This window comes from Nitratireductor sp. XY-223 (assembly GCF_004959855.1).
In the GTDB taxonomy this organism is placed as follows: domain Bacteria; phylum Pseudomonadota; class Alphaproteobacteria; order Rhizobiales; family Rhizobiaceae; genus Hoeflea_A.
This window is the reverse complement of record NZ_SPNT01000009.1, coordinates 114616-208495: the sequence shown is the minus strand read 5'-3', so window position 1 is coordinate 208495 and position 93880 is coordinate 114616. Positions and strand designations below refer to the sequence as shown.

Sequence of the window (93880 nt, the reverse complement as noted above, 5' to 3'; positions counted from 1 at the left end):
TCCACAGACATGGCGCAGGATCGGGCGACAGCAACCAGGTTGACGACATGGCGCAGGCCGCCTAATCATGAAACCGCAACGCTGCCCGTTCCTTTTTCAACAGAGAACGGGACATCCCCCAAGCCTAAGCGTACCCAAACAGATTCAGTATCCTTTGAAGGTAACCTGATTTCCACGACATCCAAGTCGCCATGCGAAAATGCGGAGATTTCTTGGAGTTGCTCGATGGCGAGGCCTTGACCTGGAGAAACTGAATTGCCCCCCATATCATTGACCAAAACCTACCTCCTCTGAGGGCGGCTCATCCGAGCCGCGACTCTCAGCTACCGCGGCGGCAACTTTGTCCTCAGTCGGGGAATCATCAGAATCGTTTGCATATCCAATTTCGCCATTGTCAGACGTAAACACGAGCGGTTCACCGTCTTTGCTGTCTTCATGAGTGCATAGGAAATCGCCAGCAGCTACTTCCTCATAGCGCGCCTTGGCAATGGCGTGAGGCGGGTTATCACCCTTTTCGTTTGTAGCCGGAATTTTCTCACTGCTGGATACAATACACCCGTCACCAACTTGCGCTTCATTCAAGTCATTTAAGATATCTTGCTTTAGTTTCTCCTCGTCACCTTCTTTTTGGTACATGACGGATTTGCTGCAATGGTGGGGAGCGAGGAACACTCGCCAAGCCAAAGCCACGTCGTTTCCGTTCTCCTTTGTGACATCAAATATTTTTCTGATAATCGGGTAGCTGATGTCTCCGAACAGCAAAGCGCCGCCCTTTGAAGGGTCGTCACCGAGAATGACCTGCATGGCTAAGCTAGTATCATTGCGGTCGGCGTCTTCTTCTTCCTTAAATGGCGCATGAATGAACGCCCGGAACTCACCGGTGTAATCGTCCCCATCAAGCTCCGTAACTTCACTACCTGGAACTGTCAGGCAACTTTCGGGAAAATCAGCATATTCTTCCGTCTGTAAAAGCTCATCGTACCCAATCAAACGAACTCGATCGCCGGATTCAACGTCACCGCCTTTAACAATGGTTTCTTTTACACGCCGCATGGCTTCGTCACGAAACGCGACGGCATCATCACACAAATCTTTCTTGTATTCGTTGAACACCCGCGGTGTGAACCACAACTCTCCAATGGCGACCTTTTTCAGGAGGTCAGCGAAACCCTGTATATGGTCTTGATCGGGGTGTGTGAGAGCAAATCCGCTGAGGTATGGCTTGCCGCCCTTCTCTGGGAGCTCCTCTACCAGCCTATCAATTATTGGAACACGGTCGTCGTCATCATCTTCAGATGCTGCGACATGACGCAGATCAACCTGAAGGACGACGCCATCTGTCAAAACGACGCTCGTGCTGTCACCGGTTCCGACCGGCCAAAAGACAAATTTTGGATCGTCAAACATATCGAATTCCTTTTGACCCTACCTACAGGGCAAATTTAACTCTATTCCCATCATGAAGCACGTGGCGCCACCGCTTGTTACTGCATCCGCGCGACAACAGTTTGTGGGTGACAAGACGAACAACCCAGTGGATCTTCACACACTATTATACCACCTTTACGTGCATCACCAAGAATTTGGGTCGAGGAATCCACTGATTAGGCCGCCAAATTGTATGTTGGGTCCCGGGTCGCCTGACAAGAAGCCGGGCACCATTGCGATGGTCTACCATCGAATTCAGGCGAGGAGGCAGGCCATTGTCAAAGGCGTTTCGCTTCTCGATGAATTCCTTTTGGACCTAATCAAGGAACTCCTGCCCCGCTACGTGGATGTTCTCAAAGAATGCCTCGATGATCTCCTGACCCAGCCTTTGCAGGCCATTGAGGCCTGACTTCGCCTTCATGCGGGCGATATTGCATTCCCGGCGCGCAAGCACATTGCCAAGTCCCGAAACAGCCGAGCCCAGACCGGCCAATGCTCGCGCCTGGGCATCGTCGAACCGAGGCTTGGGCTTGCTGAGCCTGTCCGTCTCAAGCTTTGCCTGAGACGTGATTGTTGGAACCTGCGGCATTAGGGATCATCCCGAATTGGTTCTACGAGTGTTTGTCTATGGAATCAAAAAGCCCGCCGAAGCGGGCTTTTTTTCAGGTCGGCTAATCTAGTTTGGCAAGTAGCCGTCATAGGTTGTCAAAAACGCATCTGAAACAGAGTCGAGACTGAGAGCTTTGTCCATCGTTACTCTTGCATCATCTAGATTTTCTCGATCGCCATATACGACAGGGATGTAAGGATTGCCGGGTCTAGGAACCCCTACTTTTGCAACTTCCGCCCCCATCTCACTGTTGATCTGAGCCGCGGCCGCTTTCGCACTTTCTTGGTCAGTGTAAGAGCCGACGACAATTTGAAATGTGACGGAATCAACATCCCGACCAGCACTTTCTATTGCGCGAATCCAAGATTCAGCTTCTGGTTTCAATTCTGAATCGACTGTTTCGAGCCACCTTACAGCCTGACTGCGTTGTTCATCTGTCGCTAAAAAAGCAGATGCACCAACTGCTTCCATTAGGTTTTTCTGTCCCAGCGTAGTCGCATCTGAATACCGCAGCACGGCTTGAGGTATCATCCTAGGGTCAGCAAGATGCTTTACAAACTGGGTGGTAACGTTGCTCAGTGTCGGATCTTCCGCAGCCACTGCGCCAGCAAGAAATTCAATCTGCCAATCTTGTATCTGCGATCTAAACGCGGCTGCATCAACCGAACCCTGCTGCATCATCTCCGCCAAGGCGACAGCTATCCCCAATCGAGTTCGATAAGACGAATCCTCGGAACTAAACTCCTGCATAAGGTCAGGAATACGATCCACTGCGGAGTCTGCGAGTTGCTGCCGTGCATTTCGCCGAGTAAATGCAGAGGGTGAATTCAGGTCGATCAAGAGCTGCTCGTAGGTCCTCACATCCTGCGCAAAGGCTAATGATACAAATCCGAATAAGTCAGCGTTTGAGGACGTGTGCGTGTTTTCGCAGTTTCTGACACCACTTTCATAGGTTTTATTAGTATCATCTTCATGTTGCAGAACCGCAGCGACGGTACCATCCGCCGGTAGAAACTTCAGTCTTCCTGGTCTCTCCCCTTTGTTCGTATCGACCAAAATGCTTTTGCTAATACACCTGAACAGGTGTTCCGTCGCACAATCGTCAGAGCTACAACCATCGGGTCGCGTCGTTATAACCGCATCCAAAGTGTCGAATACAATCATGTCTGGTGTGGCTAAAAACTCGTGGACAGTATTCTTGGATTTTCGTCCATAGATTTGGCCGCTTCCTGCAACCTCCACAACAGATCGATCTGGCACATCCTTGACCAGCGCTTTTGAGTAAATTGTGCTCGGACTAAGAAGCCCCAACTGGTGCATTACAAAGGTCAGAATGATCGCTAATGCGCCGGCGCCGCCGACAACTATTCCTTTTTGCTGGAAACCCGCGATTGTACCGGCAGCGGTTAAAATTATTGCAAGCCCGACCGTGAAGGTCAGTATCGAAAATCCCGGCAAAGGCATTGGAAAGGTAACCGCAAATACCAGAAGCGCGCCGCCAATAGCCAGCATTACAATGGTATATAAATTCAGCGTTCTTTGTTTTTGAGCGAGTTCTGCCTCAATTGCCGCCCGCAGCGCTTCAATATCCTCCGGTGGTTGACGCTCTTCCTCATTGCCTGCCTCTTCCGCTTTGTCGGGATCTTCCGCTGCCTCTCGCTGAGCAGCTAATTCGTCATCGTTCGCACGATCATTAGGATTTCCCGGTCCGTCACTCATTTGCTCCTCCCATATGCAACAAAGAAACGACCAAATAATTCTGGTTTTCGCTGCTATTTGTGTCTGTGACAATTTTCACAATCTCAGCGAGAAGCATTTGTGGGAAATTCTCTCATAACGGTTAGAATTCCCGCGGGTCACACATTCCGCATGTGTTTTCAGTTGTTTTATTAACAATGTTACAAAACCCGGCCTGATCTCACCCAACCTTGGCAGCCATCATTTGGTCTTGTATGCTCCTCTCCTTTGGTGGCGCGATGAACCTGGGACTGGAGAATAGATTGGCAGTTGTCGCACCACAATATTGAACAATTCCAATATAGATTGCGGTGGTTAAATGAATTTAGCCGCTGGAATAGTGTATTTTTGATGGACTGGTAGTTTAGCGACAGTATCCCAAGGAGTTTTGGTGGCCATAGAGGCTCTAACTAGTTGAATTTGCAGAGCTTTTTGCGCTTGACAATGCACTGAATTTTGGTAGCATTTCAAATTGGACAGGCCTTACGTGACCCGTCCTCGAATGGTCAGGTAGGACTGATCATTCAACCGGCACTAGTATCCAAGGATGCTAGTGCCTTTTTTAGTTGCTTGTTCTGACTTGCCGGCCATAGCAACCTCGCGGTCGGAAATGACAATGCTGTGCAGTCCTACCTGTGGAGTCATCTCCAACATCAAGGGTCACGTAAACCCAAAGGGCCTGTTGCTTCCTCACCGTTGCAACTCAATGACCCGCCGCGACTTTTGGACTCTTCGCAGTTCAAAGGAGCACCGGCTTTTGGGCAACTTTTAGGAGGAGGCAATGTCCTCAGACAAAGAACGGCGAGAATACCAAGAAGGCTACAGTGAAGGCCGCGACACCGGCATTGGTGAAGACATCGGCAAGAGCATTGTCGAGAGCGTCATTACCGCCGGCTCACTCGGTATTATTGGTCGCAGCGAGGCCAATCAAAAAGGCTACGACAAGGGTCTCAAGGACCGTTTCTAGCCAGAGACCCCGCCCCGGCCGCCTCAGGGCGGGGTTTTTCTTGGCAGCAATAGCAAACGTCCACTGGGCTCAGCGATCAGTCACGGGCTGGTTGTTCTGGGGGTGAGCCCCGGCGGTCAGGCTTTTCAGGAGAGGAACATGAACCAGCATGCCGTTTCTAGTAATCCGATACCACAGCCCCCCTTTCAAATTGTCAGTCAGCTACAACAATCCGGCTACGCACGGATTGGTAAAAAGCAAATTGGTAGGGACGACAGCTTTAATCGAGCACTAAACCTGTTGGAACGCCAGTTTGAAAAGCTACCAAGTGATACGCCGGCTGCCACTAGCCGGCGTTTTCGTTCTATCTGCGGATACACGCTACTTCCGTCAGGACACTTGCTTCCGGGTGTGGTTGCAAACGACCTACAGCCAGTCCGTTTCTTCGATTACTACCCTTATGCATCGAAGAGCTGCCAGCTGGCGCTGGGACAAAACGCTCAAGAGAAAACCAACATTAACAATGGCTGGCCGAATAATCCGGCCCTAAAATATCTGATTGCCTTTGATCACCAATTGCTGCCAAAGATTCCAGATTGGCGCGATCATCCTCTACAGGTTTTCGTCCAGCTCTTGCGCTACGCGCCAACGAGTGGTGCACCGGCAATCGCCAGACCTAATTGCTTCCACCAGGATGGCTGCCCCTTTCTCTTTCATCACCACGTAAAGTCACAAAATGTATCCGGCGGCTGTACCGTCCTAGCTGATCCCTCGGCCGTAGAGCGTCATCCGTGTGACGTACCAGAAGAGTCTATCAGGGAGTTGTGTTGGATGGAGCAACCCCTGGATAGTTTGGCCATAGCCGACCAACGTATCGCCCACCACAGCAGCCTGGTTGAAATAGATCGAGAAGGCGAAGACGCTTATCGGGATGTTCTGATCATACAGTTTTCACCGCAAACCACTGATCATAGCTACACCATAAATTAGCGCTGACAGGGATCAGAAAACCTTGGGAACAATCCACGCCAGGTCATTCTAGGGATAATCAGTCATGCGACGAATACTCCTCCTGGTGGCTGCGCTTTGCGGCAGGCCACCCTTGGCGCAAGCTACCGAAGAAACAGTCCTTCAATATGCTGAGGCTGTAACCGAGCATATGGCTTTCAGCTACATGTGTATCCCCTATATCGGAGGCGGTCAGTATGAGGTCGCACAATATGTTTCCAAGTTGCATCTGCGGCGGTGGGGCATCCAACCAACCGACATCACCAGCATTATCAATCGCATTGATGCTGATCTCAACTCATCAGGCCTGCAGGCCTGGTTCAAACACAAAGCCGAGAAAGAACGCTTCGTGTCCGTCGAGGCCATCAGAGATCACTGCCTCAGTCTCCGCTTAAAGACCATCATCAAACTGGAGCGTCTTGATGGAGCGGAAAGTGGTGCGCCGTAGGAAAGAGGAGTCCTACTGACCGCAACGGGAGGAACTACAATGCCGTTTCTGGAGTTTTTGTTTGGCCTTATCACCCTGGCAATCGCCTTGGCGTTTATCGGCTTTTGCCTGGCGTTTTATGGCCTGCTGTTTGTAGGAATATTCACTGCCTGTCTGTTTCTAGGTTGGATCCCTATTCTGGCCTGCCTGTCCGATCCTGACATGACGATCGGTGTCGGCTTTATGGGCACCTGGGCCCTGTGGTCGCTTTATTTGTATGGCACGATTGCCGCCCTGGCTATTGGCCTCCGCATATTCTGGCCTGATCCGGATGGCCTGCCTCCCGCTCTTAAATTTCTGTCGCTGTTCTATCGCCTGGAGACGGTAATGGTGGCCAGAACCGCTCGAACCCAAACCAACACCACTTTCGACGGAAGGCGATTCAGGAAGGCGGTGAACCAGGCGCCCTCCTCGGTTTTTGAGACCGAAATTGAAACGCGGCAACTAGAGCAAGTGACCAGGAAACTAAAGGCCGAACGATCCCGTCTTTGCGGCGCTGTTGCCGCCTCGGAGGCAGCCATTGAACTGGAAATGTTAAAGGCCCGGCAGGCGACATTGGAGAGTTTTTTAAGGAGCAGGCAATGAAGGACAAGGACGTCAAACCACTGGACGGAGAGGTCTCCTATAAAAGGGAGCGCCATGAACTGGTGCCATATCGTCATCACCTGGAACCGGCAAGGGCTCCAGCGTTCGTTGAAATACTCAAGGCTCACGCTGACAGGCGGCGCTGGGAAGCAGAAACTCGACGCAAGCGGGCAGTAGCTGACAACATCCGCGCCATGTCCGAGGTAGCGGTTGAAACGCAAAACTGGCTGAAGGCTGAAACCGCCTTGGAGCCGGGGAACCTTGAAGCGCTGAAGGAAACAATACAGTTGCAGGTCGAGGTGGGGCTGGCCATGCAGCAAGCAGCTCTGCAAAAAGCCAACCGCGGATTGAAGCTGGCAGCTCTGCAGGATGAGGTTGAGGAAAAGGAGTTGTTGGCCCGGATAAGGCGGGCTGAGGTCGATATAATAAGCCAGGAGCGAAAGCTGGATGGCAAAGACAAAACTCTCGATGATCTTATCGGGATGGCTGAGGATGAGCTCGACACCCTGGTTGACGAGTTTACTGACCGCAAAGAGATTGCCGAAGCTGACGGCACAGAGTTGAGTGAAGAAGAAGAACTCGAATTCTCCCGCCAGTATCAGCGCGGCAAAGATCGTCTGGAAGAACTTTATAGCCGGCGCGACAACCGGCAAGCTGACGGCGATGTCTGATGCCGGCCATTTCTTTCGCCAGTTCTAACGGTAAAAACATCCGTTTATCCGAAAGTGCCAGGAAAACACACTGTCACTGCCTCGGATTATCAGGCTCCGGAAAAAGTAAGTTCCTAGAGGGGCTGGCTCGCAGAGATATTATTGCCGGGCACAGCGTTTGCGTTATCGATCCACATTCCGACCTTTTCGATAATCTGGTGCGGTGGATCGCGTCTGAACGGATTGACCGCATTCGCACTGTTCACCTCCTGAACCCGTCGGATGAAACCTACACCTTTGGATTCAATCCGCTCGTTATGGATAACGGCACGCGGCTGGAATACCGGGTTGACGCCATGGTGGACGCCTGTGTGAAGGTCTGGGGCGGGGAGGATCTCAAGCAAACCCCGCGCCTCTCAAAATGTCTCTCTGCTGTCTTTCATGCGCTGGCGGCTAACCGGCTTTCCCTGGCCGAGGCTTCATTTCTAACTAACACACGGTTTCGCCACGTCGCCTGGGAGCTCGTTGGCAAGATCAAAAATCCCGAATACAAGAATCTGTGGCAGGAGTTTCTCACCGCCTACAACGAGCGCACCTTTGCCGAATACTTCGAGAGCACCACTAGCCGCCTGTTGCCCTTTGTCGGCAATCCGGTGGTGCGCGATATCGTCGGTCAAACAGACAATCTTATCAATTTTCGGGAGTGCATGGACAAAGGTCATGTTGTCCTCGTGAACCTGCGGCCCTCCGGTGCATTCGGGGGAAAGACCGCTCAACTTTTGGGCGCACTCCTGACCAATGATTTATACACCACGGCCTTTACGCGCGACCAAGCGACCGCAGAGCGGCGACCTTGCTATTGTTACATAGACGAATGTGCCCGGTATCTGACCGAGGATGTCGTCAACTGCCTGGACGAAACGCGCAAGATGGGACTTCACATGGTGCTCAGCCATCAGCGATTGGAACAACTCAAGGTTTATGGGGATAATTTCTACAACGCGGTGATGGCCAACGCCCAAATGAAGGTCATGTTCAGAGCTGGTGATGAGGAGACGGCCGACGTGATGTCGAGACACTTCTTCCGTCAGTCATTTGATCTGGAGCTGCCAAAACACAGCATGGATAAACCAGTGACGGTTGGGCACGAGGTCGTGTGGTTTGAGAGCCGATCGACCACCAAATCGCACATCAAAGGCAGTGCCCGGTCAGAATCGAGTGGCAGCAGCAGTGGCCTCACCCATTCCGAAATTTTCGACAGCCACGGCAATATTGTTGGCGGGCACACAGAGGGAAACACATCCGGACACAGCAATGGCACCGCCTTCGGTCAATTTTCCACCACCTCCAGTTCACAAAGCGATGGATACACCGAAGGTTTGAAGCCGGTCATCGAGTTTTTGCCTACGGAACTCTACCGGCTCGACGAACTCATCCATCTGGGCATGGTGGAACTTTTGAAGTTGCCCAAACGAGCAGCTTATGTGTGCGGCCCCGATTTGGCTCCATTCAGGATTGAAACGCACGAGGTCAAACCCGGCTTTTTACTGCCGCAATTCCTGCCTCGCCGAGTGGCTCGACTGAACCAAAATAGTCCTGCGGTTTCTTTGCGACGACAAGTGCAAGAGCAAATTGCCAGGCGGGCCTTTGAGTTGGAGCATTTTGACGATGAACCTGTCGGCAAGGCCGAGGATGGATTGTTTTGAATGACGGTAGAATTGCAGGGATGGGCCAGCGTGCCAAATATAAAAGATACGAGAGGCCAGAAGAGCCACCTCCGGTTTCGATTACAAGTGGCGACAGAGAGATTTTTTTAGCGCTGCGCCGCTATGGTGTTTTGGATTCCAAGGCCATCTACAAACTGTTTCCGGCTCGCTCGCAACGCGGCGTGAGCAATCGGTTGAAACTGCTGTTTCGGGCTGGATACTTGCACCGGTTGAATCAACTCCAAAGCATTTACCTGGAAGGCGGCGGTTCGCGCCATGAGGCTTATGTGCTTGACCGCCTCGGCATGGATTGGCTGTGGGAAGAAAAGCAACTGCTGGTGTCGGAACGTCTTCATCACCTGAAGGAACGCAGCGCCTCCTATCTGCTGCACGACATTGAAGCTGCCCATTTGGTGATTTCACTTCGCGCCAGCATTGCATTGAGATCGGATGTCGAATTTCTTTTTCCCGAAGACTATTACCAGCGATTTGCACCAAAATGGCTGGAGCGCAACGACATTCCCGTCTCAGTGCGGGCCTCGATCGATTGGCATAAGTATCACTTGGTCGAGGGTACTATCCCCGATTTCCGTTTTGTTCTGTACTACCCCGGCAATGAGGAAGGACGGCAATTTCGCTCCTTTGTCCTGGAGTACTGCCGGGGGACTGAGACCATTGAACCAAGTGCCAGCACCATCCGGTCAATGGCGTTCTGGAAACAGTCATCGCTTCTGCGGAAGTTTGTTGTCTATGCCCATGCCATCAAAAACGACACCTACCGAAAGGACTTTGGAATGCCACTGTCCCACGTGCTGACGGTAACCACCACACCGCAAAAAGTAGCCAGGATGCAACTGGCCTATCGCAACCATCTGTCGAAACATCCGCACAAGCTGAATCCCAACCGGTTGCTCTTTGCCGACATGAAGACCATCGGAAAATATGAGGATGTCCTGGCGGCTCCGATCCATTCAGCCGATAACCAAACTTTCGAACTGTTGTAAAGCAGGTAAACATCGATCCAGGGCGGTGGACTGACTTTGTTTATCCTGCTAACCTGTTGGGGATTTTCAAAGAATTCTCTCACGCACCGACTATTCTGATTGAACGCGATTTCTCGCGCTTTCGCGTGCGTTTTCCGGCACGATGCGGGCCAACGCTATTTTCAAGTTGGTGTGGCTGTTTTTTCTAGCCATTGCCTGCCAAGCGCAAAGGAAACAACCTCTCACGGCCATCGTCGAAGTCGAAGGCAAACCCTACGACGGCACCACCGACGTCACGGTGCATGTCTCCCTTGAGGGGGTGACCGAAGGCGATGATGTCTCTGTAATTGTGGTGAGTGCTCACTTCCTGAGCCCGGAGGTCGGCAACCAGACCGTGGTTGTCACCTTGGAGCTTGAGGGTCGGGACAAGGACAAATACCAGCTCACCAACCCAGAGGTGATCCTCACCGCTACCATCCGGCCGGCGACCACCATCAGTCCAACCACGGCGCCCAGTACCAGGCTGCCGTCATTGTCTCCAAGCAGGAGCCCGTCGAGAGACCCCACTCCAGCGCCCAGTTTAATCCCGACGGCGCTGCCGCTCGACAATCCCACTCCGTCACCCAGCCAGGTGAGGGCGAAACCGACCGACACGCCCACGACCGACGCCCCTTCCGGAAGTCAAACCTCCGCAGCGCGCAGCACGACCTTGACGGCTAAGGGCAGCGTCAGCGCAGCCAGCGATGGTGATGTGTGGAATTTGCCTGTAATTATTGCCTCGTCCACGATCGCATTTGTCTTAATCTGCTGCGTCTGCTGCTGTCATCGCAAACAATTAAAAGACCTCAAGCGCAGGTGGAGTAACGCCTTGTTCGCTCTGCGGTTGCGGCAACCAGCTTCATTGGTCGCCAAGGCAAGGCCCTACTCGAAGCCGGCACAGGAGCCGGAAATTGCTATTGAGGGGCCTGTGGCAGAATTGCAGTTTGTGGCGGTCGCTGCACCACAGGACGAGGAGGATGAAAAAGCGGACGTATTTGAAACATCCCAGGGAGGAGGTGAAGAGGAGGTTGCAGAAAAACCGCCGGCCATACAAGTTGAAGAGTCGATCTCTGCCGCGCCGCCGGTCGTTGTCCAACGCGACGAATTTTCGAGTTCATTCCTCGACTGGCGCAACACAATCGGTACCCCACCTGCTCAAATCGCCGAAGAAGAAGTCGATCCGGACGAAAAGGTCGATTTGCGTGCGAATTTGTTTACCTCGAAAATCTCCGGTGGCTCCTCAGAGCAGGAAGAGAAAACACCGCCGCCCCGTTAGCCCTTATCGAGAACGATTGACCGAAAGAATAAACCAAACGCAGACTGACCCGGCATAAGTACCATTGTCGTAAAGCATCGACCGAAAGGTCAATTCAACCGCAACCGGCCCGGAATACAGGCCAGCGATTTCCTGAAGAAAAAAACTTCAGAACAAAGATGTATTTTTGGGGGAATTAATTCGTTTGTTGACCGTTCAATAAATCTTCTCCCTAGCAAGGGCACACTTGTTGGCTATAATGGTTCTGATTTTTAGAAACATCACTGTGTGCGAACTCTGAAAAAACCCTGTTGCCAAGCGCTGCCCGGTTCACGCGATTGAAAAGATGCTGTGGAGGTTGGCGTTCTTGGGAGTGTTGTGGTTTGTCTGCAACTATTTCACCTTCCTCGTCCTTTTCAGTCCAAGCCTGAGTGAGGAGCAGGTGCGAGCCTTGTGCGCGCTGGTGGTTTGCGTGCTGACAACATCCATTCTGTACTGCGTTGGATTTCGCATGCCAAGCCTTTACACGCTTCTCTGGTACCGACGTTTGGATAGAGACCTGCGCGAAAGGGTTCTCGCGGCATCCCTGCATACGTTTGGGACCGAGGTGAGGAGAAGCACTTTGAGCGATGATCGCAAAGAGTTGATCAATTTTGAGCTCCAAGTTGCGTACAAGGCGGTGAAGGACCAACGTGAAGGTATTGCGACACCGGCAGCTGTTGTTCGAGATGTGCGGTCTGTTCTGAACAAGTTCTCTGAGCCGCCTCGCCTCGGCTCCTATCGTCAGTTGATCAGCGCTCTGGAGGAATACAGGTTTTCTCGCTGAAAGCGGAGTCTGGCAAAACAAATCAGCAGAGATGACCGACTGGTGAGCATTACCGACTTGGGCTGAGGGGGGCGACCTCCGGTACGTTTATCCTCTAGTGGGCTACCTGCGGCTGGTGTTTCCTCTGAGAAAAAAACTCCAGAATTAAGGTGCAATCTGCCACGATAAAAAAGACATCCGGTCTGCCGGCGACAGCTATGGCGACCAAACAAGCAACCAAAAAGGCGCCAGCATTCTCGGATGCTGGCGCCCTTTCAATTTCCCGAACTATCTCTCAAAACCACACCATCATCTGTGCATTGAAGCCGTTTTCTGTGGTGTGGCTTCCATACTGACCGGCATAGGTGGCCTCTAACATGAAGGCCTGTGACAGACGTGCCTCGATGCCAAGCTCGGCAATGAAGGCATCCTCGGCGATCGGTGCGCCGAGGATGGTGAAAGGCGCACTGCCGGAGAAGGTAAAGACGCTGGCCTGATCGACACCCTCGAAGGCATGGCGCCAGCCAGCCATGCCGGTGGCGCGGATCTGTTGGTTAAGTGATACGGCGCTCCGAACGCCAAGGGTGGTGAAGGTGGCGTCCCCGGTGCCGGATGAGGCAGACACGGCCGCCCTGCCGCCGCTCTCCTTGAAGCCGTCGGTGTGAAGCTTGATATAGGAGATCCCGGCAAAGGGTTCGAGCGTCATTATTGGCGTTTCGATCCGGTGCCCGGCCTCGGCAAAGGCCTGGAAGCTGTGCGCCGAATAGTCGGCGACAAGCGACTGGGAGAACTTGCCGAAGCTGACCAGGCGGCTGGTCTTGATGTCATGCCAGTTATAGAGCGCGCCGAAGCTCAGCCTTGACCGCTCATGTTGCCAGCCGCCATAGCCCCCCACCGACCAGGTGTGGGCCTTGCCGGTGAAAGACAGATCAGTGGAGGAGAGATCGGTCTCCCCGTAACCGCCGGCAAGGCCCAGCCTCCAGTGCTGCCCGGCCTGCCGATCAAGGCCAAGCAGCACGCCACCCAGGTTGTTGTCTGTTTGTGCGGTATTCCCGGTGGCATCAATATTTGCCCACGATCCGTAGCCGCTCATCCAAAGACCATTGTTGCCATCCATCAGGTCGCCGAAGGCGGCCGTCGACACACCCGTGTCGGACAAGGTGCCCGTAGCAGGCCAGGCGCCATGCAGGCGGTTGTTGATGGCTGCTACCGTTTTCTGGCTGTTTTCCATCAGTGCGGCCTTAAGCGACGGGTGAACCTCGCCGGACAGCGCCCTGAAGGCATGACGTGCCTCGTCCTCGCTCGTTAGCTCCAGCACCGCCTCCACCACCTCATGGTCGACGGCAAGATCGTCCAGAACACAGGCCACCGCCTTTTGATTGGCTGTGGCGGCCACATCGCAGAAGGAACGGGCAATGCTGGAGGTCAGGTACACATTGCTGGCGTCATAGGACAAAACGTTATCGACAAACAGCGATCCGGTCAGCGCATCGAATGTGCCGGTAAGGCCGCCCCCGGCCGTCAGGATGGTGTAGGTCTGTCCGTAAAGGGGGCTTCCCGAGACCGTCACCGTCCCGGAGAGCGCCGCACTGCCGCTGATCTCCAAGAGATCGCTGTCGGTGCCGTCGATCGTGACCAGGAAGACACCGGTGCTGGCTTGCGTATAGTTGCCCGAAATGAAGGTCGTTCCGATCGCACCCTCGCCGCCCGGCGATAATGTGCCTTCGTTTGTAAACAGGTTACCGGCCCCGAGGATGACCATGGTGCCGGCGTTGTACAAAGCGCCTTCGTGGTTGTGGAAGCTGTTGGTGCCGCCGCTAAGGTTCATAATGCCAGGGTTTGTAAACAGGCCGTAATTGTGGACGGCTTCGTCGCCGTCTTCGCCGTAAACATCTTCGTAACCGCCGTAAACATCGTCATAGTAGCCGCCGGTGATGGTCACAGTCTCGTGGAGGATCAGCGTGTTGGTGGCGCCGTCGTTGAACGATACTCCGTCAGACAAAGATGCGGTGATATCGCTGTTGGTCAGTTCGATGGAGATGTCGCCGCCTTCTGAATATCCCGATATGCCATGACTGTAGCCGCCGGCCACGGTGATGATGCCGCTTTGTTTGACCGTGACCGTACCGGCGCCATGGGACGATGCGGAAATGCCATAACTTGAAATACCCGTCGTGCTGATGGTGCCGCGGTGATCGACCGCAACCGAGCCGCCGCCTAGAGATACGGCACGTATTCCGTGATCACTTTGCGTTGTGATCGCTTGGTCGCCGGTATCGCTGTTGAGGGTGATATCGCCTTTAGAATAGAACTCGATTCCCCTTACTCCGCTCTCTGGAGTAATATCCGCAGTTAAATCGGTGACACTAAGGAATGTGTGGGTACTGCTGTTCCCGAGGTCAACCGACACACCCTCGGACAGATCGCCGGTGCAGGAGATTAGTTCGCCAATCTCAGTACATTGATTGCTGGTGCAACTGACTAATTTCAAAGGTTGGCTGCATTGCGGCTGGGGTGTGATGGTCTGGGCGCTGGCAGCCACCACCGTAATTGTAACGCCCAGAAACAGTATGCCCAATGCCAAGGCGACCAACGCAACCTTGCACCCCGCTTTTGACGTAATTTCTAGTGATTGGTTGTCCATTGCAACTACCCCCGCATCCAAACAAAAACCGGAACCATTTCTAGTTGGACTGTCAGGCAGGTGGTGGGTTATTGGACTAAAACGAAGGGCTTTTGGATTAACAGTTTTGCAACTGTTTCAATTCGATCCGGACGGTCTTTTTTTTTGTAAACATCGACCCAAAGCGGTGGACTGGCTTTTGTATCCCTGCTAACCTTTTGGGGATTTTCAAAGAATTCTCTCACGCAGCGACAATTCTGACTGAACGCGATTTCTCGCACTTTCGCCTGCGTCTCCTGGCACGATGCGGGCCAACGCTGTATTCAAGTTGGTGTGGCTGTTTTTCCTAGCCATTGTCTGCCAAGCACAACGCTATTTACTCGTGACGGCCATCGTCGAAGCCGAAGGCAAACCCTTTGACGGCACCACCGACGTCACGGTGCATGTCTCCCTTGAGGGGGTGACCGAAGACCACAGCGTCACTGTGATCGTGTTGAGTGCCTACTTCCTGAGTCCGGAAGTCGGCAACCAGACCGTGGTTGTTACCCTGGAACTTGAGGGCGAGGACAGTGAGTTCTACATCCTCACCAACCCAGAGGTGACCCTCACCGCTACCATCCGGCCGGCGCCCACCGCCAGTCCAACCATGGCGCCCAGCACCAGGCTACCATTATTGTCTCCAAGCAGGAGCCCGTCGAAAAGCCCCACTCCGGCGCCCGGCTTAATCCCGACGGCGCTGCCGCTTAACAACCCCACTCCGTCACCCAGCCAGGTGACGTCGAGACTGACCACACGTCAGCCCAGTGTACGCCCTATCATCAATGCACCGAGTGACTCATCGATCAGTCGTTTTCCAACCGGTGTGCCGAAAAGCCTCAAACCGTCTTTGGCTTCAACGGCGGAGTTGAGCAGCCCTGCCCCCACCTTGCTTCCTAGTTCCGCGGCCATCCACGTCGTCTCGCCTACTGCCGCTCCCGGCCTTCCCAACACCACCCACACGCAGAGCCCTGCGGAAACCACGCTCAAGCCCCTTGATGAGAGTGATTTGCTCCTGGTCTGGATCATCATCGTCATCGGGTACGGATCGCTGGCTCTATGTGGGTGTCTCAATCTCACCTGGCGTCATGTGAGCAAGGCGGAGGAAAGGGAGGCGGCCAAGATCGCCAGGCTGGAGAGACGTCGCCAGGATGTGGTGGCCGTGGCCAATCCCGATCGGGGCCTTTTGGCTCAGGCGGAAGAAGAGAAGAAAGAGGAGGCGGTTGAAGAAGATGAGAGCAAGGAGAATTCCGAGATTGAAATTGTTCCGCGCCCGGAGCAGTCCGCATCGCCTCATGCCCCCGTTCCAGTGGTGGTTCAAGAACCCGAGGCAGAACCAGTGGAGTTGTGTTGGCCTGAAGACAAGCCGTGCCCGGTTGTCAACAAATTGCTGGGCCGCACTTGCTGCCGGGATGATGAGCTTATCCTTTGGACGATCGCGAAGCTGCTCTTGATCACGGTCGGATTGCTCCTGCTGCTGGCCTACTGCCTGCCCATCGGTATTCTGGCGCTGGCTGCGCTGTTTTTCTCCCTCGTCACGGCGCTCATTCTGTTCGCCGTGGGTGTGCCCTGGTGTGTTCTGATTGCTCCTTATCGCCAATACGATCAACCACTCTCATGCTGCCGGAGTGTCCTCTACACCATCGTGGGTTACGGTGACTTCCTGCAAAGCTACGCCTTCGGCACCCTCAACGCGACCACCAAGGAAGCGGTCAAGACAGCCTCTCGGGTGTTCGTGGTGTGGTTGGTGACCTTTTTGGTGTTGGTGGGGTTGCAAAAACCGGAGGACGCCCAGAGTACCAAGAACCTGGTGTATGGTCTGCGTTATGCGATGTCCTTCACCCTGGACGCCCAGGTAGATGGCCTGGTGGAAGTGTTCATCGAACTGAGCGGCATCCCGCTTGCTGGTGTCAACCAGGAAAAGGCCGGCTGGCGCTCCTTCTTCATCAGCATCGTCCGCATGGGGCTGCAAATGTTCCTGGTGGATCTGCTGGTGAGCTGGGGCTGGTTGGTGGATGACCCTGCCAATGACTGGTTTGCCATTACCGAGTACCTGATTGGCCTGGTGCTCCAGACCATCTTTTTCCTCACGGTGCTGCCGATGGCCAATGTCATCACTGTTCAGAATCGCACCGAGTTCAGCCACACGGGTTGCTTCTGGAACCGTCTCCAAGCGTTCGTCGCCCGGTTTCAGACCGGCTGCACTGGCTTCTTCAATCGTCCCTGCCTCAAGTACGGCTTGCTGGTGCTGCTTGGTCTGGTCTTGCTGCCAGGGTTTGTGTTCTGCTTCATCCTGAAGGGTTCTGACTTGTTGGGCCAGTTTTTCAACCGGATCTTCGGGCACTGCAACCAGGCTCTGGTGGAGCGTTTCAGCGGCTACAGCAGCATGGGAGCGTTGTTCTACAGCCTGCAGGTGACTGTCTACATCCTTGCCTCCGCCTATTGCGAGGAGAGTGTCCGCACCATCCTGGTGCTCACCTTCACTTTGATTCGCACCGGGATCAAGGAGGCCATCACCATCCTGCGCAGTCACTCCAACAAGCCGCAGTAGGAGTGAAAGAATGCAAGGCAAGACAGTACAAAATCTTTGTTAGAGTTGCTGAAGAACCCATCGAACTGTTGAGAATGACTGCAAGGTAAGACAGTACAACTAAATTTGTATGGCCAGCGTTGTGGCTGGTGTTTCCTAGGAGAGAAAAAACTTCAGAATAAAGATGCGATTTGTGACGTCACGATTGAAAAACTGGGGCATCCGGCCCGCCGGCGGCAGCTATGGCCGGCAAATCAGGTCTACCACCAAAATGACGCCAGCATCCAGCCGGTCAATGTAAGATCGTCATAGCGGAAAACGGCCGGCTTTGTGCGCCATCAATCATCAGCTTTATATACATTTCGTAGTTGGGCAGGTTTATGAGGTCGGCCGGTTGGGGAAAGTCTGCACCGAACTGCCTGGATAATATGGTCGCATCCTTGGCGCCAACCCTGAACGAGACAAGTGTCCCAACATTACCGAATATGGCGTCCTGAATTTGTTTAACCTCAGTCTGTGTCGTCGTTTGTGCGGAGCAAATTATTGCCATTTTGTATTTACGCAGCTCGCAGAGCATGTCCGCAAAGGCTTTCGTTGTGAACGAGTGAAACTCATCGACATACAGGAAATAGGCCCGTCTCTTGTCTTCTGCCATTTCACCGCGACTGTAGGCCGCATGATTGAAGCCGGAGACGATCAAACCACCAAGGATGTTGGAAACATCAGCCCCCAACACACCCTTGGCCAGGTTGACCACCAGCACCGTGCCCTCATCCATCAGCTGTCTAAAGCGCAACGGCTTTTCCGGATCGCAAACCGCTTTTCTGATTATGGGATTTCCCAGGAATGCACCGAGCTTGTTGGCAATCGATGCCACACCCTCTGTGTTGTTTTGATGATTCATGGCTGGATATTCGGTTCGCCAGAAAAACCGAACCTGGCTATCGGTGACATTGTTGAGGACAATCCTGCGGAAATTCTTGTTCAGACACAGTGGAATGATGTCTTGCAAACTGGATTGCGGCTGGGCGAGTAATGCAAGGAGCGCGTATCGCAATATATGCTCCATACGCGGGCCCCAGGCATCAGACCATTGGCTTTTCAGCGTATCAATGAGACCGGAGGCCACCAAGGGGCGGTATTGCTCTGACACGCGAGTGAGCGGATTATAGCCATACTTGCAGTTCGGATCGCCGGCATTCCAGAAAATTTGGTTTCGTGACAGAGAATTGGCAACCGAAAGAGCCAGATCACCATGGGGGTCTATAAGGCAAAAGGCCGTTCCGTTTTTCAGATCGTTCTTCATCAGACAGGACATCAAACTGGACTTGCCTGTACCAGTCTGACCGTAAATAGCGATGCTCTGGAGCCGGTCCTGGTTGCGTATGCCAAACAACCGCTGTGGGTGCCGCCCGCTGGTCTTTCCCATGATCGCCGTGCTGTCGGGATTGCTCATAGCACGGACAATGATAATAAGCCGGCACTCGGCCAGCTAGTAGTGGACACATGCGGCTGCAAGTCCGGTAAACAGACTTCCAATACCAATATGTTACTGTTTGCCAGCCTCGACCCTTAACCTGGCATTCTCAACACGCAAGTCAGCCACCTCCCGGCAAAGTTTCCTGATCTGCTTTTGAAGGTGACGCCTTTGGGCCTTGAGATCATGGGCGCCAAGGCTGGTTCCGTGCATCCTCTTGCCCACTACATTGCATTGCAGCACTGACATGATCTTTGCATTGCCGGCAAAAGGAATGGCGTGTTTACGCAGAATACCCATTGGAACTCTCCAACCATAGTCGGAGACAGCAACCAATCCGCCCATGACCGAGGCAATTATCCACGGCCTTTTTATTGTCTGTGGTTACCCAGGCGGTTATACTTCTAGTTGTTCCTTAGGGAACCATGACAAAACAGGCGACTCAGTGTCTCCTGATCTGTGGGCGGTCGATTTCTCTAACTCAGGTGTCGATCGCCCTTTTTCATAAGAAAACAAAAGGCAGCATTGTCAACCGATTGCCGCTGCCATTTTTGCGAAGACTGGTATCAACATGCAGTTTGCCGGCAATCCAATCGAACAAGCAGCAAAGTAAGTCATCCGACTGACTTAAATCGTGCAAACATCCCAGGTCAGCGGATTGTCGTAAAAGCGACGTTTTTAGCCGGCTCCGGGTTTTGATCTCTCTGTTTCCTGGGGGAGAAGTGCGTTGTTATCATTTCCAGCTAACAACGCCGGCTCCACCCTCTCAATGAACCGGCGGGCGTCTTTGGCAAGTTCGCGGGTCTCGGGATCGGCAAGGAAGTCTTGGAGGCGAGTTTGGAACTCTGTTCGGACAACCTTTACATCTATCGGATTAGTTCCACCATTCTTCACGTCTGTGAGGTGTCTTGTAAACCCATGCAAAAAAATCAATTCCGACAGGGGATTGCGCGCTGATAATATAGCTTTTCTGTCTCTGATGGTCGGGTTCGAACATAACAGTAGCAACAAGACCCTTTTTTCCTCAATGACCACGGAAGTCAGCCATGATCTGGCTTTGCTGAGCAGGATATGAAGCACCGTAAGGGGTTCGAACATCGCGATCTCCCCGTCAACCTCCTTGATCTTCTCAGCCGTAGCATTTACCTGCCGTTCCAACTGCTGGCGTTTGCGTGTGAACTCATCGGCCGGTATCAATTCTTGCAACCTCATATCGGTCAGATTGGAAATCTGTCGTTTCAGGTCAGTAGCTGTTTGTGTTTGAGCCTGCCTAGCCTTGGCCCTTACCGCGACCAATTCAGTCCTGGCTATTTCTATCTCCCTTTGGAATGCAGCGGAGGGCTGAGGCGGCAACTCAATTTCGCCTAGAAATGCCACAATCTGCCGCTCCAACTCCCGGCCTTCAATAGAGGGCTCGGCACAGCCGCGGCCTCTTTGGGTACAGTGGTAATAGGTGTATTCTCGCCCGCTCGGTTTTATTTTCCGCTCAGCAGAAACGCCAAACCCGCAAGCACTGCAACTGAACACACTGCTATAGTCAAAACGCAGCCGTCTTGGTCTGGTTTTCCTTGCTTGACTCAAGATGGCTTGCGCCTTCTCAAAGTCAGCTTTGGACACAGCAGGCGTATGGGCGCCGGGGTAGAGCTGGCCCCTTGATCTTATATAGCCAGCGTAAAAAGGATTACGCAGAATATTGTATACGCTCGAAGGCGCCGGACACACCTTGTTTCGGGAACGAACTATTCCATGAACCTGGGAAACACTGTAGCAACCAGACAATAGCAGGCTGAATATCTCCTGCACCATGGCAAATTGCTCGCCATCAGGCACTACTGTCCTGGTCTCTTTGCAGTTGCGATAGCCGGTGGGTGCTTGATTTGCGTGCCAACCGCTGCGGATCTTGGTACGCAGCCCCCGCCTCACGTTCTCGGACAGGTTGTCGACGTAATATTTGGAGTAGCCAAAGATGATATTGAGCATGAACTTGCCCTGGGGACTGTTCTCGAACTGATAGGAGCAAAACTGCAGGTGGGACAGCTTCCCGCGATCCAGAAGGTGAATGAGCCGGCCACCATCGACTGCATTTCTGGCCAGGCGATCCGGATGCCAGGCAACAATACACTCGGCTTCACCGGCTTCAATTCTATCCAACATCTCGTTAAACAGCGGCCGACCCGGCTGTTTGGCGCTGCAGGCCTCCTCGTAACGATCGACGACAGTCAACGCCTGGTCATTGCCGATCAGCCGCTCGATTTCCTCGGCCTGTGAGCCAAGGGACATGGTTTGCCGATCTTCCGCCTCAAGGGATTTTCGGCAGTAAATAAAGCATTTCATATATCAAGGGATTAGACTTTCAACGAAACATCATAACAAAAATATAAAACAAACCTAATATAGTGAAAGAAACGAGATTTGTATAGTGTATACAACATTCCGGCCAACATGTCGGAGGGTCTACTGCACTTTATGCAAATTCATAAACTGGGCGTCAGAGCTTAGGTAAGTATCGAACTTGGACTGGGTGGTCGTAGGGGTGGAAACCCCTACGACGCAAGGAATATCAAACCCCAGGCCGAGTTCGTGGTATTACTAAGCTCTATTAGGAATTTGACATTTTTCGATGTCAATTTACCTAAATATTAAGTATTTATAAAATAAATAACAAAACAACATGTACGACAATCATACGTTATGCTTGAGGTTTGCAAGAAGAAGGGTTGGATTGACGCAACTAGATTGTGCCCACCTGCTTAATATCAGCCAGCCAATGATGTCTCGGTTGGAGAACGGTACACGCATACCGCCGATAAAGGAGCTGTGCCAGCTATCGACGATTTACAGTGAGCCATTGGATATTTTGTTTGCTGACATATTCAAGCATGGCGAGATTGAGCTGAGGGAAAGGTTGTCTACCGTGCCCGATGCGCCGCATCACTGGCTGGACAAGAAAACGCGACACAATACTCTGAAACAGCTGGCCAATCACTTACTTGACTCGTACGAACACCATGAAGGCTAGCGACATCGTCGTACTGTCAGTGGCTGTACGGTCGAGTCGCGTCGGCTACGTCTTGTTGGTGGGCAAAGAACCAAGATACTGGCGGCTATCGCAAAGAGCCAGACAAAATCCTTGTTGTGCCAGACGCACCATCCACTGTTGGATCGGTCAGTTCTCCCCGCATGCAATCGTGTTGGAGGATCATAGAACCGCTACCCGAAAATCTGCTGGAACCAGGGCGGTAATACAAACTATTGGCGTCCAGGCGCGAAAATCACCCACAAAGGTGACCGAGGTTAATCGACAGCAATACCATGCAAACAAATATGCTGAAGCAGCAGCTCTAGTTCAGCATTTTCCGCAGTTAAAACCCTGGATACCTAAGAAGCCTAATGTCTGGGAGCCCGAACCTAGCAAGTTGGTATATTTCGAGGCTTTGGCCCTGGCGGTTCAATCCGGATTTATTCCTATCTATAAACGTTGATTCGATCTTCATCGATACGATTCTTCAGGTGGGATGCATAATGCTTCTCAATCATCTCCACTGAAGTACGACAGTTTTTAGCTAGTTGATAGATGTCAGCTCCATTCATCAATCTCATGCTTATGTAGGTGTGACGGAGGCTGTATAGAGTTCGAGTATTGCCGTCACGATCTTTCTTCAAGCCCAGATTGCCAAGGATCTGATTGAACTGCCGCTTGTGATCATGGGGAAAAACAAGATCGGTTGGCTGGGGGTTATTTCGTTCCAAATGCCGTTCTTGCAGGCGGCGAAATGGTTCAACCGCCCCTAGCGTACTCTTACAATATCCAACCCCGCGCTTACCTCTAACTTCAATTTCCAAGATGGACTTTTTTCCTTTGCGTTGAACAATCGTCACATCGCGAAACTGTAGGCATTTGGCTTCATCGGGTCTCAGGCCCGTATTAGCTAAAAACAGCACCAAATCGTGAAGCTGGGCAGCAAACATCTCTTGATGCTTATTGCGCTTGGGATTCAGATTGTGGAGGTATTGTTTTTTGTCCAACTCGTTCTGTTGAATCGTTTCCGCGAACCGTTTGATATTTTCCCGGGTCGCCGTGTAGAGCGTTTCGTATTCCTCGGGAGAAAACCAGGCCCGGTGACTGACCTTTGCGGATTTCCGATAGGGCATCGAGAGATCGGGTACCATCTCCAGCCAGCCGTGTCGGACGGCAGTCTTAAGCACTTGTCGCAGAGTTACCATTTCATGCAACATGGTAGTGCGGGAGGGCTTTTTGAATCTTCGGTTGGGGTCTGCTTTTGGTGGGCTTTGCAGCCGAAACATTCGGTATTTCTGTACCAATCCTGGCTTGATCTCTGAAAGTCCCTTGGCGCCAAAGTACGGAACGAGATGGTTTCTTAGGCGTGCCATGTGGTCAGCCACATATTTGGCGTTACGCTCGCCCTCGGTCATAATTTCGTATTCGCGCTCAAATTGCTTAGCTGCCTCGGTAAAGGTCTTTTCTTTTACAACCTCCCCCTTCTCTTGCTTGCTGAGCAAATCTTCGTACCAGCCCTTAGCAAATCCCTTTGCTTCTTGCAGGTCATCTTGCTTGGTACTGACCCGACGATTTTTGCCGGCTAAGTAAGTTGAGCACTGCCAAATAGGGCTTCCCAGCCGCTTATAAATGTGAACCTTGCCGTTTTCGATCGTATGTTTTTCGACCATCGTTACCCTGAAGTTCAGATCAGAGTGCACGTATGTGCAACTGTTGTGAAAGCTTTGTGCAAGCCTTGTGCAACAGTAATTCAGGCGCTTGCCGATAACAAGCGATCTCATAAACGATTGATTTTATTAGGTTTTTGGTAGCGGGAGAGGGACTCGAACCCCCGACACGCGGATTATGATTCCGCTGCTCTAACCACCTGAGCTACCCCGCCATACCGGTAAGGAACGGCGCGATATAATGGCGCGCGCTTGCCGGTGTCAAGCAAAAGCTTGCACAAAAGGCCGCCTGCCCCTTGCGTGCCCGGCCCGCTGCCGATATGGCGTCGCGACAACAACCAAAACAGCTAAGAACAAAGCAATGAAGACCAATCCGGCCATCGCCGTCATCGGCTGCGGCTACTGGGGCAGGAACCACGTCAGGACCCTGAGCGAACTCGGGGCCCTCGCTGCCGTCGCCGACGCTGACATCGCCCGCGCCGGGGCGCTCGCCGAGGCATTCGACGTCCCGGCCCGGGACATCGAACAGATCCTTCGGGACAAGGAAATCGACGCCGTCGTGCTCGCCCTGCCCCCGCAGTTCCACGCCGATTTCGCCCTCAGGGCCATCGCCGCCGGCAAGCATGTGCTGGTCGAAAAGCCCATCGCCCTCAATGTCGATGACGCACAGAAAGTGGTTGATGCCGGCATCGCCGCGGGCGTGACGGTCATGACCGGCCATGTGCTGCGTTTCCATCCTGCCTTCGAGGCGCTCGCCGAAATGGTCGCCGACGGCGCGCTCGGCACCATCCAGTACATCCATTCACACCGGGTCGGCCTCGGCAAGTTCCACGCCGAGAACGACGCGCTGTGGGACATCGCACCGCACGATCTGTCGCTGATCATCGCGCTCACCGGCGAGGAGCCCAGCGACATCCGCGGCGAAGGCTCCGCCGTGCTCAACCACCTGAGCGACTTCGCCCACCTGCATCTTGCCTTCCCGAGCGGTATTCGCAGCCACGTTTTCGCCGCGCGCCTCAACCCCTATCGCGAACGGCGGCTGACCGTCGTCGGCGACAAGGCCATGGCGGTGTTCGACGATGTCGCCCCCTGGGATCAGAAGCTCGCCGTCTATGACCACAAGGTGTGGAAAAGTGACGCAGGCCTCGAGTACGAGACCGCCGACGCGCGCTATGTCGCGATTGCCGACGGTCTGCCGCTGACCCGGGAAATCCAGCATTTCATCGACTGCATCCGCACCGGTGCGCCGGCAAGAACCCCCGCCGAGGAGGGTCTCGCGGTCATCCGCATCCTTTCGGCCGGCACCGTTACCCACGTCTGACGCGGCCTTTCGGCCGCAAAAAATGGCTAAAATGCCGATCACCTGCGGTTACAATCTGCAGGTTTGTGTGAAGACGGCGGGGTAGAAATATGTGCAATGACAGCGTATTAGCTAGATTTGAAGGGATTCAGCGTTATTGTTGGCGGGGTTGCAGTTATCCGGCGTGTTGGGGCCCGGATAACTGCTGACATCTCGCTGATTGCTGGCTGAATATTGACAATACCACGGGCGGCCATCAGTGTTTTCCGCAGGGGGACAAAGTACAACATGCAGTTTATCGATCTTGCCGCGCAACGGGCGCGCATTGGCGGGCGCATAGAGCAGGCCGTCTCGAAGGTCCTGAGCGAAGGCCGTTACATTCTCGGCCCGGAGGTTTCGGAATTCGAGGCGAAGATCGCCGACTATCTTGGCGTCACGCACGCCATCGGTTGCGCCAACGGAACCGATGCGCTGCTGGTTCCGCTGATGGCGTGGGAGATCGGTCCGGGAGACGCGGTTTTCGTTCCGTCCTTCACCTTCGCGGCAACCGCTGAGGTGGTGGCACTCACCGGCGCGACGCCGGTCTTCGTCGAGATTGCACGCGAGACCTACAATATCGACACGGCGCGCCTCGAGGAGGCGATCGAGGCGGTCAAGGCCGAAGGCAAACTCGTACCGAAGGCGGTGATCCCCGTCGACCTTTTCGGCACCCCTGCCGACTACCCGGCAATCACGTCGATCTGCGAGAAGCACGGTCTCTACGTGCTCTCCGACGCAGCCCAGAGCATTGGCGGTTCAACACCGCAGGGACGCTGCGGGTCGTTCGGCCACGTAGCCGCGACCAGCTTCTATCCGGCCAAGCCGCTCGGCTGTTACGGCGACGGCGGCGCCATGTTCACCAATGACGACGCGATGATGGAAAAGCTCCGCTCCTATGCCTTCCACGGCAAGGGCGAGAGCCAGTACGACAACATTCATATCGGCCTCAACTCGCGGCTCGACACGATCCAGGCCGCGGTGCTTTTGGAAAAGCTTGCCATTTTCGACGAGGAACTGGCCGCGCGCCAGACGATCGCCGACTACTATCGCGACAATCTGAAGGAACATGTGCGCGTTCCCCAAACGCCGGACGGCATGGTCTCGGCCTGGGCGCAGTTCGCCATCGAGACCGTCGACCGCGATGCCCTCAAGGCGCATCTGGGCGACAACGGCATTCCCTCGGTTGTTTACTACGTCAAGCCGCTGCACCAGCAGCCGGCCTATGCGCATTATCCGAAGGGCCCGGGCGAAATGACGGTGACCGAGCAGTTGCCGAACTCGATCCTGTGCCTGCCGATGCATCCCTATCTGCAGCGCGCCGACCAGGACCGCATCATCGAGACGATCGTCGAATTCGTCTCCGCCCGCCAGGCCGTCGCCGCCGAGTAGCGCACTTCCAATTCCGGAATGAAAGAGGCCGGCTCCTGTGCCGGCCTTTTTCGTTCATGATCCTAAAGTCTATATCCACGAATCTAAAACCGGCCATAATCGGTCACCACATCCTGTCATGAAACCGGCCGAACCGGTGGGGGCGAACACACCCATACGGAGGAAACGGTAGTGACGAAACTTCCCGTACTCGCAACAGCTTTGGTCGCCGCACTGGCGATCCCGACCGCTGCCCTGGCGGTCGAAAGCGACTCAAGCACGATCGATGGCGCCTATCTGCTGCGCCAGAGCGACGAGCACCAAAGGGTGCTGACCTTCGAAAGCGGCGGCACCGTCAGCCAGATCAGCGACCAGCAGAACGCGGTCGGCTACACGTCCGGCCTCGGTTCCTGGACCAAGACCGGTCCCGGCAGTGTCACGGCCAGCATTGTCGACTTCAATCAACCGGACCCGGTGGATTCCGGGCACGGCCCCTCGATGATCGTCTTCGACCTGACATTCTCGAACCCGGTGGACGGCAGTTACCAGTACGTCTCCGGCACGTTCTCGGGCGAAGCCTTCGCAACAGGCCAGGATCCGCTGAAGCCTTCGGAAGCGCCGGTCAGGAGCTTCGGAACGAACTTCGAAGGCACCCGCATCGTCGCCGAATAGGCCGATACATCCACCATTGCAAAGGAGGTCCCCATGATCCGGACCGCACTATTGACCACGACCGTGGCCACAGCCCTGATCTTCGCCGGCAGCGCCCAGGCGAATGAGGGAACCGGCGCCATGGAGGGATCCTACATCCTGCTCCAGGACAATGCCCACCAGCGGGTGCTGTCGTTCTCGCCGGGCGGCAGCGTCTCCCAGGTCAGCGACCAGGAAGCGCTGATCGGCTTCACCGCCAGCCTCGGCGCCTGGACCAAGACGGGCACCGGCACGGCGAAGGCCGAGCTGATCTCGTTCAATTTCGACGTCAAGGAAACCGGCGGTGGCGACGGCATCACCCGCACCACCTATGAGCTGACGTTTTCCGACCTGAAGGACGGCGCGTACCGGAGCGTCGAAGGCTCCTATTCGGGCCAGACATTCGAGAAGGGCGAGAACCCGCTCGCCCCGACCACCGATCCGGTGCACTCATTCGCAACCAGCTTCACCGGCCAGCGCGTGAGCGCAGGCCCTGAAAGCGCCGGACCGGCCTGATCAGCCCGGGTGGGCGGCGGTTGCTGGCATGTCCTGTGAAAGCAGCGACTGCAACTGCCGCTCTGCCTTGTCGGTGCGTTCGGTCCGTTCGATGAACCCGCCGCCAAAGACCCGCGCATCGTCGCCGTCGCTCGAATAGAGCACGCAGGCCTGGCCCGGCGCGATCCCCGCCTCGCCGTCCGCCAGTTCGACCATAAGCGTGTCGTCCCGGAACCAGGCCGTTGCCGGCCGCGGCGGGCGCGTCGAGCGCACCTTGGCAAAGCACGCGAAACCACCGGCCGGCAGGTCGGAGACCGGCCCGTCGCCGAGCCAGTTGATGTCGCGCAGGAAGAGACGGTGCGTTTCGAGCGCCGAGCGCGGGCCGACAACGACGCGGGCCGTCGGCGCATCCAGATGGACGACGTAGAGCGGCTCGCCGACCGCGACGCCGATGCCGCGGCGCTGGCCGATCGTGTAGTGCATGATGCCGTCGTGCCGGCCGAGCACGCGCCCGTCAATATGCACGATGGAACCTGACCGGGCCGCTTCCGGCCGAAGCTTGGTGATGACATCGCTGTACTTGCCCTGCGGCACGAAACAGATGTCCTGGCTCTCGGCCTTGTCGGCCACGTTCAACCCCATGCTGCCCGCCAGTGCCCGGGTTTCCGCCTTCGACATATTGCCGAGGGGAAAGCGCAGATAGTCGATCTGCTCCTGAGTCGTGGCGAACAGGAAATAGCTCTGGTCCTTGTCGCCGTCGATCGGACGGTAAAGCGACCGGTGCGCCCCGTTGGCCCGCGAGCGGATATAGTGGCCGGTCGCCAGCGCGTCGGCGCCGAGTTCCCGCGCCGTCTTCAAAAGATCGGCGAACTTGACGGTCTGGTTGCATGCGACGCACGGGATCGGCGTCTCGCCGGCCACATAGCTTTCCGCGAACGGGTTGATGACCGCCTCGCGGAACCGCTGTTCGTAGTCGAGCACATAGTGGGGGATGCCGAGCGTTTCGGACACCCGGCGCGCGTCGTCGATGTCCTGGCCCGCGCAGCACGATCCGGCCCGGTGCACCGCGGCGCCGTGGTCATAGAGCTGCAGCGTCACGCCGACGACATCGTAGCCCTGGCGCTTCAGCAGGCCCGCGACGACGGAGGAATCGACGCCGCCCGACATGGCGACGACAACCCGGGTGTCTTCAGGCTTCTTGTCGATATCAAGTGTGTTCAAGGTCTTGTTCCGCATTCAAAGGCGTTAAAGGCGCCAATCAAGCTTCCGGCACTGATATATGCAATTGCCCGGACCGCGGCAAGTTCCGAATTATTCGCCGGCACGCGGGCGTGACCGTCGCCGTTCAAATAACCCGCGATCAACGTTGCATAAAGTTGCGGCGGTTTGTTTAGACAATCTTTAAACCTCAATCGGTATTGTGTGCGCAGTTAGGTCTTTGAGTGTGTACAGAGAGTCCAATGACCGAAATGGTTCGACCGAGAATAAAGTACGTGATTGGCCCGGACGGCAGTCCGCTGACAATCGCCGACCTGCCGCCCAGCACCACGCGTCGCTGGGTCATCCGCCGCAAGGCGGAAGTGGTTGCGGCTGTCAGGGGCGGATTGCTCAGCCTCGAAGAGGCTTGCGAGCGCTATACGCTGACCGTTGAGGAATTCCTCTCCTGGCAGGCCTCGATTGACGCGCATGGTCTGGCAGGCCTTCGTACGACACGCATTCAACAATACCGCCACTAAAGCGCGGCCGGCCACCCACGGGCCGGTCCCATACCGATCACTCCCCGAAAACTCAATCGCCTCGACTGCCGCCCGGCGTCACGGCTGCCCGCATCTGCAGCATCCAGTGCGCCGCCGTCACGGCCACGGCGGATGCCGCATAGAACCACAGGCCCGGTTGGGTGAACGCATCGGCGACACCGCTGGTTTTCGCCGCGACGATGACCAGCGCCACCAGCAGCACATCCATCATCGACCATTTGGAAAGCAGCGGGATGAAACTGCTCAGCAATCCTGGCCGCACCGCCTCGCCGTTGCCGCGCACCGCTGCCTCGTAGAAAACGGTCAGCACCTTGGCGATGGGGAATGCTGCTGAAAACAACGCGACGAGCAGTGCGAGGAGGATGCTGCCGTCACGCCACAAGGTGACGACGATTCCGATCAGCGACGGCGTTTCCTCGAAGAAATAGAGCTTCTCGAACCGCACCAATGGCAGGGTCAGGCCGAGCCCCAGGAAGAACGGTCCGGCAAAGAGCAGGGGTGGCAGCAACAACTGATAGGGCAATGACCAACCTCGGCCGCGATGGTGTTGATCGCAATATGGGCGAATCGCGGTGCACGCGCAACCGACGGCGCCAGGCCGGGGTCCGGTAGCGCATCCCGGCGGTCACAGACACCCCATAGCGGATGCGTTCACCGAACAAGCGGCAATGTCATGATGCGGCGGGCCGGTCAGCCCGCCTTGGAACTGCGTGTATTGGTGTCGCGGCTTTCCAGTGCGGCCGCCTTTTCAAGCTCGGCCTCGGCCTCCTCGACCGCGAGTTCCGCCGCATCCTGCTGCACCCGCAATTCGCGGATGGAGCCCTGCAGATTGTCGGCGCGTTGCCGCGCCGCCTTGGCAAAGGTCGGATAGGCGAAATGAGTCGGATCCGAAATCCCCGCCTTTTTCTCCTCGGCAGCGATCTGATACTCGAGCTCAGCGGCCATCCGCTCGAACTCGGACATCATCAGCTGAATCTGGTTCAGCTGTCGGCGTTTGTCGTTGACCTGAAACTCCTTCAGGCGAACAAGGCTCTCACTCGATTTCATACGCAATACTCCCGTGACGCGAGATACCGGCATACCAGTTATTCATCCGCCCCTCCGGCACCCGATCCGCACGCCCAAAAAGCCTGGGAATCAACCTAATTGGCCGATTTGGTAACCTTTCGTTTACGGACATCGTTAATCATAGGGCCAATCGCTTAAAACCGGGTAAATGAAAGACCGCTACAAGAAGATTTCTTTCGTGAGTCTACCGAGTCGGTTATAAGCATTTCTTAATGTGATTGATTAACATTTGGTTTTTCAATTACCATTAAGAATCAAGTAGTTGTGGAGTTCAACTGACGCGACAATTAAGGGTTGCCATACTGAATTAGAATTTGTTAACCATTTGATGGCAGGTTTTCGGCAGGCAACGACTCGATCCGCAGAGTGGCATAGGCCGTTGCGGCCTTCTGCGGCGGAAAAGGGGAAATTCATGCGGGTATTATTGATCGAGGACGACAGCGCGACGGCGCAGAGCATCGAGCTGATGCTCAAGTCGGAAAGTTTCAATGTGTATACCACCGACCTCGGTGAAGAAGGCGTGGATCTCGGCAAATTATATGACTACGACATCATCCTGCTGGATCTGAACCTTCCCGACATGTCGGGCTACGAAGTGCTGCGGACCCTTCGCCTTTCCAAGGTCAAAACACCGATACTGATCCTGTCCGGCATGGCCGGCATTGAAGACAAGGTCAGGGGTCTCGGCTTCGGCGCCGACGATTATATGACCAAACCGTTCCACAAGGACGAGCTGATCGCCCGCATTCACGCCATCGTCCGCCGTTCCAAGGGGCACGCCCAGTCGGTGATCACCACCGGCGACCTGCTGGTCAATCTCGATGCCAAGACCGTCGAGGTCAGCGGCCAGCGCGTGCATCTGACCGGCAAGGAATACCAGATGCTGGAGCTGCTTTCCCTGCGCAAGGGCACGACCCTGACCAAGGAAATGTTCCTCAACCATCTGTACGGCGGAATGGACGAACCGGAACTGAAGATCATCGACGTATTCATCTGCAAGTTGCGCAAGAAGCTGGCAACTGCGGCCGGGGGGCGCAACTACATCGAAACGGTGTGGGGGCGCGGTTATGTGCTGCGCGAACCGGAAGACAGCGAGATTCTCGAAAGCGCCTGAGCCTTAGTCGGCGCTCCACTCAAAGCATCATCTAACCCGCCGAAGCAACGCTTCCGGCGGGTTTTTCCTGTGCGGTTTTGCTTAATCCGGCCGGTAAACACGGCATTAACGCCGGCCCCGCGTGCGCGCCGGATCACATGGCGAGGCTACTGTAAAACAACGGGCGAGCGCGCTTTCGGCGGTGCCCCGACGGATGAAAAGAATCAGACTGAAAGGTTTACAGGCCCGCTGGGCGAACGGCATTCGCGATCTCCGGCCGTCGGCCGGACCCGCTGCTCTTCAGCCAGGCGATACCGCCGCTCAGGCGGCGGTCTTCGACTGGTCGGAGAAGACTTTCGTAAGGATTTCCCGGTCGAACGGCTTGAGCAGAAAATCATCCGCGCCAGCGCGCTTGCCCTGCATCATGTGCTTGAGCTTGCCCTCGATGAGGCAGTAGTAGATTTTCACCTTGTCGCCGCCGGGAAGCTCCCGAACCTCTTCAATAAGGTCCGTGGCGCCGGGCAGGCAGGCATCAACGATCATGACCGCTGGCACGCGACCCTTGCAGATCGAAAGCGCCGTCTGCGCGTCGTCCGCTTCCGAAACCAGGAACCCAAGGTCCGAAAGGATACGCTTCGCCACCTTGCGAATAATCACCGATTTATCGACCAAAATCAGCCGTTGCATCGTCATATCTCCCCAATACAGACCCCCGGGCACATCGCCGCCTAACAGCCGCTTGCACCCGCGAAGGGCAGACCAATGTCGCCCCGTCATGGCACTGACTCTAGTTGTCAGAGAGTAAGAATTGGTTACCAGAGAGGATTAATTTACGCTTAATGCCCCGGACACGCCGGGGTCGGACGCCCATCCGTCATGCGGCGATAAAGACGACCTCATCGGCGCCGGCCGTTGAATTGATCGTCATTCCGGCGGCCTCGGCAAGAAGCACCGTGTAGTAGGGCTGGATGGAATGCGCATCGATCGGCTCGCTGCTTTCACCGCTGTGGATTTCCAGGAACTTGGGCGGCACGCGTACCATCTTGCCACTCGCCTTGAGGGTGAATTTTGGAGCCGTCTCGAGGTCTTCGAGGATGATTGAAATGGCGCCGCCGCGCGGAATCGACCCGTAGGCGACCAGGAACAGGTTCAGCAGCAGCTTCACCTTGTTCTTGGCGACGATGGCCCGGCTGCCCTGCCAGGTGATCTCGGTCTTGTTGTCGGCGCTGGCGAAATCCATGACCGCCTTTTCCGCCTCGCCGGTATCGATCGAAGCGCCCACGGAGCCGGAAGCGCCGAACGCCAGGCGCGCGAATTTCAGCCGCACCGAAGCATTGTGCGCGCTGGTCCGGATCAGGTCCATCGCGTCCTCGTCTGCCCCACCTTCGTCAAGCAGTTCCAGACCGTTGTTGATGGCGCCCACCGGGGAAATGATGTCGTGGCATACCCGGCTGCAAAGGAGCGCCGCCAGGTCTGATCCTGAAAGCGTCAGATTGGGATTTGAAGACATATTCTGCTCCTTCTATGGCCAGCCCCGGCCACATGCCTGCACTCTGTCAGTCGTGGCTCCCTATATGCACGAAACGCCACAAAGACACCACAGTTGGTAAACCGACTGTTAACGTCCTCACGCGATGATACGCACGCAATATGAGCGCCGAGTTAATACCGGAATGGAGATATAGGATGAAGCGCACATTTGGTGCAATTGCCGTCGTCGTCAGTCAGCTTGCGGCGGCCGCCCTGGTGTTCGCGGCTGCACATTCGCCAGCCCTTGCGCAGCACGCCCAGCCGGTCGGTTCCGAGCCCTATACGATGCAGGAAATCGTCGACGAGGGACACAATTATTTCGGCCAGGCGACCGATGGCCTGGCACGGGTCGTGGAGCGTTCGTTCGAGCAATACGGCCTGCCGAACGGCTATGTTCTCGGCGAAGAAGGCTCCGGCGCAATCGTCGGCGGCCTGACCTATGGCGAAGGCCAGCTCTATACCAAGAACGCCGGCGAGCACCCGGTCTTCTGGCAGGGGCCGTCCCTCGGGTTCGACTATGGCGGCCAGGGCAGCCGCGTGATGATGCTGGTCTACGAGTTGCAGAGCATCGAGGACATCTACGGCCGCTTCGCCGGTGTCAGCGGACAGGCCTATGCGGTGGCCGGGGTCGGCATGACCGTGCTCCAGGGCGGCCATGTGGTCATCGTCCCGATCCGCACCGGCATCGGCGCCCGGATCGGCATCAATATCGGCTATCTCAAGCTGACGCCCCGTCCCACCTGGAATCCGTTTTAGGCGCGCAGATTCCTGACCGCGTCATATTCCGGACAATTGTAGATATGGCACACCCCGACGGATTCGGCCGGGGTTGTGCCTTGCGTCGCGCAATCTTTACCCTTTTCTGCTACCATGCTCAGTGAAATTTAGGGGGTAATACCGAAGGTACGGATCTTTGTCCCGCGACACGGCGCAGGCCGCCTGATTTCGCGGGGGTCGAAATTCAGACCCATCGGTATTACCTGCTAGTGGTAGGGATAACGAAATCCGTGGACGTATCGGGTGATTGAGTTTCTTCTCATATTCGCATTGGGGTTCCTTGCGGCGGCGATATTGGCAATGCTGATAACGCCGACAATCTATGGAAGGGTCGTCAAGCTCACCGAAAAGCGGATCGAGGCCACCGTGCCCTTGAGCCTTGCCGAAATAAAGGGCAAGGCCGACCAGATGCGGGCCGGTTTCGCAAGCGAATCCGCCAAGCTTTCAACCCAGTTGCGATCCGCGCAGGACGAGGTCGCCCTGAACAATGTGCGTTCCGACAAGCTGCAAAGCGACCTCGCGGCGCTGGCCGGCGACAAACAACTGGCCGATCAGCGGATCGAGGACCTTCTCCACGATGCCGGCGAGATGCGATCTGATGCGCGCAAGAAAGAGCAGCTCATCGACACGCTGTCCGGGACGGTGCGCGAGTTCGAGCGCATCAAGAAAATGGACAATTCGGAGATTGCGCGCCTGCACAATGATCTGATCACCATTTCAACGGAAGTGGAGAGCATGCGCATCGACCTGGCGGCCAGCCACACCGAAACGGTGAACCTGCGCTCGCAGATTGATCAGGTCAGTATTGAGCGCGATCAGTTGCTGAACGACATCCAGGCCATAGCCGATGCCGCCCAGACGCTTGAACAGAAACTGCAGCAGGAGCAGGAAAGCCACAACCAGGCCCGCATAGATCTCGCCGCGGTGCAGACCTCGCTCTCCGACCGCGAGGCACAACTGCAGGAGACGTTCGAACTGCTTGAACTGCAGAAGCAGCAGCTCGACGCCGAAATCCGCACGTTGGAGGGTCAGCTTACCGTTGCCGCCGACGCGGCCAACGAGCAGGAGAAGGTCCTGCAGCACGAACAGCAGGAGCACGAGGCGACCCGCATCGAACTCGCGGCTTCACAGTCTGTTGTGGCGGACCGCGACTCCCAGCTTGTCCAGGCCGATGATGCCATGAGGGAGCAGGCACGCGACTTCGGCAAGCAGATCGACGCGCTCAACAAGGAGCAGTCCCGCCTGGCGGCCGACCTAGCCGGCGCCAATGAAAGGTCGGAGTCCCTGCAAAAGGACCACGAGGCAACCCGCATCGAACTCGCGGCTTCCCAGTCGGAGGTGGCGGACCGCGACTCCCAGCTGGTTCGGGCCGCTGACGCCATGAAGGAACAGGCACGCGATTTCGGCAAGCAGATCGACGCGCTCAACAAGGAGCAGTCGCGCCTGGCGGCCGACCTGGCCGGCGCCAACGAAAAATCCGATTCCCTGCACAGCGACCTGCATGCGGAGAAGGATGACCACAAGGAAACGCGTATCGAGCTTTCCACGGCTCAGTCGCTGCTGAAGGACAGAACCCGGCAGGTGGCGGAGGCGAACGAGCACATCGAGCAGCAGGTGCAGCAGCTGCGCGAGGCCAGCGAAGCGAACCGCATCAGCGTCCAGGAACTGCGCAAGGCGCAGCGGCACATCGATGCGCTGGAAGGGCGCGTCGAAAACACCAAAACCGCCCTGGAAAAGAGCAAGACCCTGGAACGGCAGGCGCGCGAGAAGATCAGCGAGCTGAAATCGGATGCGCGCGATCTTCAAAAGGAATTCAAATCGGTGACGGCGCTGTCCGGCGACCTGGAGCGGCAGCTCGATCACGAGCAGCAGCAGTCCGCCCGCATCGCCTCGGCCCTGAAGGACAAGGAACTGGAGCTCGCCTCCCGCGGCAAGGAGCTCGAGGAAGCGCTCGGCGATGTATCCCGGCGCCAAAGCCAGCTGGAACTGGTCGTCTCGGAGCGCAAGGAACAGGACAGGGCGCGCGACGACGTCGAAAAACGCAACCGGGATCTTGTGGACCAGATCAATCTGCTGAAAACCGAACTCAAGGAGAGCCACGCAACCTCGCGGCAATTCAAAGAACAGCTGGAAAAAATGCGCAAGGAAATCAAACGATTACACAAGGGCACCGAGGCCGGCGGAAACGGGGCCGCAGTGCCTGTCGAGGGGCCGCATCCCAAAAACGGTGAAGGGCTCGAACTCAACGGCACCGTCAATGGCCGCGTTGAAAGCCTGCGCCAGCGCCACTCCCAACTGATCGACAAGATCAAGGAAGCGTCCGATCCGAGTGCCGATTCTGGAGTGCGGGAGGAGATCGCCGCCATCGCCGCTGCTGTCGTCGGCCTTTCCGGGCAGCGGGAAGGCGACGCGTCGCCGATACACAGGATCATTTCCGACGCCACCGCCCGCAAGCCGTCAGGCCGGGTCAGCCTGGCCAGCCGCGCAAAATCGGAACTGGAAAACTAGCCGCGCCGCGACGGGCCTGTTTTCTATCGAATGCGCCCCTGTGCGGTGGCAATCGAAAACAGCGCGATCCCCGCCGCCGTGGCGACGTTAAGACTGTCGAGACCCGGCGCCTGTGGTATCCGCGCGGTGTCGAATCTGTCGAGAAGCGCTTTCGGTAGCCCCTCACCTTCCGTTCCGACCACTAGCGCGGTGCGCCTGGCGGCGTCGACGTCACCGATCGCGCGCTCACCGTCCGGCGAGAGCGCCAAAAGCCCGAATTCAGCCCCGTCGAGCGCGTCGAGGATGTCCGCGATGGCTCCGCCCCGCGCATAGGGGACAGTCAGTGCGGCGCCGACCGAGACACGAATGGATTTGCGGTAGAGCGGATCGCAGCACCGGGCGTCGAGACAAACGAGGTCGACACCGAACGCGGCCGCATTGCGAAACAGGCTGCCCATATTGTCGTGGTTGGAAATGCCGTTGCAGGCCAGCACCAGCGCATCCCGCTTCAAACCGGCGAGCGCCTGTTCGACGCCCGCTGCGGGCTCGGCCCGGCCAATGGCAAGCACCCCGCGATGCATCGGAAATCCGGCAATGGCGTCGATGACCGGCCGTGTGCACACCATGATGGGCGTATCGGCATCGAACGTCTGGAGGGTGTCCTCAATCCCGCCGACCCGGCTGTCGAGAACCAGGATCTTTTCGGCGCTGAACCGCTGCGACTGCGCCAGCATGCGCAGAACGACCGTCCCCTCGGCAATGAAGCGGCCGGATCGACCGACCAGGTCGCGCTCCCGGATGTTCCTGAATTCCGCGATCCGTTCATCCTCGGCATCGGTTATGCGGGCGAAACGGTCGCGCTCCTGGGTCATTTCAGCGAGATATCCGCAACCAGGCGGCCGGTGGCGATGTCAAGGATGAGCGCGCCCGCCGAACCGTCGGACTTGCGGCCGTAGAAAAGGATCCGCGGCCCATCGAGCGCGACTTTGTCCACGCTGAAACCGGCCGGCAGCGACGCGGTCACCCGCAGCGGGGCCTCGTCGGGAACGGTGAACGTTTCACCCGCAACGATTTGCGGCTCCGCATCGGGTGTCATCACCTTGTAGACAACGCCGGCGAGGACGGCCATAACACCGAGAATCATGATGCCGATGGAAACGACAAGGAGCCGGACCATCTTCTGCCGCACGCGTTCCATTTCCGGATCGAGCGGTTTTTCGTCTTCCTGCTCCAGTTCCACCTTGGTCATTGCGGCCCCTGTTTTGCGCGGATTGCAGTTTTATGACTGAACCCTTTACCCAAGCACCGGGCGAGAGGAAAGTGCTGACAGCCGATGAATCGGCCACCGGCAGGCTCGATTCATGGCTGGCCGCCGCCCTTGACGGGACGTTTTCGCGAAACCGCATCCAGGCGCTGATCAAGGAAGGTTCGGTGACGGTCAACGGCACAGCGGTCCGCGAAGTCCGCCACAAGGTGGCCCCCGGCGACACGATAGAACTGACCGTGCCGGAGCCGGAAGCCGCCGTCCCACTGCCTGAGGACATTCCGCTCGAGATCGTGTTCGAGGACGACGACATCATCGTTATCGCCAAACCGGCCGGCCTGGTCGTCCATCCCGGCGCCGGAAACCGTTCGGGGACCCTGGTCAATGCCCTGCTGCACCACTGCGGCGGGTCGCTGTCCGGCATCGGCGGTGTGAAGCGTCCGGGAATCGTGCACCGCCTCGACAAGAACACGAGCGGCGTCATGGTCGTTGCGAAGAACGATTTCGCCCACAACCGGCTTGCTGAACAATTCGCCGACCATGGTCGCTCGGGGCCGCTCAATCGGGCCTATCTGGCGCTGGTCTGGGGCCGCCCGGAACAGCTCAGGGGAACGATCGACGCACCGCTCGGGCGATCCGGCGCCGACCGCACGAAACGGTCCGTGCACCGCACGGAAAGACCGGACAGTCGCCATGCGATCACCCACTACGAGGTGCGCGATCGCTATGGCGAAGCGGGCGGCGCCGATGCGGTCGCGTCGCTGGTCGAATGCAGGCTGGAGACCGGTCGCACCCATCAGATCCGCGCGCATATGCAGCATATCGGCCATCCGCTGATCGGCGATCCGGAATATGGCGGCGCCTTTCGCACCAAGGTCAACAAACTGCCCGAACCGGCCGCCGCGGCGGTCGGCAGGCTCGACCGACAGGGTTTGCACGCCTACCTGCTGCAGTTCGCCCATCCGCGTGACAATCGGACCCTGCGTTTCGAGGCACCCGTTCCTGCGGATATGGCATCGGTTATTGAAGCATTATCAATGATTTAGGAAAACTCGCCGGCTGCGCCGAATTGTCGCAGTCCGGGCGCAAAAATTTGACCGAATAGTCGCTAGAATCAAAGGCATAAGTCGATATACGGCCGAATGACTTGATCTCGTCGTCATTCGTAACTATCTCAAAAGCAAATGTGCCTGAACAACAAGGGGCATGGTGGGCTTGCCTCCAAGAGGGAGCCGAAAAGCGAAAGAGGGGTGCTGTAATGGCCCGAAACACCTTACCGACGGTGACCGCTGGTGAAGGCGGTCTCAACCGTTATCTCGAAGAAATACGTCGATTTCCGATGCTCGAGCCGCAGCAGGAATACATGCTGGCGAAGCGGTATCACGAACATCACGACACCGAAGCGGCCCACAAGCTGGTCACCAGTCACCTGCGTCTCGTGGCGAAAATCGCCATGGGTTATCGCGGCTACGGGCTTCCCATCGGCGAAGTCATCTCCGAGGGCAATGTCGGCCTGATGCAGGCCGTCAAGAAGTTCGACCCGGAGCGCGGCTTCCGGCTGGCCACCTACGCGATGTGGTGGATCAAGGCATCGATACAGGAATATATCCTGCGGTCCTGGTCGCTCGTGAAAATGGGCACGACCGCCAACCAGAAGCGGCTGTTCTTCAACCTGCGAAAGCTGAAGGGCAAGATCCAGGCGCTTGACGATGGCGACCTGCGGCCGGATCAGGTCGCGGAAATCGCCAACAAGCTCAATGTCAGCGAGGACGAGGTCGTCTCGATGAACCGCCGCCTTTCGGGCGATGCGTCTCTGAACGCGCCGATCAAGGCGGCAGAGGGCGAATCCGGTCAGTGGCAGGACTGGCTGGTCGACGACAGCGACGACCAGGAGACGATGCTGATCCAGCAGGACGAGCTGGAAGACCGGCGCGCCATGCTGGCCTCTGCACTCAATGTCCTCAACGATCGCGAAAAGCGGATTTTCGAGGCGCGGCGCCTGTCGGAAACGCCCCTCACGCTTGAAGAGCTGTCAGGTGAGTTCGACATCAGCCGCGAACGTGTCCGGCAGATCGAAGTCAGGGCATTCGAGAAGGTGCAGAACGCTGTTCGCAAGGCCGCCCACGAGCGCGCCAGCAGCCTTCAGACCGTCGCACAATAAGGTCCGATCGCCCGCCGGCAGCCGCCTACTGGGTGCTGCTGGCGGTGCGCGCCTCCCAGGCACGGATCACCTGATCGAACACCTCGGCTCCCGTCGAGCCTTTTTCCAGCGTCAGCAGCGCCCTGCGGCCATTGCCGTAACTGATCGGCAGGTCGATCCAGTTCCGCTCGCGCAGCAGCTTCAGGTTCAACTGCACGGCCTCGACATAGTCGTTCAGCGCGATCATGAAAAAGCTGTCGGTGATCTTTGCCGGCACCGCGATCAGGGAATCGCCGGTGTCCTGCTCGGTCTGCTTCAGGGCAAAGTTCTGGATGGCGCCGATCCCGTTGCCGTCGAAGCCCTCCGTCAGCGCAAAGACAATTTCGATGAGGTGGCTTGCCGGCAGCGACTGGTCGGCATTGCGCTTGATCGTCATGATCGCGCTCAGGCCCTTGTCGGGAACGGTGATCTGGGCTTCGATCGCCGGCTCCGGAGGCAGGTTGTCGCCGGGCGACTCGCGCACGATACTCCACACCACATTGCCCTGCACCGCCGTCGGAGCCTGCTGGCCCAGGCGTTCCTCGTATAGGAACATCTTCTGGCCGACACGCGGCGGCGTGGCGAGGGTCTCGGAATTCTGCTGCTGCGCTGCGGTTTCGGCGGGCGCCGGCTCTGCACGCGCCCCGGCGTCGGGCTGCGACAGATCGAGCGCCGCAACGGATTTGCCCTCGGCGTCGCTTGCAAGGTTCGAATTGGCCGCCGGTCCTTCGTCGACCTCCGAGCCGTCCGGCATCAGGCGCTGCGTGAATTTCTGCGGACCGTCCGTGGCGCCCTGCGTCGGCCTGGCGGATGCGCCCTGAGCGGCATTCGTCTGATCCTGACCGGAGGTGCCCGCCTGACCGGATGTCTGCACCGTCGATGGCGACCCGCCGACCAGGGATGTGATGCTGTCGCTGAACACCCAGATGCCGAAGCCGATTGCGGCAAAAACGACGAACGCGACCAGCCCGACAAGGACCGGACCAAGGGAACTGCGCCGGCGCGGCTGCAGGTAGTCCGCCACCGGGCTGTCGCCCATCCTGCGGGCTTCTGGCTGTATGGAATCGTCTATGCCGACGCCGTACTCATCGTCGTCCTCGTCATCTTCCTCGTCGTCCATCTCCGGCCCGCGGGCCGGTTCGGCACGCGCGGGAGCACGCCGTTTCGGTCTCGGCGCGGCAACGGCTTCTTCCTCGCCGATATCGTCCTCGTCGATCTGGCCGTCGGAAAGAATGTCGGCGAAGGCGTCCTCGTCGATGTCGGGAAAGGCGTCGGCGTGACGGTCCTCGATTTCAAGGATCGCTTCCTCAAGCCTGGCGAGTTGCTTGTCGCGGACCGAATCGCTGACCGGTGGATCGATATTGTCCAGTTGACGGCGGATCGCACCACGGGCCTTTTCATAGACCTTCTCACGCATTTGCGGCGTGTTGTCGCTCAACCCGTCAACAGCTTTTTCAATAACCGCTACAAAATCCACCATATAACTGCTCTGTACAATTCGTTCCGGCGAGCCCGGACCCGTTCTTGTTCTCTTTCTTTCCTAAGCCTAGTCTTCAAACGGATCGGTCACAAGGATTGTGTCATCGCGTTCGGGGCTTGTTGACAACAACGCAACCGGAGCGCCGATCAGTTCCTCGATGTGGCGTACATATTTCACCGCCTGGGCCGGCAGCTCATTCCAGCTGCGCGCGCCGACGGTCGAACCCTTCCACCCCTCGAGCGTTTCATAAATAGGCTCGACACGGGCCTGCTGGCCCTGGCTCGCCGGAAGGAAGTCCACCTCCTGCCCGTCCAGCCGGTAGCCGACACAGATCTTCAGCTCGTCGAGCCCGTCCAGCACATCGAGCTTGGTCAGCGCGATGCCGGTGATGCCGTTGGTCGCCACGGCCTGGCGTACCAGCACCGCGTCGAACCAGCCGCAGCGCCGCTTCCTGCCCGTGACCGTGCCGAACTCGTTGCCACGCTCGCCCAAGAACTGGCCGACCTCGTTATCCTGTTCGGTGGGAAACGGCCCCTCTCCGACCCGCGTCGTGTAAGCCTTGGTGATGCCCAGCACATAGCCGACCGAAGCCGGCCCCATGCCCGAGCCCGCCGCCGCCTGCCCGGCAACCGTGTTAGACGAGGTCACGAACGGATAGGTGCCGTGGTCGATATCGAGCAGCGTGCCCTGGGCACCCTCGAACAGTATGCGCTTGCCGCGCCGGCGCTTCTTGTCCAGCAGCCGCCACACGGTCTCCCGGAACGGCAGGATGCGGCCGGCGACCTCCTTGAGCTCGTCCATGATCGCGTCGTGCGACACCTCGTCCTGCCCGAGACCGCGGCGCAGTGCATTGTGGTGCGTGAGCAGGCGGTCCACCTTGGCCGGCAGCGTCTCCATATTGGCCAGGTCCATGACCCGCACGGCGCGCCGGCCGACCTTGTCCTCATAGGCGGGTCCGATGCCGCGCCGGGTCGTACCGATCTTGGTGCCCGAGTTGGATGCCGCATCCTCGCGGATGCCGTCGAGTTCCCGGTGCAGGGACAGGATCAACGTCGCGTTGTCGGCAATGCGCAGGTTTTCCGGCGATATCTTGACGCCCTGGCCGCTCAGCCGGTCGATTTCCGCAACGAGCGCATGCGGATCGATGACCACGCCGTTGCCGATCACCGCCAGCTTGCCTTCGCGCACGACCCCCGACGGCAGCAGGGACAGCTTGTAGCTGATCCCGTCGATCACCAGCGTGTGCCCGGCATTGTGGCCGCCCTGGAACCGCACGACCACGTCGGCGCGCTCCGAAAGCCAGTCCACGATCTTGCCCTTGCCCTCGTCGCCCCATTGCGAGCCGACAACCACGACGTTGGTCATGTATTCCCCTTGCGTAACCGGCAGCCTGCCGCTGCCTCCGATTCAAACCGGCGCATCTATAGCGCATGTTGAATCCAAGTAAAATCTCCCGGCTGAATTTAGCTTTAACTACAATCATCTGCCGCGATGAAATCGATGCCGAATCAATACGCGGCGCCGATTGCGTGTTGACATCCGCTTCGGCTTGCCAGAATGGTGCGGCCTTCTTTGCCGATGGGACATGCATGGCGGTCAGGGCTTACATTCTGCTGATCATTACGACGCTTGGCTGGGGCGGCAACGCCATTGCCGGCAAGCTGGCGGCCGGCCATATCAGCCCGGCGCTCCTGACCAGCGGACGGTGGCTGATCGCATTGGCGATCCTGCTGCCCTTTGCCCTGCCGCAGCTGCGCCGCGAATGGACGACAATCCGGGCGCATTTCTGGTTCCTGATGGTGCTCGGCATTGTCGGCTTCGCGCTGTTCAACAATTTCTACTACCTGGCGCTCAACTACACGAGCGCGATCAACGGCGCCATCGAACAGGCGTCGATGCCGCTGCTGGTATTCATCGCGAATTTCGTGCTGTTCGGACAGCGTGTCAGCCCGGGCCAGATTTTCGGCTTCTTCATATCGCTTGTCGGCGTCGCGCTGGTGGCGACCCATGGCGACCTCATCGGTATCCTGCGCCTTGATATCGGCTACGGCGACGCGCTGCTGATCCTGTCCATCGCGTTTTACGGCGCCTATACCGTTTCGCTGCGCTGGATGCCGAAACTGCACTGGCTGAGCGCGATGACGGCGCTTTCCGTCGGCGCCATTATCGGCGGCATACCCTTTACGCTGTGGGAAGCCGCCTCCGGCAGCCTTGTTCTGCCGGATATGCAGGGCTGGCTGGTGCTCGCCTACGCGGCCATCTTCCCGTCAATCATTTCACAGGCCTGCTTTATAAGGGGCGTCGAGCTGATCGGCGCCAACCGGGGCGGGCTGTTCATCAACCTGGTGCCGATTTTCGGTACGTTCTTTGCCGTGACCCTGCTCGGCGAGGACCTATTCGCCTACCACCTCGTCGCGCTGGCGCTGGTGCTCGGCGGCATCGCGCTCGCCGAACACAAGCCGAGCCAGGCGCAGACCGGCCGCCCCGGGCGATAGCCCGTTAGGCGACGTCGAAGACCAGGGGTTTCGCCGAGTCGATCTCTTTGTGGCTGCGCACCAGATCAAGCACCTCTTCGCTGACCGGTTCGTCGACGTAGAGAAGCGCGATGGCATCGCCTCCGGGCTTGTTCCGGCCGAGCGAGAAGTTGGCGATATTGACCCCGGCCTTGCCGAAGACGGTGCCGAGCAGTCCGATAATCCCCGGTGCATCCGCATTGGTCGTATAGACCATGTTCGCACCGACCTCGGCGTCCAGATTGATGCCCTTGATCTGTATGAAGCGCGGCTTTCCGTCGGAAAAGCAGGTCCCGGCGATCGAGCGTGTTTTGTCGGCTGTCCTGACGGTCAGCATGATGTAACCGTCGAACACGCCCGACTTATCGCGTCGCGCCTCGGAAAGGATGATGCCGCGCTCTTTCACCATCACCGGGGCCGATACCATGTTGACCTCCGCAAGTTGCGGACGGATGAGCCCGGCAAGAACCGCGCTGGTGAGCGCGTTCGTGTTCATCTGGGCCGTGGAGCCGTCATAGAGGATGTCGACCTCCTTGATCGCGCTCTCGGTCACCTGCCCGACGAAGGCGCCGAGCACCTCGGCAAGCTTGACGAACGGCTTGAGGCGCGGCGCCTCCTCGGCGCTGATCGACGGCATGTTGATGGCATTGGTGACGGCGCCCTTGAGAAGATAGTCGGACATCTGTTCGGCCACCTGCAGGGCAACGTTTTCCTGCGCCTCGCTGGTCGACGCCCCCAGATGCGGCGTGCACACGACATTGGGGAGCCCGAAGAGCGGGCTGTCCGTAGCCGGTTCGTGCTCGAAGACATCGAAGCCGGCGCCTGCCACCTTGCCCGACTTCAGCGCCTCGGCAAGATCGGCCTCGACCACCAGCCCGCCGCGAGCGCAGTTGATGATGCGCACACCGTCCTTCATCTTGGCGATCGCATCGGCATTGACGATGGCGCGGGTCTTGTCGGTCAGCGGCACGTGAAGCGTGATGAAGTCGGACCGTGCAAGAAGCTCATCAAGATCGACTTTCTCGACGCCGATCTCCTCGGCCCGCTCGACAGACAGGAACGGATCGAAGGCAATCACCCGCATCTTGAGGCCGATGCCGCGCGCGGCGGCGATCGAGCCGATATTGCCGCATCCGATAACGCCGAGCGTCTTGCCAGTCATTTCGACGCCCATGAAACGGGATTTTTCCCATTTCCCGGCCTGCGTGGAGACATCGGCCGCCGGAATCTGGCGGGCTACCGCGAGCAGCAGCGCGATGGCGTGCTCGGCGGTCGTGATGGAATTGCCGAACGGCGTGTTCATGACAATGATGCCGCGCCGCGAGGCGGCCGGTATGTCGACATTGTCGACGCCGATGCCGGCGCGGCCGACAACCTTCAGATTTCTTGCCGCCTCGATCAGTTTCGGCGAGACCTTCGTTGCGGAGCGGATGGCGAGACCATCATACCGGTCGATGATCTCCAGCATTTTCTCTTTGTCCTTGCCGACATCGGGCAGAAAATCGACGTCGATGCCGCGGTCCCTGAAGATCTGGATGGCGGTCTCGGAAAGCTTGTCGGAAACAAGTACGCGCGGTGCCATTTAAGGCCTCCCTTTCAATTCGCATTCGCTTAACAGGAGATGGGCCACGCCTCCGCGGCCCGCAAAACTAAGTCAGGCGGCTGACTCGATTACCGAGATTTGCGCTTCGAACGCCCAGTCGAGCCAGGGCATCAACGCCGCAAGGTCGGTTTTTTCGACGGTTCCGCCGGTCCAGATCCGCAAACCCGCGGGCGCGTCCCTGTATGCGCCGATGTCGAAGGCGACCCCCTCTTCCTCGAGAATGGCGACAAGACCCTTGGCAAATGCCGCCTGCCGGTCTTCGGCAAGCGCTGTCACCCGGGGATCGATGATCTTGAGGCACACCGAAGTGTTGGACCGCGTTTGCGGATCCACCGCCAGGAAATCGATCCACGTCCGTTGTGCGACGAAATCGGCGATTGTCCCGGCGTTGGCGTCGGCGCGCCGCAGGAGTTCAGGCAGTCCGCCGATCTCCTCGGCCCAGGAAAGCGCATCGAGATAGTCCTCGACGCACAGCATCGAGGGCGTGTTGATGGTCGCGCCCTCGAAAATGCCCTCGATCAGCTTGCCGCCTTTCGTCATCCGGAAGATCTTCGGCAACGGCCAGGGCGGCGTGTAACTCTCCAGCCGTTCGACGGCGCGCGGGCTCAGGATGAGGACGCCGTGACCGCCCTCTCCGCCGAGCACCTTCTGCCAGGAGAATGTCACCACGTCGAGCTTGTCGAACGGAAGCTGTTGCGCGAACGCGGCCGACGTCGCATCGCAGATCGTCAGGCCCTCGCGATCCGCCGGAACGAAATCGCCGTTGGGGACGCGCACACCCGATGTCGTGCCGTTCCACGTGAAGACGACATCGCGGTTGAATTCGATTTGGTCGAGATCCGGCAACAGGCCGTATTCCGCCTCCAGCACCTCGACATCTTCGAGACGGAGCTGTTTGACGACGTCGCTGACCCAGCCGGCGCCGAAGGATTCCCAGGCCAGCATGTGGACGCCGCGTGCGCCCAGCAGCGACCAGAGCGCCATTTCGACGGCACCGGTGTCCGATGCCGGTACGATGCCGATGCGATAATCGTCCGGCACGCCGAGCAGCGTGCGGGTCTTGTCGATGGCCTGTTTGAGTTTTCTCTTGCCGATCTTGGCGCGGTGGGAACGGCCGAGGGCCGCGTCGCCAAGTGCGTCCAGTGTCCAGCCGGGGCGTTTCGTGCAGGGTCCAGATGAAAAACGCGGATTGGCCGGACGCAGGTCCGGCTTGGCAGTCTTGGTCATGTCGCTATCCTTCCAGATAGTTGCCCCTCGTTGGGGAGGGGTGTCCCACGGACGGCAATAGCCAAAAGCCGATAGCGGCGCAAGCCTGAAATGGGAATCAATTGTCGCAGCGCCCGGATGCACGGCCGGCATTTCCCGCGTCATCGCCGACCGGTTTTCGAGAATAGGTTGTGCGACGCGGCACACTGTGCCGGTGCTTGCGCGTGCGTAACAACAATCGGCACAGCCATGGAAGGGCCGGCCTTCACCAATCATTAACTTGACCCGATACTCGCCCGGCTATCTAATATTTCCGTGCTCAATCAGGTGAACAGGACGAACCCATGAGGAAGTTTTTTCTAAGGGCAGTGGTGGCCCTGATAATGCCTCTGATCGCCACGGCAGCGCTGGCACAGACCACCGGCTACACAACCGCGACCGTGCATCTCCGCGCCGGCCCCGGGACCAACTATCCGGTCGTCGCGACCCTGCCCCAGAACGCAACCATCGAGGTTTATGGCTGTCAGTCCGGCTATGACTGGTGCGACGTATCATGGAATGCGGCGCGCGGCTGGATCGCCTCGTCATACATTCTCACGGTCAACAACGGGCAGCGCACCGTTCTGACACCGCAGGTTGCGGTTGCCGTCGGCATCACCATTGTCATCTTCAACCAGGCCTACTGGCACGCACATTACCAGAACTATCCCTGGTATCCCTACTGGAACCGCTACTATCATCCCTACCATCCGTACCACCCTTACGGGCCCTATGGACCGTACGGCCCATACCACCCCTATCACCCATACCATCCGTATCATCCGTACCACCCTTATCATCCGTACCACCCCTACGGGCCTCACGGACCGCTCTACAGCCCGCATCACGGCGGCGGCGGCTACCATGGCGGTCACCCCCATGGCGGCGGCGGACACCCTGCCCCGCACCACGGCGGCGGCGTATGGCACCGGCACTGACGGCCGGCATCAAAGACCATGTGGCGGCACGTGTGCCGCCACATCCCCAGGGCAATCGGCAAACGCATTAATGTGCCGTCCTGCTACCGGGTCTCGGCGTTTCCGGAAGCGCAGATACTGAGCCGCCCGCCCTGATGGCCGCAGCGGCGGCACACCAGCAGCGACGAGATTCTCGCTTCATTGATGAATGAGTGGCCGGGGCCGAACCGCTCGATCAGCAAGCCGATATCCAGCTTGCTTGCGCTTCCGCAGTTGCGGGCGCCGCAATGGGCCCAGCAATGCCATCCTTCGGCCTGAAGGTCGGCGAGTGTCGTAACGGATTCTCCGGGCATGCGCGGTACTCGTTCTGGTTAGTGGATTTACCGCACAGTGAAATGAATACTTCGGCTGTTTGATTCCGAAAAGAGATCAGAAGATGTGTGGCCGATTTATAACAACCGGGACTTGGGAGGAGTACAGGAAATACCTGAGTATACTCCCGCCGGAAGTGGATGGCCGCAACGGTCCGCAGCCCAACTACAATGTCGCCCCGACATCCGAGCTCGACATCGTGGTCCGGCGGGAAGACGAAATTGCCATCGAGCCGTTCACCTGGGGCCTGATTCCCCACTGGGCGAAGGACTCAAAGACGCGCGCCATGATCAATGCGCGCGGCGAGACAATTACCGACAAGCCCTTTTTCCGCAGCGCATTCGAACATGGCCGATGCCTGGTGCCCGCGACCGGATATTTCGAATGGAAAACAATGGGCAAGGAAAAGCAGCCCTATCTCATCCATCTTCCCGGCAACGCGCCGGTCTTCGAGCCATTTGCGTTCGCCGGCGTCATGTCCCGCAACAAGAAACTCGATGCCGCCACCTTCGCCATTGTCACGCTGGCCGCCGGCCCTTCCGTCAGCGGTCTGCACGCCCGCATGCCGGTCGTACTCAAGAATGACGTTCTCGAGGCGTGGATGGATCCGAACACCGACAAGGCCGGAGCGCTGGAGCTCTTGCAGCATAACCGTGGTGCCGACTTCGTCTATCATCCGGTCACCAGGGCCGTCGGCAATGTCAACAACAAGGGCCCTGAGCTGATCGACGCGGTCGACGCCGCCTGAACGGTGTCAGCGCAACAAAAAAGGCGGGCCCGCAGGCCCGCCGCCGATCATTGTCCTGGAACAGGCCCTACCAGAGGGCGTAACGCAGCGATGCGGTGATCGCGTGGGTCGAATATCCGTTGTCGGAGCTCTGAATGCCGGTGGCGCCGGCCGCTGCCGAGGTGGTGTCGAATCCGTAGATGTCGCCGCCGTCGACATTGGTGTACCGGTATCCCAGGTCCGCTTTCAGGTTGCGGATGAACTCGTAGGAAACACCGGCCATGAAGGCGTAGGTGAAGCGCCAGTCCGCCTCGCCCGCATGCGTGACGGTCACCGGAGTCGTGCCGCCGGGGCAGGCGCCCACGCAGGTTTCCGAGGCGACATAGCTGTCATAATCAACGAGGGTCATGCCCGCGCCGGCGCCGACATAGGGCGTGAAGCCGGCATAGGTGCCGAGGTCGATATAGCCGTTGGCCATCAGGCCGTATGACGTGAAATCCGCTGCGCCGCTGGTGTCACAGCCGTCCGCAAGGAGGCCCGTACAGGGGACCGCCGCGTCACTGCTCGTCGCGCTGAATGTGCCGCGCTGGTAGTTCAGCATGCCTTCCGCGCGAAGCCAGTTCGTGAACTGGTATCCGACGCCCAGTCCAACGCCCCAGTCCGTCTCAAACGAGGACGATGAATAGGCCACGGCAGGACCTTCGGTATTGGTGTTGAAATCCCAGGACCTGAAAGAGGTCGCGTCACCGTCGGTCGAGAAGTCGTAGCTGACATCGCCACGCAGATACCAGCCATTTCCCACTTCCACGGGTACGGTCCTGGGCAGTTCCGGCGCATAGATTATGTTGTCCAGGTCCGCCGACAGCGCTGCATTCGAGGCGCCCACAAGCAACGCGGCGATCAGTGAACGGGACAATACACGTTTGATCATTAAACCAGTTCCTCTGCCAGGCTCGGAGTGAGAAATGTCACCCTAAGCAAAGTCGATGGGACGACTATCGGGCAAACTGGTTAAGTTGCGGTTAAGCATGTTTGTTCACCACGTTTGTTTACGGGCGATTATCCATGCGCGCAGATCAGGACGGCCATAAGAAAAACCGCCCGGCAGGCCGGGCGGTTTCGAAGAGCTTGTGGCTGGTCTTACTTGAAGACCGGCGGAACGACCGGCGGCTCGTAAGGCGGCTCGCAGTCGCGGCCCGGATAGTAGCGCAGGCCGACATTGACCATGTGCGCGCTGAAGCCCGAGTCCCAGCCAGGTCCCGCACCGGCGGCGACACCGAAGAAGTCCCCGCCCTCGATGCGGCGGTACTTGTAACCGGCTTCCCCGGCGAAGTCGCAGCGGAAGTAGTAGGAACCGCCGGCTGCAAGTTCCCAGGCAAAGCGCCAGGAGCTGCCGCCTTCGTGGAAGACAGTCGGATCACAGTTCGTCGGGTCGGCGATTTCACAGGAGGTGTTCTGCAGATCGTCCCAGTTGACGTAGGATCCGCCGATACCACCGCCGACATAGGGTACGAAGTGACCCCAGGCGGAGCCGTAGCCCCAGAAATCAAGGTCGACATAGACGCTGGCGATCAGCGAATAGGCGTTCCAGCTCGACAGGTCCGTCGATACGCAGGCCGCGGCGACACCGCAGGAACCGAAGGTCGAACCGGTGAAATCGGAATCAAAGATGTAGTCGAACATCAGTTCCGTTCTCAGGTACCGGTTGATCTGGTAACCGGCGCCGACACCGGCCATCCACGTATTGTCGACCGTATGGGTGGCGAAAATATTGGTGCCGCCTGCAACCGCGTAGGACGCGCCCCGGATTGCCGGCCAGACGTAACCGACCTGGCCCTTGACGTAGACGCCCGACCAGTCGCCATCGGCAACATGGGTCGTACCGCGCATCTGGGTATCATGGATCGGCACCGGCTCCGGCGTCGGTGTTGGAATCGTGTCCGCAGCCCATGCCGGTGCGGCAACGAGTGCCGTAGTGGCTGCTATCAGGTAAACTCTCATTTTACTACTCCGCGCCCCACCAAACAGGACGGACCCCCAATGCCCGCGCCGTGGCGATGTTTGAATTGCACGGTAGGAAGTGTCGCGTAAAAAGGTTAAGAGCCTGTTATCTATGTCCGTTTACCGAGGAATCTAATTTTCCCCAATGATTTCAGAAGGTAACAGCAAATAAAACTCTGAGTGAACAGAGTCTTTCCCGGCAGACGGCAAAAAAATTTTGCGGTTCTGGCGGACACGGCGGCGCGTTGCACCGGCGCCGGCCGCGCCCTGCCGCAGGGGTTCGATTGAGAAAGATATGTGCCGGTCAGGCGGCGCTGCGCACGCCGGATATGACGTCGACGAGTTCGTCGACGATCCGCTCGACCATCGCCTTGTCGTCGCCTTCCGCCATGACCCGGATCAGAGGTTCTGTTCCTGACGGCCGGATTACCAGTCGGCCGCTGTCGGCCAGTTCCTCTTCGGCGGATTGAATGGCCTGTTGCACGTGTTTGTTCTCCAGCGGCTTGCCGCCTGAAACACGGACATTCTTCAATAGCTGCGGCACCGGCTCGAACCGGCGGCAGACTTCGCTGACCGGCCGGTCCATGCGCTTGACACATGCAAGGATCTGCAGGGCCGCGACCAGCCCGTCACCGGTCGTCGCGAAATCCGACAGGACGATATGGCCGGACTGCTCGCCGCCGACGTTGAACCCGTTGTTGCGCATATATTCGACAACGTAACGGTCGCCGACCTTGGTGCGGGCAAGCTGCAGGCCGTGGTCGGCCAGGAACCGCTCGAGACCCAGGTTCGACATGACCGTTGCGACGATCCCGCTGCCTGAAAGCCTGTTGTCGCCGGACCAGGATTCGGCAATGACGGCCATGAGCTGGTCGCCGTCGACCACGGCGCCCTTTTCGTCGACGATCAACACGCGGTCGGCGTCGCCGTCCAGCGCGATGCCGATGTCGGCGCGCACTTCGTGAACCTTCTTGGCAAGGGCCACCGGATGGGTCGAACCGCAGTCGAGATTGATATTATGGCCGTTCGGCTCGTTGCCCAGCGTGATCACTTCTGCGCCGAGTTCCCAAAGCGCCGCCGGCGCGACCTTGTAGGCGGCACCGTTGGCGCAGTCGATGGCAACCCGCAGCCCGCTCAGCGAAACGTCGCGCGGCATGGTGCGCTTGGCGAACTCGATATAGCGGTCGTGCACTCCGTCGATGCGTTTGGCGCGGCCGATGGCCTCTGATTTCGCCAGCAGCTTCGAGATATCCGCCTCGATGAGCCGCTCGATCTGCAGCTCGATCTCATCGGACAGTTTGAAGCCGTCGGGACCGAACAGCTTGATGCCGTTGTCCTCATAAGGGTTGTGCGATGCCGAGATCATGACACCGATGTCCGAGCGCAGCGACCGTGTGAGCATGGCAACGGCCGGCGTCGGTATGGGGCCAAGCAGGAACACGTCCATGCCGGAGGCGGTAAAGCCCGCGACAAGCGCGTTCTCAAGCATGTAGCCGGACAGGCGGGTATCCTTGCCGATAACGACACGATGGCGGTGGTTGCCCCGGCGGAACAGTTTCCCGGCCGCCAGCCCGACCCGCATGGCAACATCGGGCGTCATCGGGAACGCGTTCGATTTGCCGCGAATTCCGTCTGTTCCGAAATACTGACGAGACATGTCTTCCTCGATTCGATCGCTGTGCGCGCCGGCCGATCCATAGCATTTTCGGCCGCCAATGTGGATCAGATATCGTTTCCGAGTTTTTCAAACAAAAACGGCCGCATCAAGCGGCCATTTTTACAGGTTTTTCTTGACGGTCCGTTACTGCGGCTGCGGCTCCATTCCGGTATCCGGATTGTCCGGCTCTTCCTTGCCGTCCTGGCTTTTGGTGCCGGTTTTGGGCACCGCCGAGCCGCGCGACGGCGGCGTATCGTCGCCCATGTCGCGGGACGGTTTCTCGCCACGCAGCAGCGCTGTGATTTCATCGCCCGACAGGGTCTCGTATTCGAGCAGCCCCTCGGCAAGGGTTTTGAAATCGTCGTTCTTCTCGGTCAGGATCCTGCGTGCCGTCGCATAGGCATCGTCGATCAGGCGATGGATCTCGCTGTCGATCTTCTGCGCCGTCGATTCCGAGACGTTCTTCTGCTGGGCGACGGAGTGGCCGAGGAAAACCTCCTGCTGGTTCTCGCCATAGGCAACCTGTCCGAGTTCGTCGGAAAAGCCCCATTGCGTGACCATGGCGCGGGCAAGCTTCGTCGCCTGTTCGATATCCGACGCCGCACCGGAGGTGATGTTGTCCTTGCCGAAGGTGATTTCTTCGGCAACACGGCCGCCCATCATGATTGCCAGTCGCGACACCATGTATTTGTAGCTCATCGAGTAGCGGTCGCCCTCTGGCAACTGCATGACCATGCCGAGCGCGCGACCGCGCGGGATGATGGTCGCCTTGTGGACCGGATCGGCCGATTCAACATTCAGCGCGACGATGGCGTGTCCCGACTCGTGGTAGGCGGTGAGCTTCTTTTCCTCCTGCGTCATGGCGCTGGAGCGGCGCTCCGCTCCCATCATCACCTTGTCCTTGGCATCCTCGAACTCGAGCATGGTGACAAGGCGCTTGTTGCGCCGGGCGGCCATCAGCGCCGCCTCATTGACGAGGTTCATCAGGTCGGCGCCCGAGAAGCCGGGCGTTCCGCGGGCGATCACCTTAAGATCGACATTCGGCGCCAGCGGGACGTTGCGCACATGAACCTTGAGGATGCGCTCGCGGCCGATGATGTCCGGATTGGGCACCACCACCTGCCGGTCGAAGCGGCCCGGACGCAGCAGTGCCGGGTCGAGCACGTCGGGGCGGTTGGTCGCGGCGATCAGGATGATGCCTTCATTGGCCTCGAAACCGTCCATCTCGACAAGCAGCTGGTTGAGTGTCTGTTCGCGCTCGTCATTGCCGCCGCCGAGGCCGGCGCCGCGGTGGCGGCCGACCGCGTCGATCTCGTCAATGAAGATGATGCAGGGTGCGTTCTTCTTCGCCTGTTCGAACATGTCGCGCACACGGCTCGCGCCGACGCCGACGAACATTTCGACGAAGTCGGAGCCCGAAATGGTGAAGAACGGCACCGCCGCCTCACCTGCCACCGAACGGGCAAGCAACGTCTTACCGGTGCCGGGCGGTCCGACCAGGAGCACGCCGCGCGGGATGCGTCCGCCGAGCCGCTGGAACTTCTGCGGATCCCTGAGGAATTCGACGATCTCTTCCAGATCCTCCTTCGCCTCGTCGACACCGGCGACGTCGTCAAACGTTACGCGCCCGTGCGATTCGGTCAGAAGCTTCGCCTTCGACTTGCCGAAGCCCATAGCCCCGCGCGATCCGCCCTGCATCTGGCGCATGAAGAAAATCCACACGCCCAGGATTAAGAGGATCGGCAGCCACGAGATCAGGTAGCCGAAGAAGGTGTTCGATCCGTCGACCTCCGGCTTTGCCGTAATGCCCACGCCACGGTCCTCGAGCCGCTGAACAAGGCCCGAATCGCCCGGCGAATAGGTCTGGAATGACTTGTTGCCCTCGGCATAGACGCCCGTAATGGTGTCACCGACGATCGTAACGTTGCGGATCTGCCCATTGTCGACGTCCTGCAGGAACTCAGAATAGCTGATTTCCCGCGAGGCACTGCGCTCGTTCGGCCCCTGGAACATGTTGAAAAGGGCGATAAGCAACAGCGCTATGATTGCCCAGAGGGCAAAATTCCTGAAATTTGGGTTCATACGGTACCCCGAAACAGCCGTAGGCCCGCCTTTTGGCAGGCTTTTTCATGTGGAAATAACATAGGTCCCCGAAGGTCCCTTGCCAAGACCACCAAAGGCGCAGATGCGACAACTGCGGCAAATTATACCCGCCGTCCCTGAACGCTTTGTTACAAAGGCGGTTCGGGATAGGGCGGAAGTCCGAACAGAGCGGCGCATTCATCGGCGACGCTACGCTCGAAATCGGGCAAAAACAGGTCGAAATGCGTGAAGTGCCGGGACAGGGAAAGGAAGCGCGAGCGGAACGCCGCCTGCCGCCTTTCCGGTTGTGTTGCCCCGCTTCCCGTGATGATTGCCGGTTGCGCCCGCGCCGCCCTGGAAATCACGCCGCGCGGAAGGTTGTCCGGCAGATCCGGCGGCACCTGGCCGGAATCGCCGTCGGCGGGTCCGATTTCCACGGAACGGCGCTTGTAATGGCTGACCAGCCGGTAACGGCCGTCCCAGACGGCCTCGCCGCCGGCCGGCAGCCTGATGGTCGGAATGGAGCGCCGCTCCCGGTAGACGAATACCCGCCGTGCCCGCCGGTCGATCACCGACCGGCTCAGATTGACCCGCGGAGGCCCGCCGCCGGTCACCAGCCGTGCGATCTGGTCCTGCGACCGCGAGCCCGGTAGATAGGCGCGTCCCCCCAAGAGTGCCGCCAGCAGGGCGACGGCCTGCTGCAGCACGTCGGAAAGACCTTCGGGAACCAGCGGCAATTCCGCAATCATGTCGCCGTGGATGACCACGTCGTCGTGCAGGAACCGCGACAGTCGCTGCCCGTCCTTGCGCCGCGCCTCGGCAATGGCTTCCACCATGGACAGCAACTCGTCATCGACCTGCGGCCCGCCGCCCTCCTTTCTCACGCGCACGCGCTCGAAACGGCGGTCCTCGTTGCTGGGATCGTCGATCCAGCCGATGCCGTCGCGCTCAAGCACCCCGCGCAGTGCGTTTCGGGTGACCTTCAGCAGGGGCCGGAGAATCCACGTGTCGCGCCGGAAAAGCACGGCTTCAGCCATCCCCGACAGACCCCGGCCCATGCCCCGCCGCTGCCGCATCCGGATCGTCTCGAGCTGATCGTCGCGCGTGTGGGCGCTGAGGATGGCCGCCGCACCGACGGACAGTGCCGCCTCGCGCAGCAATTCGTAGCGGGCGTTGCGCGCCGCATCCTGGAGGCCGCTCGCCGGCTTCTCGCCGGTCCACTGCATGGTGATGTGCTTGATATCCCGGGAGCTGCAAAAGGCGGCCACCTGCTCGGCTTCGCCGGAAGAGGACGCTCTCAGCCCGTGATCCACGGTGACGGCCACCAGACGCGGCCCGCCGCTGCTTTTCAGGTGTTTGTCCAGAAGGTGCAGCAGGGCCGTCGAATCGCTGCCGCCTGAAACGGCGACGCACAGGGTCTTGGACGGCCTCAGCCTGGAAACAAATGCGTCAATCGCAACTTCCGGCTGGACGTCAGACACCTCATCCCGCTCTCAATTAGCAACTCATGCGGCTCTGCTCGACCGCAACCTTGTCTTTGACCGCCACCGATGCATCCGGATAGCGTGTCAGCACCTCGCGATATGTGGCACAGGCCGTGTCGCGATTGTCAAGCGCTGCGAGCGACATACCGAGTTTCAACAGCATCTCCGGTGCCTTCGCGGCACTCGGATACTGCTTGTGCGCCGTCAGCAGCGTCTTGGCCGCTTCGTGATAGGTGCCTTGCGAATACTGCGCCTCGCCCAACCAGAAATAGGCATCGGCAACCTTCGGCTCGCCCGGATACTGGTCGATATATTCCCGGAACGCGGCCTCCGCCTGGGGATAGTCGCCCGACAGGATGAAACCATAGGCGGCGCGGTAGAGCTCCTCGGAATCGGATGCCGGCAACGCCGCCGTTTGCGTCTGGTCCCGTCCCGCATCCGCCTCTGACGGCTGACCATCGACCATTTCGCCGTTTTCGTTGAATGTGATCGAGCCGAGATTCTGCGAGCCGTCCGACTGACCCGAGGGGTCGAGCACGACGACGCTGCGCTCGTCCTGCGTCTGAGGCTGCTCGGCCTGCGTCTGTGGCTGCTCGGCATGCGTCTGTGGCTGTTCCGCCTGTGAGCGCTCGCCGCTGACGTTTTCAAGTTCCTGGAAGCGGAACTCGTTGTCCTCCTGCATCTGGCGCATCTGCTCCTGCATCTGCAGCAGCTGGAAGTTCATTTCCTCGATGCGCCCGTTCAGAATACGGACCTGCTCTTCAAGCTGGCCGATGCGGAACGTGCTGTCATCCGCCTGCACCAGGACCAACGGCCGTTCGGTGGGCGCAGCGACAGCCGGCGCGGGATTGGCCCACCAAGCCGCGTGGGCGAGGCCCGGCGCGATGGTCAGTGACAGACAGGCGGCCAGAATGCGGGAATATGCGATCATTGTTCTAATACCTTTGCCTCGACGGCGCTATCCGGATGCCCCTCACGTGCCCTTGATTTAGCTGCCCACGCCGGTAACGACCGTCACCGCGCGACGGTTCTGGGACCAGCAGGAGATGTCGTCGCACACGGCGACAGGACGTTCCTTGCCGTAGGAAATCGTCTTGATCCGGTTCGACGAGATGCCCTTCGAGATCAGGTAGGAACGGGTCGCCGCGGCCCGCCTCGCGCCGAGTGCCAGGTTGTATTCACGCGTGCCGCGTTCGTCGGCGTGTCCCTCGATCGTCACCGACTTGTCGGGATATTTCTTCAGCCATGCGGCCTGCCGGTCGAGCGTCGTCGCCGAATCGGGCCTGATCGCCGCCGAATCGGTGTCGAAGAAGATCCGGTCGCCGACATTCAGTGTCAGATCCTGTTGCGATCCCGGGACGGCGCCGCTGCCTCCCAGGCCGAGTTCGCCCGGACTGTTGGGCAAGGTCCGCTTGGACGAGCAGCCTGCCAGGGCAAGCACGGCAACCAGCCCGAGCACGGCCGGATTGCGCGCTATGCTCATCATGAGTTTCATGGTCGGTCTCCTCGTTATGACGACACTGGTTTTATCGATCCCCGCGGGAAGGGCAAAGCGCCGCTTGCCCCTTATACAGCACTTTGCGGCATGGTTGCGACCGGTCTTGGCCTATTTCAACAGCGGCGACCAGGCCGGATCCGATCCGTAGCTGGGGGTTTCCACCCTCTGCTCATTGTAGCCGGTCAGATCGATCGAATAGAGTTGCGGCCCGGCGGCACCGGCAGGCTGGCGGAAAAACATGATGACACGCCCGTTCGGCGACCAGGTCGGCCCCTCGTTGTGAAAGCCCGTCGTCAGGATGCGTTCGCCCGAACCGTCCGGGCGCATGACGCCGATCGAGAACTTTCCGCCCGACTGCTTCGTAAAGGCGATCAGGTCGCCGCGCGGTGACCACACCGGCGTCGAATAGGATCCGTCGCCGAACGAGATTCTCTGCTGGTTGCCGCCGTCCTCATTCATCACATAGAGCTGCTGGCGTCCGCCCCGGTCGGATTCGAAGACGATCCGGTTGCCGTCGGGCGAATAGGACGGCGACGTGTCGATTGCGGCCGTATCGGTCAGCCGGGTCGTCGCCCGCGTACGCAGGTCCATGGTGTAGATGTTGGCGTTGCCGCCCTGTTGCAGGCTCATGATCACCTTCTGCCCGTCCGGAGAAAACCGCGGCGAGAAGGTCATGCCGGGAAAGTTGCCGACAATCTCGCGCTGTCCGGTCTCGAGCTGCAGCAGGTAGACGCGCGGCTCGCCGTCGGCGAAGGACATGTAGGTGACCTCCTGGCGGCTCGGCGAGAAACGCGGCGTGAGCACCAGGTCATTGCCCTGTGTGAGATAGCGCAGGTTGGCGCCGTCCTGGTCCATGATCGCGAGCTGCTTCTGGCGTTCGTTGCGCGGACCGGTCTCCGAGACGAAAACGACGCGGGTGTCGAAGTAGCCGCGCTCGCCGGTCAGTTCCTCGTAGATGGCGTCGGCGATGATATGCGCCACACGGCGCCAGTTTTCCGGCTGCGTGAAGAACTGCTGGCCGATGAGCTGCTCGCCGGCAAACGTGTCCCACAGGCGGAACTCGGCGCGCAGCCGCCCGTCCGCCTCCTTGCTGACGCGGCCGACCACCAGGGCCTGTGCATTGATGACCCGCCAATCCTCGAACCGGGGCGCAACGTCCGGATTTGAAATTTTCTGGATGAAGGCGGCCTTCTGTATCGGCGAAAACAGACCGGAGCGCCGCAGGTCCTCGGCAATGACGGCTGAGATTTGCGGACCGAGATCGTCTTGGGAAACGAAATCGGTCACCGCCATCGGCAACGGCTCGACATTGCCCTTGTTGATGTCGATCTCGACAAGCGCATGTGCCGGCGCCGCAAGGGCCGCAAGTCCGCAGATGAAAACAAGGGCCCGGAGGATGAGGTTGCTGAATTCGGCGATCGGCGAACGGTGGATTGTGGTAGGCATCGTGCTCAAGGAATTTCCCTCAAAACAGCTGTGACGGGTCGAAGTTAACCACAACATCGGCCCATGTCTCATATTTTTCGGTTGGAAGGTCGTAGGGTGCGCAACGCAGGACGGCCCTGCGTGCGTCGCCGGAAAGGACCCGTCTGATATTGGCCGCGCCCCCGGACGTTTCGACAACCGGCTGACCCTCAACGGCGCCGTTGCGATCGAGGCGCATCGTGACGCGCACCCGCACGTCCTCGCCATCGGCCATGCCGGGCCGGATCGTCCAGCAGCGCTGGATCTGCCCGCGCAGCGCGTCCATCTCGGATTGCGAAAGCTGCAGCCCGGTCGTGGTCCGCTGGCCGCCCAGCGCGGCCTCATCCCGGCTACGCTTCGCGCCGCCGCCGGCGGGGTCCTCGCGGTTGAGGAGCGCGGCGATCTCATCGGCATTGAAATCGCTGTCGCGGGTCGAGGCGACCTTGGATGTCTGTTGCCGGTCCTCGTTGATTTTCCGCTCCGGTGTCTTGGCGGTCTGCGCCCTGGGCGGTTTCGGCCTCAGTTTCGGCGTCGGCACCTTTTCGGGAAGCGGTTCGAACTCGGGTTTCGCCGTCTCTGCCCGGGAGATGGCCTCCGCCACCGGATCAGGCGCCACCTCCTGCTGCGGTACCGGCAGCGCCGCGACTTCGGTTGCCGCGACCGGCTCCGGTTTCTGGGCCGGTTTCGGAACGGCCTCGGGCTCCGTCGACGGAACCGGCTCGGCGATCTCGGCCTTTTGCGGCTCCGCCGCGGCCTCGACAACCCGCTCGGACGGCTTCTCGGCAGGTGTCGGCTTCAGGTCGATCGCGTTGTCCCCGATATTCACGGCGTCCTCGACCGGCTCGGGCCGGCTGGTCGGCCGCGGCGCCGCGCGCTCGGCCGCAGATGCGGAGCGGTCGCCCTCCTGGATCTCGGTGATCGACGACACCGGAATGATATCGACCGGCACCGCGTCGATTTCCAGGGCCTCGTGCGAATCAGGCGCGGCCAGCCAGAACAACCCCCAGCTCAAGAGCATCGCGTGTGCAAAAGCGGATATGATGACGCCGAGTTTCATCGCCGGGGATCAACCATCCTGCTCCTGCAGGGTGACCAGGCCGAGATTCTTGTATCCCGCGGAAGAGATTCGCGCCATCACCCTCATGACGGTGCCGTAGTCGGCATTGCGGTCGCCCCGCACGTAGATGCGCTCCTGATAACCGGTTGTCGCGATCGCCTGGAGTTTGGGCACAACCTCGTCGATCGGTATCGCGGTCTCCTGCAGAAAAATCTCGCCCGCCTCATTGACCGAGACCGTGATCGGCTGTGTTTCGGAATTGAGCGCACTCGCCTCGGTCTCGGGAAGGTCGATCGGCACGCCGACGGTCAAAAGCGGCGCCGCGACCATGAAGATGATCAGCAGCACCAGCATGACGTCCACAAACGGCGTTACGTTGATTTCGCTCATCGGCTGGCGGCGCCGGCCACGCCTGTGCCCGTTGCCGCGACGCCGGACACCGGAGGTTGATGTGTCTGTCCCCATAACCATCGATGCAATCCTACTCGGCTGCCGCGCGCGGCTGCATCTTCTCGTCGATCTGCCGCGACAGGATGCCCGAGAATTCGTCGGCGAAGCCCTCCATACGTGCGGTCAGCTTGCCGGCATCGGACGAGAACTTGTTATAGGCAATCACCGCGGGAATGGCGGCAAGCAGCCCCATCGCCGTCGCCAGCAGGGCTTCCGCAATGCCCGGCGCCACGACCGCGAGGTTCGTGGACTTCGAACCGGCGATCGCCTGAAAGGACGTCATGATGCCGACAACAGTACCGAAGAGACCGATGAAGGGCGCCGCGGATCCGATCGACGCCAGGGAGCCCAGGCGCGCCTCGAACTTCTCGGCTTCCCGCGACAGCGTCACGTCCATCGCCTTGTCGATGCGCATCTGCAGCCCCATCGGCGAGCGCACCCCGCGCTCGAAGGACTTCTTCCACTCGCGCATCGCGGCAACGAATATGGAACTCATGCCGCTCGTGCGTCGGTCGGAGAGCATCTGGTAGAGGTCTTCCAGGGACTGGCCGGACCAGAACACCTGTTCGAACCGGTCGAACTGCCGCCGGGCGCGGCCGAAATTCACTGTTTTGTCGATGATGATCGCCCAGGTCCAGATTGACGCCGCCACCAGCCCCACCATAACCAACTGGACCACAAAACTGGCCTCTACGAAAAGCGCCCAGAGCGTAACCTCGTTAGTGGCAGCCAGACCTACCTGTTCCATACCGTCCGATCCTAGAATTTGAATATTGCGCCGCCGCACGCTCGCAGGATCAGTGTCGATAGACGCACTATGCGGTCCGGTATCGCTTCTACTGCTCGCACCGTCTCACTCACCCGGCCTGCCTTGTCGCGGCAAATTTTGGTCAAAGGAAGGCGCAAGAAAAGCGCAAACCCTCAAATTCCATTAAGGCACGGTTATGGTTAATGACAGGTTAGGAAATAAGGCAAGTATTTATTCCGCACAATGACAGGAACGTGAAATTATAAAGCATTTATCGCAAAAAGCGGACTAAAGACCGAACAATTGCGCAGTGTCTTTCGGCATGCGCACAAGCCGGCCCTGCCGATCGACGGTTGCAACCGTCACCTTGGCGACGATTAACTGCCTGTCATTGCAGGTTATTTTCTGATTCAGAACCAGCCGGACCCCGGTCATGCGCTCGGGCTCGGTTGCAATTTCCAGTATGTCGTCCATCCGCGCTGCCGCCCGGAACGCGATATCCATGTGATAGACGACGAAAGCCAGGCCTTCCCGCCCCTCCTGCCCGTCGGCCAGCGCGCCCTGGTTGATGCCGAGGCAGCGCAGGTAGTCGGTGCGGCCGCGCTCGAGAAAATGCAGGTAGCGCGCGTGGTAGACGACGCCCGAAAAGTCGGTGTCTTCATAATAGACCCGCTGCCACAGCCGATGGCCGTTTCCGACGAGTTCCCCGGCAAGCGCCTCTTTCAACAGTGCCTCCATCAACAACTATGGGTGTCCACGCGGTTGACCGAACACAATTTCATTGCCAGAGCAATGCCCCATCGACACATAAGTGACACAAATGCCCGCGGGTCATTGTATTCCTGTCATAATTGCGGTCTAACGCTCGCGCAAAGATGCGAATGGAGGATTTTCCCATGAAAGTTGCGGTACTCGGTGGCGACGGATTTGTCGGCTGGCCGACCTCGCTTCACCTTTCGGAACAGGGCCACGACGTCCATATCGTGGACAACCTTTCCCGCCGATGGATCGATACGGAACTGGGCGTCCAGTCGCTCACGCCGATGGACTCCATACAGGAGCGGACCCGCATCTGGCATCACGAGACCGGACGACGCATCCATTTCCACCTGATCGACATCGCCCGCGACTACGACGTCTTCAAGTCGTGGCTGGCCGAGGAAAAACCGGACGCGATCGTGCATTTCGCCGAGCAGCGCGCGGCGCCCTACTCGATGAAATCCGACCGGCACAAGAACTACACGGTCAACAACAATGTGAACGCCACGCACAACCTGCTGAACGCGCTGGTGGAGACCGGCGTCGATTCCCATCTGGTGCATCTCGGAACGATGGGCGTCTATGGCTATTCGACGGTCGGCGCGGCCATTCCGGAAGGCTACCTGGAAGTGGGCATCGACACGATGGCAGGCGATACGGTCCGGCAGGATATCCTTTACCCGGCCAATCCCGGCTCGATCTACCACATGACCAAGTGCCTCGATCAGCTATTGTTCCAGTTCTACGCCAAGAACGACGGCATCCGCATCACCGACCTGCACCAGGGCATCGTCTGGGGCACCCATACGGAACAGACGCGCCGGCACGAACAGCTCATCAACCGCTTCGACTATGACGGCGATTACGGCACCGTGCTCAACCGTTTCCTGATCCAGGCGGCGATCGGCTACCCGCTGACGGTTCACGGAACCGGCGGCCAGACCCGCGCGTTCATCCATATCCAGGATTCCGTGCGCTGCGTCGACCTGGCGTTGCAGAATCCGCCGGAGCCCGGCGACAAGGTCAAGATCTTCAACCAGATGACCGAGACCCACAGGGTCAAGCACCTCGCCGAACTCGTATCGCGGCTGACCGGGGTTGAGATCGCCTATTTGCCAAATCCGCGCAAGGAAGCCCCGGAAAACGACCTGGTCGTGCACAACGAGCAGTTCCTGGAGCTCGGCCTCGACCCGATCACGCTGGAGGAGGGTCTCCTCGAGGAGGTTGTCGAGGTGGCCAGGAAATACTCCTACCGCGTCGACCGCAGCCGCATCCCGGCCGTATCGGCCTGGACCAAGGACATCGAGCCGACCATCAACCGGGATCCCGAGGGCAAGACGCTGAAATCGGCGTCGTGACCGGGACATTGGCGGCGTGGCCGAACAACCCGAACTGAGCGCGTCGAAACCGGCGAACAGCAAGACCGCCTTTGTGACGCTGGTCACCAACGGCGACTACGCGGGAGGCGCCCTCGCCCTCGTGCGGTCGATCGCGCTGACCGGAACACAAGCCGACATCGTGGTGCTGCACACCGGCGCGGTTCCGGCAACGGACCTCGATGAAGTGGCCAAACTCGGCGCGCGATTGATCCGGGCCGAACTTCTGCCCACGTCGGACGCGTTCAACGAACGGCATGCCCGGGCCCGTCTCCACGCCAATGCGCCCTTCACCAAGGGCCGCAAGCCGCAATTCCACACGCCGCTCGACAACTTCGTCAAACTGCGGCTCTGGCAGCTGGAGGAATACGAGCGTTGCGTGTTCATCGACGCCGACGCCATCGTGCTGCGCAATATCGACCGCCTGTTTGGTTACCCGCAATTTTCCGCCGCGCCCAATGTCTATGAATCGCTCGCCGATTTTCACCGGCTGAATTCCGGCGTCTTCGTCGCCGAGCCGTCCCTGGCGACTTTCGACGACATGCTGAGCGCGCTGGACAGGCCGGACGCCTTCTGGCAGCGGACCGACCAGACGTTCCTGCAGAGCTATTTTCCGGAATGGCACGGCCTGCCCGTCTTCTACAACATGCTGCAATATGTCTGGTTCAACATGCCGCAGCTGTGGGACTGGTCGTCCATCGGCGTACTGCATTTCCAGTACGAGAAGCCCTGGGAGAAGGACCATCCGAGGGCCGGTCAGCTGGCGCCGCTCATCGCGCTTTGGCAGGCGTACCTCTCCGGCGACGATATCCCCGACATCGGGTCGCTCAAGAATCCGGCGGTGGGTCCATGACGCGCGTGCTGGTGACCGGCGGCGCCGGCACGGTTGGCCGCTTTGTCGTCGATGACCTGCTTGAACGCGGATACGAAGTTACCGTTTCCGGCAGGAGCGAACCGGATAAAGAGTCCTTTCGTGCGCCCGTGCGTTTCATCGAACTGCCGCTCGATCCGAAATCGCCGTTCGAGGATGCCCTTGCCGGCTGCGACATGCTCGTCCACGCAGCCTTCTCGCATGTTGCCGGCCGTTACCGCGGCGGCGAAGGCGACGATGTTGCGGGATTCTGGCGCAGCAATTTCCTCGCCACCCTGCTGCTCTTCCAGGCAGCCGCGCAGAGCGGCGTAGAACGCGCCGTCTTTCTGTCGAGCCGCGCCGCCTATGGATCGCAGACGCCGGGCGCGCCGCTCGTTGAAACGACGCCGTGCCATCCGGACACCCACTACGGCGCGGTCAAGCGTGCCTGCGAACGGCACCTGAAGGAACTGGACCGTGACAGCGGGCTTGCCGTGACCAGCCTTCGTGTGACCGGCGTCTACGGATCGCCGCCCGGCGGCGCCGAACACAAGTGGCTCTCTCTCTTTGCCGATTATCGCGCCGGGCGGCCCATCGCGCCGCGCTGCGGCACGGAGGTTCACGGACGCGATGTCGCCGGCGCAATCCGGCTGATGCTGGAGGCCGACAGGTCCAAAGTGGCGGGAGAGATCTTCAACGTCTCCGACTTGCTGGTCGACCGCCACGATCTGCTGGAACTCGTTGCCGAAAGGACGAGGTGCTCAATCCCGCCGCCGGCACCGGCGGATCACGCTTCATACAACGTCATGGACACCGCAAAGCTGCGCGGCCTCGGCTGGCAGCCGGGCGGAAAAGAACTGTTGGAATCGGAAGTGGCGCGCCTGGTCGCAAGGACCGACTAGTCGTCGCCCTCCTGGAACAGGTTGATCTGCTGCTGGGCCAGGTCCTTCGGAACGTCGAGGCCGAGATGCCGCCAGGCATTGGCGGTCAGCAGCCGGCCGCGCGGCGTGCGCTGGATGAAGCCCTGCTGGATGAGATAGGGCTCGATAATGTCCTCGATCGCATCGCGCGGTTCGGAAAGACCGGCGGCAATCGTCTCGACACCGACCGGTCCGCCGCCGAAATTCATCGCGATCATGGTCAGGTAGCGCAGGTCCAACTGGTCGAGGCCGCGATTGTCCACAGAAAGCCGCGTCAGCGCCTCGTCCGCGATCTGCCGTGTCACGGAATCGGCTTTTGCGACTTCGGCGAAATCGCGCACCCGCCGCAGCAGGCGGCCGGCGATACGCGGCGTTCCGCGCGCCCGCCGCGCGATCTCCTGCGCGCCGTCGTCGCTCATCGAAAGCCCCAGCAGCCGCGCGCCGCGCCGCACGATGTCCTCGAGCTCGTCGACGGTATAGAAATTCAGCCGCACCGGAATGCCGAAACGGTCCCTCAGCGGCGTCGTCAGCAGGCCGAGCCGCGTGGTTGCCGCGACAAGCGTGAAGCGGGCGAGGTCGATCTTGACGGAGCGGGCCGCCGGCCCCTCTCCGATGATCAGGTCGAGCTGGTAGTCCTCCATCGCCGGGTAAAGGATCTCTTCCACGGCTGGGTTGAGGCGGTGGATCTCATCGATGAACAGCACGTCGCGTTCCTCGAGATTGGTCAGCAGCGCGGCAAGGTCGCCCGCCTTTGCGATGACCGGCCCGGATGTCGAGCGGAAATTGACCCCCAGCTCCTTGGCCATGATCTGCGCGAGCGTTGTCTTGCCGAGGCCGGGCGGACCGACGAAAAGCACGTGGTCGAGGGCGTCGCCGCGCCCCCGCGCGGCCTCGATGAAGACCTTGAGGTTGGAGCGTGCCTCGGCCTGGCCAGTAAACTCGTCGAGGCTTTGCGGGCGCAAGGTGACATCCGCGTCCTCGCCGCGCGGGTCCGCCGATACGATCCTGTCTTGCTCGCTCATGTTCTACATCCGAGAGGGCAATCGCTCACTGCGCCAGTTCCTTCAGGCCGAGCCGGATCAGCGTTGCCGAATCGGCCGCCTCTCCTGCCGATTTCATCGCCGCGGCCACCGCGGTGGCGGCCTGGTCCCGTGAATAACCGAGATTCGAAAGCGCCGAAACCGCATCGCTCACCGGTCCGGCGGCGACACCCTCGCCCAGTTCCTGCTTGAGACCGATGACGACACCCGCTTCACCCCCGAACGAGGGTGCTTTGCTCTTCAGTTCCGTGACAATCCTCTGCGCGACCTTCGGTCCGATGCCGGGCGCCCGCGCGACCATCGCCTTGTCCTGCAGCGCGATCGCGTTCGCAAGGTCGGCCGCCGAGAGTGTCGACAGCACCGCCAGCGCGACCTTCGCACCGACGCCTTGCACGCTTTGCAACAGCCGGAACCACTCGCGCTCCACCGCCGTGGCAAAGCCGTAGAGCTTCAACTGATCCTCGCGCACGAAGGTCTCGATATGCAGCACCACGGCCTCGCCGGGGCTCCCGATTCCCGCCAGGGTACGCGCTGCGCAATGGGCCACATAACAGACGCCGTGAACATCGATCAGCACGTGGTCATCGCCGATCTCGTCGATGGTGCCTTTCAGTTTCCCGATCATGCGGACCCCGCCTTCTCCGCGACGCGCATACGTCCGGCAAGGCTCTGCCTGTGGTGGGCGTGGCAGATGGCGATCGCCAGAGCATCGGCCGCATCGTCGGTGTCGAACTGCGCCTTCGGAAGCAACACCTTGACCATCATGTGGATCTGTTTCTTGTCGCCGTGGCCGACGCCGATCACCGACTTCTTCACCGCGTTGGGCGCGTATTCCGACACCGGCAGTCCGGCAAGGGCCGGGACCAGCATGGCGATGCCGCGCGCCTGCCCGAGCTTCAGCGTTGCGGTCGCGTCCTTGTTGACGAAGGTCGCCTCGACCGCCGCTTCGTGCGGCTGATGTTCATGAAGGACCTGCGAAAGCCCGTCGTGCAACTGGCAAAGGCGCGATGCGAGGTCGCACTTGCCGTCCGACCGGACTGTGCCGGACCCCACGAAGCGCAGGGTGTTGCCGAGACTTTCGACCATTCCCCAGCCGGTCCGGCGCAGGCCCGGATCGATCCCGATAATGCGTGTGACTGGTGCCTGCATCACACCCCCGTTGTTTTTCCGCCGCTACGAATCTATGCCACAGAAATGCGAACAAAACAAAAACATTTCGTTACTAGTAACAGAAAATCCAGATCGGGGAGCCGGGCGTTTGCGGGTAAACACGACTGTCTGCCAATTGGGCTTCAGTCGAATTGCAAGCCACCGTTCATGTCAATCACTTCTCCGGTGATAAATCCCGCAAGGGGGGAGCACAGAAACGCGACCGTGTGAGCCACCTCCTCCGGCGTACAAAACCGGCCAACAGGCAGCGCCGATATCTGGCAGGCCCGCTGCTTTTCCGACAGTTGTTCGGAAACCATGGGAGAAAGAACATAGGCCGGTGCAATTGCGTTTGCGGTGATGCCCCGACCCGCATACTCGCGTGCCACTGAAAATGTAAGGCCCGATAGGGCGGCCTTCGAGGTTGAATACGCTGTACCGGCGGTCAAACCACCACACTTTGCGGCGTAGGACGACATATTGACGATCCGACCCCACCCGCTTTTTACCATTGGATCGATGAAGCCCTTGGTCAGCCAAAGTGCCGATTCAAGGTTGACCGCAAAGGTGCGGCGCCATTCTACCATGCCCGTAGCCTGCAGCTTGTTGTTGGACAGGATGCCTGCGTTGTTTACGAGGATATCGACGCAATCATGATCCCTGAGGATTCGCCGAACCGCCGACTGTATCTCGGACTCATGGGCAAGATCGGCTACGACCTGGTGACTTTCACAAGGCATCATGCCAGCGGCCCGCGCGAGTGCATCGTGATCGCGATCGATCATGATGGGATAGACGCCCTGTTCAGCCAGGGCTGCCGAAACCGCAGCGCCGATGGCGCCGCCTGCGCCGGTGACCACTGCCGTTTTTCCATTCAAAGTCATGCATGTCCTCCCGCCACGAATACAGGATCGAGGCATCCTATTGCCGCATTGTGAGGTAGATCCGCGCCTTGATGCGTTTGGTGCGATCGCCGACCGCGAGACGGAGCCGCGTATAAGGACCTGGGTCCTCGACTTTGAGGCTTATCAAACCCTCCGCCTTGAAACTGCCTTCGCTTGTTTCATGATTGCACCACGTCAATCCCTCCGGAGACATCTCCGTCTGCAGGTTCAGCCAGGTGTCCGGATCCGCTTCCAGGACATGGACGAACCAGCGACCCCGGTCGACCCAGGCCACTTCATAGGGCTCTGTGACGAATTCGGGTGCAATCTCGACCCCACGCTCAAAGACGGCGGTGTGTGTTCGGTTCAACATGATGATTACCAATCCACGGACGTAAGAATTGAATCGAACCAGATGAAATTGCGAACCGGACTGTGCGTTCTGACATCAACACTTAGGTTCATGAGATTGGTCAGCCCCTGATGAAAACCGCGTTCATATTCGGGTACGACGACGTCTTCCAGATGCATCACCTTGTTGTTTACCTGCAGCAACACATTGCGGAATGTTCCGGTATCAAACTGCCAGCGCAGGTAGTGCCAATTGATCTTTGTGGGCAGCTCGTTGTAACAGAGCGCTTGCTGCCCGTCTGGGATATCCTGCCAATCGTCCGGATCGCGCACATGGTAGTCGGTGGCCCGTGAGGCACTGCCGGACCATTCAAGTTTGGACGTCACCTGAAGGCTCGTCTTGGCCTGCCATTTCTGCACCAACTCGCCTTTGGCATTGCAGTTTACGTACCGCACACAGCAATGGGCTCTCCGATCGCCGTTGGAGATGTCATTGCTGATACAGAAGTCGCCGAAATCCCCCAGGCTGGGATCGATGTTCCCATCGATTTCCTCACCTCGTTTTCCGATCCAGGCTTCAGATTTGACCGCGAAGTAGGTCTCCAATTGCACAAGGCCCGGTTTGACGCTCGTAAGGCGCTTTAGGGCAAGCGCCATGTGGCCGGGCTCTGGGCGTGTTTGAAGTTTAAGCGCGTAATTCCCGTTCATCGCACCATGTGTGCCAATGTCAAAGAAAGTGCAGTTGCTGATTTGCGGTGGACGGAAGTCCGCCTGGACCGGACGTACCTTCTCAAGGTCGCCATCATGGTTGCCGAGAAGCTCGCACCAGCCATTGATCCCATAGTCAAAATCGTCATAGCACAGGATTCTTGGCAGTGGACTAAACCGGCTCAGAGCCGGGTTTGCCTCGATTATCCCGTTTCTGATTGTCGTTGCTTCCAGCACGAAATAGGTCCCTCCTGTGGCCTCAGGCTTTGCCAAATGTGTTGAACTCTTTACGAGTCAGACTCGACTGGTTTGCCAGGTAATCTTCCAGCCGCGCAATCTCGTCGTCCGTCGCATTGCCGAAAAAATCCGGCCGTTCCCGCGCCAACAGCGCGACCCGCGATAAGACTGAAACGATATGCGCACTCATGCTGGCTTCCGCCCGCTGCTGATCAGCGGTCTCGATCGCATCGGCGATGGATGCATGCTGGCCCACGATCTGGAAACGATCGTATCGCGCCAAAGCGGTAAGGTGAGCGACCCGCATGCGGTCGGTATGCCCTCGAAGAGAGTCAACGATGGGTATCAGATGTTCCAGTGCTGCGACTTGAAAAACCTCTCTGTGAAACTCGAAATCAAGTTGATCCAAGGCAGCCACATCGTCCCCCTTGCGTGCTTGTTCCTGCTCAGCGACATTCCTGGTCAGCACCCGTTCGTCACCCGTTTTGAAGAGCCTTGCCGCCTCGCCGGCGGCCGCTGTCTCCAGCACATTGCGCGCAAAGACGGCCTGCCGATAAGCCGACAGGTCCAGAGGGGCGACCATGGTCTTGCGCCTGGACGACACGTGCACCAATCCTTCGCGCTCCAAGCTTTTGAGAACGGCGCGAACCGGCGTGCGGCTCACCTGATATCGGTCAGCTAATTCATTCTCCGAAATCAACTGTCCCGGCGCAAACTTCAGCGTAACGATCGCGGATCGGACAGCACGATACAGGTCATGCTCAGTGTTGGCCCAGCTTGTTCCCGATCCTGTTTTGTCCATTGTGCCAATCCTTCCTTCATGGCTGAGTCAATGTGTGCTCTGCAGCATCGGGCATCGCGCATCGACAAGCTTCTCGGACTTAAGGTCGTCCCAAAGCCGCGCAGGTATTGCGGCAGTCATGTTGGCAATATTCCCTTCGACGTTTTCAGGTGTGCTTGAACCTGCCACAACCGATGCTATCGCCGGGTGGCCCAATGCGAATTGGAGTGCTGCAGCCTGTAGGGGGACTCCGTTCGCTTCGCATACCGCTTGAATCTCACAGGTCTTGTTCAGAACGCCCTGATCGGCGTTCTGATAGTGAAAGAGCGCTCCTGCCTTTGGCCCTGTAGCCAGAATACCGGAGTTAAAGGGCCCGCCCACGATCAGGCTGACACCACGCCGTTCACAAGCCGGCAACAGACCATCAAGGGCCTGCTGGTCCAGCAGCGTGTACCGCCCGGCGATCATCGCGCAATCGAGATCGGTGCTTTCCACGAAGCGTTGGCACCAGTCGGTTTGGTTCATTCCAACCCCGAACGCGGAAATATCACCAGCCTTGCGCAGCTCTTCAAGCGCGGGTATCGCACCGGCCATGCATTCACGATAGCGCTCTTCCGCTGCCGCTTCGCTGCCGTGGGTAGAAGGTTCAACGTCGTGAATCAGCAGGATATCGAGTCGTCCCACACCAAGCCGTGCAACGGATTGCTCATAGGCACGCATGACACCTTCATAGGTGTAGTCGAATGCCGGTCTGAACGACAGGCCGCCGTCCAGCAGATCGCTTGTGTTCTCGCCGCGGCGCAGAGGCAGAAGATGTCGCCCCACCTTGGTGCTGAGAACAAACTGTTCTCTCCGCTTTCGCCGCAGAATATGTCCTAGGCGATGCTCGCTTCTCCCGTATCCGTAGTACGGGGCAGTATCAAAATAGGTAATGCCGTTTTCGAAAGCGGTCTCTACTGTCGAATCAGCCACAGCGTCGTTGGAACAACTGCGGAATCCGCCCAGCGGCGCGCCACCGAATCCCAGGGTGGAAACCTCAAGCCGGGTGTTTCCCAATCGCCGTTTGTGCAATACAGACAAGTGCTGGACTCTCCTTGCAACGCTAGCCGACACGCTGTTTCGTCGTCTCGTCGAAATAATGGGTGTTTGCCGGGTCCGGTAACACACAGACCGACTCTCCAAGCCCTGACCACTCCTGTTTGTCGATGGACATACACAGCTTGTGCGATCCGGCACGAACATAGACCAAAGTCTCCACGCCCGTGTGCTCGACAATCTCAACCTTTGCCTCGATTGCGCCCGAAGTGTCCTTGTCAACGACATTGAGGTCTCGGGGCCTAAATCCGACAATCAAACCGCCTTCGCAGCCGGTGTTGTTCTTTGGGTGTGGAAAGGTCAGTCCATCATCGGACCGAATGACTTTTTGACCGTTTGCAACTGACGGCTTGGCACGGATCATGTTCATCGCAGGTGATCCGATAAAGCTGGCGACGAACACATTCGCCGGCTTATCATAGACCTGCAGAGGCGCCCCGACCTGTTCGATAGTCCCGTTGTTCATGACCACCATCCTGTCTGCCATCGTCATGGCTTCGACCTGATCGTGTGTCACGTAGACGAATGTCGCGTTCAGGCGCTGGTGGAGGGATTTCACCTCCGCGCGCATGTCCACCCGCAACAACGCATCCAGATTTGAAAGCGGTTCGTCGAACAGGAACACCTGCGGCGTTCGGACGATTGCGCGACCCATGGCCACACGCTGCCGTTGTCCGCCGGAAAGCTCACGGGGGTGGCGTTCAAGATATTCTGTCAATCCCAGAACACCCGCAGCGGCAGCCACGCGCTGCTCTATTTCTGCGTTGGTGACACCACGCATCCGCAAGCCGAATGCCATATTCTTCGCCACGCTCATGTGGGGATACAGCGCGTAGTTTTGAAAGACCATCGCAACGTCGCGGTGCTTCGGCTTCAGGTCCGTCACATCCGTTCCGTCGAAACTGATTGTGCCATCGGTGACGTCTTCCAACCCGGCGAGCATTCGGAGCAGCGTTGATTTCCCGCAGCCCGACGGCCCGACAAGAACCACAAACTCCTTGTCCTGAACATGCAGGTTGAGGTTACGGAAAATTTCAACAGCGCCGTATCGCTTGTGAAGATCAGAAATCTCAATGGTGGCCAATGGTATGTCCTCTATTCACATGTCAGCCTTTCAAAGACCCCGCAGCGAAACCCGCTACGATGTATCTTTGAACGATAAGCGCAAGAATGAATGGTGGTAGGGACGACAGCACCCCCGCAGCGAGCACCAGGTCAAAACGTGCTGCCTCGATACCTATGAATGACGAGGCAATCACCGTAACCGTCTGGCTGTTCAAGGTTTTGGTGAACGTCACCGCGTATAGAAATTCACTCCACGAAGCCATGAATGCGAGAATGAACGTGGCGACGATCCCGGGGACTGCAAGCGGGAGCATGATCCTGATCGCCGCTGTCAACTGACCGCAACCATCAACCCAGGCTGCCTCCTCCAATTCGATCGGGATGGTCTTGAAATAGGACTGCAAAAGCCAGATCGAAAAAGGAACGGTAAAGGTGCAGTATACAAGCACCAACGACGCCGTTGTATCGATGAGTCCGATCGTTCGAAGCACCATGAAGACAGGCACGACCAGGACAATTGAAGGCACTGTGCGCAACATCATGTAAGCCATCAACAGTGGCAGGGACAGCCGAAATCTCAGACGCGCGAAGCTGTAGGCGGCCGGTATTGCGATCAAGATCGTTGCAAATGCAACGAACACGGATGTCTTGATGCTGTTCCACAGGGCCGGCATGATGTTTTGAACCTGCAAGCCCCGCGCGTTCACCTCCGCCACCAACTCAGGATTAAACCCGAATATCGCCCGATAGGCATGAAACGACGGGTCGTGAGGATACCAGTGCGGGGGCACCTGAAACATTTCCTTTTCCGTCATCAAGCTGGTCGAAACCATCCAATAGACCGGTCCGATCAGGTAGATCATTGCGATCGCCGCCAGGCACAGCAACACCGCATTTCGGCCCGCTTTACGGAGTGCCAGTCTCGTTTTTCTGGAGAGTCTCATCGGGCAAACTCCCCCCTTTTCCACAATAACCGAATGTAGAAAACCGACAAAAGCAGCGTCATAAACGCCATCACAAACGCGTAGCTGTTGCCGCGCCCGAAATCCAGAAAACTGAAACTCCTGGTATAGGTGAGCCAGCCCAGAACCGTCGTGGCATCACCGGGACCGCCTCCCGTCAGCACGAAAACGAGGTCGAAGACGCGCAACGCCTCCATGGTTTGCGTGATCAGCACAATCAGCATGGCCTGTGACAACCAAGGCAGCGTGATATGGAAGAACCGGCTGAGGCGGCTCGCTCCATCCACCTTGGCAGCTTCGTAGAATTCATCAGGAATGGTCTGCAGCGCCGCCAGGAATACAATCGTGACAAACGGTACCTGATGCCAGACTTGCGCGGTTATCAGCGAAGCCATTGCGAAATCTGGATCCAGTGCCCACGCCCTAGATTCGCGTATGATTCCGAACGACTTGAATATCGCATTCAGCAGGCCGAAACGACCATCATATATCCATGACCAAACCAGACCGACAACAACGGGAGGCATGGCCCAGGGCACCAAGGTAAGTGCGCGAACCAAGCTGCGGCCCGGAAATTCTTCATTGAGAAGCAGGGCCAATAAAAGACCGATCAACAAGGAAAAGGCGATCGTTCCGGCGGCAAATACAGCAGTCACTTGGATCGCGTTCAGAAATTCCGGCGCATGCAGTAATTCAAAGTAATTATCGAGACCAATAAACTGTGTCCGATGGGGACGACGAAGGTTCATTGAATGCAGCGACGTCCAGAAGGACCAGCCGATCGGAATGACCGCCATGAAAACCAGCCAGATAATGGCAGGCGAATTCAGGGCAAAGGCCGAGAAGGACTCCCTTCGTTCACGGGTTTGTTCCCGATCAATCGCATCATGCCCGAGGGCAACATTATCAACACTTGTCATTTGCATCCCGGTACACTTGCAAAGCCAACCGCTTTATCGACAAAAAGCTCTGCCGGCTGACCGAGTGATCGCTGATATCGGGCGATATTTCAGCCGGCAGATTTGGGTTTGATCTACTCCTTGGCGAGGCGCCGCGCCCGCTCCGCGGAAGCTGACAACGCGTCCTTTACTGAGACTTTTTTGGTCAAGGCGTCTTGGACCTGCTGCATCCAGAATGCCTCCCATTCGGGATACCAGTACGTCTTCACAGCCTCCTTCTGCCGCACCATTTCGCTGATCGTGTTGTAATTTTCGGTTTCGCCGTTATTGGTTTCCTTGACCATTTCAACGTAGTCAGCATGTTCGAGAGCCGGCAAATACGCCGCGCGACCGCCAAAGGCGATCGATCGCTCACGATGGGTCTGGTAACTGCCGCTGGCCTCGGGTCCCGAAATGTGATGGATGAATTGCCAGGCAGGCTCCGGCAACTGCGCGTTTGCCGCAATGCCGATCTGGTGGAAAGCGCCCACAGTTGACACATCATCGCGCTCAAGGCCGGGCATCTTACCGAGGAACACCTCGCCCCGAACGGACGAATCGGCATCGACATTGGCGAAACGCAGCGCCCACCGCGCCAGGCAACCACCAGCTACGTGACCTTGCTTTATGTCATTGCGTCCATCACCCCAGTTCTTTCCGAAATCATCCGGACCGACAATTTTCCAGTCGTTGATGGCCGCAACATACCACTCCAGAACGTTGCTGAGCGTATCATCCTTCCCATCGAATAGCGGTTGATTCTCTTCATCGAACATCCGCCCGCCAGACCCAAAGACGAAACACCAGATCGACCACATCTGACCAGGAGCCTGCTTCAATCCGAGATGAAGCGGGAATTCGTTTATGCCGGCCTTTTTTATCGCCTGCATTTGAGCGCGTATTTCGTCAAGGTTCTTTGGCGGCGAGCCAAAGCCCGCATCGTTCAGCATTCGCCGATTGTAAACATAGCCAAATGGATCCATCGTGTAGGGTATGCCATAGGCACGGCCGTCCAATCCTTTGCCAGCCTCTATTGCCGCTGGTACCGCATTCGCGGCGACGGCCTCATAGCCCGGCATCTCATCGACCGGCGCAAGAAACCCGGCATCGGCCCAACCGCTCAATTCAGTTTCAGGGATTGTCATCGAATCGAGTTTGGAGCCTCCAACAAATTCAGCCGTTAGCGCGTCCCTGTATTTTGCGAAACTTACATTATTCCACTGAACGGCCACATCCGGATGGAGGTCCAGGAAGCGATGCGCGCCGATTATTTCCGGCGGATTGGAGCCCCAGTTGCGAAAATCGATCACCTCATCCGCGTCCCGAAGCAGTGATTCCGGTTGCCCCTTGTCGGCCGCAAAAGCCGCCGGTGATTTCACCGCTGCAAGCGCTGCCGCACTTGCCGACCCGAAAATAAATTTCCGTCGTGTTGTACCAAAACGCATTGCTCTCCTCCTGCTGCACTGGTTCTTTATTCAAACCCGACTTTCGGATTTCCCGCTCAAGCACTTCCGTCAAAACCGAGCCTCCGCTGAGCTTGTAACATATACCAAACTGGGATACAAGTTTGGTATACAATATTGTCGTGGCAGGTTTTATCGGTGAAATTTCAGAAGCTTAACAAAGATGATGTAGCCGCTGAACCGGTTTACGATCCTGACCGTCGTATTGTCGATTCCCATATTCACCTGTGGAATCGCGATCTGACCGGTTCCTATCTCACACCCAATTTAGCCGACGACCTCGACGACGGACACCGGGTCGAGGCGGTTGTTTACGTCGAATGTTCAGAACGGTACCTGTCCGACGGACCGGAACACCTCCGCTCGGCCGGCGAAACGGACTACGCTGCTCATTGCGCAAACCGCGAACCGCGGATCAAGGGCATTTTGGCCCATCTCAATCTCATGCAACCCGAGAAGTTTCGCGAGGCCTTGAACCTGCACAAAGAGCGGGCTCAAGGTTTGCTAGCTGGCGTAAGGCACGCCGCGGCGTGCGATCCGAACCGCCAGGGTCTTGCAAATCCCGGGCGGGCGGCACCGGGAATCCTCCGGAATTCCACCTACCGGGATTCAGTACGCTGTCTTGGCCGCCATGGCCTGGTCAATGACCACTGGATATTCTTCCATCAGATTCCGGATCTGACGCGGCTTGCACAGCATGCGTCCGAAACCCTGATCGTCATCAACCATTTTGGAATGCCGTTGGGCGTTGGGCCGTATCGAGACGCCATGCAAGAGGTGAAGAGCACTTGGCGTGCAAACATGAAAGCCCTAGCTGCTTGCCCCAATGTTCACGTCAAACTTGGTGGTCTCGGGGCGCCGGATTGCGGTTACGACTGGAGCATGCGCAAAAACCCGCCATCATCTGAAGAAGTCTCGCGCAAATATGATTTCTGGATCCACCGGACTGTCGAAATGTTCGGTCCCGACCGGTGTATGTTTGGAAGCAATTTTCCGGTGGAACGGCTCTCGGTTTCCTATCGGACGTTTTGGAATGCGATGAAAAGGTCCGTTGAAGGCTACTCTGATAGCGAAAGGGACGCGCTGTTTTCCGGAACGGCGCGCCGTATTTATAGCCTTTAAGCATATTCGTTCCGGAATTTTCCGGTTCTGACACCCATCGGTCCCCAGACAACAGTCTGCCGGATTATTATGCATCCGCCAGCTTGATCATCACCTCGTCGGAAATGTCGAAATTAGCGTAGACATTCTGCACGTCGTCATCGTCCTCGAGCGCATCGATCAGCCGCATCAGCGTCCCGGCCTTTTCCTCATCGACCTCGGTGCTCGTCTGCGGCTTCCAGACCGGCTTGACGGATTCGGCCTCGCCGAGACTGGCTTCCAACGCCGAGGAGACATCGCCGATGGCCTCGAAGGCGCAGGTGATGGTGTGGCCCTCTTCACCGGACTGGACATCGTCGGCGCCGGCCTCGATTGCCGCTTCCATCACCGTGTCCTCGTCGCCCGCCTCGGCCGCATAGACGATCTCGCCCACCCGGTCGAACATGAAGCCGACCGAGCCGGTTTCCCCGAGCGTGCCGCCATTTTTGGTGAAACAGGCGCGCACATTGGATGCCGAACGGTTGCGGTTGTCGGTGAGCACTTCGACGATGATGGCAACGCCGGCGGGGCCGTAGCCCTCGTAGCGGATTTCCTCGTAGTCCTCGCTGTCTCCGCCGGCGCCCTTGTTGATGGCACGTTGGATGTTGTCCTTCGGCATGGACTGGCCCTTGGCGTTCTGAACGGCGAGCCGCAGTCGCGGATTTCCCTCGATATCGGGACCGCCCATCTTGGCCGCAACGGTCAGTTCCTTGGACAGCTTGGAAAATAGCTTCGAGCGCACCGCGTCCTGGCGCCCCTTGCGGTGCATGATGTTCTTGAATTTTGAATGGCCTGCCATGGCACCCGCCCACGTCTTACTCGGTTTCCTGAATGCGCCGCCTTATAGGAAAGTCGGTGCTGGTCGTCCAGCGGCAACTTGATGCCGTCGGAAAGTTCAACCTGAGATCGGTTTGCCGTGGGCTGCCTATTGTGGCATTGAAGTAACGTTATTACGTGCAAGTGAGAGTCGGCGTTGGGCCGGCGGGTTTATTGCAAGTGGCGGCGGTCGGGGGTTCGCTTGAAAAAGGGCCACAGTTCATAAGTACCGGTATGGCGTAATTTTTTAATCCGACAGGGCGGTGTCGTTGATGTTTTAACGAATTACAAGACGGGACGGGCGATATGAGGATACATTGGGGGTTCGCAACTTTAATATGCGTTCTGCCGGCGATGGCCGGCATAGCAGGCGGTTTCAGCGCCGGCGGCGGAGACAAAACGCAGGTCATCAGCGGTGAAGCGGAGGCGCGGCCGGTTTCGCAGTGCCAGGCGGTCGCTTCTTTGCCGAACGAGGGAACGGTCCGCCTGGCGGTCGGAGAGCCACTGACGCGCGAACAGGTCCGTATCTCGTTCATCGGCCACTCGACCTATCTCGTCGAGACGCCGGAAGGCATCACGATCGCGACCGACTACAACGGCTACATAGGCGGCAATGCCGCTCCGACCGTCGCGACGATGAACAAGGCACATTCCAGCCATTTCACCCTGCAGCCGGACCCGGCCATCGAGAACGTGCTGCCGGGGTGGAACCCGAATGGCGGCCCCATCGACCACGATGTCGTTATCGGCGACACCTACATACGCAACGTGACCACCGACATCCGCTCCGGATTCGGTGGCAGGGAGCCGGATGCGAACTCGATCTTCATATTCGAGGTCGCCGGACTTTGCATCGGGCACCTGGGACACCTGCACCATGAACTGGAAGACCGGCACATCGCCGAGATCGGCCGGCTCGATGTGGTCATGGTTCCGATCGACGGCGGCCTGACCATCGGACACGAGAAGATGAGCGAGATCGTCAAGCGGCTGCGGGCCTCGGTCATCCTGCCGATGCACCGCCGCGGCACGTCGATCAACGCTTTTCTGGATCTTTTCGGCAGCGATTTCGCGCATGAATTCCGCTCCGAAGACACCCTGACGGTGACCCTGCGGAACCTGCCGAAACAGCCGACGATCATCATATTGAATGGCGTTTAGCCCGAATCCCGCCAGCGGCTAGAACACGGGCAGGCTTTCCTCGAGACGCGGTCCGATGCGCAGCGGCTGTATCGTTTCGGCGAGGCCGGTACGGTCGGAAATCTCGACGGCGACACCGCACAGCGTCGCCGGGCCCGTCGCCGCCTCAAACCGTCCCTTGGGGATCTTCGAGACAAAGCGGTTGATCGGCTCTTCCTTGTCCATGCCGAGCGATGAATCGTAGTCGCCGCACATGCCGGCATCGGAAATATAGGCCGTGCCGCCGTTGAGGATCTGGTAGTCCGCCGTCGGGATGTGGGTGTGGGTTCCGACGACAAGGCTGGCGCGCCCGTCGACGAAATGACCGAAGCATTGTTTCTCGCTCGTCGCCTCGGCGTGGAAATCGATGACCACGGCATCCGCCTGTTCCCCGAGCGGACAGGCCGCAAGCGCCTTTTCGACGGTCATGAACGGATCGTCGAGATCCGGGCTCATGAAGATCCGTCCCATGATGTTGGTCACCAGGACGCGCGCGCCGTTGCGCGCGACATAGATACCCGATCCGCGTCCTGGCGCGCCATCCGGGAAATTGGCGGGTCTGATGAACCGGTCCTGCCGCTCGCAGAAACTCAGCGCCTCGCGCTGGTCCCATACGTGGTTCCCCGTGGTGACGACATCGGCGCCGGCATCGATCGTCTTGAGATAAATCTCCTCGGTGATCCCGAAGCCGCCCGCCGCGTTCTCACCGTTGACGGCAACGAAATCGAAACCGTACTCCTCGATGAGTCCCGGCAGCTTCTCCCACACAACCGTGCGGCCGGTCCGGCCGACCATGTCTCCGAGAAAGAGCAGTCTCATCTGTCACCGGTTTCGGGCATTGGGCGCAGCCCCCTTTCCGTCAGGATCGCCGACAAGGCGACGTCATGGCTCTCGCTGGGTACCCGCTCCACCTCCTGGGCAGCGAACGCGACGCCAACGAGACGCGGTTCTATTCCCTTTTCGTGCAGATTGGAAATCGCCCGGTCGTAATGACCGGCGCCGTAGCCGATCCGATGGCCCGCGCAATCGAAGGCGGCAAGCGGAACGAGCAGCAGTACCGGATCGACGATTTCAGCATCCGGCCCCGGCCCCGCCGTGCCGAAGCCGGTATCGACCATCGGTGCGCCACGGACCAGCTCGCGAAAGACGATCGTGGTTTTGTCGAGTATGGCCGGAAGGCAAAGCCGGGCGCCCTTCTCCCGCAGCGAGAACATCAGCGGCCGGACATCGACCTCGGAGCGGATCGGCCAGAAGCCGGAGACCATCGTCCCGGGCGTTACCTCGATTTCCCGGGCGCCGATCCTGTCGATCTCCAGGCTCGCCTCGATGCGCGCCTCCGCGTCCATCGCGTCGCGGGCCGCTAGCGCCTGCCGGCGGAGTTCGTTTTTGAAACGCTTTTCGGACATTAGAGCGAGATCGATCTGGGCAACCGGTTGAAGAGAGCGATCCGCGGCAACCGGCGGAAGGTTTACGATCCCGGGAACCTACAAAGTAGGTGGGCGCCGTGTGTAAAAACCCACGGGTCTAAACAGGGACAGCTCCCTCTGGATCGAATAAGGCCCCGGGGATTGTGTTTCCTGCCGAGAGGCGCAGACCGCCGCGGGAATATAGTGGCGCCCCGCGCAAAGCGCCAGCCCCAAAACGGCATTGAATGCCGGTCGCGGATCCGATTTCAGGCTTTCTCGAGTTTTTCGGCGATGCGCTCGACCTTGTCGGCGATCGCGGCAATCGTCTCGGCCAGCGTCGCATCGGCGTCGTCGACGCGGGCAAGCGCGGTATCGCGCGTTTTCTTCAGGCTGCCGACTTCGCTTTCAAGCCCGTTGAGCTTTCTTTGTGCCTCGCTCAGTTCGTCCATGACAAGGATTCCCGCCATGACCGTCAGCCGCAGGTCGCCGATTTCGCCGAACTCGCCTTTCAGGTGACCGACATAGCGATCGAACTTGCCGGCAAGCTCCGTCAGGTGCGCCTCCTGGCCCTCTTCGCAGGCCATTCGGTACGCTTTGCCATCAATGTTCACTGTCACCTGGGCCATTGACTACCGATCCAGCACCGCGCGGATCGTCTCCATTGCCGTCACCAGCCTGCGGGAAACCTCGCGATTGGCCTCTTCCAGCCTGGCGGCGCGGTCCTCGGACTGGTCAAGTTCCTGCGCCAGCCGGGATCTGTCGGAGTTGAGGCGCTGGACCTCTTCCTCCGCCTCGGTGAAATCGCGTTCTTTCTCGACGCGACCGTCTACCGCGTTTTCAAGCCTGGAGAGGACCTTGTTGAGGCTCTCGAGTGCTGATTTTGCTGTTTTCTCGCCTGACATTGCCGTGTCACTTGCCTTCGAGTTCACAAATCTTTTGATTCTCGGGCACTTACAGTTCGAAGATTATGCGTTGCGAAAACCGGGCGTCAATTTATGTCGTCGATATGACGCAATTCGTTTGGGGATAACCCGCTATGGTCCGCAATCGGGCACGAATTGCGGCCCATGCCCGGCGGACGGACGCGATTCCGCGCCCGGTGCCGCCGAAATGCCGGCCGCCGACTCAATCGTCAGACCTCATTTGTTGACTCCGCGTCGCCACCTGCTATGTGTCACCTGCTTTCAACGGGCGGCAGCGAGGCACCGCCTCCAGATACATTGATTAAGCTGAAAATGTCATGATCCCACGCGAAAAACATGATCGGATGGCGAACGCGATCCGCTTTCTCTCCATGGATGCCGTAGAAAAGGCCAAATCCGGTCATCCCGGCCTGCCGATGGGAGCAGCCGACATCGCGACCGTCCTTTTCACCAAGTTCATGACCTTCGACCCGAAACGGCCCGAATGGCCGAACCGCGACCGCTTTGTGCTGTCCGCCGGCCACGGCTCGATGCTGATCTATTCGCTGCTCTATCTGCTTGGATACGAGGACATCACGCTCGAAGAGATCAAGAACTTCCGCCAGCTGGGCTACAAGACCGCCGGTCACCCCGAATACGGTCACGCCGCGGGCATCGAGACGACGACCGGGCCGCTCGGCCAGGGCCTGGCAAATGCCGTCGGCATGGCCATCGCCGAGCGCAAGCTCGCCGACGAGTTTGGCAGCGACCTGATCGACCACCACACCTATGTGCTTGCCGGCGACGGCTGCCTGATGGAGGGCATCAGCCAGGAGGCGATCGCGCTTGCCGGGCACCTGAAGCTGAACAAGCTTGTCGTGTTCTGGGACAATAACGGCATTTCCATCGACGGGTCCGTAAGCCTCTCCGATTCGACCGATCAGGTTGCCCGTTTCCAGGCGAGCGGCTGGAACACGATCGAGGTCGACGGCCACGATCCCGACGCGGTCGCCGATGCGATCGTTGCGGCGAAGTCTTCGGATCGCCCGACCATGATCGCCTGCGAGACGACCATCGGCTACGGCGCTCCCAACAAGGCCGGAACGGCGAAGGCGCACGGATCTCCGCTCGGCGCGGATGAAATCTCCGGCGTTCGCGACACGCTGGACTGGCCGCATGAACCGTTCGAGATCCCGTCCGATGTGCTCGACTGCTGGCGCCTTGCCGGGTTGCGCTCGACGAAGGAGCACAAGGCCTGGGAAGACCGTGTCGAAGCAACCGGTGCCGAGCGCCGCGCCGCCTTCACCCGCCGCATGGCCGGCGAGTTGCCGGGCGGCTTCGAGACGGCGATGGACGAATACAAGAAGAAGCTGGCAGCGGACAAGCCGACCCTTGCGACCCGCAAGGCATCCGAGGCCGCGCTGCAGGTCATCAACGGTATCGTTCCGGAGACGATCGGCGGCTCCGCCGACCTGACCGGATCGAACAACACCAAGACCGAGCACACGGATGCGATAACGCCGGACGACTTCTCCGGCCGCTACATCCACTACGGCATCCGCGAGCACGGCATGGCGGCGGCCATGAACGGCATAGCGTTGCACGGCGGTCTCATCCCCTATTCCGGCGGGTTTCTGATCTTTTCCGACTATTGCCGCCCGTCGATCCGGCTGGCGGCCATCATGGGCATCCGCGTCATCCATGTGCTGACGCATGATTCCATCGGCCTTGGTGAGGACGGCCCGACACACCAGCCGGTGGAGCATCTTGCCTCGCTTCGCGCCATGCCCAACCTGCTGATGTTCCGCCCAGCCGATGCGACGGAAACGGCCGAGTGCTGGCAACTGGCCCTTGAATCGGAAGCGCGTCCCTCCGGCATCGCGCTGACCAGGCAGAACCTGCCGGCCGTGCGCACCTCCTATATCGAAGACAATATGTGCGCTTTCGGCGCCTATGATCTGGTTCCGGCCAGCGATGCGGACGTGACGATCTTCGCGTCCGGCTCCGAGGTGGAAATCGCCCTGGAGACCTGCAAGAAGATCGAGGCTTCCGGATACACGGCCCGCGTGGTTTCGGTGCCCTGTTTCGAGCTCTTCGAAGAACAGTCGGATGAATACAAGCAGGCGATACTGGGTCATTCACCGGTGAAGATCGCCATTGAGGCCGGCGTCCGGCAGGGATGGGACCGCTTCATCGGCAATGACGGTATCTTCATCGGCATGAGCACCTTCGGTGCATCGGCGCCCTACAAGGACCTGTACAGCCATTTCGGCATAACCGCTGACGTGGCCTTCGAGGCCGTCGAGGCTAAATTGAACAATCTGGCAGGTCAGGCCGCCTGAGCCTGACGGGCCCGGCATTCGACGCCACGGCCCGCATCTGCCGCCGGCAACCGCACATCAGATGGGAGTATATCCATGACCGTCAAAGTCGCCATCAACGGATTTGGCCGCATCGGCCGCAATGTTCTTCGCGCCATCATCGAGAGCGGCCGCACCGATATCGAGGTGGTCGCCATCAACGATCTCGGACCGGTGGAGACCAATGCGCACCTGATCCGCTACGACAGCGTGCACGGCCGTTTCCCGGGCACCGTCACGGTGGAAGGCGACACCATCGATGTCGGCCGCGGCCCGATCAAGGTGACGGCCATCCGCGATCCGAAGGAACTGCCCTGGGACGGCGTTGATGTGGCGCTCGAGTGCACCGGCATCTTCGCTTCCCGCGACAAGGCGGCCATGCATCTTGAAAACGGCTCGAAACGCGTGCTGGTTTCGGCTCCGGCTTCGGGCGTCGAGAAGACCATCGTCTTCGGCGTTAACGACAATAAACTGAGCGCCGAGGACCTGGTGGTCTCCAACGCATCGTGCACCACCAACTGCCTTTCGCCGGTCGCCTACGTGCTCAACAACGCCATTGGCATCGAGAAGGGCTTCATGACGACGATCCACTCCTATACGGGCGACCAGCCGACGCTCGATACGATGCACAAGGACCTCTACCGGGCGCGCGCGGCCGCGATGTCGATGATCCCGACCTCGACCGGCGCGGCCAAGGCGGTCGGCCTTGTGCTGCCGGAACTCAACGGCAAGCTCGACGGCGTCGCCATCCGCGTGCCGACGCCCAACGTCTCCGTCGTCGATCTCAATTTCATCGCATCGCGCGAGACCAGCGTCGAGGAAGTCAACGCCGCCATCCGCGAAGCCGCCGACGGTCCGCTGAAGGGCATCCTCGGCTATACCGACGAGAAGCTCGTCTCGGTGGACTTCAACCACGATGCGCATTCGTCGATCTTCCACATGGACCAGACCAAGGTCATGGACGGCACCTTCGTGCGCATCCTGACCTGGTACGACAATGAGTGGGGCTTCTCAAACCGCATGTCCGACACGGCTGTCGCCATGGGAAAACTCATCTGACCGGGCTGCGGGCGCATGTTGCAGTTGAGGCCGAATTGCGAATATTGCGACACCGACCTTCCCGCGGATGCGCCCGATGCCATGATCTGCAGCTATGAGTGCACGTTCTGCGCCGATTGCGCGGAAAATGTCCTGCACAATGTCTGCCCTAACTGCGGCGGCGGTTTCGAGAGACGGCCGGTGAGGCCGAAAGCCGCGCACCGGCAGGGGACCGGGCTTGCCAGCGCGCCGGCGTCGGACCGGCGCGTCCATCTCAAATACGACCGCGACAACATTCGCGACTTTGTCCACAAACTCCGCGAAATTCCGCCACGGGAGCGTTGATCATGACTCAGTTCAAGACACTCGATTCGCTGGATGACATCGCCGGGAAGAGGGTGCTCGTGCGGGTCGACCTGAACGTGCCGGTCAAGGACGGGCAAGTCACCGATACAACCAGGATCGAGCGGGTCGCGCCGACCATCAACGAACTCTCGGAAAAGGGCGCCAAGGTCATCCTGCTTGCGCATTTCGGCCGCCCCAAGGGCAAGGCCGTCGCCAGCATGTCGCTCGAACCCATTGCCCAGACGGTCGAGGAAGTGCTCGACCACCGTGTGCCCTTTGCCTCCGATTGTATCGGCGAGGCAGCCGCCGGTGCCGTCGCCGACATGGCGGACGGCGACGTTCTCCTTTTGGAGAATGTGCGCTTTCATGCGGGCGAAGAGAGCAACGATCCGGCATTCGCGAAGCAACTGGCGGAAATCGGCGACCTCTATGTTGACGATGCGTTTTCGGCGGCGCACCGCGCCCACGCCTCGACGGAAGGCCTCGCGCATTTGCTGCCGGCCTATGCCGGCCGCACCATGCAGGCCGAACTGGAGGCGCTGGAGAAGGGATTGGGCAATCCGGCGCGTCCCGTCGTCGCCATCGTCGGCGGTGCGAAGGTCTCCACCAAGCTCGACCTGTTGATGAACTTGGTCAGCAAGGTCGACGCGCTCGTCATCGGCGGGGGCATGGCCAACACGTTCCTGGCCGCAAAGGGCACGGATGTCGGAAAATCGTTGTGCGAACACGATCTCGCACCGACCGCCAAGCAGATCATGATCGAAGCCGCGTCGAACAACTGCGCCATCGTCCTGCCGGTCGACGGTGTGGTGGCGAAGGAATTCGCCGCCAATGCCGACAACGAGACCCTGGATATCGGCAGCATTCCCGCCGACGGCATGATACTGGACGTCGGCCCGAAATCCGTGTCCGCGATCAACGAGTGGATCGGCAAGGCGAGCACGCTCGTCTGGAACGGGCCGCTCGGCGCTTTCGAGATCGAGCCTTTCGACGCGGCCACCGTTGCCGCGGCGAAATTCGCGGCATCCTGCACTGGCGAGGGCGTGCTGACCTCGGTCGCCGGCGGCGGCGACACGGTGGCGGCGCTCAATCATGCCGGCGTCGCCGGGGACTTCTCTTACGTATCGACCGCCGGCGGGGCGTTCCTTGAATGGATGGAAGGTAAGCCGCTTCCCGGCGTCGAAGCGCTGAAATAAATGAGCTGAGGATTACAATCGATTTAGAGACATTCAATCGTTTCAATGCCACGGCGCGCCACTTTACTCATCGCCCACATCTGATATCGACATGGAAAATTTCGGCACCACGCGCGCCACGCGTTATCCGCAGCCGGCTTCCGGTGATATCATCGCCACCCACGGGAGCGTAGCGGCGCCAGCGAACAAAGGAGAATGACCCCATGAGCGAACGTCTTGAAGATATTGCCGCCGCGATGGTAACGAGCGGAAAAGGCATTCTGGCCGCCGACGAATCGAGCGGCACCATCAAAAAGCGTTTCGACTCGATCAATGTTGAATCGACGGAAGAGAACCGCCGCGACTACCGCGAGATGCTGTTCCGTGCGACGGACGCGATGAGCAGTTACATCTCCGGCGTCATCCTGTTCGACGAGACACTGCGCCAGAAGGCGGCCGACGGCACGCCGCTGGTGGAGGTCATCCGGGCGACCGGCGCCGTTCCCGGCATCAAGGTGGATGGCGGTGCCAAGCCGATGGCGGCCCATCCGGACGAGAAGATCACCGAGGGCCTCGACGGGCTGCGCGAAAGGCTGGCCGAATATCACGGGCTGGGCGCGCGTTTCGCCAAGTGGCGCGGCGTGATTTCCATATCCGCCGACCTGCCGAGCGGCAGCGCCGTCCGCGCGAATTCCCAGGCGCTGGCGCGCTACGCGGCGCTCTGCCAGGAAGCCGGCATCGTGCCGATCGTCGAGCCCGAAATCCTGATGGACGGCGAGCCCGGCGACCACTCCATTGACCGTTGCTATACCGTCACCGAACAGGTGCTGCGCACGGTCTTTGCCGAACTCTACGATGCCCGTGTCGCGCTTGAGGGCATGGTCCTCAAGCCGAACATGGTGATTGACGGCAAGAACGCCCGCAATGCATCGGTTGACGAGGTCGCCGAAAAAACCGTGCGTTGCCTCAAGGCGACCGTTCCCGCCGCGGTTCCCGGCATTGCCTTCCTGTCCGGCGGACAGTCCGACGAGGAAGCGACGGCGCATCTTTCGGCGATGAATGCAGGCTACGACGTCCCGTGGCAACTGACATTCTCCTACGGCCGGGCCTTGCAGGCCGCCTGCCTCAAGGCCTGGGGCGGCAAACCGGAAAATGTCGCAGCCGGCCAGCGTGCCTTCGCCCACCGCGCCCGCATGAACGGCCTTGCCGCGACGGGCAACTGGTCCAGCGATATGGAAAAGGCCGCCTGACGCGGTCTTGACAGGACCCGGCCGCTAAGGCGTGATTGCGACCCGGATCAGACAATACGGTCTGCGGTTCATGAAACATCTCTATTACGGCATCGCTAGCTGGCTGATGGTGCCCGTCGCTCTGGTGGCGGGTCTCAGGCTGCGCGCCCGGACCACGCGCCTTCACCCGCCGCACGGTCATCCCTTCGGCAGGATCGGCGACGGCGCGGAACCGGCCTACCGGATTTTGGTCATCGGCGATTCATCAGCCGCCGGCGTTGGCGCAGACCGTGTGGAGGAGACGGTCGGCCCGCAGATCGCCTCTGTCATCCATGAACGGACCGGCGCATGCGTCGCCTGGCGCAGTTCCGGCTCAAATTCCGCCATATGCGAGGAGCTGCGCGACCACGTGGTGCCGAATCTTGAGCGCGAGGATTACACGCATATCGTCATCGCTGCCGGGACCAACGACGCCAAGAATTTCCTGACCGCACGGCGTTTCAAGAAGGGCTTCGGCGGCCTGCTCTATGCATTGCGGGCGAAATGGCCAAAGGCACGGATCGTCTGGTCGCCGGTTATCGACATGCGCACCGTGCCGAGCCTGTCGCCGGTGCTTGCCCATGTTCTGGAGATGCGGGCGAGGATCATCAACCATGTTGGGCACCGGCTGTGCCCCGAGCGCTTCGCTCTCGTCGCACCGCGCCTGCAGCCACCGGACCCGTCGGGCTTTTCCTCCGACGGCTTCCACGCCGGCGCCAGCGGTTACCGGTACTGGGCCGAGCTGCTGGCCGATACGCTGATCGGAGAAGACAGCGGAACGCCGCAGGCATCCGATGCCAGGGTCCGGGCCGCCGAATAGCGCTTCACAGATGCTGCAGAACGATCACCACGGTGATCGCCACGAATGCGAAAACCGCGATTTTCCAGAAATCAGCGCGCCGGCGCAGGCCCGGCAGTCCGAACGGCTTGATGAGGTGGGCAACCATCGCAAGCAGCAGGACGATGGCGATCGCTTTGGTCAACAGATGCGCTCCGGTTTAGCCCACATCGAGGACGATCTTGCCGATATGATCGCCGTCCTCCATGCGGCTGTGCGCCGCCGACGCCCGGTCGAGCGGAAACAGCGTGTCCATGACCGGTGCGACGGTGCGTTTTGCCAGCAGCGGCCAGACCTTTCGCCTGAGTTCGGCGGCGATATCGGATTTGAACACGACGGACCGGGCCCTGAGTGTCGAACCGGTATGCACCAGCCGTTTCATCATCAGCAATGAGAAATCCGCCTCCGCCTTGCGTCCGCGCAGAAATGCGATCTGCACGATGCGCCCCTCGACGGCGGCGGCGTCATAGTTGCGGGAAATGTAATCGCCACCCACCATGTCGAGGATCACCTGCGCGCCCTCGCCGTCCGTTTCCTCCTTCACGGCCTTGACGAAATCGTCCGTGCGGTAATTGATCGCGAGGTCCGCGCCGAGTTCCCTGCAGGCCTCGCACTTCTCTTCGGATCCGGCGGTAACGATGACCTTCGAGCCGAACGCCTTGGCGAGTTGGATCGCCGTCGTTCCGATGCCCGAGGAGCCGCCGTGCACGAGCAGAACTTCACCCGGCTTGAGGCCGCCGCGCTGGAACACATTGTGCCAGACCGTGAAATAGGTCTCCGGGATCGCCGCCGCCTCGCTGAAGCTGAAGCCGCTCGGGACCGGCAGCGCATTGGTTGCGTGCACCGTGCAGTATTCCGCGTAGCCGCCGCCCGACACCAGCGCGCAGACCCGGTCGCCCGGCTCGAAGCCCTGGACCGCCGAACCGACCGCCTCGACCTCGCCGGCGACCTCCAGGCCGGGAATATCCGGCGCCCCCGGGGGAGGCGGATAGGCGCCCATCCGCTGCAGGCAGTCCGGCCGGTTGACGCCGGCAGCCCGCACCGCGATCAGCAGTTCACCCTCGTCCGGCTCCGGCTTTGGCCTTTCGACCAGCTGCAGCACCTCCGGTCCGCCCGGTTCGCTAATTTCGACGGCCTTCATTCAATCTCCCTGATTTTGTCCGTGAAGCGGATTGTTGGAATTTCTCAGCTACTTCCCATATCATTCAAGGTCGGCAATGCCCAAGGAGGAAAGCATGTCCATTTTTGAGGACGACGCGGAAAAAAAGCCCGTTGCACACGAAATCGGTTGTGATCTTTCGCTGATATCGGTTGACGAACTGGACGACCGGATTGCCATTCTCAGGCAGGAAATTGCCCGACTCGAGGAGGAAAAGTCCTCGAAGCAACAGAGCAAGGACGACGCGGAGTCCCTTTTCCGGTAGGCCGCAGGCGCCTGCAGCGCCCCAAAAATGGTAAACATTGAATAAAATATCCGCCTTTTAACAGCCGTGTTAACCCTCGGTTAAGCTTTACGAGTCATTATCGTTGATATCCAGTTCTTCTGGATTCGGACCGGATGACCGAGCGTCATTCTGTTTGATGCCTCCCTGTTAAACTTCTGAGAGCCGCCATGCGGCTCTTTTTTTGTCTTTATGCCTGTTTTTGTGGATAAACCGACCACCGCAACGCCTTGGTTAGCAATGCGTCAAGCCCGTTAACCCTTCCTTAAGAATTACCTTGCGTTAAACGCATCAAGCCATCACTTTACCCCAATGTCGCGCGAGGGGGGCAGGCAGCGGCACGACTTGATGGCATTATTCGCAAGTGTATTATTAGGCAAATTTGAGGCTACGGGGCATGGCAGATACGCAAAAGAACACGATCCAGATTGCGGAACGCATTACCTCCTCCGCATCCTTCAAGGCGCTCTATTCCGAAGGAATGGGGCTGGTTGAAGAGACCGCCGGCTATTTGGACGGCACTGGACGTGTGGCGGCCAAGGCCCTCCCGCGCATGGCATCGGTGCTCTACGCGGCCGAATCCATGCGCCTGACGACACGCCTCATGCAGATGGCCTCGTGGCTGCTCTTGCAGCGCGCCGTGAACAACGGCGAAATGACCCACGAACAGGTGGTTGCCGAAAAAACCAAGGTCCGCCTCGACGGCTTTGCCTGTGACAAGACGGCGCCCGGCTGGGACGACCTGCCGGAGGCCTTCCGCGACCTCGTGGAACGTTCGCTGCGCCTGCAGGCGCGCGTCGCTCTCCTGGACAAGGAAATCTACCACCGCAAGAGCGGCAGCAAGCCGCCGGCCAATCCGGACAACGAGAATTCGGTCAAGGCGCAGATTTCTCTGCTGCAGACCGCTTTCGGGGGCAACTGACAGAAGAACGGGACGAAAATAGAAGCCGGTAAGAAAAAACCCCGCTCCAAGGAGCGGGGTTTTGCTATTCGGGCTGCCGGAATCCGGCTGCCGCCGCGCTGCTAGAGGCCAAGGCCCTCGAAGCGCTTCTTGAACTTCGATACCCGTCCGCCGCGGTCGACCAGGTGCTGGTGTCCGCCGGTCCAGGCCGGATGGGCCTTCGGGTCGATTTCCAGCGTCATGGTGTCGCCTTCCGAACCCCAGGTGGAACGGGTTTCATATTCGGTGCCATCGGTCATGACCACTTTGATCATGTGATAGTCGGGATGGATGTCAGCCTTCATTGCAATGTCCTGCGTCGGTTGGGCTCGGCGCGCGAAACACCTGCGGCAAACCAGCCCATATCACAAACAAAGCCGCACACCCGAAAGGTCACGGCTTCCCAATTCGATGGCGAGCCTATACATGAAGGGCAGGAAAGTGACAAGGGGCGCGGCTGTTTTTTGCGGCCCCTATATGATGGGAAATGAAATTGGCAGATAAGAGCCGAGGCACAGACGGCCGGATGCGCACGCTGAGGCCCCTCACGCGGCTGTTTCCCTATGTCCTGAGCTACCGCGGACTTGTTGCGGGCGCGATCGTCGCGCTGCTGCTTGCCGCCGCCGCGACGCTGGTCCTGCCGCTCGCCGTACGCCGCATGATCGACAACGGTTTCTTCGGTGCGGATGCCGGCTTCATCAACAATTATTTCACCATGCTGCTGGTGATCGCCGCCCTCCTCGCACTGGCGAGCGCCATGCGATACTACTTCGTCATCACCATCGGCGAGCGCGTGGTCTCGGACTTGCGCCGCGATGTCTTCAGCCACGTCACTTCGCTGTCCCCGTCATTCTTCGACACCAATCAGTCCGGCGAAATCGTCTCGCGGCTCAGCGCCGACACCACACAGATCAAGTCCGCCGTCGGCGCGACCGCCTCGATGGCGCTGCGCAACACGATTCTGTGCCTCGGCGCGGTGATCATGATGATCGTCACCAGCCCGGAACTGTCGGGCCTGGTGCTGCTTGCTATTCCCGTCATCGTTTTCCCGCTGGTCGGTTTCGGACGCTCCGTGCGCGGCCGTTCGCGCGAGGCCCAGGACACGCTGGCGGACGCAACGGCCTATGCCAGCGAGGCAATCTCGGCGTCACGCACCCTGCAGGCCTTCAACGGCGAGCCGACGGCCAACCGGCGCTACTCCGACGCCGTCGAAACCGCCTTTTCCGCGGCCCGCGCCGCTGTGCGGGCACGCGCCTTCCTGACCGGCTTTGCCATCATGATGATCTTCGGCAGCATTGTCGGCATCCTGTGGTTCGGAGCGCACAAGGTCCTCGTCGGCAACATGTCGGCCGGCACGCTCGGCCAGTTCCTGCTCTATTCGATCCTTGCGGCGTCGAGCCTCGGCACACTCTCCGAAGTCTGGGGCGAGATTTCCCAGGCAGCGGGCGCCGCGGAGCGGCTTACCGAGCTCATAGACGAGGTCCCGGTCATCGCGCCGCCGCCGCATCCGAAGCCCCTGCCCGAGCCGCCCATTGGATCGGTAGCGTTCGAGGACGTGGTGTTCTCCTATCCGGCGAGGCCTGACGAGCCGATCCTGAACGGGCTTTCGTTCGAAGTGAAACCCGGCGAAACCGTCGCCATCGTCGGCCCGTCCGGGGCCGGCAAGAGCACGCTGTTTTCGCTGATCAGCCGGTTTTACGATCCCGAGAAAGGCGCGATCAGCCTCGACGGTATCGATGTGCGCGAGGCCGATCCTTCGGCGGTGCGCCACCGGTTGGCCAGCGTACCGCAGGACGTCGCGATCTTCGCGACATCGATTCGCGAGAACATCGCCTTCGGCCGCCCTGATGCCACGGAAGCCGAGGTCGTCGAGGCGGCGAGGGCCGCCCTTGCGGATCCGTTCATCAGCCGCATGGAAGAGGGCTACGACACGCGGGTCGGCGAGCGGGGCATCACCCTATCCGGCGGCCAGCGCCAGCGCATCGCCATTGCCCGTGCGGTCCTGAAGGACGCGCCGGTCCTGCTTCTCGACGAGGCGACATCGGCGCTCGACGCCGAAAGCGAGACGCTGGTCCAGAAGGCGCTGAACGGCCTTATGCGCGGTCGCACGACGCTGGTCATCGCCCACCGGCTGGCAACCGTGAAGAAGGCCGACCGGATCCTCGTCATGGACCACGGGCGCATCGCCGAGGAAGGGAACCACGCAAGCCTGGTGCGCAAGGGCGGTCTTTATGCCCGCCTCGCCCGCCTGCAGTTCCACGATGACGAGCCGCACGAAACCGAAGCCGCGCAGTAGAACCGGGCAAGGCTCACGGGCCGACATGATCAGTGCTGCGCTGATGCGCTAGACGGCATCCCGCGCCGCCCGGCCCGCCGTGCGGCCGGAGAAGATGCATCCGCCGAGGAAAGTACCCTCGAGCGCGTTGTAGCCGTGCATGCCGCCGCCGCCGAAACCGGCCGCCTCGCCCGCCGCATAAAGCCCCTCGATCACATTCCCGGAGGCGTCCAGCACCCGCGCGGACAGGTCCGTGTGGATGCCGCCCAGTGTCTTGCGGGTCAGGATGTTGAGCCGCACGGCGATCAGCGGGCCGTGCTTCTCATCGAGGATCCGGTGCGGTTTGGCTGTCCGGATCAGCCGGTCGCCGATGAAATTGCGCGCGCCGCGGATCGCCGTGACCTGCAGGTCCTTGGTGTACTTGTTCTCGATCTCGCGGTCGCGCGCCTCGATCTGCGTCCGCAGGTGATCGTGGTCGATGCGTTGCGTGCCGGTCAGCGCGTTCATGCCTTCGACCAGCGCCTCGAGCGTGTCGCGGACGACGAAATCCTCGCCCTTTTCCTTGAAGGCCTCGACCGGCGGCGGTGCGCCCTTGCCCACCCGCTGCAGCACCTTGCGGATGCTCTTTTCGGTCAGGTCCGGGTTCTGCTCGGATCCCGAAAGCGCGAATTCCTTCTCGATGATCGACTGGGTCAGCACGAACCAGCTGTAATCATGGCCGCTGCGCATGATGTGGGCGAGCGTCGACAACGTGTCGAAACCCGGAAGGCAGGGGACCGGCATGCGGTTGCCCTCCGCGTCGCACCAGAACGATGACGGTCCCGGCAGGACGCGAATGCCGTGTTTGGGCCAGATCGGATCCCAGTTGCGGACACCCTCGGTGTAGTGCCACATGCGGTCCGAATTGATGATCGACGCGCCTGCCTTTTCCGAAATCCCCAGCATGCGCCCGTCGACGTGGTGCGGCACGCCCGAGATCATCTCCTTCGGCGGCTCACCGAGCCGGTCGCGCGGCCAGTTTTTGCGCACCAGATCGTGATTGCCGCCGATGCCGCCGGAACTGACGACGACGGCGCCGGCGGAGAAAGAGAATTCGCCGACCGCGTTGCGTGACGACTGGACGGCGCGGGCGGCATCCGTCTCCTCCAGCACTGTACCGCGCACGCCGGTGACCCGGCCGTCGGCGGTCACGATCTCGTCGACCTGGTGGCGGAAACACAGCCGCACGGTGCCCCGGGCAAC

At 59.2% G+C, this 93880-nt stretch carries 91 protein-coding genes, 1 tRNA gene and 1 other RNA gene (1 of these 93 cut by a window edge); 37 read left to right on the top strand and 56 right to left on the bottom strand.

Annotated elements, in window-relative coordinates; translation table 11 throughout:
• Positions 1–65 precede the first annotated feature (65 nt).
• The 4 genes from E4M07_RS24110 to E4M07_RS24095 form a co-directional block, all read right to left on the bottom strand.
• Positions 66–278 (bottom strand): hypothetical protein, encoded by a 213-nt coding sequence (locus E4M07_RS24110; protein WP_136660973.1) that lies wholly within the window; start codon positions 276–278, stop codon positions 66–68.
• Positions 268–1407: a hypothetical protein gene (locus E4M07_RS24105; RefSeq protein WP_136660972.1), complete on the bottom strand. Its 1140-nt coding sequence runs from the start codon at positions 1405–1407 to the stop codon at positions 268–270. The genes E4M07_RS24110 and E4M07_RS24105 overlap by 11 nt, the downstream gene beginning before the upstream one ends.
• A gap of 337 nt (positions 1408–1744) precedes the next feature.
• A complete protein-coding gene (locus E4M07_RS24100) occupies positions 1745–2017 on the bottom strand; it encodes a hypothetical protein (protein ID WP_136660971.1) in 273 nt (90 codons plus the stop codon).
• An 87-nt stretch (positions 2018–2104) separates the two neighbouring features.
• Positions 2105–3757, bottom strand: a complete 1653-nt coding sequence (locus E4M07_RS24095) for a YibE/F family protein (protein ID WP_136660970.1) — start codon at positions 3755–3757, stop codon at positions 2105–2107.
• Positions 3758–4556: 799 nt separating this feature from the next.
• Here E4M07_RS24095 and E4M07_RS24090 point away from each other — a divergent pair.
• The 9 genes from E4M07_RS24090 (at position 4557) to E4M07_RS24050 (ending at position 12260) form a co-directional block, all read left to right on the top strand.
• Positions 4557–4742, top strand: a complete 186-nt coding sequence (locus E4M07_RS24090) for a hypothetical protein (RefSeq protein ID WP_136660969.1) — start codon at positions 4557–4559, stop codon at positions 4740–4742.
• 138 nt (positions 4743–4880) lie between these two features.
• Complete coding sequence (locus E4M07_RS24085; protein WP_136660968.1) at positions 4881–5711, top strand: 2OG-Fe dioxygenase family protein; 831 nt, start codon at positions 4881–4883, stop codon at positions 5709–5711.
• 64 nt (positions 5712–5775) lie between these two features.
• Positions 5776–6177 carry a hypothetical protein gene (locus E4M07_RS24080; protein WP_136660967.1) on the top strand — a complete coding sequence of 134 codons (402 nt, stop codon included), beginning with the start codon at positions 5776–5778 and terminating at the stop codon, positions 6175–6177.
• 39 nt (positions 6178–6216) lie between these two features.
• Positions 6217–6801 carry a hypothetical protein gene (locus E4M07_RS24075; protein WP_136660966.1) on the top strand — a complete coding sequence of 195 codons (585 nt, stop codon included), beginning with the start codon at positions 6217–6219 and terminating at the stop codon, positions 6799–6801.
• Positions 6798–7472, top strand: a complete 675-nt coding sequence (locus E4M07_RS24070; RefSeq protein ID WP_136660965.1) for a hypothetical protein — start codon at positions 6798–6800, stop codon at positions 7470–7472. The genes E4M07_RS24075 and E4M07_RS24070 overlap by 4 nt, the downstream gene beginning before the upstream one ends.
• Entirely contained in the window at positions 7472–9157 is a 1686-nt protein-coding gene (locus E4M07_RS24065) for a type IV secretion system DNA-binding domain-containing protein (RefSeq protein WP_136660964.1), read from the top strand. The genes E4M07_RS24070 and E4M07_RS24065 overlap by 1 nt, the downstream gene beginning before the upstream one ends.
• Entirely contained in the window at positions 9154–10161 is a 1008-nt protein-coding gene (locus E4M07_RS24060; RefSeq protein WP_136660963.1) for a replication-relaxation family protein, read from the top strand. Before E4M07_RS24065 ends, E4M07_RS24060 begins: the two co-directional genes overlap by 4 nt.
• 142 nt (positions 10162–10303) lie before the next feature.
• Positions 10304–11455, top strand: a complete 1152-nt coding sequence (locus tag E4M07_RS24055) for a YDG domain-containing protein (protein WP_136660962.1) — start codon at positions 10304–10306, stop codon at positions 11453–11455.
• Between the two features lie 601 nt (positions 11456–12056).
• Positions 12057–12260: a hypothetical protein gene (locus E4M07_RS24050; RefSeq protein WP_136660961.1), complete on the top strand. Its 204-nt coding sequence runs from the start codon at positions 12057–12059 to the stop codon at positions 12258–12260.
• 274 nt (positions 12261–12534) lie between these two features.
• Here the strand turns inward: E4M07_RS24050 and E4M07_RS24045 are convergent, their stop codons facing one another.
• Complete coding sequence (locus E4M07_RS24045; RefSeq protein WP_136660960.1) at positions 12535–14883, bottom strand: autotransporter domain-containing protein; 2349 nt, start codon at positions 14881–14883, stop codon at positions 12535–12537.
• A 310-nt stretch (positions 14884–15193) separates the two neighbouring features.
• Here E4M07_RS24045 and E4M07_RS24040 point away from each other — a divergent pair, with 310 nt between their 5' ends.
• Entirely contained in the window at positions 15194–17449 is a 2256-nt protein-coding gene (locus E4M07_RS24040) for a YDG domain-containing protein (protein ID WP_246660584.1), read from the top strand.
• 271 nt (positions 17450–17720) lie between these two features.
• Here the strand turns inward: E4M07_RS24040 and E4M07_RS24035 are convergent, their stop codons facing one another.
• The 5 genes from E4M07_RS24035 to E4M07_RS24010 all read right to left on the bottom strand — a co-directional run bounded on the left by E4M07_RS24035 (position 17721) and on the right by E4M07_RS24010 (position 23806).
• Positions 17721–18884, bottom strand: a complete 1164-nt coding sequence (locus tag E4M07_RS24035) for a DUF87 domain-containing protein (RefSeq protein WP_136660958.1) — start codon at positions 18882–18884, stop codon at positions 17721–17723.
• A gap of 93 nt (positions 18885–18977) precedes the next feature.
• Positions 18978–19205, bottom strand: coding sequence for a hypothetical protein (locus tag E4M07_RS24030; protein WP_136660957.1), 228 nt, complete (start codon positions 19203–19205; stop codon positions 18978–18980).
• 378 nt (positions 19206–19583) lie between these two features.
• A complete protein-coding gene (locus E4M07_RS24025) occupies positions 19584–21239 on the bottom strand; it encodes a recombinase family protein (protein WP_136660956.1) in 1656 nt (551 codons plus the stop codon).
• Positions 21240–22370: 1131 nt separating this feature from the next.
• Complete coding sequence (locus E4M07_RS24015) at positions 22371–23594, bottom strand: site-specific integrase (protein ID WP_136660954.1); 1224 nt, start codon at positions 23592–23594, stop codon at positions 22371–22373.
• Positions 23595–23729: 135 nt separating this feature from the next.
• Positions 23730–23806: transfer RNA gene (locus E4M07_RS24010), tRNA-Met, on the bottom strand.
• A gap of 146 nt (positions 23807–23952) precedes the next feature.
• Between E4M07_RS24010 and E4M07_RS24005 the strand changes: the two genes are divergently transcribed.
• From E4M07_RS24005 to E4M07_RS23990, 4 genes are all read left to right on the top strand, one after another.
• Positions 23953–24912, top strand: coding sequence for a Gfo/Idh/MocA family oxidoreductase (locus E4M07_RS24005; RefSeq protein WP_136660953.1), 960 nt, complete (start codon positions 23953–23955; stop codon positions 24910–24912).
• A 267-nt stretch (positions 24913–25179) separates the two neighbouring features.
• Entirely contained in the window at positions 25180–26319 is a 1140-nt protein-coding gene (locus E4M07_RS24000; protein ID WP_136660952.1) for a DegT/DnrJ/EryC1/StrS aminotransferase family protein, read from the top strand.
• A 171-nt stretch (positions 26320–26490) separates the two neighbouring features.
• Positions 26491–26970: a hypothetical protein gene (locus E4M07_RS23995; RefSeq protein ID WP_136660951.1), complete on the top strand. Its 480-nt coding sequence runs from the start codon at positions 26491–26493 to the stop codon at positions 26968–26970.
• 33 nt (positions 26971–27003) lie between these two features.
• The gene (locus E4M07_RS23990) at positions 27004–27504 is read left to right on the top strand and encodes a hypothetical protein (RefSeq protein WP_136660950.1); all 501 of its coding nucleotides are present in this window, start codon (positions 27004–27006) and stop codon (positions 27502–27504) included.
• Here the strand turns inward: E4M07_RS23990 and mnmA are convergent, their stop codons facing one another.
• Positions 27505–28719, bottom strand: a complete 1215-nt coding sequence (gene mnmA / locus E4M07_RS23985) for a tRNA 2-thiouridine(34) synthase MnmA (RefSeq protein WP_206057379.1) — start codon at positions 28717–28719, stop codon at positions 27505–27507. It lies immediately after the preceding gene.
• A 224-nt stretch (positions 28720–28943) separates the two neighbouring features.
• Between mnmA and E4M07_RS23980 the strand changes: the two genes are divergently transcribed.
• On the top strand, positions 28944–29219 hold the full coding sequence (locus E4M07_RS23980; RefSeq protein WP_136660948.1) for a DUF1153 domain-containing protein: 276 nt from the start codon (positions 28944–28946) through the stop codon (positions 29217–29219).
• 52 nt (positions 29220–29271) lie between these two features.
• On the opposite strand, the gene E4M07_RS23975 is transcribed toward E4M07_RS23980, so the two are convergent.
• Together E4M07_RS23975 and E4M07_RS23970 are read right to left on the bottom strand one after the other, a co-directional pair.
• Positions 29272–29763 carry a paraquat-inducible protein A gene (locus E4M07_RS23975; protein WP_136660947.1) on the bottom strand — a complete coding sequence of 164 codons (492 nt, stop codon included), beginning with the start codon at positions 29761–29763 and terminating at the stop codon, positions 29272–29274.
• Between the two features lie 167 nt (positions 29764–29930).
• Positions 29931–30287 carry a flagellar export protein FliJ gene (locus E4M07_RS23970; protein WP_136660946.1) on the bottom strand — a complete coding sequence of 119 codons (357 nt, stop codon included), beginning with the start codon at positions 30285–30287 and terminating at the stop codon, positions 29931–29933.
• A 433-nt stretch (positions 30288–30720) separates the two neighbouring features.
• Here E4M07_RS23970 and ctrA point away from each other — a divergent pair, with 433 nt between their 5' ends.
• Positions 30721–31422, top strand: a complete 702-nt coding sequence (gene ctrA / locus E4M07_RS23965) for a cell cycle two-component system response regulator CtrA (protein WP_136660945.1) — start codon at positions 30721–30723, stop codon at positions 31420–31422.
• 300 nt (positions 31423–31722) lie between these two features.
• Here the strand turns inward: ctrA and E4M07_RS23960 are convergent, their stop codons facing one another.
• Both E4M07_RS23960 and E4M07_RS23955 read right to left on the bottom strand, forming a co-directional pair.
• Entirely contained in the window at positions 31723–32088 is a 366-nt protein-coding gene (locus E4M07_RS23960; RefSeq protein WP_136660944.1) for a response regulator, read from the bottom strand.
• A gap of 187 nt (positions 32089–32275) precedes the next feature.
• Positions 32276–32911, bottom strand: coding sequence for a histidine phosphotransferase family protein (locus tag E4M07_RS23955; protein WP_136660943.1), 636 nt, complete (start codon positions 32909–32911; stop codon positions 32276–32278).
• A 176-nt stretch (positions 32912–33087) separates the two neighbouring features.
• On the opposite strand from E4M07_RS23955, the gene E4M07_RS23950 reads away from it, so the two are divergent.
• Together E4M07_RS23950 and E4M07_RS23945 are read left to right on the top strand one after the other, a co-directional pair.
• On the top strand, positions 33088–33687 hold the full coding sequence (locus E4M07_RS23950; protein WP_169054369.1) for an EipA family protein: 600 nt from the start codon (positions 33088–33090) through the stop codon (positions 33685–33687).
• A 264-nt stretch (positions 33688–33951) separates the two neighbouring features.
• On the top strand, positions 33952–36216 hold the full coding sequence (locus E4M07_RS23945) for a hypothetical protein (protein ID WP_136660941.1): 2265 nt from the start codon (positions 33952–33954) through the stop codon (positions 36214–36216).
• 23 nt (positions 36217–36239) lie between these two features.
• Here the strand turns inward: E4M07_RS23945 and E4M07_RS23940 are convergent, their stop codons facing one another.
• Positions 36240–37067: an RNA methyltransferase gene (locus E4M07_RS23940; protein ID WP_136660940.1), complete on the bottom strand. Its 828-nt coding sequence runs from the start codon at positions 37065–37067 to the stop codon at positions 36240–36242.
• Positions 37064–37444: a hypothetical protein gene (locus E4M07_RS23935; protein ID WP_136660939.1), complete on the bottom strand. Its 381-nt coding sequence runs from the start codon at positions 37442–37444 to the stop codon at positions 37064–37066. The genes E4M07_RS23940 and E4M07_RS23935 overlap by 4 nt, the downstream gene beginning before the upstream one ends.
• Before the next feature lie 32 nt (positions 37445–37476).
• Here E4M07_RS23935 and E4M07_RS23930 point away from each other — a divergent pair, with 32 nt between their 5' ends.
• Positions 37477–38505 carry an RluA family pseudouridine synthase gene (locus tag E4M07_RS23930; RefSeq protein WP_136660938.1) on the top strand — a complete coding sequence of 343 codons (1029 nt, stop codon included), beginning with the start codon at positions 37477–37479 and terminating at the stop codon, positions 38503–38505.
• 212 nt (positions 38506–38717) lie between these two features.
• Complete coding sequence (gene rpoH / locus E4M07_RS23925; RefSeq protein WP_136660937.1) at positions 38718–39620, top strand: RNA polymerase sigma factor RpoH; 903 nt, start codon at positions 38718–38720, stop codon at positions 39618–39620.
• 25 nt (positions 39621–39645) lie between these two features.
• Here rpoH and E4M07_RS23920 read toward each other — a convergent pair whose 3' ends face one another.
• Both E4M07_RS23920 and E4M07_RS23915 read right to left on the bottom strand, forming a co-directional pair.
• Positions 39646–41118 (bottom strand): hypothetical protein, encoded by a 1473-nt coding sequence (locus tag E4M07_RS23920; RefSeq protein WP_136660936.1) that lies wholly within the window; start codon positions 41116–41118, stop codon positions 39646–39648.
• 66 nt (positions 41119–41184) lie between these two features.
• Complete coding sequence (locus E4M07_RS23915) at positions 41185–42483, bottom strand: adenylosuccinate synthase (RefSeq protein ID WP_136660935.1); 1299 nt, start codon at positions 42481–42483, stop codon at positions 41185–41187.
• Positions 42484–42707: 224 nt separating this feature from the next.
• On the opposite strand from E4M07_RS23915, the gene E4M07_RS23910 reads away from it, so the two are divergent.
• On the top strand, positions 42708–43613 hold the full coding sequence (locus E4M07_RS23910; protein ID WP_136660934.1) for a DMT family transporter: 906 nt from the start codon (positions 42708–42710) through the stop codon (positions 43611–43613).
• Positions 43614–43617: 4 nt separating this feature from the next.
• Here E4M07_RS23910 and serA read toward each other — a convergent pair whose 3' ends face one another.
• On the bottom strand, positions 43618–45213 hold the full coding sequence (gene serA / locus E4M07_RS23905) for a phosphoglycerate dehydrogenase (RefSeq protein ID WP_136660933.1): 1596 nt from the start codon (positions 45211–45213) through the stop codon (positions 43618–43620).
• Positions 45214–45285: 72 nt separating this feature from the next.
• A complete protein-coding gene (locus E4M07_RS23900; protein WP_136660932.1) occupies positions 45286–46461 on the bottom strand; it encodes a phosphoserine transaminase in 1176 nt (391 codons plus the stop codon).
• Positions 46462–46784: 323 nt separating this feature from the next.
• On the opposite strand from E4M07_RS23900, the gene E4M07_RS23895 reads away from it, so the two are divergent.
• Positions 46785–47417 (top strand): SH3 domain-containing protein, encoded by a 633-nt coding sequence (locus E4M07_RS23895; protein ID WP_136660931.1) that lies wholly within the window; start codon positions 46785–46787, stop codon positions 47415–47417.
• An 83-nt stretch (positions 47418–47500) separates the two neighbouring features.
• Here the strand turns inward: E4M07_RS23895 and E4M07_RS23890 are convergent, their stop codons facing one another.
• Positions 47501–47749, bottom strand: a complete 249-nt coding sequence (locus E4M07_RS23890; protein WP_136660930.1) for a hypothetical protein — start codon at positions 47747–47749, stop codon at positions 47501–47503.
• Between the two features lie 83 nt (positions 47750–47832).
• Here E4M07_RS23890 and E4M07_RS23885 point away from each other — a divergent pair, with 83 nt between their 5' ends.
• On the top strand, positions 47833–48516 hold the full coding sequence (locus tag E4M07_RS23885; RefSeq protein ID WP_136660929.1) for an SOS response-associated peptidase: 684 nt from the start codon (positions 47833–47835) through the stop codon (positions 48514–48516).
• Positions 48517–48583: 67 nt separating this feature from the next.
• Here E4M07_RS23885 and E4M07_RS23880 read toward each other — a convergent pair whose 3' ends face one another.
• The 12 genes from E4M07_RS23880 to E4M07_RS23825 all read right to left on the bottom strand — a co-directional run bounded on the left by E4M07_RS23880 (position 48584) and on the right by E4M07_RS23825 (position 61674).
• Positions 48584–49426 (bottom strand): outer membrane beta-barrel protein, encoded by an 843-nt coding sequence (locus tag E4M07_RS23880; RefSeq protein WP_136660928.1) that lies wholly within the window; start codon positions 49424–49426, stop codon positions 48584–48586.
• Positions 49427–49635: 209 nt separating this feature from the next.
• Positions 49636–50496 carry an outer membrane beta-barrel protein gene (locus E4M07_RS23875; RefSeq protein ID WP_136660927.1) on the bottom strand — a complete coding sequence of 287 codons (861 nt, stop codon included), beginning with the start codon at positions 50494–50496 and terminating at the stop codon, positions 49636–49638.
• Between the two features lie 304 nt (positions 50497–50800).
• Positions 50801–52153 carry a phosphoglucosamine mutase gene (gene glmM, locus E4M07_RS23870; protein WP_136660926.1) on the bottom strand — a complete coding sequence of 451 codons (1353 nt, stop codon included), beginning with the start codon at positions 52151–52153 and terminating at the stop codon, positions 50801–50803.
• Positions 52154–52297: 144 nt separating this feature from the next.
• Positions 52298–54235 (bottom strand): ATP-dependent zinc metalloprotease FtsH, encoded by a 1938-nt coding sequence (ftsH, locus tag E4M07_RS23865; protein WP_136660925.1) that lies wholly within the window; start codon positions 54233–54235, stop codon positions 52298–52300.
• 149 nt (positions 54236–54384) lie between these two features.
• Complete coding sequence (gene tilS, locus E4M07_RS23860) at positions 54385–55716, bottom strand: tRNA lysidine(34) synthetase TilS (protein ID WP_136660924.1); 1332 nt, start codon at positions 55714–55716, stop codon at positions 54385–54387.
• Between the two features lie 16 nt (positions 55717–55732).
• The gene (ybgF, locus tag E4M07_RS23855; protein WP_136660923.1) at positions 55733–56650 is read right to left on the bottom strand and encodes a tol-pal system protein YbgF; all 918 of its coding nucleotides are present in this window, start codon (positions 56648–56650) and stop codon (positions 55733–55735) included.
• A 57-nt stretch (positions 56651–56707) separates the two neighbouring features.
• Positions 56708–57214, bottom strand: a complete 507-nt coding sequence (gene pal, locus E4M07_RS23850) for a peptidoglycan-associated lipoprotein Pal (protein ID WP_169054368.1) — start codon at positions 57212–57214, stop codon at positions 56708–56710.
• Between the two features lie 111 nt (positions 57215–57325).
• A complete protein-coding gene (gene tolB / locus E4M07_RS23845; protein WP_136660979.1) occupies positions 57326–58663 on the bottom strand; it encodes a Tol-Pal system beta propeller repeat protein TolB in 1338 nt (445 codons plus the stop codon).
• Between the two features lie 19 nt (positions 58664–58682).
• Positions 58683–59738 carry a hypothetical protein gene (locus E4M07_RS23840; protein ID WP_136660922.1) on the bottom strand — a complete coding sequence of 352 codons (1056 nt, stop codon included), beginning with the start codon at positions 59736–59738 and terminating at the stop codon, positions 58683–58685.
• A gap of 9 nt (positions 59739–59747) precedes the next feature.
• Positions 59748–60203, bottom strand: coding sequence for a protein TolR (tolR, locus tag E4M07_RS23835; RefSeq protein ID WP_136660978.1), 456 nt, complete (start codon positions 60201–60203; stop codon positions 59748–59750).
• A gap of 16 nt (positions 60204–60219) precedes the next feature.
• Positions 60220–60936, bottom strand: a complete 717-nt coding sequence (gene tolQ / locus E4M07_RS23830) for a protein TolQ (RefSeq protein ID WP_136660921.1) — start codon at positions 60934–60936, stop codon at positions 60220–60222.
• Positions 60937–61224: 288 nt separating this feature from the next.
• Positions 61225–61674, bottom strand: coding sequence for a YbgC/FadM family acyl-CoA thioesterase (locus E4M07_RS23825; RefSeq protein ID WP_136660920.1), 450 nt, complete (start codon positions 61672–61674; stop codon positions 61225–61227).
• 158 nt (positions 61675–61832) lie between these two features.
• Between E4M07_RS23825 and E4M07_RS23820 the strand changes: the two genes are divergently transcribed.
• The 3 genes from E4M07_RS23820 to E4M07_RS23810 are packed head-to-tail and all read left to right on the top strand — an operon-like array spanning position 61833 to position 64823.
• Positions 61833–63053, top strand: coding sequence for an NAD-dependent epimerase/dehydratase family protein (locus E4M07_RS23820; RefSeq protein ID WP_136660919.1), 1221 nt, complete (start codon positions 61833–61835; stop codon positions 63051–63053).
• A gap of 16 nt (positions 63054–63069) precedes the next feature.
• Complete coding sequence (locus E4M07_RS23815; protein WP_246660577.1) at positions 63070–63924, top strand: glycosyltransferase; 855 nt, start codon at positions 63070–63072, stop codon at positions 63922–63924.
• On the top strand, positions 63921–64823 hold the full coding sequence (locus tag E4M07_RS23810; RefSeq protein WP_136660917.1) for an NAD(P)-dependent oxidoreductase: 903 nt from the start codon (positions 63921–63923) through the stop codon (positions 64821–64823). Before E4M07_RS23815 ends, E4M07_RS23810 begins: the two co-directional genes overlap by 4 nt.
• Here the strand turns inward: E4M07_RS23810 and ruvB are convergent.
• From ruvB to E4M07_RS23750, 12 genes are all read right to left on the bottom strand, one after another.
• Positions 64820–65863, bottom strand: coding sequence for a Holliday junction branch migration DNA helicase RuvB (gene ruvB / locus E4M07_RS23805; protein ID WP_136660916.1), 1044 nt, complete (start codon positions 65861–65863; stop codon positions 64820–64822). The genes E4M07_RS23810 and ruvB overlap by 4 nt on opposite strands.
• 25 nt (positions 65864–65888) lie before the next feature.
• Positions 65889–66506 (bottom strand): Holliday junction branch migration protein RuvA, encoded by a 618-nt coding sequence (gene ruvA / locus E4M07_RS23800; protein WP_136660915.1) that lies wholly within the window; start codon positions 66504–66506, stop codon positions 65889–65891.
• Positions 66503–67030, bottom strand: coding sequence for a crossover junction endodeoxyribonuclease RuvC (gene ruvC / locus E4M07_RS23795; RefSeq protein WP_136660914.1), 528 nt, complete (start codon positions 67028–67030; stop codon positions 66503–66505). The genes ruvA and ruvC overlap by 4 nt, the downstream gene beginning before the upstream one ends.
• 143 nt (positions 67031–67173) lie before the next feature.
• Positions 67174–67914: an SDR family NAD(P)-dependent oxidoreductase gene (locus tag E4M07_RS23790; RefSeq protein ID WP_136660913.1), complete on the bottom strand. Its 741-nt coding sequence runs from the start codon at positions 67912–67914 to the stop codon at positions 67174–67176.
• Positions 67915–67951: 37 nt separating this feature from the next.
• Positions 67952–68287: a hypothetical protein gene (locus tag E4M07_RS23785; protein WP_136660912.1), complete on the bottom strand. Its 336-nt coding sequence runs from the start codon at positions 68285–68287 to the stop codon at positions 67952–67954.
• A gap of 5 nt (positions 68288–68292) precedes the next feature.
• On the bottom strand, positions 68293–69210 hold the full coding sequence (locus E4M07_RS23780; RefSeq protein ID WP_136660911.1) for a DUF6772 family protein: 918 nt from the start codon (positions 69208–69210) through the stop codon (positions 68293–68295).
• Positions 69211–69232: 22 nt separating this feature from the next.
• Complete coding sequence (locus E4M07_RS23775) at positions 69233–70012, bottom strand: GntR family transcriptional regulator (protein WP_136660910.1); 780 nt, start codon at positions 70010–70012, stop codon at positions 69233–69235.
• A 27-nt stretch (positions 70013–70039) separates the two neighbouring features.
• Positions 70040–71071: an aldo/keto reductase gene (locus E4M07_RS23770; RefSeq protein ID WP_136660909.1), complete on the bottom strand. Its 1032-nt coding sequence runs from the start codon at positions 71069–71071 to the stop codon at positions 70040–70042.
• 22 nt (positions 71072–71093) lie between these two features.
• Positions 71094–72170 (bottom strand): sn-glycerol-3-phosphate ABC transporter ATP-binding protein UgpC, encoded by a 1077-nt coding sequence (gene ugpC / locus E4M07_RS23765; protein ID WP_136660908.1) that lies wholly within the window; start codon positions 72168–72170, stop codon positions 71094–71096.
• A gap of 22 nt (positions 72171–72192) precedes the next feature.
• Entirely contained in the window at positions 72193–73095 is a 903-nt protein-coding gene (locus tag E4M07_RS23760; RefSeq protein WP_136660907.1) for a carbohydrate ABC transporter permease, read from the bottom strand.
• Positions 73092–74033 carry a sugar ABC transporter permease gene (locus E4M07_RS23755; RefSeq protein WP_169054367.1) on the bottom strand — a complete coding sequence of 314 codons (942 nt, stop codon included), beginning with the start codon at positions 74031–74033 and terminating at the stop codon, positions 73092–73094. The genes E4M07_RS23760 and E4M07_RS23755 overlap by 4 nt, the downstream gene beginning before the upstream one ends.
• A 113-nt stretch (positions 74034–74146) precedes the next feature.
• Positions 74147–75496 carry an extracellular solute-binding protein gene (locus tag E4M07_RS23750; protein WP_136660905.1) on the bottom strand — a complete coding sequence of 450 codons (1350 nt, stop codon included), beginning with the start codon at positions 75494–75496 and terminating at the stop codon, positions 74147–74149.
• Between the two features lie 156 nt (positions 75497–75652).
• Here E4M07_RS23750 and E4M07_RS23745 point away from each other — a divergent pair, with 156 nt between their 5' ends.
• Positions 75653–76636, top strand: coding sequence for an amidohydrolase family protein (locus E4M07_RS23745; RefSeq protein WP_169054366.1), 984 nt, complete (start codon positions 75653–75655; stop codon positions 76634–76636).
• Between the two features lie 67 nt (positions 76637–76703).
• Here the strand turns inward: E4M07_RS23745 and E4M07_RS23740 are convergent, their stop codons facing one another.
• Positions 76704–77453, bottom strand: a complete 750-nt coding sequence (locus E4M07_RS23740) for a YebC/PmpR family DNA-binding transcriptional regulator (protein ID WP_136660903.1) — start codon at positions 77451–77453, stop codon at positions 76704–76706.
• Between the two features lie 371 nt (positions 77454–77824).
• Here E4M07_RS23740 and E4M07_RS23735 point away from each other — a divergent pair, with 371 nt between their 5' ends.
• Complete coding sequence (locus E4M07_RS23735; RefSeq protein WP_136660902.1) at positions 77825–78631, top strand: MBL fold metallo-hydrolase; 807 nt, start codon at positions 77825–77827, stop codon at positions 78629–78631.
• 18 nt (positions 78632–78649) lie between these two features.
• On the opposite strand, the gene E4M07_RS23730 is transcribed toward E4M07_RS23735, so the two are convergent.
• From E4M07_RS23730 to E4M07_RS23710, 5 genes are all read right to left on the bottom strand, one after another.
• The gene (locus tag E4M07_RS23730; RefSeq protein ID WP_136660901.1) at positions 78650–79468 is read right to left on the bottom strand and encodes a TIGR00282 family metallophosphoesterase; all 819 of its coding nucleotides are present in this window, start codon (positions 79466–79468) and stop codon (positions 78650–78652) included.
• Entirely contained in the window at positions 79465–80055 is a 591-nt protein-coding gene (locus E4M07_RS23725) for a 5-formyltetrahydrofolate cyclo-ligase (RefSeq protein WP_136660900.1), read from the bottom strand. The genes E4M07_RS23730 and E4M07_RS23725 overlap by 4 nt, the downstream gene beginning before the upstream one ends.
• A 34-nt stretch (positions 80056–80089) precedes the next feature.
• A non-coding RNA gene (ssrS, locus tag E4M07_RS23720) (6S RNA) lies at positions 80090–80248 on the bottom strand.
• 73 nt (positions 80249–80321) lie between these two features.
• Positions 80322–80681, bottom strand: a complete 360-nt coding sequence (locus tag E4M07_RS23715; RefSeq protein WP_136660899.1) for a cell division protein ZapA — start codon at positions 80679–80681, stop codon at positions 80322–80324.
• Between the two features lie 3 nt (positions 80682–80684).
• A complete protein-coding gene (locus tag E4M07_RS23710; protein ID WP_136660898.1) occupies positions 80685–80957 on the bottom strand; it encodes a DUF4164 domain-containing protein in 273 nt (90 codons plus the stop codon).
• Positions 80958–81295: 338 nt separating this feature from the next.
• On the opposite strand from E4M07_RS23710, the gene tkt reads away from it, so the two are divergent.
• The 6 genes from tkt to E4M07_RS23680 all read left to right on the top strand — a co-directional run bounded on the left by tkt (position 81296) and on the right by E4M07_RS23680 (position 87963).
• Positions 81296–83299, top strand: coding sequence for a transketolase (gene tkt / locus E4M07_RS23705; RefSeq protein ID WP_136660897.1), 2004 nt, complete (start codon positions 81296–81298; stop codon positions 83297–83299).
• A 75-nt stretch (positions 83300–83374) separates the two neighbouring features.
• Positions 83375–84376: a type I glyceraldehyde-3-phosphate dehydrogenase gene (gene gap / locus E4M07_RS23700; RefSeq protein WP_136660896.1), complete on the top strand. Its 1002-nt coding sequence runs from the start codon at positions 83375–83377 to the stop codon at positions 84374–84376.
• Between the two features lie 15 nt (positions 84377–84391).
• Complete coding sequence (locus tag E4M07_RS23695) at positions 84392–84700, top strand: DUF1272 domain-containing protein (RefSeq protein WP_136660895.1); 309 nt, start codon at positions 84392–84394, stop codon at positions 84698–84700.
• A 2-nt stretch (positions 84701–84702) separates the two neighbouring features.
• Positions 84703–85896, top strand: coding sequence for a phosphoglycerate kinase (locus tag E4M07_RS23690; protein WP_136660894.1), 1194 nt, complete (start codon positions 84703–84705; stop codon positions 85894–85896).
• A 203-nt stretch (positions 85897–86099) separates the two neighbouring features.
• Positions 86100–87125, top strand: a complete 1026-nt coding sequence (locus tag E4M07_RS23685; RefSeq protein WP_136660893.1) for a class I fructose-bisphosphate aldolase — start codon at positions 86100–86102, stop codon at positions 87123–87125.
• 70 nt (positions 87126–87195) lie between these two features.
• Positions 87196–87963 carry an SGNH/GDSL hydrolase family protein gene (locus E4M07_RS23680; RefSeq protein ID WP_136660892.1) on the top strand — a complete coding sequence of 256 codons (768 nt, stop codon included), beginning with the start codon at positions 87196–87198 and terminating at the stop codon, positions 87961–87963.
• Between the two features lie 4 nt (positions 87964–87967).
• Here E4M07_RS23680 and E4M07_RS29180 read toward each other — a convergent pair whose 3' ends face one another.
• A complete protein-coding gene (locus E4M07_RS29180; RefSeq protein ID WP_169054365.1) occupies positions 87968–88126 on the bottom strand; it encodes a hypothetical protein in 159 nt (52 codons plus the stop codon).
• Between the two features lie 15 nt (positions 88127–88141).
• Positions 88142–89122: an NAD(P)H-quinone oxidoreductase gene (locus E4M07_RS23675; protein ID WP_136660891.1), complete on the bottom strand. Its 981-nt coding sequence runs from the start codon at positions 89120–89122 to the stop codon at positions 88142–88144.
• A 94-nt stretch (positions 89123–89216) separates the two neighbouring features.
• Between E4M07_RS23675 and E4M07_RS23670 the strand changes: the two genes are divergently transcribed.
• Both E4M07_RS23670 and E4M07_RS23665 read left to right on the top strand, forming a co-directional pair.
• On the top strand, positions 89217–89405 hold the full coding sequence (locus E4M07_RS23670; protein ID WP_136660890.1) for a DUF1192 domain-containing protein: 189 nt from the start codon (positions 89217–89219) through the stop codon (positions 89403–89405).
• A gap of 415 nt (positions 89406–89820) precedes the next feature.
• Positions 89821–90345, top strand: coding sequence for a DUF1465 family protein (locus tag E4M07_RS23665; protein ID WP_136660889.1), 525 nt, complete (start codon positions 89821–89823; stop codon positions 90343–90345).
• A 101-nt stretch (positions 90346–90446) separates the two neighbouring features.
• On the opposite strand, the gene rpmE is transcribed toward E4M07_RS23665, so the two are convergent.
• The gene (gene rpmE / locus E4M07_RS23660; RefSeq protein WP_136660888.1) at positions 90447–90668 is read right to left on the bottom strand and encodes a 50S ribosomal protein L31; all 222 of its coding nucleotides are present in this window, start codon (positions 90666–90668) and stop codon (positions 90447–90449) included.
• Positions 90669–90889: 221 nt separating this feature from the next.
• On the opposite strand from rpmE, the gene E4M07_RS23655 reads away from it, so the two are divergent.
• Positions 90890–92659 (top strand): ABC transporter transmembrane domain-containing protein, encoded by a 1770-nt coding sequence (locus tag E4M07_RS23655; RefSeq protein ID WP_246660583.1) that lies wholly within the window; start codon positions 90890–90892, stop codon positions 92657–92659.
• A gap of 48 nt (positions 92660–92707) precedes the next feature.
• Here E4M07_RS23655 and E4M07_RS23650 read toward each other — a convergent pair whose 3' ends face one another.
• Positions 92708–93880 carry the 3' portion of an FAD-binding dehydrogenase gene (locus E4M07_RS23650; protein ID WP_136660886.1) on the bottom strand. 507 nt of this gene lie beyond the right edge of the window, so the window shows 1173 of its 1680 coding nt (coding positions 508–1680); its start codon lies beyond the right edge, outside the window — the gene reads right to left on this strand; it ends in the stop codon at positions 92708–92710.

Excerpts from the sequence above, each read along its gene's own strand:
- E4M07_RS24105 (WP_136660972.1), bottom strand. The coding sequence starts at position 1,407 with ATGTTTGACGATCCAAAATTTGTCTTTTGGCCGGTCGGAACCGGTGAC.
- E4M07_RS24100 (WP_136660971.1), bottom strand. The coding sequence starts at position 2,017 with ATGCCGCAGGTTCCAACAATCACGTCTCAGGCAAAGCTTGAGACGGAC.
- E4M07_RS24095 (WP_136660970.1), bottom strand. The coding sequence starts at position 3,757 with ATGAGTGACGGACCGGGAAATCCTAATGATCGTGCGAACGATGACGAA.
- E4M07_RS24090 (WP_136660969.1), top strand. The coding sequence starts at position 4,557 with ATGTCCTCAGACAAAGAACGGCGAGAATACCAAGAAGGCTACAGTGAA.
- E4M07_RS24085 (WP_136660968.1), top strand. The coding sequence starts at position 4,881 with ATGAACCAGCATGCCGTTTCTAGTAATCCGATACCACAGCCCCCCTTT.
- E4M07_RS24080 (WP_136660967.1), top strand. The coding sequence starts at position 5,776 with ATGCGACGAATACTCCTCCTGGTGGCTGCGCTTTGCGGCAGGCCACCC.
- E4M07_RS24075 (WP_136660966.1), top strand. The coding sequence starts at position 6,217 with ATGCCGTTTCTGGAGTTTTTGTTTGGCCTTATCACCCTGGCAATCGCC.
- E4M07_RS24070 (WP_136660965.1), top strand. The coding sequence starts at position 6,798 with ATGAAGGACAAGGACGTCAAACCACTGGACGGAGAGGTCTCCTATAAA.
- E4M07_RS24065 (WP_136660964.1), top strand. The coding sequence starts at position 7,472 with ATGCCGGCCATTTCTTTCGCCAGTTCTAACGGTAAAAACATCCGTTTA.
- E4M07_RS24055 (WP_136660962.1), top strand. The coding sequence starts at position 10,304 with ATGCGGGCCAACGCTATTTTCAAGTTGGTGTGGCTGTTTTTTCTAGCC.
- E4M07_RS24045 (WP_136660960.1), bottom strand. The coding sequence starts at position 14,883 with ATGGACAACCAATCACTAGAAATTACGTCAAAAGCGGGGTGCAAGGTT.
- E4M07_RS24035 (WP_136660958.1), bottom strand. The coding sequence starts at position 18,884 with ATGAGCAATCCCGACAGCACGGCGATCATGGGAAAGACCAGCGGGCGG.
- E4M07_RS24030 (WP_136660957.1), bottom strand. The coding sequence starts at position 19,205 with ATGGGTATTCTGCGTAAACACGCCATTCCTTTTGCCGGCAATGCAAAG.
- E4M07_RS24025 (WP_136660956.1), bottom strand. The coding sequence starts at position 21,239 with ATGAAATGCTTTATTTACTGCCGAAAATCCCTTGAGGCGGAAGATCGG.
- E4M07_RS24015 (WP_136660954.1), bottom strand. The coding sequence starts at position 23,594 with ATGGTCGAAAAACATACGATCGAAAACGGCAAGGTTCACATTTATAAG.
- E4M07_RS24005 (WP_136660953.1), top strand. The coding sequence starts at position 23,953 with ATGAAGACCAATCCGGCCATCGCCGTCATCGGCTGCGGCTACTGGGGC.
- E4M07_RS24000 (WP_136660952.1), top strand. The coding sequence starts at position 25,180 with ATGCAGTTTATCGATCTTGCCGCGCAACGGGCGCGCATTGGCGGGCGC.
- E4M07_RS23990 (WP_136660950.1), top strand. The coding sequence starts at position 27,004 with ATGATCCGGACCGCACTATTGACCACGACCGTGGCCACAGCCCTGATC.
- mnmA (WP_206057379.1), bottom strand. The coding sequence starts at position 28,719 with ATGCGGAACAAGACCTTGAACACACTTGATATCGACAAGAAGCCTGAA.
- E4M07_RS23980 (WP_136660948.1), top strand. The coding sequence starts at position 28,944 with ATGACCGAAATGGTTCGACCGAGAATAAAGTACGTGATTGGCCCGGAC.
- E4M07_RS23970 (WP_136660946.1), bottom strand. The coding sequence starts at position 30,287 with ATGAAATCGAGTGAGAGCCTTGTTCGCCTGAAGGAGTTTCAGGTCAAC.
- ctrA (WP_136660945.1), top strand. The coding sequence starts at position 30,721 with ATGCGGGTATTATTGATCGAGGACGACAGCGCGACGGCGCAGAGCATC.
- E4M07_RS23960 (WP_136660944.1), bottom strand. The coding sequence starts at position 32,088 with ATGCAACGGCTGATTTTGGTCGATAAATCGGTGATTATTCGCAAGGTG.
- E4M07_RS23955 (WP_136660943.1), bottom strand. The coding sequence starts at position 32,911 with ATGTCTTCAAATCCCAATCTGACGCTTTCAGGATCAGACCTGGCGGCG.
- E4M07_RS23950 (WP_169054369.1), top strand. The coding sequence starts at position 33,088 with ATGAAGCGCACATTTGGTGCAATTGCCGTCGTCGTCAGTCAGCTTGCG.
- E4M07_RS23940 (WP_136660940.1), bottom strand. The coding sequence starts at position 37,067 with ATGACCCAGGAGCGCGACCGTTTCGCCCGCATAACCGATGCCGAGGAT.
- E4M07_RS23935 (WP_136660939.1), bottom strand. The coding sequence starts at position 37,444 with ATGACCAAGGTGGAACTGGAGCAGGAAGACGAAAAACCGCTCGATCCG.
- E4M07_RS23930 (WP_136660938.1), top strand. The coding sequence starts at position 37,477 with ATGACTGAACCCTTTACCCAAGCACCGGGCGAGAGGAAAGTGCTGACA.
- rpoH (WP_136660937.1), top strand. The coding sequence starts at position 38,718 with ATGGCCCGAAACACCTTACCGACGGTGACCGCTGGTGAAGGCGGTCTC.
- E4M07_RS23920 (WP_136660936.1), bottom strand. The coding sequence starts at position 41,118 with ATGGTGGATTTTGTAGCGGTTATTGAAAAAGCTGTTGACGGGTTGAGC.
- E4M07_RS23915 (WP_136660935.1), bottom strand. The coding sequence starts at position 42,483 with ATGACCAACGTCGTGGTTGTCGGCTCGCAATGGGGCGACGAGGGCAAG.
- E4M07_RS23910 (WP_136660934.1), top strand. The coding sequence starts at position 42,708 with ATGGCGGTCAGGGCTTACATTCTGCTGATCATTACGACGCTTGGCTGG.
- serA (WP_136660933.1), bottom strand. The coding sequence starts at position 45,213 with ATGGCACCGCGCGTACTTGTTTCCGACAAGCTTTCCGAGACCGCCATC.
- E4M07_RS23900 (WP_136660932.1), bottom strand. The coding sequence starts at position 46,461 with ATGACCAAGACTGCCAAGCCGGACCTGCGTCCGGCCAATCCGCGTTTT.
- E4M07_RS23895 (WP_136660931.1), top strand. The coding sequence starts at position 46,785 with ATGAGGAAGTTTTTTCTAAGGGCAGTGGTGGCCCTGATAATGCCTCTG.
- E4M07_RS23890 (WP_136660930.1), bottom strand. The coding sequence starts at position 47,749 with ATGCCCGGAGAATCCGTTACGACACTCGCCGACCTTCAGGCCGAAGGA.
- E4M07_RS23885 (WP_136660929.1), top strand. The coding sequence starts at position 47,833 with ATGTGTGGCCGATTTATAACAACCGGGACTTGGGAGGAGTACAGGAAA.
- E4M07_RS23880 (WP_136660928.1), bottom strand. The coding sequence starts at position 49,426 with ATGATCAAACGTGTATTGTCCCGTTCACTGATCGCCGCGTTGCTTGTG.
- E4M07_RS23875 (WP_136660927.1), bottom strand. The coding sequence starts at position 50,496 with ATGAGAGTTTACCTGATAGCAGCCACTACGGCACTCGTTGCCGCACCG.
- glmM (WP_136660926.1), bottom strand. The coding sequence starts at position 52,153 with ATGTCTCGTCAGTATTTCGGAACAGACGGAATTCGCGGCAAATCGAAC.
- ftsH (WP_136660925.1), bottom strand. The coding sequence starts at position 54,235 with ATGAACCCAAATTTCAGGAATTTTGCCCTCTGGGCAATCATAGCGCTG.
- ybgF (WP_136660923.1), bottom strand. The coding sequence starts at position 56,650 with ATGATCGCATATTCCCGCATTCTGGCCGCCTGTCTGTCACTGACCATC.
- pal (WP_169054368.1), bottom strand. The coding sequence starts at position 57,214 with ATGAAACTCATGATGAGCATAGCGCGCAATCCGGCCGTGCTCGGGCTG.
- tolB (WP_136660979.1), bottom strand. The coding sequence starts at position 58,663 with ATGCCTACCACAATCCACCGTTCGCCGATCGCCGAATTCAGCAACCTC.
- E4M07_RS23840 (WP_136660922.1), bottom strand. The coding sequence starts at position 59,738 with ATGAAACTCGGCGTCATCATATCCGCTTTTGCACACGCGATGCTCTTG.
- tolR (WP_136660978.1), bottom strand. The coding sequence starts at position 60,203 with ATGGGGACAGACACATCAACCTCCGGTGTCCGGCGTCGCGGCAACGGG.
- tolQ (WP_136660921.1), bottom strand. The coding sequence starts at position 60,936 with ATGGAACAGGTAGGTCTGGCTGCCACTAACGAGGTTACGCTCTGGGCG.
- E4M07_RS23825 (WP_136660920.1), bottom strand. The coding sequence starts at position 61,674 with ATGGAGGCACTGTTGAAAGAGGCGCTTGCCGGGGAACTCGTCGGAAAC.
- E4M07_RS23820 (WP_136660919.1), top strand. The coding sequence starts at position 61,833 with ATGAAAGTTGCGGTACTCGGTGGCGACGGATTTGTCGGCTGGCCGACC.
- E4M07_RS23810 (WP_136660917.1), top strand. The coding sequence starts at position 63,921 with ATGACGCGCGTGCTGGTGACCGGCGGCGCCGGCACGGTTGGCCGCTTT.
- ruvB (WP_136660916.1), bottom strand. The coding sequence starts at position 65,863 with ATGAGCGAGCAAGACAGGATCGTATCGGCGGACCCGCGCGGCGAGGAC.
- ruvA (WP_136660915.1), bottom strand. The coding sequence starts at position 66,506 with ATGATCGGGAAACTGAAAGGCACCATCGACGAGATCGGCGATGACCAC.
- ruvC (WP_136660914.1), bottom strand. The coding sequence starts at position 67,030 with ATGCAGGCACCAGTCACACGCATTATCGGGATCGATCCGGGCCTGCGC.
- E4M07_RS23790 (WP_136660913.1), bottom strand. The coding sequence starts at position 67,914 with ATGACTTTGAATGGAAAAACGGCAGTGGTCACCGGCGCAGGCGGCGCC.
- E4M07_RS23785 (WP_136660912.1), bottom strand. The coding sequence starts at position 68,287 with ATGTTGAACCGAACACACACCGCCGTCTTTGAGCGTGGGGTCGAGATT.
- E4M07_RS23775 (WP_136660910.1), bottom strand. The coding sequence starts at position 70,012 with ATGGACAAAACAGGATCGGGAACAAGCTGGGCCAACACTGAGCATGAC.
- E4M07_RS23760 (WP_136660907.1), bottom strand. The coding sequence starts at position 73,095 with ATGAGACTCTCCAGAAAAACGAGACTGGCACTCCGTAAAGCGGGCCGA.
- E4M07_RS23755 (WP_169054367.1), bottom strand. The coding sequence starts at position 74,033 with ATGACAAGTGTTGATAATGTTGCCCTCGGGCATGATGCGATTGATCGG.
- E4M07_RS23750 (WP_136660905.1), bottom strand. The coding sequence starts at position 75,496 with ATGCGTTTTGGTACAACACGACGGAAATTTATTTTCGGGTCGGCAAGT.
- E4M07_RS23740 (WP_136660903.1), bottom strand. The coding sequence starts at position 77,453 with ATGGCAGGCCATTCAAAATTCAAGAACATCATGCACCGCAAGGGGCGC.
- E4M07_RS23735 (WP_136660902.1), top strand. The coding sequence starts at position 77,825 with ATGGCCGGCATAGCAGGCGGTTTCAGCGCCGGCGGCGGAGACAAAACG.
- E4M07_RS23730 (WP_136660901.1), bottom strand. The coding sequence starts at position 79,468 with ATGAGACTGCTCTTTCTCGGAGACATGGTCGGCCGGACCGGCCGCACG.
- E4M07_RS23725 (WP_136660900.1), bottom strand. The coding sequence starts at position 80,055 with ATGTCCGAAAAGCGTTTCAAAAACGAACTCCGCCGGCAGGCGCTAGCG.
- E4M07_RS23715 (WP_136660899.1), bottom strand. The coding sequence starts at position 80,681 with ATGGCCCAGGTGACAGTGAACATTGATGGCAAAGCGTACCGAATGGCC.
- E4M07_RS23710 (WP_136660898.1), bottom strand. The coding sequence starts at position 80,957 with ATGTCAGGCGAGAAAACAGCAAAATCAGCACTCGAGAGCCTCAACAAG.
- tkt (WP_136660897.1), top strand. The coding sequence starts at position 81,296 with ATGATCCCACGCGAAAAACATGATCGGATGGCGAACGCGATCCGCTTT.
- gap (WP_136660896.1), top strand. The coding sequence starts at position 83,375 with ATGACCGTCAAAGTCGCCATCAACGGATTTGGCCGCATCGGCCGCAAT.
- E4M07_RS23695 (WP_136660895.1), top strand. The coding sequence starts at position 84,392 with ATGTTGCAGTTGAGGCCGAATTGCGAATATTGCGACACCGACCTTCCC.
- E4M07_RS23690 (WP_136660894.1), top strand. The coding sequence starts at position 84,703 with ATGACTCAGTTCAAGACACTCGATTCGCTGGATGACATCGCCGGGAAG.
- E4M07_RS23685 (WP_136660893.1), top strand. The coding sequence starts at position 86,100 with ATGAGCGAACGTCTTGAAGATATTGCCGCCGCGATGGTAACGAGCGGA.
- E4M07_RS23680 (WP_136660892.1), top strand. The coding sequence starts at position 87,196 with ATGAAACATCTCTATTACGGCATCGCTAGCTGGCTGATGGTGCCCGTC.
- E4M07_RS23675 (WP_136660891.1), bottom strand. The coding sequence starts at position 89,122 with ATGAAGGCCGTCGAAATTAGCGAACCGGGCGGACCGGAGGTGCTGCAG.
- E4M07_RS23670 (WP_136660890.1), top strand. The coding sequence starts at position 89,217 with ATGTCCATTTTTGAGGACGACGCGGAAAAAAAGCCCGTTGCACACGAA.
- E4M07_RS23665 (WP_136660889.1), top strand. The coding sequence starts at position 89,821 with ATGGCAGATACGCAAAAGAACACGATCCAGATTGCGGAACGCATTACC.
- rpmE (WP_136660888.1), bottom strand. The coding sequence starts at position 90,668 with ATGAAGGCTGACATCCATCCCGACTATCACATGATCAAAGTGGTCATG.
- E4M07_RS23655 (WP_246660583.1), top strand. The coding sequence starts at position 90,890 with ATGCGCACGCTGAGGCCCCTCACGCGGCTGTTTCCCTATGTCCTGAGC.